General features: G+C 70.8%; 72 protein-coding genes and 1 pseudogene (1 of these 73 only partly in view). 28 read left to right on the top strand and 45 right to left on the bottom strand.

Annotation, left to right across the window (positions count from 1 at the left end; genetic code table 11):
* Positions 1–379 precede the first annotated feature (379 nt).
* Positions 380–2,002, bottom strand: a complete 1,623-nt coding sequence (locus tag AC07EQ_RS28330; RefSeq protein ID WP_478390919.1) for a thiamine pyrophosphate-binding protein — start codon at positions 2,000–2,002, stop codon at positions 380–382.
* 376 nt (positions 2,003–2,378) lie between these two features.
* Between AC07EQ_RS28330 and AC07EQ_RS28325 the strand changes: the two genes are divergently transcribed.
* Complete coding sequence (locus tag AC07EQ_RS28325; protein ID WP_478390910.1) at positions 2,379–3,254, top strand: alpha/beta fold hydrolase; 876 nt, start codon at positions 2,379–2,381, stop codon at positions 3,252–3,254.
* On the opposite strand, the gene AC07EQ_RS28320 is transcribed toward AC07EQ_RS28325, so the two are convergent.
* From AC07EQ_RS28320 to AC07EQ_RS28280, 9 genes are all read right to left on the bottom strand, one after another.
* The gene (locus AC07EQ_RS28320; RefSeq protein WP_478390909.1) at positions 3,251–4,687 is read right to left on the bottom strand and encodes a DHA2 family efflux MFS transporter permease subunit; all 1,437 of its coding nucleotides are present in this window, start codon (positions 4,685–4,687) and stop codon (positions 3,251–3,253) included. The genes AC07EQ_RS28325 and AC07EQ_RS28320 overlap by 4 nt on opposite strands.
* Positions 4,680–15,080 carry an amino acid adenylation domain-containing protein gene (locus AC07EQ_RS28315; RefSeq protein ID WP_478390918.1) on the bottom strand — a complete coding sequence of 3,467 codons (10,401 nt, stop codon included), beginning with the start codon at positions 15,078–15,080 and terminating at the stop codon, positions 4,680–4,682. The genes AC07EQ_RS28320 and AC07EQ_RS28315 overlap by 8 nt, the downstream gene beginning before the upstream one ends.
* Positions 15,081–15,376: 296 nt before the next feature.
* Positions 15,377–16,153, bottom strand: a complete 777-nt coding sequence (locus AC07EQ_RS28310; RefSeq protein ID WP_478390908.1) for an ABC transporter ATP-binding protein — start codon at positions 16,151–16,153, stop codon at positions 15,377–15,379.
* Positions 16,150–17,169, bottom strand: a complete 1,020-nt coding sequence (locus AC07EQ_RS28305; protein WP_478390907.1) for a FecCD family ABC transporter permease — start codon at positions 17,167–17,169, stop codon at positions 16,150–16,152. The genes AC07EQ_RS28310 and AC07EQ_RS28305 overlap by 4 nt, the downstream gene beginning before the upstream one ends.
* Entirely contained in the window at positions 17,166–18,125 is a 960-nt protein-coding gene (locus tag AC07EQ_RS28300; protein WP_478390917.1) for a FecCD family ABC transporter permease, read from the bottom strand. Before AC07EQ_RS28300 ends, AC07EQ_RS28305 begins: the two co-directional genes overlap by 4 nt.
* A gap of 68 nt (positions 18,126–18,193) precedes the next feature.
* Complete coding sequence (locus AC07EQ_RS28295) at positions 18,194–19,186, bottom strand: ABC transporter substrate-binding protein (RefSeq protein ID WP_478390906.1); 993 nt, start codon at positions 19,184–19,186, stop codon at positions 18,194–18,196.
* A 97-nt stretch (positions 19,187–19,283) separates the two neighbouring features.
* The gene (locus tag AC07EQ_RS28290; protein ID WP_478390905.1) at positions 19,284–20,168 is read right to left on the bottom strand and encodes a siderophore-interacting protein; all 885 of its coding nucleotides are present in this window, start codon (positions 20,166–20,168) and stop codon (positions 19,284–19,286) included.
* Positions 20,165–20,383, bottom strand: a complete 219-nt coding sequence (locus AC07EQ_RS28285) for an MbtH family protein (protein WP_478390916.1) — start codon at positions 20,381–20,383, stop codon at positions 20,165–20,167. The genes AC07EQ_RS28290 and AC07EQ_RS28285 overlap by 4 nt, the downstream gene beginning before the upstream one ends.
* Before the next feature lie 54 nt (positions 20,384–20,437).
* Complete coding sequence (locus AC07EQ_RS28280; RefSeq protein ID WP_478390904.1) at positions 20,438–21,574, bottom strand: 3-deoxy-7-phosphoheptulonate synthase; 1,137 nt, start codon at positions 21,572–21,574, stop codon at positions 20,438–20,440.
* Positions 21,575–21,795: 221 nt separating this feature from the next.
* On the opposite strand from AC07EQ_RS28280, the gene AC07EQ_RS28275 reads away from it, so the two are divergent.
* The 8 genes and pseudogenes from AC07EQ_RS28275 to AC07EQ_RS28240 all read left to right on the top strand — a co-directional run bounded on the left by AC07EQ_RS28275 (position 21,796) and on the right by AC07EQ_RS28240 (position 30,326).
* Positions 21,796–22,119, top strand: coding sequence for a hypothetical protein (locus AC07EQ_RS28275; protein ID WP_478390903.1), 324 nt, complete (start codon positions 21,796–21,798; stop codon positions 22,117–22,119).
* Between the two features lie 100 nt (positions 22,120–22,219).
* Positions 22,220–22,438: a hypothetical protein gene (locus tag AC07EQ_RS28270; RefSeq protein ID WP_478390902.1), complete on the top strand. Its 219-nt coding sequence runs from the start codon at positions 22,220–22,222 to the stop codon at positions 22,436–22,438.
* Positions 22,435–22,668 carry a hypothetical protein gene (locus tag AC07EQ_RS28265; protein ID WP_478390901.1) on the top strand — a complete coding sequence of 78 codons (234 nt, stop codon included), beginning with the start codon at positions 22,435–22,437 and terminating at the stop codon, positions 22,666–22,668. Before AC07EQ_RS28270 ends, AC07EQ_RS28265 begins: the two co-directional genes overlap by 4 nt.
* A 97-nt stretch (positions 22,669–22,765) precedes the next feature.
* Positions 22,766–23,197, top strand: a complete 432-nt coding sequence (locus AC07EQ_RS28260; RefSeq protein ID WP_478390900.1) for a putative glycoside hydrolase — start codon at positions 22,766–22,768, stop codon at positions 23,195–23,197.
* 344 nt (positions 23,198–23,541) lie between these two features.
* The gene (locus AC07EQ_RS28255; protein ID WP_478390899.1) at positions 23,542–26,217 is read left to right on the top strand and encodes a P-loop NTPase fold protein; all 2,676 of its coding nucleotides are present in this window, start codon (positions 23,542–23,544) and stop codon (positions 26,215–26,217) included.
* A gap of 1 nt (position 26,218) precedes the next feature.
* Positions 26,219–27,973, top strand: coding sequence for an extracellular solute-binding protein (locus tag AC07EQ_RS28250; RefSeq protein ID WP_478390898.1), 1,755 nt, complete (start codon positions 26,219–26,221; stop codon positions 27,971–27,973).
* A 4-nt stretch (positions 27,974–27,977) separates the two neighbouring features.
* Positions 27,978–28,493 (top strand): hypothetical protein, encoded by a 516-nt coding sequence (locus AC07EQ_RS28245; protein WP_478390897.1) that lies wholly within the window; start codon positions 27,978–27,980, stop codon positions 28,491–28,493.
* A gap of 409 nt (positions 28,494–28,902) precedes the next feature.
* A pseudogene (locus AC07EQ_RS28240) lies at positions 28,903–30,326 on the top strand (MFS transporter).
* A gap of 78 nt (positions 30,327–30,404) precedes the next feature.
* Here the strand turns inward: AC07EQ_RS28240 and AC07EQ_RS28235 are convergent.
* Entirely contained in the window at positions 30,405–31,250 is an 846-nt protein-coding gene (locus AC07EQ_RS28235) for a TauD/TfdA dioxygenase family protein (RefSeq protein WP_478390896.1), read from the bottom strand.
* A gap of 183 nt (positions 31,251–31,433) precedes the next feature.
* On the opposite strand from AC07EQ_RS28235, the gene AC07EQ_RS28230 reads away from it, so the two are divergent.
* On the top strand, positions 31,434–32,462 hold the full coding sequence (locus tag AC07EQ_RS28230; RefSeq protein WP_478390895.1) for a methyltransferase: 1,029 nt from the start codon (positions 31,434–31,436) through the stop codon (positions 32,460–32,462).
* A gap of 23 nt (positions 32,463–32,485) precedes the next feature.
* Here the strand turns inward: AC07EQ_RS28230 and AC07EQ_RS28225 are convergent, their stop codons facing one another.
* Genes AC07EQ_RS28225 through AC07EQ_RS28210 form a run of 4 tightly spaced genes read right to left on the bottom strand, consistent with a single transcriptional unit; the run spans position 32,486 to position 36,846 of the window.
* Positions 32,486–33,784 carry an FAD-dependent oxidoreductase gene (locus AC07EQ_RS28225; RefSeq protein ID WP_478390894.1) on the bottom strand — a complete coding sequence of 433 codons (1,299 nt, stop codon included), beginning with the start codon at positions 33,782–33,784 and terminating at the stop codon, positions 32,486–32,488.
* On the bottom strand, positions 33,781–34,764 hold the full coding sequence (locus AC07EQ_RS28220; protein WP_478390893.1) for a UbiA family prenyltransferase: 984 nt from the start codon (positions 34,762–34,764) through the stop codon (positions 33,781–33,783). The genes AC07EQ_RS28225 and AC07EQ_RS28220 overlap by 4 nt, the downstream gene beginning before the upstream one ends.
* Before the next feature lie 2 nt (positions 34,765–34,766).
* On the bottom strand, positions 34,767–35,774 hold the full coding sequence (locus tag AC07EQ_RS28215; protein WP_478390892.1) for a polyprenyl synthetase family protein: 1,008 nt from the start codon (positions 35,772–35,774) through the stop codon (positions 34,767–34,769).
* 1 nt (position 35,775) lies between these two features.
* Positions 35,776–36,846 (bottom strand): aminotransferase class I/II-fold pyridoxal phosphate-dependent enzyme, encoded by a 1,071-nt coding sequence (locus AC07EQ_RS28210; protein ID WP_478390891.1) that lies wholly within the window; start codon positions 36,844–36,846, stop codon positions 35,776–35,778.
* A gap of 618 nt (positions 36,847–37,464) precedes the next feature.
* Here AC07EQ_RS28210 and AC07EQ_RS28205 point away from each other — a divergent pair.
* Positions 37,465–39,141 (top strand): prenyltransferase/squalene oxidase repeat-containing protein, encoded by a 1,677-nt coding sequence (locus AC07EQ_RS28205; RefSeq protein WP_478390890.1) that lies wholly within the window; start codon positions 37,465–37,467, stop codon positions 39,139–39,141.
* 69 nt (positions 39,142–39,210) lie between these two features.
* Positions 39,211–40,407: a cytochrome P450 family protein gene (locus tag AC07EQ_RS28200; RefSeq protein ID WP_478390889.1), complete on the top strand. Its 1,197-nt coding sequence runs from the start codon at positions 39,211–39,213 to the stop codon at positions 40,405–40,407.
* A 127-nt stretch (positions 40,408–40,534) separates the two neighbouring features.
* On the opposite strand, the gene AC07EQ_RS28195 is transcribed toward AC07EQ_RS28200, so the two are convergent.
* Positions 40,535–41,446 (bottom strand): glutaminase, encoded by a 912-nt coding sequence (locus AC07EQ_RS28195; protein WP_478390888.1) that lies wholly within the window; start codon positions 41,444–41,446, stop codon positions 40,535–40,537.
* A 476-nt stretch (positions 41,447–41,922) separates the two neighbouring features.
* Here AC07EQ_RS28195 and AC07EQ_RS28190 point away from each other — a divergent pair, with 476 nt between their 5' ends.
* Positions 41,923–42,648 (top strand): hypothetical protein, encoded by a 726-nt coding sequence (locus tag AC07EQ_RS28190; protein WP_478390887.1) that lies wholly within the window; start codon positions 41,923–41,925, stop codon positions 42,646–42,648.
* Between the two features lie 12 nt (positions 42,649–42,660).
* On the opposite strand, the gene AC07EQ_RS28185 is transcribed toward AC07EQ_RS28190, so the two are convergent.
* The 3 genes from AC07EQ_RS28185 to AC07EQ_RS28175 form a co-directional block, all read right to left on the bottom strand.
* Complete coding sequence (locus AC07EQ_RS28185; protein WP_478390915.1) at positions 42,661–43,461, bottom strand: alpha/beta fold hydrolase; 801 nt, start codon at positions 43,459–43,461, stop codon at positions 42,661–42,663.
* Between the two features lie 373 nt (positions 43,462–43,834).
* Positions 43,835–44,404, bottom strand: a complete 570-nt coding sequence (locus AC07EQ_RS28180; RefSeq protein WP_478390886.1) for a TetR/AcrR family transcriptional regulator — start codon at positions 44,402–44,404, stop codon at positions 43,835–43,837.
* A 103-nt stretch (positions 44,405–44,507) separates the two neighbouring features.
* Complete coding sequence (locus AC07EQ_RS28175) at positions 44,508–45,530, bottom strand: Lrp/AsnC family transcriptional regulator (protein WP_478390885.1); 1,023 nt, start codon at positions 45,528–45,530, stop codon at positions 44,508–44,510.
* A gap of 118 nt (positions 45,531–45,648) precedes the next feature.
* Between AC07EQ_RS28175 and AC07EQ_RS28170 the strand changes: the two genes are divergently transcribed.
* The 3 genes from AC07EQ_RS28170 to AC07EQ_RS28160 all read left to right on the top strand — a co-directional run bounded on the left by AC07EQ_RS28170 (position 45,649) and on the right by AC07EQ_RS28160 (position 49,810).
* The gene (locus tag AC07EQ_RS28170) at positions 45,649–47,187 is read left to right on the top strand and encodes an AbgT family transporter (protein WP_478390884.1); all 1,539 of its coding nucleotides are present in this window, start codon (positions 45,649–45,651) and stop codon (positions 47,185–47,187) included.
* A 30-nt stretch (positions 47,188–47,217) separates the two neighbouring features.
* The gene (locus tag AC07EQ_RS28165) at positions 47,218–48,426 is read left to right on the top strand and encodes an amidohydrolase (protein ID WP_478390914.1); all 1,209 of its coding nucleotides are present in this window, start codon (positions 47,218–47,220) and stop codon (positions 48,424–48,426) included.
* A gap of 103 nt (positions 48,427–48,529) precedes the next feature.
* The gene (locus AC07EQ_RS28160) at positions 48,530–49,810 is read left to right on the top strand and encodes a metal-dependent hydrolase family protein (RefSeq protein ID WP_478390883.1); all 1,281 of its coding nucleotides are present in this window, start codon (positions 48,530–48,532) and stop codon (positions 49,808–49,810) included.
* A 52-nt stretch (positions 49,811–49,862) separates the two neighbouring features.
* Here AC07EQ_RS28160 and AC07EQ_RS28155 read toward each other — a convergent pair whose 3' ends face one another.
* Both AC07EQ_RS28155 and AC07EQ_RS28150 read right to left on the bottom strand, forming a co-directional pair.
* A complete protein-coding gene (locus AC07EQ_RS28155) occupies positions 49,863–50,450 on the bottom strand; it encodes a hypothetical protein (RefSeq protein ID WP_478390882.1) in 588 nt (195 codons plus the stop codon).
* Positions 50,451–50,653: 203 nt separating this feature from the next.
* Entirely contained in the window at positions 50,654–51,370 is a 717-nt protein-coding gene (locus AC07EQ_RS28150; RefSeq protein WP_478390881.1) for a YoaK family protein, read from the bottom strand.
* Positions 51,371–51,497: 127 nt separating this feature from the next.
* On the opposite strand from AC07EQ_RS28150, the gene AC07EQ_RS28145 reads away from it, so the two are divergent.
* The gene (locus AC07EQ_RS28145) at positions 51,498–52,448 is read left to right on the top strand and encodes a phosphotransferase (protein WP_478390880.1); all 951 of its coding nucleotides are present in this window, start codon (positions 51,498–51,500) and stop codon (positions 52,446–52,448) included.
* A gap of 99 nt (positions 52,449–52,547) precedes the next feature.
* Here AC07EQ_RS28145 and AC07EQ_RS28140 read toward each other — a convergent pair whose 3' ends face one another.
* Together AC07EQ_RS28140 and AC07EQ_RS28135 are read right to left on the bottom strand one after the other, a co-directional pair.
* Complete coding sequence (locus AC07EQ_RS28140) at positions 52,548–53,603, bottom strand: aldo/keto reductase (protein WP_478390879.1); 1,056 nt, start codon at positions 53,601–53,603, stop codon at positions 52,548–52,550.
* Between the two features lie 66 nt (positions 53,604–53,669).
* A complete protein-coding gene (locus tag AC07EQ_RS28135) occupies positions 53,670–55,028 on the bottom strand; it encodes a helix-turn-helix domain-containing protein (RefSeq protein ID WP_478390878.1) in 1,359 nt (452 codons plus the stop codon).
* Positions 55,029–55,718: 690 nt separating this feature from the next.
* On the opposite strand from AC07EQ_RS28135, the gene AC07EQ_RS28130 reads away from it, so the two are divergent.
* On the top strand, positions 55,719–56,384 hold the full coding sequence (locus tag AC07EQ_RS28130) for a LuxR C-terminal-related transcriptional regulator (RefSeq protein WP_478390877.1): 666 nt from the start codon (positions 55,719–55,721) through the stop codon (positions 56,382–56,384).
* Positions 56,385–56,401: 17 nt separating this feature from the next.
* On the opposite strand, the gene glgB is transcribed toward AC07EQ_RS28130, so the two are convergent.
* The 14 genes from glgB to glgX form a co-directional block, all read right to left on the bottom strand.
* Complete coding sequence (glgB, locus tag AC07EQ_RS28125) at positions 56,402–58,576, bottom strand: 1,4-alpha-glucan branching protein GlgB (RefSeq protein WP_478390876.1); 2,175 nt, start codon at positions 58,574–58,576, stop codon at positions 56,402–56,404.
* Positions 58,573–59,955, bottom strand: coding sequence for a maltokinase N-terminal cap-like domain-containing protein (locus AC07EQ_RS28120; RefSeq protein WP_478390875.1), 1,383 nt, complete (start codon positions 59,953–59,955; stop codon positions 58,573–58,575). Before AC07EQ_RS28120 ends, glgB begins: the two co-directional genes overlap by 4 nt.
* Positions 59,952–61,718, bottom strand: a complete 1,767-nt coding sequence (gene treS / locus AC07EQ_RS28115) for a maltose alpha-D-glucosyltransferase (protein ID WP_478390874.1) — start codon at positions 61,716–61,718, stop codon at positions 59,952–59,954. Before treS ends, AC07EQ_RS28120 begins: the two co-directional genes overlap by 4 nt.
* Positions 61,719–61,830: 112 nt before the next feature.
* A complete protein-coding gene (locus tag AC07EQ_RS28110) occupies positions 61,831–63,795 on the bottom strand; it encodes a maltotransferase domain-containing protein (RefSeq protein WP_478390873.1) in 1,965 nt (654 codons plus the stop codon).
* Complete coding sequence (locus AC07EQ_RS28105; protein ID WP_478390872.1) at positions 63,792–64,478, bottom strand: TMEM175 family protein; 687 nt, start codon at positions 64,476–64,478, stop codon at positions 63,792–63,794. Before AC07EQ_RS28105 ends, AC07EQ_RS28110 begins: the two co-directional genes overlap by 4 nt.
* An 82-nt stretch (positions 64,479–64,560) precedes the next feature.
* The gene (locus tag AC07EQ_RS28100; protein WP_478390871.1) at positions 64,561–65,262 is read right to left on the bottom strand and encodes an EthD domain-containing protein; all 702 of its coding nucleotides are present in this window, start codon (positions 65,260–65,262) and stop codon (positions 64,561–64,563) included.
* Positions 65,263–65,309: 47 nt separating this feature from the next.
* Positions 65,310–65,870, bottom strand: coding sequence for a DJ-1/PfpI family protein (locus tag AC07EQ_RS28095; RefSeq protein WP_478390870.1), 561 nt, complete (start codon positions 65,868–65,870; stop codon positions 65,310–65,312).
* 8 nt (positions 65,871–65,878) lie between these two features.
* Positions 65,879–66,316: a nuclear transport factor 2 family protein gene (locus AC07EQ_RS28090; RefSeq protein ID WP_452616236.1), complete on the bottom strand. Its 438-nt coding sequence runs from the start codon at positions 66,314–66,316 to the stop codon at positions 65,879–65,881.
* Positions 66,317–66,369: 53 nt separating this feature from the next.
* Complete coding sequence (locus AC07EQ_RS28085; protein WP_478390869.1) at positions 66,370–68,049, bottom strand: thiamine pyrophosphate-binding protein; 1,680 nt, start codon at positions 68,047–68,049, stop codon at positions 66,370–66,372.
* 64 nt (positions 68,050–68,113) lie between these two features.
* Positions 68,114–68,947 carry a type 1 glutamine amidotransferase domain-containing protein gene (locus AC07EQ_RS28080; RefSeq protein WP_478390868.1) on the bottom strand — a complete coding sequence of 278 codons (834 nt, stop codon included), beginning with the start codon at positions 68,945–68,947 and terminating at the stop codon, positions 68,114–68,116.
* A 17-nt stretch (positions 68,948–68,964) separates the two neighbouring features.
* Positions 68,965–69,273 (bottom strand): muconolactone Delta-isomerase, encoded by a 309-nt coding sequence (locus AC07EQ_RS28075; protein ID WP_478390867.1) that lies wholly within the window; start codon positions 69,271–69,273, stop codon positions 68,965–68,967.
* A gap of 28 nt (positions 69,274–69,301) precedes the next feature.
* Positions 69,302–70,753: an ankyrin repeat domain-containing protein gene (locus AC07EQ_RS28070; RefSeq protein WP_478390866.1), complete on the bottom strand. Its 1,452-nt coding sequence runs from the start codon at positions 70,751–70,753 to the stop codon at positions 69,302–69,304.
* A gap of 29 nt (positions 70,754–70,782) precedes the next feature.
* Positions 70,783–72,921: an AGE family epimerase/isomerase gene (locus AC07EQ_RS28065; RefSeq protein ID WP_478390865.1), complete on the bottom strand. Its 2,139-nt coding sequence runs from the start codon at positions 72,919–72,921 to the stop codon at positions 70,783–70,785.
* Between the two features lie 2 nt (positions 72,922–72,923).
* A complete protein-coding gene (gene glgX, locus AC07EQ_RS28060; protein WP_478390864.1) occupies positions 72,924–75,023 on the bottom strand; it encodes a glycogen debranching protein GlgX in 2,100 nt (699 codons plus the stop codon).
* A gap of 242 nt (positions 75,024–75,265) precedes the next feature.
* Here glgX and AC07EQ_RS28055 point away from each other — a divergent pair, with 242 nt between their 5' ends.
* On the top strand, positions 75,266–75,736 hold the full coding sequence (locus AC07EQ_RS28055) for a response regulator transcription factor (RefSeq protein ID WP_478390863.1): 471 nt from the start codon (positions 75,266–75,268) through the stop codon (positions 75,734–75,736).
* Here the strand turns inward: AC07EQ_RS28055 and AC07EQ_RS28050 are convergent.
* Positions 75,703–76,635 (bottom strand): LysR family transcriptional regulator, encoded by a 933-nt coding sequence (locus AC07EQ_RS28050; RefSeq protein WP_478390862.1) that lies wholly within the window; start codon positions 76,633–76,635, stop codon positions 75,703–75,705. The two genes, AC07EQ_RS28055 and AC07EQ_RS28050, sit on opposite strands and share 34 nt — an antisense overlap.
* 116 nt (positions 76,636–76,751) lie before the next feature.
* Here AC07EQ_RS28050 and AC07EQ_RS28045 point away from each other — a divergent pair, with 116 nt between their 5' ends.
* From AC07EQ_RS28045 to AC07EQ_RS28035, 3 genes are all read left to right on the top strand, one after another.
* Positions 76,752–78,248, top strand: a complete 1,497-nt coding sequence (locus AC07EQ_RS28045) for an MFS transporter (RefSeq protein WP_478390861.1) — start codon at positions 76,752–76,754, stop codon at positions 78,246–78,248.
* Between the two features lie 16 nt (positions 78,249–78,264).
* Entirely contained in the window at positions 78,265–79,140 is an 876-nt protein-coding gene (locus tag AC07EQ_RS28040) for an aldo/keto reductase (protein ID WP_478390860.1), read from the top strand.
* Positions 79,141–80,173: 1,033 nt separating this feature from the next.
* Positions 80,174–81,073, top strand: coding sequence for a C39 family peptidase (locus AC07EQ_RS28035; RefSeq protein ID WP_478390859.1), 900 nt, complete (start codon positions 80,174–80,176; stop codon positions 81,071–81,073).
* A gap of 264 nt (positions 81,074–81,337) precedes the next feature.
* On the opposite strand, the gene AC07EQ_RS28030 is transcribed toward AC07EQ_RS28035, so the two are convergent.
* A complete protein-coding gene (locus tag AC07EQ_RS28030; RefSeq protein ID WP_478390858.1) occupies positions 81,338–82,627 on the bottom strand; it encodes an ArsB/NhaD family transporter in 1,290 nt (429 codons plus the stop codon).
* Positions 82,628–82,718: 91 nt separating this feature from the next.
* Positions 82,719–82,952 (bottom strand): hypothetical protein, encoded by a 234-nt coding sequence (locus tag AC07EQ_RS28025; protein ID WP_478390857.1) that lies wholly within the window; start codon positions 82,950–82,952, stop codon positions 82,719–82,721.
* A 306-nt stretch (positions 82,953–83,258) separates the two neighbouring features.
* Here AC07EQ_RS28025 and AC07EQ_RS28020 point away from each other — a divergent pair, with 306 nt between their 5' ends.
* From AC07EQ_RS28020 to AC07EQ_RS28010, 3 genes are all read left to right on the top strand, one after another.
* Positions 83,259–84,221: a HAMP domain-containing sensor histidine kinase gene (locus tag AC07EQ_RS28020; RefSeq protein ID WP_478390856.1), complete on the top strand. Its 963-nt coding sequence runs from the start codon at positions 83,259–83,261 to the stop codon at positions 84,219–84,221.
* A complete protein-coding gene (locus AC07EQ_RS28015) occupies positions 84,214–84,870 on the top strand; it encodes a response regulator (RefSeq protein ID WP_478390855.1) in 657 nt (218 codons plus the stop codon). The genes AC07EQ_RS28020 and AC07EQ_RS28015 overlap by 8 nt, the downstream gene beginning before the upstream one ends.
* Before the next feature lie 273 nt (positions 84,871–85,143).
* Positions 85,144–86,127 carry a hypothetical protein gene (locus tag AC07EQ_RS28010; protein WP_478390854.1) on the top strand — a complete coding sequence of 328 codons (984 nt, stop codon included), beginning with the start codon at positions 85,144–85,146 and terminating at the stop codon, positions 86,125–86,127.
* Between the two features lie 217 nt (positions 86,128–86,344).
* On the opposite strand, the gene AC07EQ_RS28005 is transcribed toward AC07EQ_RS28010, so the two are convergent.
* Entirely contained in the window at positions 86,345–87,259 is a 915-nt protein-coding gene (locus AC07EQ_RS28005) for a LysR family transcriptional regulator (protein WP_478390853.1), read from the bottom strand.
* Positions 87,260–87,390: 131 nt separating this feature from the next.
* On the opposite strand from AC07EQ_RS28005, the gene AC07EQ_RS28000 reads away from it, so the two are divergent.
* The 3 genes from AC07EQ_RS28000 to AC07EQ_RS27990 all read left to right on the top strand — a co-directional run bounded on the left by AC07EQ_RS28000 (position 87,391) and on the right by AC07EQ_RS27990 (position 91,422).
* Positions 87,391–88,599 (top strand): CaiB/BaiF CoA transferase family protein, encoded by a 1,209-nt coding sequence (locus AC07EQ_RS28000; protein WP_478390852.1) that lies wholly within the window; start codon positions 87,391–87,393, stop codon positions 88,597–88,599.
* A 39-nt stretch (positions 88,600–88,638) separates the two neighbouring features.
* Positions 88,639–89,820 (top strand): acyl-CoA dehydrogenase family protein, encoded by a 1,182-nt coding sequence (locus AC07EQ_RS27995; RefSeq protein ID WP_478390851.1) that lies wholly within the window; start codon positions 88,639–88,641, stop codon positions 89,818–89,820.
* Between the two features lie 261 nt (positions 89,821–90,081).
* The gene (locus tag AC07EQ_RS27990) at positions 90,082–91,422 is read left to right on the top strand and encodes an MFS transporter (protein ID WP_478390850.1); all 1,341 of its coding nucleotides are present in this window, start codon (positions 90,082–90,084) and stop codon (positions 91,420–91,422) included.
* A gap of 62 nt (positions 91,423–91,484) precedes the next feature.
* Here AC07EQ_RS27990 and AC07EQ_RS27985 read toward each other — a convergent pair whose 3' ends face one another.
* From AC07EQ_RS27985 to AC07EQ_RS27970, 4 genes are all read right to left on the bottom strand, one after another.
* Positions 91,485–92,825 carry an amino acid permease gene (locus AC07EQ_RS27985; protein ID WP_478390913.1) on the bottom strand — a complete coding sequence of 447 codons (1,341 nt, stop codon included), beginning with the start codon at positions 92,823–92,825 and terminating at the stop codon, positions 91,485–91,487.
* Positions 92,826–93,777: 952 nt separating this feature from the next.
* A complete protein-coding gene (locus AC07EQ_RS27980) occupies positions 93,778–95,094 on the bottom strand; it encodes an SWIM zinc finger family protein (protein ID WP_478390849.1) in 1,317 nt (438 codons plus the stop codon).
* Between the two features lies 1 nt (position 95,095).
* Positions 95,096–97,921, bottom strand: a complete 2,826-nt coding sequence (locus tag AC07EQ_RS27975; protein ID WP_478390912.1) for a DEAD/DEAH box helicase — start codon at positions 97,919–97,921, stop codon at positions 95,096–95,098.
* A gap of 181 nt (positions 97,922–98,102) precedes the next feature.
* Positions 98,103–98,233 carry the final stretch of an SGNH/GDSL hydrolase family protein gene (locus tag AC07EQ_RS27970; RefSeq protein ID WP_478390848.1) on the bottom strand. Its footprint extends 682 nt past the window's final position, so only the last 131 of its 813 coding nucleotides appear in the window; the start codon falls outside the window, past its right edge — the gene reads right to left on this strand; its stop codon occupies positions 98,103–98,105.

Genomic DNA, 98,233 nt, shown 5'->3' with positions numbered 1-98,233 from the left:
GAAGCACTCATCGCCCTGGCCATGCTCGCCCTCGGCGGCCAGCCCCCAACCCTCCCCGGACGCGCCCGAACACCCACGGACCAGTCACAAGAGCCTGAAATTGCGTGAGTTGTCCACAGCCTCCGGCGTGTCGGGATGCGGCACGCCGGAGGCGGGGACATCCGCAGCGGTCAGGGCAGGAGGAGGAGTTTCCGGTGGTTCGGCGGCCTTCCAGGACTTCGTGCGCCCGGCAGGCGCCTGGCAGCGGGTAAGTGCCGCCGATGCGGATCTAAGTGGCGGATCCAGCGGTACGCCATCAAGCCCCACGCGTCGTGCCGCGGCAGAGTTGCCGATTTCGCGCGAAATCGCCGCCGGTGTCAGGCACCGGGCTCCTTTGGGATCAGCCGGGCAGGTGCGTGGGTGCGAACATGCGCGGATTCGCTTGCAGCACCACGACGTTCGGGCCCGGCTCCGCCAGCGCGGCCGCGAGGTCCCGCTCCAGATCTTCCGGCGTCGACCTGCGCGCCGGGACTCCGAAGGACTCCGCGAGCGCGACGAAATCGGGGCGGGCGAGCTCCGTCCCGAACGTCGCCCCGAAGGCGTCGGTCATGTACTCGCGCAGGATTCCGTAGCCGCCGTCGTCCACGATCAACCAGGTCGCGTTCGACCCCAGCTGCCGGGCCGTGGCCAGCTCGCTGATGCCGTACATCGCGCCGCCATCACCGGAAACCGCCAGCACCGGCCGCTGATCGCCCAGCGCGACGGCGGCGCCCAACGCGGCGGGGAACCCGTAGCCGAGCCCACCGGCGCCCTGCGCCGACTGCATCGCGCCCGGGACGCGCGCATCGAAAGCCGACCAGGCCCAGTAAGCGAGGATCGTCATGTCCCAGAAGCTCGGCGCGTCGTCGGGCAAAGCGGCGCGAATCGCCGCGACGAGCGCGCGTTCGGCGCCCAGGTCCTGGCCGTCGAGCCGGTGCCGGATCTTCGTCAGCAGCTCGCCGACGCGCGCTTCCGCCGCGCCGTCGGGTTCGTGGGCGGAGACCGCCGAAGCCAGCTCCTCCAGGGCGAGCCGCGCATCGGCGTGAATGCCCAGCGCCGGGACGTTCGCCTCCAGCTTGCCCGGGTCCGCTTCGACCTGGACGACGCGCCCGCGCGGCCGGAATGTGTGGTAGTTGCTGGACAACTCCCCGAGTCCGCTGCCGACCACGAGCAGAACATCCGCGTCGGCCAGGAAGTCCGTGGTGTGCTGATCCTCCAGCCAGGACTGCGCCGACAGCGGATGCAGCCAGGGGAACGCGCCTTTGGCGCCGAAGGTCGTCGCGACCGGGGCGCGCAGCTTCTCGGCGAGTTCCAGCAGGGCGTCTTCGGCCCCGGCGCGCACAACTCCGCCGCCCGCCATGATCACCGGGCGCTGCGCGCGATCCAGATCGGCCGCCGCGGCGCGGATCAGCTCCGGCCGTGGCGCCGGCAGTTGCGGCGTCGCGGTCAGCCCGGTCACGGGCGGGACATCGACCTCGGCCAGCAGGACGTCCTGGGGGATCTCGACGTAGACCGGGCCGTGCGGCGGGGTGAGCGCGACCTCCCAGGCGCGGGCGATCGCGCTCGGGATCTGCGACGGATGCCGGGCCGTTCCGGCGGATTTCACGACCTGCGCCACGCACGCGCGCTGGTCGGGCAGTTCGTGCAGGAAACCCCGGCGCGGGCCGCCCAAACCGGCCGACGGGACCTGGCTACCGATGACGACCACCGGGATCGAGGCGGATGCCGCTTCCTGCAGCGCGGCGAGGCTGATCAGCGCGCCCGGGCCGGTCGACACCAGCAGCGGCGCCGGACGACCGGTGGCACAGGCGAAACCCGCCGCCGCGAACCCGGCGTTGAGCTCGGTCCGGAATCCCGCGTACCGCAGGCCGGACCCGGCCAGGGCCTGGAAGATCCCGAGCGCGTGCTGACCGGGCTCGCCGAACACGGTGTCCGCGCCCAACGCCGCGAGCGACTCGACGACGAGCGATCCTCCGGTGCGCATCACGCGACGACTTCTCCCTCCGCCACTGCGGCCCTGCCGAACCGCGAAGACGCCCACCATGAAACATCACGAGCTCTACGGGAAACAAGCGTTTCCCACACCGCCACACCTCGTCCGCAATTTCCATTGAAATCGAAGGTTCGATTTCAATGGAAATTGCGGGCGGATCGCCACCGCACCAGATCAAGTTAGGTTACCCTTAACAACGAGGGGGTCGAGTGGACGGCGAAAGCGCAAGGCCCGGCGCGGAATCGCAGCGGACTCCTGGTCCTGGGTGAACTACGTCCTGTTAGGACTGCCCCGCTCTCCCTGCGAACCGCGTTCGGCGCGGGCCCGCCGAACGCCTGGAAGACCAGCGATCTGAGGGGAATCCACCATGGTCGATGCCGCTCGGCACACGCAAGGCGAATCGGACTGGGCCCCCACCCAGGACGGGCGACGGCTGCACGCGATGGTCCTACCCGGCCCGCCCGACGCCGCCACGCCCACCGTCGTCTTCGAGGCCGGCTCCGGCGCCAGCCGGTCCTCCTGGGCCGCCGTCCAGCCGGAGGTCGCCCGCCACGCCCGCGCGATCGTCTACGACCGCTCCGGCCTCGGTCGTAGCGCGCCCGACCGCTCCAACCGGACCCTCCGGCGCATGGCCGACGACCTCAACGAGGTGCTCGACCACTTCGAACCCGGCCCGTTCGTCCTGGTCGGGCACAGCGCAGGCGGCCCGATCGTCCGCCTCGCCGCCGCCGGCCGCCCCGACCGGATCGCCGGGCTGGTGCTCGTCGACCCCACCGACGAGGCCGCCGAAGTGCTGTTCGGCAACCGGTTCCGCCGCGGCGAGCGCTACGCGCTGGCCGCGGGCTCGGTCCTCGCCCGGCTGGGCCTGCTCGGTCTGCCCTTCCGCCGGATGCTCGCCGAACTGCCCGACGACGTGCGCCGCGACTTCGAACGCGAGGGGTTCACCGCGGAAGTCCTGCGCACCCAGCGGCAGCAGGCCCGGACCTTCCTGGACGAACTCGCCGCCTGGCGCGGCGCCGCACCCGACCTCGGCTCCATCCCGGTCACCGTCATCTCCGGCGGGCGCACCGGCAACGGCATGGGCCCCGCGATCCGCGCCGAGGCCAACGCCTCGCACGCCCACCGCGCCGCGCAGTCCCCGCAGGGCCGCCACGTCATCGCGGCACGCTCCGACCACTACGTCCCGTTCACCGAGCCGGACGTGATCGCCGCCGAGATCGCCAAGCTCCTGCAGACCGGCTAACGAGCGCGCGGAGCCGGCTCGGGCGTCGCGGCCGGATCGGGCTTGGCCGACCCCGGAAGCAGGGCGGCGCCGAGCACCGCGACGAGGCAGCAGCCGAGGACCCACCAGAAGGTGTCCGCGAACGCCACCGCCGTGCCGAGGGCTTCCCGCTCGGCCAGCCTGGATTGGAGCACCACGGCGAGCAGCGCGGTGCCCACGGAGCCGCCGACGGTGTTGAGCATGTTCAGCGCGCACGACGCGCCGGGCAGCTCCGGCGGGCGCATCCGCCGGTAGACGGCGCTCATCACCGGGGCGCTGATCATCGCGATGCCGACGCCTCGCACCAGCAGCGCCGAGCCGAGCAGCGCATCCGTGCCGAGCACCGCGAGGTTGGTGAGCGGGGCCGTGCCGATCGTGATGAGCGCGATCCCCGTCAGCACGAGCGTCCGCGTCGCCAGCCGGTCGATGAGGCGGTTGACCACCAGTGATCCCGCGGCGGCGCCGACGCCCTGCGGCGCGAGCAGCAGGCCCGCATCCCACGCCGACAGGCCGCGCCCTTCCTGCAGGTACAGCGGCAGGAGGAACATCGTGCCGAAGACCGAGGCACCGAGCACCACCAGCGCGAGCGCGGCCGCGCCCAGCGGCGGCCGGGCGAACAGCCGGGGATCCAGCAGCGGAGTCCGGTCGGTCCGCAGCCCGTGCCGCACGAATCCGGCGAGCATGCCCACGCCCAGCACCGCCGCGCCCAGCGCCACCCCGATCGGCATGGAGCGCGCGCCGACCTCGCCGAGCCCGAACACCAGCATCGCGATTCCCGGCGAGAGCAGCGCCGCGCCGACGAAGTCGAACGGCTCCCGCCGGGTGGCCGGCGGATCCGCTGGAACGCACCGCAGCGCCAGCGCGAGCGCGACGATCCCGATCGGCAGGTTGACGTAGAACAGCCACGGCCAGTCCGCGACGCCGAGGATCGAGCCGCCGATCAGCGGCCCCAGCACCGGGGACAGCAGCGGCACCACCCCGACCACGCTGATCACCCGCCCGATCCGGCCGGGACCGGCGGCGCGGGCCAGCAGCGCCTGACCGGTCGGCGGGAGCAGCCCGCCGCCGAGGCCCTGCAGCACCCGGAACACGATCAGGCTCGTCGCCGACCAGGCCAGCGCGCACAGCGCCGAGCCCAGCAGGAACAGCGCGACCGCGGCGAGCCAGGTGCGCCTGCCGCCGAACCGGCCCGCCAGCCAGCCCGACGCCGGGACGGCCGTGACCACCGCCAGCAGGTACGCCGTGGTCACCCATTGGATCTCGGTGACCGAGGCGTCGAAGTCGGCGATCAGCTCCCGGATCCCGACGCTGACGATCGTCGCGTCCAGCGTCGCCATGAACGTGCCGAGCACCAGCACGAACGCGGTGCGCCACAGCGCCGGGTCGATGCGCTCGCGGGTGGCCGCCTCAGCCATCGGTGCTCCGCAGCTGCCCGACGAATCCGGCCGCATCGGAGTCGAGCCCGCCCGCGAGCCCGGCCAGCGCGCCCAGCAGTTCCCGGCTCAGCGCCCGGGCTTCCGCCGCGGTGATGGCTTCGGGCCGGTAGCCGAGGACGCCGGACCAGCCGTCGCCGTCCGGCACGACAGTCAGCGTCACCGGGTGGTGGGTCGCCTCGCGAAACCGGGTGCCGGTGACCGTGAGCCCCGGCGCGGGGTGGCGCAGGCGTTCGGGGTCGGCCGGATAGTTCTCGAACACCACCAGGCTGTCGAACAGCCTGCGGCGGCCGAGCAGCCGCTCCAGATCGGGCAGCGCGACGTGCTGGTGATCGGCCATCTCCTGCTGTCGCGCCTGCAGATCGGCCAACGCCTGGCCCACCGTGCCCGCGAAGCGCGCACGCACCGGCACCGCGTTGGCCAGCAGTCCCACGATCTCCTCGACACCGTCGACCCCGGCCGATCGGCCGGAGACCATCGCGCCGAAGCAGACGTCCGCGCGCCCGGAACGCGCCGCCAGCACTGCGGCCCAAGCGCCCTGCAGCAGGGTGTTGGCGGTGAGCCCGCGCACCGACCCGGCCGAGGTCAGCGCCCCGACCAGTGCCGCGGGCACCTCGAACAGCACCGGCTGCGGGAACTCCCGGGCCGTGAGCGCTCCGCCGGCGGCCGCCAGGTGGTCGCCCTCGGGCAGCCCGTCCAGCTCGGCGGCCCATGCGCGGGCGTCGGCGTCGTGATCTCGCTCTGCTCGCCACCGCAGGTACGAGGCGAACGGCACCGGCGCGGGCAGAGCGCTCGGCGCGCTCCCCCGCACCCGCGACGCGTAGTGGGCGAACAGTTCCACGAGCATTCGCGGCGCGGACCAACCGTCGGAAAGCACGTGGTGGCTGGTCAGCACCACCTCGGCCTGCTCGGGCGACGTCCGGATCACGGTGAGCCGCAGGGGCGGCCCGGCCGCGAGGTCGAACGGTTCCGCGAGATCCGCAGCCAGCGCTCGTTCCACCGCCCCGGGATCCACTTCGACCAGCCTGCGGTCCGGGCGCGGGTCGGCGGGGATCACCTGCACCGCCCGGTCGGGCGGGAACACCGCGGCCAGGTTCGGGTGCCTGCGCACCAGGTCGCCGCATGCGGCGTGCAGCGCGTCGACGTCCAGCACACCCGTGATGGAGAACGTCGATTGCACCGTGTAGGGGTCGGCGGCGCCGTCGGCCCGGTCCCGCGAGTGCCGCAGCATCAACTCCTGCAGCGGCCCGAGCGGGAGCACGTCCGCCACGCGGCGCTCGGACTCCAACCGGTCGATCGCGGCCTGGTCGAGGTCGACCATCGGGAGGTCGGACGGCGTGAGCCCGGCTCCTGCGGCCGCGCCGGGATCGGCGGCGACGGCCAGCAGTTCCGCGCGCAGGTGCTCGGCGAGCCCGGCGATCTCGCCGTCCGCGAACACCTCGCGGGGCCAGCTGAGCCGGACGCCGAGCGCGACGCCGTCGCCGTCGTCGCGCGCCAGCGCGTTGATCATGAGCTGGTGGTCCAGCGGGAGGCCTTCCCCGCCGCCGGAGCCGAACGGGTCCGCGTCGGCCGGGCGCCGCCAGGCCGCGTCCTCGCCACCGCCGGTCGGATAGGTGCCGAGGTAGTTCCAGCTGATCTGCGGCCGGATCGCCGGGACCGCGCCGGCGAGGATGCCGTACCCGAGGCCGTCACCGCTCGCGTGCAGCTGTTCCTTGACCGACTTCAGCTCCTCCGCCGTGCCACCGACGGGCAGCGCCACGCGTGCGGGGTGGATCGCGGTGAACCAGCCGACCGTCTGCGACAGGTCCACCCGGCCGGACCGGTCCGGGGTGTGCGGCGGCCTGCCGTGGCTCTCCAGCGAGACCACCAGGTCCGCCGCTTCCCCGCGCCAGGCCCGCACCGCCCGGGCCAGCGCGGTGAGCAGCACCGGGTCCGGCGTGCACCGGTACGCGGCGGGCAGCGTGGTGAGCAAGGCGCGGGTGGATTCCGGGTCGAGCCGGATCTCGTGGTGCACCAGGGATCCGGCGGTGTCCCGCGCCGGGTCCAGCGACTTCGTGCCGAGCGGCGCCGCTGGTGCATCGGCGATCCCCCGCCAATGCGGCAGCTCCGGCCGTCGCGCCTCGACCGCCGTGCGCAGCGACCGCGCCCAGCCGAGGAACGATTCCCCGTACCGGGGCAGCTCCGGTGCCGTACCCGCGGCGGCCGTCTCGTGCGCCTGGGCGAGGTCGTCGAGCAGGATCCGCCAGGACACCCCGTCGACGACGAGGTGGTGCGCGAGCAGCACCAGCCTGCCCAGCTCGCCGGGCCCCCGGTCCAGCCAGAACGCGCGCACCAGCGGCCCGGTCCACGGGTCCATCCGGGCCTGCGCCTCGAGGATGTGCGCGTCGAGCAACGGGCGCGGGTCGTCGTCGACCGACGCGGTGACGCGGGTGAGCACATCGGCGCCGGTCACCGCGCCGGGCTCGGGGATGCGCAGCACCGGCTCCGTCCCGTCGACCGGCTCGACGAGGTGGCCGCGCAGCGCGTCGTGCCGGGCGAGCACGGCGTCCAGCACCGCTTGCCAGGTCGCCTCGTCGCCACCGGCGGGGACGCACACCTCCATCCACTGGCAGAACCCGGATGCGGCCGTGCCGTGGCGCAGCAGGTCGCGCATGACCGGCGTCAGCGGGACGTCCCCGGAGGCCGGAGCCGCCGCGCGGGCCTCGCCGTCGACTTCGGCGAGGACCGCGATGCCCGCCACGGTGCCGCCCTCGAACACGTCGCGCGGGCTCACCCCCAGGCCGCGGCGCCGGGCGCGGGAAACCACCTGCAGCGCCACGATGCTGTCGCCGCCGACTTCGAAGAACCCGTCGTCGAGGTTGATCGCGTCGGTGCCGAGCACCTCGCGGAAGATGTCCAGCAGCAACGCCTCGGCGGGTGTTGCGGGCTCCCGCGAGGCCGCCGCCGGGCCGGGCGCGGGCAGCGCCGCGCGGTCGAGCTTGCCGCTGGTGTTCAGCGGCAGTGCGGTCAGCGGGAGCAGCGCGGTCGGCACCATGTAGTCGGGCAGCTGGGCGGCGAGGTGCTCGCGGAGCAGCGCGGCGTCGAAATCGGCGCCGTCGGTGGGGATCACGTAGCCGACCAGCCGCCGCTGCCCCGGCTCGTCCTCGCGGACGATCACCACGCACGCGCGCACGTCCGGGTGCCGGGTGAGGGTGCTCTCGATCTCCCCGAGCTCGATCCGGAACCCGCGGATCTTGACCTGGTGGTCGACGCGGCCGATGAACACCAGCTGCCCGTCCGGCCGCCACCGCACCAGGTCGCCGGTGCGGTAGGCCCGCGAGCCCGGCGGGCCGAACGGGTCGGCGACGAACGCCGCCGCCGTGAGGTCCGGCCTGCCGATGTAGCCGCGGGCCACGCCCGGGCCGCCGAGGTACAGCTCGCCGGTGACGCCGACCCCGACCGGCTGCAGGCCCTCGTCCAGCACGTACGCGCGCACGTTGGGATCGGGGCGGCCGATCGGCAGCGGCCCCGCGTCGTCGGGGTCGTACCGCCAGGTCACCGCGTTGATCGTGACCTCGGTGGGCCCGTAGCAGTTGAACAGCGCGCGCCGGTCGCCCCAGCGCCGCGCCAGCGCGGGGTCCAGCCGCTCCGCGCCGACCATGAACATCACGCCGGGGTCGACCTCGGCGTCGTCGGGCATCGCGGCCAGGAAGGACGGCAGCAGGTTCAGCGCCGTCACCCGGTGCTCGGCGACGTAGTCGAGGATCTCGTCGCCGGGGATCCGCACCTCCTCCGGCGCGATCACCAGCGTGCCGCCGGAGAGCAGCGGCATCATCGTCTGGAAGAACGCGACGTCGAAGCTGGTCGAGGCGAAGTGCAGGTAGCGGTCGCGCTCGGTGATCCCGAACGTCTCCTCCTGCAGCGCGACCAGGTCCGGGATGCCGCGGAGGGGCACCGCGACGCCCTTCGGCCGGCCCGTCGTGCCGGAGGTGTAGATGATGTAGGCCAGCGCGTCCTCGGTGAGGCCGCGGCGCGCGTCCGCCGGGTCGGCGTCCCACTCGGCGGGGCCGTCCGGCGCGGCGCCGTCCAGCGACAGCACCCGGAGATCCGCGGGCAGGCCGCCGTCGAGGCCGGCCAGCACGTCCGAGGTGGTCACGGCCGCTGCCGGGACGACATCGCCGAGCAGGTAGGCCCGCCGGTCGGCCGGGTAGCCCGGGTCGACCGGGACGTACACCGCGCCCGCCTTGAGCACGCCGAACAGCGCCACGACCTGTTCCACGTCCCGGCCGAGCAGCACCGCGACCGGGTCCTGCGGGCGGACGCCGGCGGCCAGCAGCGCGTGCGCCAGCCGGTTCGCGCGCCGGTCCAGCTCGGCGTAGCCGAGCACCCGGTCGCGGCACACCACGGCCTCGGCGTCGGGTTTGCCGCCCACCCACTTCGCGAACCGCGTCAGGACGCTGCCGTAGTCGTGTGCGGGCACGGCCCCGGTGCCCGCCGCCAGCAGGTCATGCCGCTCGGCGGGTTCCAGCATCGGCAGCCGGTCGACGGGCCGGTCCGGGTCGGCGACGAGTTCCCGCAGCAGCGCGAGCAGCCAGCGGCCGTAGTCGCGGACGGTCGCTTCGTCGAACGCGTGCGACTGGTAGCCGAGCCCGATGACGATCTCGTCCTCGGGGATGACGACCACGGTCAGCGGGTAGTGCGTGGCGTCGGTGATGTCGACGCCCGCCAGTTCCAGGCCCGGCGCGAGCGGCGTGCGCTGCCTGCTGGAGAGCGGGAAGTTCTCCATCACGAGCATCGTGTCGAACAGCTCGCCCGCGCCGACGGTGCGCTGGACGTCCGGCAGGCCCACGTGGTGGTGATCGGCGAGGGCGACGCTGCGTTCGTGCACGTCGGCGAGCAGCCGCGCGGCGGTGTCGCCCGCGGCGTGCCGCACCCGGACCGGGATGGTGTTGCCCAGCTGCCCGATCATCGCGGCCACGCCGTCCACGTCGGCTGGCCGGCCCGACACGGGGCAGCCGAAGACCACGTCGCGCCGACCGGTGAGCCTGCCCAGCAGCACGCCCCACGCCGTCTGCAGCACGGTGGTCAGGGTGATGCCCCTGGCCTGCGCGAAGGCGCGCAGTTCGGCGCTGAACCCGGCGCCGAGCCCGATCGCGACCCGGCCCGGCCGGTCCACCCGGGACGCCGGGTTCGCCGGTGCCAGCCGGGTTCCCTCGTCGATCCCGGCCAGCTCTTCCTGCCAGGCTCGCAGCGCGGCCTCGCCGTCCCTGCGGGCCAGCCAGTGGAAGTACTCGACGAGCGGTGGCGCGGTCGGCACCGGATCGCCGCCGCCGAGCTCGGCGTAGATCGCGAGGAGGGTCCGCCCGACCAGCGGCATCGACCAGCCGTCGAGCAGCGCGTGGTGGTTGGTGATGAGCAGCCGGTGCTCGGTCTCGCCGAGCTTGCACAGCAGGAACCGGATCAGCGGCGGCCGCGCCGGGTCGAAGGGGCGCTCGAGCTCCGCGCCGGCGTGCTCGGCGAGCGAGCGCTCCCGCTCTTCCGGAGAACAAGCCGACAGGTCGGCCTCGCGCCAGTGCAGGTCCACGTCCGCGGGCACGACCTGCACGACCTCGCTCGCCGCGGTCGTGTCCAGGTAGACCCGCAGCGCGGGGTTGCGGCGCAGCAGTTCCGCCGCCGCGCCCGCCAACCGCTGCGGCTCCAACGCGCCGGCCAGGTGGGTCATCGCCTGCACGACGTACACGTCGGCGTCGGTATCGGCGCGCACCATGCTGTGGAAGGACAGCCCGACCTGCAGCGGGGTGGCGGGCAGCACGTCCGCGATCGGCCGGGTGGCCTGCAGCGCGTCGACACCGGCTTGGTCGAGGTTCACCAGCGGCAGATCGGAGGGCGTGAGCCCGCCTTCGCCGGCGCCGAGGCCGTTGGCGTGCGCGGCCAGCGCGTCCAGCGCGGTCGCGAACGCGCGCTGCAGCTCGGCCACGTCGTCGGGGGTCAGCACGAGCCCGGCGGCGGTCCACTCGACGGCGAGGCGGGGCGCGTCGGCCTCGTGCACGAAGCAGTTCAGCGCCAGCACCTGCTCCAGCGCCTTGTCCGGCGGTTCCAGCACGGCGAACGGGTCGCCATCAGGCAGCCGCCAGCCCCCGCCCGGCAGCGGGGCGAACCGGCCGAGGTAGTTGAGCAGCACGTCCGGCGGCGGTGTCGCGCCGAGCTCGGTCCGGGTCTCGGGGTCGAGGTGGCGCAGCACGCCGTAGCCGATGCCGCCGTCCGGGATCGAGCGCTTGGCCTCCTTCGCCGCGCGCAGCAGCCGCCCGGCCGCCGGGCCCCCGGCCAGCGCTTCGGCGAGGTCCGCATCGGCGGCCACCGCATCCGCCGGCACGCGGACCGGGTATTCGCTGGTGAACCAGCCGACCGTGCTGGAGAGGTCCGCGCCGTCCACGAGCGGTTCCCGGCCGTGCCCCTCCATCGTGACGGTCGCGGCGTCGGTGCCGGGCCGCACGGAACGGAGCGCGAGCACCAGCGCGGCCAGCAGCACCTCGTCGACCCCGGCGCGGTAGGCCTCCGGCAGCGCGGTCAGCATGGCCGCGGTGGCCTCCGGCGTGGCCGTGGTCGTGCTCCGGAATCCCGTCTTGACCGTGTCCAGCCGCTGGTCCAGCGCGCGGTTGCCGAGCCGGACCGCGGCTTCCGCCGCCCGGCGCCAATCCTCGAACTCGGCGCGCCGAGCCCCCTGCTCGCCCTGCTCCGCCAGGAGCGTCGCGTGCCGCCGCCAGGACGTGCCTGCCGGGGAGAGCTCGGCCTTCGTGCCGTACGCCGCGGCCTGGCACGCTGCCTGCAGGTCCGGCAGCAGCACTCGCCAGGACACGCCATCGACGATCAGGTGATGGGCCAGCACCAGGAGCCGGTCGGGCATGCCCGCCTCGGTGCGCACCAGCGCCACCCGGAGCACCTCGCCCGCGCGCGGATCCAGCTCGGCCGCCAATTCCTCGGCGATACCGGCGATATCCGCCGAACTCGGCACCTCGCGGACGACGCGTTGCGCGGGCACCGCCCCGAGCGGGCGCACGGTCAGCGCGTCGGCGCTCTCGGCGCGCAGCCGCAGTGCGTCGTGCCGGTCGAGCACGGCCTGGACGCCGACGACGAGGTCTCCCATCGCGAGGCCCTCGGGCACGTGCAGCGCGGTCCACTGCGCGTAGCCCGCCACGACGTCGACGTCCGGGTGCGGGTCGAGCAGTCCACGGACGATCGGCGGCGCGGGCACCGGCCCGGTCGGGTCGTCCGGAACCTGCGCGGGCGCGTCCGCGATCTCCTCCGCCGAGGCCGCGAGCGCGGCGAGGGTGCGGCGCGCCAGCAGGTCGCGGGGCCGGAGGTGCAGGCCGTGCGCGCGGAGCCGGGCGCTGACGGTGATCGCCGAGATGCTGTCGCCGCCGAGGCCGAAGAAGTCCTCGTCCACCCCGACCTCGTCGGCGCCGAACACCTCCGAGACGACCGCGCAGAGCAGGCGCTCGCGCTCGGTGCTCGGTGCGCGGCCGGACTCGATCCGCGGCGCGGGCAGCGCCGCCCGGTCCAGCTTGCCGTTGATCGTCACCGGCAGTTGGTCGAGCAGTACCACTGCCGACGGGACCAACGCGTCCGGCAGCCGCTCGGCGACGGCGGTGCGCACCGCCTCCGGAGTGAGCGATGCCCCGTCCGACGGCACGGCGTAGCCGATCAGCCTCGGCCGCTCGCCGTCGGTGTTCAGCACGGCCGCCGCCGCACTCACCCCGGCGACCGCGGCGAGCGCGGCTTCGACCTCGCCGATCTCGACCCGGTAGCCGCGGATCTTCACCTGCCCGTCGCCGCGCCCCAGGTACTCCAGGCCGCGGCCGGGCACCCAGCGGGCGAGGTCGCCGGTGCGGTAGGCGCGGTCGCCGGGCGCGCCGAACGGGTCGGCGACGAACCGCTCGGCGGTGGTCGCGGGCAGGTTCAGGTAGCCGCGGGCGAGGTGCGGCCCGGCCAGGTACAGCTCGCCGATCGCGCCCGGCGCGACGGGCCGCAGCGCGGCGTCCAGGAGGTAGATGCGGGTGCCCGCGAGCGGCCGGCCGATGGTCGGTTCGGCCCCGTCGATCACCGCGGCGGTGGCGTCCACGGTCGCCTCCGTCGGGCCGTACAGGTTGCGCCCCGGCACCGGCGACCCGGCGACGCGCTGCCACAGGGCGCCCGGCGTGGCCTCGCCGCCGAGCACGAGCAGCGACGGCCGGTGGTCTTCGGCGTCCAGCAATCCCGCGTCCACCAGCGGCGCCGCCATCGACGGCGTGGTGTCCACGACGTCGATCCGGTCCTCGCGGTAGGCGGCGAGCAGCGCGTCGGCGTCCTTGGCGAGCTCGACGTCGTAGAGGTGCGTCTCGTGGCCGCACAGCAACCAGAGCAGCTGGTCGAGGGAGGCGTCGAAGGCGAAGGAGTAGGTGTGCGCCGTGCGCAGCCGCCGCCCCGCCTGCCGGTGCGCCTCGGCCACGACGGTGCTGCGGTTGTGGTGCAGGAGACCGGCGAGCGCGCCGACCCGGCCCAGCACGCCCTTCGGCCGCCCCGTCGAGCCCGACGTGTAGATCACGTACGCGAGGTGCTCGGGGTGCCGCGGCGCGGCCAGCTCGTCGTCCGCCAGCGGGATACCGGCGTAGCCCGCGAGTTCGGCGGTGAACTCCGGGGCGTGCAGTGCCACTCCCGGCACATCGGCGTCGAGCCCGGTTTCCCCACTGGTGAGCAGCAGGGCGGGGCGAGCGTCCGCGAGCAGCTCGCGCAGCCGTTCCGGCGGATGCGCGAGGTCCAGCGCCAGGTACGCGGCGCCCGCGTCCTGCGCCGCGAGCAGCGCCACGACCAGGTCGACCGAGCGGGGCAGTGCGAGCGCCACCACGTCGTCCGGGCCGATGCCCCATGCCCGCAGTGCGCGGGCGAGCCGGTGCACCCGCGCGGCGAGGTCCGCGGCGGACAGCCTCTCGGAGCCGTGCACCAGCGCGGTCCGCTCCGGTTCCGCGGCCGCGAGCTCGTTCAGGGCGGTCGGGACGTCGACCGGTTCGCCCGGCAGCGCGGGCGCCGACCACTCGGCGAGCAGTTCTTCCCGCAGGGCCGGTGCCACCAGCTCCACCTGCCCCACGGCCGGGGCGTCATCGGCGGTGAGCTGCGCCAGCAGCCCGCGCAGTGCGGCGAGCCTGCCGTCCACATCGGACTGGGTGTTGGTGCGCGCGTCCACCTCGAAGCCGAGCAGCAGGCCGCCGTCGGCGGTCGGCAGCACGCTCAGCCCCAGGTCCTCCGGCGGCCCGCCCGCGATGTTGCGCATCACGCCGGTCGCGCCGCCGAAGTCGATGGTCAGGTCGAACGCCTTGAGGTTGATGCCCCGGCCGTGCAGCAGCGCGCCGGCACCCGGCGCGGCGAGGTCCTGCGGCAGGTTCTCGCCCCGGTAGCGCTGGTGCCTGCGCATGTCGCGCATCGCCTTGGCCACCCTGCGGCTGAGTTCGGGAAGCCGGTCGCCGCCGCGCACGGGCACCCGCAGGGGCAGCACGTTCACCGCCATCCCGGGGGTGCGCAGGCCGGAACCGAACCGGCACATCAGCGGCAGCGCGAACACCACGTCCGACTCCCCCGACACCCGGTGCACGAACGCGGCGTAGCAGGCGATGAGCACTTCGCCCCAGCTGGTGCGCGCCGCCTCGGCGACCGCGTGCAGCCTCGCCACCTCGTCGGCGGACAGGACCGCACGCGCGATCAGCGTCTCGTCCGCGGGCCCGGCGGGCTCGTCCACCGCGGTTGCCGGCTCCGGCAGCGGGGTGAGCACGTCGCGCCAGTAGTCGCGGTCCGCCGCGAACCGCTCGCCGGCGAGGTACTCCCGGTCCGCCTCGACGAGCTCGGCGAACCGGCCGAACGGCGACGGCGAGACCTCGACGCCCTGCACGCGGGCGGTGTAGTGCTCGGCGGTGCGGCGCGCCAGCATCGCCGCGCTGTAGCCGTCGAACACCAGGTGGTGGCCGAGCTGCGTGTACCAGACCTCGCGGTCGGAGAGCCGCAGCACGGTCCGGGTGTAGAGCCTGCGGCCCACCATCTCCCGGCATTCCGCGGCCAGCCGCGCGCGTTCGGCCGCGATGTACGCCTCCGCGGCGGCCGCCGGGTCGGCCTCGGCCCGCAGGTCCACGATCTCGGGCAGTTCGGTCGGGCCTTCGTCGATGTACTGGCGCGGCCCCTCCGGGGTCTCGAACACCCGCAGGCGCAGGCTCTCCGCCTCGTCGGTGGTGGCCCGCACCGCGTCGGCCAGCGCGTCCACGTCGATCGGGTCCGGCCCGGAGAGCTCCACCACGTCGCCGACGACGTAGTACGGCGAGTCGGGCTCGAGCCGCTGCGCGTTCCAGACGCCGAGCTGCGCGCGGGTCAGCTCCATCGCCTCGGGAGTGCGGGACTCGATGCTGGCAGTGCTCAACGCGGGCTCCTGGGGATGACAAGACCAAGGTCATCGTTAGCTTAGGCTAAGCTAAGGCAATCTCAAGCAAACGTCACGCCGATCTCACCCGGACTCGGCGACCTGAACCCGGTCCCGCAGTTTCAATTGAAACTGCGGTCCTTCGGCGCGTCGGGCCACAACGCGCCGAAGGCTGTGGACAACTCCCGCAATTTCAATGGAAATCGAAGATCCGATTTCCATTGAAATTGCGGACAGGCCCGGGGCGGCGTGCGGGGTCAGGGTTTTGGGACGACCATCGGCGTGCCCGTCAGGGGGTCCGGGACGACGATGCTGGGGAGGTCGAAGACCTCCTCGAGCAGCGTCTCGTCGACGATGTCGGCGGCGGCGCCCTCGGCCACGACCCGGCCGTCCTTCATCGCCACCAGGTGATCGGCGTAGCGGCAGGCCTGGTTGATGTCGTGCAGCACCGCGATGATCGTGCGCCCCTCGTCGCGCAACTTCGCCAGCAGCGTCAGCAGCTGGTACTGGTGCGCGATGTCCAGGAACGACGTCGGCTCGTCCAGCAGCAGGTAGGGCGTCTGCTGGGCCAGCACCATCGCCACCCACACCCGCTGCCGCTGCCCGCCGGAGAGCTCGGCGACCGGCCGCTCCGCCAGTTCGGCGACGCCCGCGGCGGCCATCGCCTCGGCGACCGCCCGCTCGTCCTCCTCCGAGGTCGCGGCGAGGAAGGACTGGTGCGGGAACCGGCCCCGGCCGACCAGCTGCTTCACCCGGATGTTCTCCGGCACCGCCGGGTCCTGCGGCAGGAAGCCCAGCGAGCGGGCGAGCTCCTTGGTCGGGTACGACCCGACCGGCCGGCCGTCGAAGTTCGCCGCGCCCGAAACGGGCTTCAGCAGCCGCACGAACGCGCGCAGGAGGGTCGACTTCCCGCACGCGTTCGGGCCCACGATGGCGGTGAACGCGCCGTCCGGGATGTCGAGGCCGAGGCGGGTGGAAACCACCCTGTCGCCGTAGCCCAGGGTGAGTTCCTGCGCGCTCAGTCGCGAGGTCATGCGCGCTCCACCTCCTTGGTGAGCAGCCAGATCAGGTAGCAACCGCCGATCGCGGTGCTCACCACGCCGACCGGGAGCGACACCGGCGCCAGCAGCATCTGCGCGATCAGGTCCGCGGCGAGCAGCAGCACCGCGCCGGTGAGGGCGGCGGGCAGCAGCGGCACGCCGGCGGCCTTGGCCAGCCGCCGCCCGATCTGGGGCGCGGCCAGCGCGATGAACACGATCGGCCCGGCCACCGCGGTCACGGTCGCCGTGCATCCGACGCCGACCAGCACCAGCAGCAACCGGTGCCGGTGCAGCGGAACACCGGTGGCCACGGCGACGGAGTCGCCCAGCGCGGTCTGGTGCATCGCGTGCGCCTGGGTGGCCAGCAGCACCAGCAGGCCCAGGATGATCGCGAACGGCAGGTACACGTCCGCCCAGTCGATGCCGTTGAGCGAGCCCGCGCTCCAGCCGACCGCGGCGATCGCCACCTCCAGCTCGGCGCGCAGCACGATCCAGGCGTTCACCGAGGTGAGGATGGCGTTCATCGCGATGCCGACGATCACCAGGCGCAGCCCGGAAAGCCCGCCCTTGGCCGAGAGCAGGTAGATCACCGCGGCGGCCAGCACCCCGCCGAGCACCGAGCTCCCGGCCAGCTGCGCGGAGGTCCCGGACAGCACGGTGATCGCGAACAGCGCGCCGGTGTAGGCGCCCGCGTCGAGGCCGATGACGTCCGGGCTGCCCATCGGGTTGCGGGTGATGTTCTGGAAGATCGCCCCGGCCACCCCGAGCGCCGCACCGAACACGATCCCGGCGAGCACGCGCGGCAGCCGCCACTGCGCGACGACCACCGTCCAGTCGCCGGTGCCCGCGAGCGCGGCCAGCACCTCCCCCGGCGTCAGCCAGGAAGCGCCGAAGCACAGCCCGAGCAGCGACAGGCCGAGGATCAGCACGATCAGTGCGGCGGCGAGCAGGACCGTCCGGCGCGGCAGGCGCAGCGCCCGGCCGCGTGCACGCACCACGATCGCGTTCATGGCGCCACCGACCCGTATCGCCGGACCGCCCAGATCAGCACCGGGCCGCCGAGGAAGCCGGTCACGATCGCCACCGGCACCTCCCCCGTCGGCAGCAGCACGCGGGCGCCGACGTCGGACAGCAGCGTCAGCACCGCACCCAGCACGGCGGTGTAGGCCAGCTGCCAGGGGACGGAGCCGGGGGCCATCCGGCGGGCGAGGTGCGGCACGATCAGCCCGACGAACAGGATCGGCCCGGCCAGCGCAGTCGCCGCCCCGGTCAGGACCGTGATCACGACCAGCGTCGCCACCCGCACCCGCGCCACGCGCGTGCCGAGGGTGCGCGCGACGGTCTCGCCGAGCTCGATCGCGTTCAGGGACCGGGCGAGCAGCATCGCCGCGACCAGCGCCATTCCGATCGCGACCAGCGGCACTCCCAGCGGCACCTGCTCGCGACCGGCCAGCGAGCCCACCGCCCAGAAGCGGTACTGGTCGAAGACCTCGGGGTTCAGCAGGCGCAATCCGAGCGACAGCCCGGACAGCACCGCGCTCAGCGCCACGCCCGTGAGCACCAGCCGCAGCGGCGACCGGCGCCCGACCGCGTAGACCAGCAGCGCGGCCAGCACCGCGCCCACGATCGCCGCGAGCAGCTCGCCGAGCTGGGAAACCGCCACCCCGAGCGCGGAGCCGACCGCGACGGCGAAGCCGGCGCCCACGGTCACGCCGAGGATGCCGGGCTCCGCGAGCGGGTTGCGGGACAGGGTCTGGATCAGCCCGCCCGCGACGGCCAGCGCCGCGCCGACGCTGATGCCGAGCAGCACGCGCGGCACGCGGACGTCCCAGATGATCAGGTGCTCGGACGAGCCGTCGAAGGCCACTAGCGCTTGCAGCACCTCGGCGGGTCGCAGCGACTGCGCGCCGATGGCGATGCCGAGCACGGCCGCCGCCGCGAGGGCGACGGCCGCTCCCAGCAGCATCACCGCACGGCGCCCGGTCGCCCCGGGCGCCGTGCCTTCTCTCGTTGAACTCACGCGGCTGCCGGAGATCACTTCGCCAGCAGCGGGGCGAACGCCTGGTCGATCGCGTCGAGGGCGCGCATCGCCTCGGGGTAGGTCGCCGCCTCCGTGTAGCGGATCGGGAAGGCCTTGCCGGCCTTGACCGCGGGCAGGTTCTTCCACAGCTCCGAGTCGAGCACGTACTGCACCGCCGGGGAGACCGTGCCGTCCGGCTTGACCGAGTAGGTGATCGCGTCGGCCTCCGCGAACGCGGCGGGCAGCTCCTCGATGGACGGGTACTCGCTGACGTCGCGGGAGCCGCCGCCCTTGACCTTGACGTCGCCGTAGTAGTCGCCGCCGATGTCGTTGATGACGCTGGTGCCCCACGACTTGTCGAACTCGCGCTGGAAGTTGCCCTTGGCCATCTGGCCGTAGGAGCCGACGTGCCCGAGCTTCAGCCCCGGCAGCACCGGCTGGTACTTCTGCTTCAGCTCGGCGGCCTTCGCCTCGTACTCCGCCTTGGCGGCGTCGTAGTTCTCCAGCGCGCCTGCGGCGTCGGCGTACTTGCGGGTGAGCTCGCGCCACTCGGCCGGGTTCTTCGGGCCGATCGCGACGACCGGCGCGACCGCCTTGAGCCGCTCCACGTCGACGTCGCCGAGCACCGGGATTGGCACGCCGATCACGATCAGGTCGGGCCGCGCCTTGGCGATCGCCTCGTAGTTGGTCTCCGCCGCCGACTCGCCCGCGACCTTGTCCAGCTTCTCGTACGTCGCGAGGTCTTCCGGGGTGAACATCGGGACGCCGCGCGCCCAGGCCGAGACGCCGACCAGCGGGGCGTCGGCCTCGATCAGCGCCGGCACCGCGTACCCGGTCGCGATCACGCGCTGGGGCTTGGCCGGAATGGTGATCTGGCCGTTGTCCGCGGCGAAGACCCGGGTCTGGGCATCCGCGGTCGTGGCGGAGCCGCCCGCCCCGCAGCCGGCGAGACCGGCCGCGGCGACGACGAGGGCTGCGACGACCCCGAGAGACCGAGCTGAACGCATTCGTGTGTCCTTGACTAGAGGTTCATTTAGGGTTGGCTAACCTTAATCGGCGGTCCGCGGCGTCCACAAGAACGATCTGCCGCAACCGCTCACCCGGTCACGCCTCGTGGTGGTGGTGGTGGTGATGGTGGTCGTGGTCGTCGTCGAAGTCCGCGATGCCGCGCTTCCAGTAGCCCGTGACGTCGTAGTCGCGCTTGTCCAGCCCCAACTCGCCCTTGACCCAGCGGCGCAGCGGCTTGAGCACGCCGGCCTCACCCGCCAGCCACACGTACAGCCGCTCGCCGTCGAGCACGGGCACCGACCGGACGGCGCTCTCCAGCGCGTCGCACGTGCCCGGTGGCTTCGGCCCCCGGTGCAGCCACCGCACCTCGACGTCCTCGGGCGCGGACAGCTCGATCTCCTCGTCGGCTTCGGCGACCTCGATGAACGCCCAGCCCTTCGCCGTGCGCGGCAGTTCCTCCAGCCGGCGCGCGATCGCGGGCAGCGCCGTGATGTCGCCGGCCAGCAGGTAGCGGTCGTAGGTGTGCGGCACGATCAGCCCGCCGGGCGGGCCCGCCACGTGCATGACGTCGCCGGGCACGACCGCGCGCGCCCAGTCCGAGGCGAGACCGCCGGGGTGCAGCACGATGTCGATGTCGATCTCGCCCGCGACGGGGTCGTACCGGCGCACCGTGTACTCGCGCGACGTCGGGGACGGCTTGGGCCAGCGCAGCAGCAGCCCGTTCTGCTCGGGCAGCCGCAGCCTGCCGTCCGGGTCCGGGAACATGAGCTTGACGTGCTCGCACGGCGAGTGCGCCTCGAAGCCCTCGGTGCCCGGGCCGCCGAGCGTGACGCGCAGGAGCCCGGCCCCGATCATCTCGGTCCGCACGACCTCCGTCTCGCGGATCCGGATCGGGTAGCCCACCTTCTCCGCGTGCCGGCCTTCCCGGACCTGGGCGATCCGGTCCAGGTGCCCGATCCGCTCCGCCTCCGCGCGCGTCATGCGGCCCCCTCCCCCATCGCGATCCGCAGGCTCTTCGGCCGCAGGTCGGTCCAGTTCGCCCGGATGTGGTCCAGGCAGGCCTCGCGAGCGGCCGGGCCGAACACCTGCCGCCAGCCCGCCGGGATCTCGGCGAACTCCGGCCAGAGCGAGTGCTGTTCCTCGTCGTTGACCAGCACCAGGAAGGTGCCCTCCGGGTCGTCGAACGGGTTCATCAGGACTTGCTCACCTCTCTCGAATAGTGCTTGACGCCGCCCGGGCCCGCAGACCGCTCACAGCCCGGCCGGCCGGGTCCGGGGCCGCACCGGCGCGATCCGCCTGCGGCGCGCCGCCTCCGCGAGGACGTCCAGGCAGTGCGCGGTGGCGGGCCAGTCCAGGCAGCCGTCGGTGACGCTGACCCCGTAGCGCAGCGGCCTCGCGGTGATGTCCTGGTTGCCCGCCTCCAGGAAGGACTCGATCATGACTCCGAGCAGGCCGCGGTTGCCCGACGCGACCTGCGCCGCCACGTCCTCGACGACGCCCGGCTGCCGCCGGTGGTCCTTCCCGCTGTTGCCGTGCGAGGCATCGACCACGACGCCCGCCCCGACGCCCGCGGCGCGCAGCTCGTCGAGCGCCGCGCCGACGGACGCCGCGTCGTAGTTGGGCCGCGCGCCACCGCGAAGCACGACGTGGCAAGCGGAATTGCCCGCGCCGACGACCGCGGACGGGGCGCCGCCGGCGGCCAGCGCCGGGAAGGTGTGCGGTGCCCGCGCGGCTCGCACCGCGGCGATCGCGACCTCGACGTCCCCGGTCACGCCGTTCTTCATGCCGACGGGCATCGGCAGCGCCGACGCGAGCTGCCGGTGCGGCTGGGAGGCCACCGTGCGCGCGCCGAGCGCGCCCCACGCCACCAGGTCGAGCACGTACGGGGCGAGGAACGGGTCCACGAACTCGTACGCCAGCGGGAGGCCGGAATTCGCTGCGCGCACGAGGAATTCGCGCCCGATCGCCAGCCCCTCGGCCAGGTTCTCCCGGCCGGCCAGGTGCGGATCGTGCAGCAGGCCCTTCCAGCCGACCGAGGTTCGCGGCTTCTCCAGGTACGCGCGCAGCACCACCAGCAGGTCGCGGTCGTGCGCCGCGGCGGCGGCCGCCAGCTCGTGGGCGTACCGCAGCGCGGCGTCCGGGTCGTGCACGGAGCACGGTCCGACGATGACCAGCAGCCGGTCGTCAGCGCCGTCGACGATCTCCCGCACGGCTCGGCGATGCCCGGCCACCTGGGCGCGCAGCCGTTCGCCTCGCGGGAAGCGCCCGGCCAGCTCGGCCGGGGTGGGCAGCGGCCCGAGGACCCGTGCCGAGTCGTCCGGCCACGCCAGGGCGAGCGGTTCGTCCGCGATGGCGGGCAATTCGAGGGGTACCGCGGGTCCAGCCATGCCGGCGAGCTCCTCCTCCGTCGTGATTCCCGAAGCGGCCGGCGCCGGGAGCACGAAACCCAGCCGACCACTTGGGTTAGCCTAACCTAATCAAATCGGGCGTAGGGCTCAAGTGATCTAGGGAACAGCACTGCGCGAAAAGGATCATCCAGACGCGGACGGGCACGCATCGCGGCGGGCCGGGGCTTCCACGCTCCCGATCACTCGACGAGACTGAGCGCATGCCACCGCAAGAACTGCTCGCGAGGCCGCAATGGCGACGAACCGGCGACACGCGCTTCCCGGTGGCCGCCACCGTCGACGGCCGGTCGTGGGTCTTGCGGCTCAACAGCTTCCCGGATCATCCGCTGTGGACCCTGTTCGTCGACGGCGCGGCGCGCTTCGACACCGACAGCACGCCGCCCACCTGGGGAAAGCCGTTGGACCAGGCGTACCCCGCACTGGCCGCCGCCACCGCGGAGGAAATCCTCGCCCCCGTCCGGGACTTCGTGGCCTACGGCAGCGAGGCCGGCACCCCCTGCGACGACCCGTTCTGCTGCGGCTGAAGCCCGGTCCCACGAACGCGCGCGCGGTTCACTCCGCGCTCCTCGGCCGGATCGCGGGGCAAATCCGCTGCCCGTTCTTCCCTGCCCGCAGACAATTCCGGTGGTCCCGGTCACCGCGCTGATAACTTCGGCCGCAGCGATCGAGTTCGCGGACGGCGTTCATCCGATCCCGGCAACGATCGCAGGTTCATCCGAAAGACCGCCGCCGCGCCGGATCCCGGTCAACCGCGAGACTGGAATACCGGCGCGCGCCGGCGGCAATCCATGGCGGGAATGCGCGTTCGGCATTTTTCCCGGGCAAAGGAAGGATCAACTGTGAAGAAGCTCATGGCCGGTGCCCTCGTCGGGTTCGGCATGCTCGTCGCCACCGCGACGTCCGCGACCGCCGCACCGGCCGAGTGGTACTACACCGGCTACTGGTACCACACCGCGGCAGCCTGCGAGCAGGGCTACCAGGACATGGTCGGCGGCCCGGGCAGCCCGGGCGTGGACCTGCCGCACGAGTGCAGGCCGGTGAACGGCGTTTACGAGCTGTGGCGGATGCGGTGACGGCTCGCGCCTGACCGAGCACCCGGAGCGGGGGCGTCCGGCGAAAGCCGAGCGCCCCCGCTCTTCCACCGGGGCGATCCGAGCGGCACTGCGACGAATGCGTGAACATCGGCGAATCCCGCTCGCCCTTGCCGCGAACGGCGCGGAGCAGTCGCCACTGATCAAGGCGACGCCCGACCCCGGCAACAACGGCGTGCGGGTGTCCTGGCTGGACGACAAGCCGGGGCAGTTCTACCTCCAGACCGCGAACCAGCGGGACTCGATCGACCTTTCATCCTATGTGGACAACGGGGGCGCGCTGGTCTTCGACGCGGTGCTGCACGCGCCGCCGCCGGACGACACCACGAAGATCGCGGTGCACTGCCAGTACCCGTGCGTCGCCGAACTGCCCGCCACCTCGCTGTTCGCCGGGCTGCCGGTGGAGAAGCGGGCCGCGGTGAAGATTCCGCTGTCCTGCTTCGTGTCGGCAGGGCTGGACCCGAGGAAGGTCAACACCCCGTTCGTGGGTCGACAGGAATGCTTCCGCTGATCGGCGCGGGAATCGTCGGGTCTGTCCCTCCGTTCCCCGGTGCTGTCCCGCTGGTTTTCCGGTGGCTGCCCCGCCCCGCGGGGTAGGGCTGTCCCCCAGGCCGGACCTGTTCCCGGGCTCGTCCCGCGCGCCTTCTCCTGGAGTCACGGCGGCGTGGGGCCGTTCGGTTCAGAGCTTCTCTCGGGTGGTTTCCCGCAGCCGGGGCCGGTCTTCGCCGATCAGCAGCCGCCACACCCCGTTTCCCCTGGTAGGGCCGTGATGCGGGGGCTGCGTGGCGAAGACGTTGCCTTTCTTCCCGAATCCGTGTGTGTTCGGCCTTGATCGCGATAGTGTCGATGATCACCATGACGAGCACTCCGGAACCGTTCGCGGGCCATCGCGGCGCCGTTCGCGCCATCGCCGTTTTCCCGGACGGCCGCAGGTTCGTCACCGGCGGCGACGACACCGTGGTCCGGGTCTGGGACCTGCGCACCGGCGTGCTGCTGCACAAGCACTCCGAGCACGAGGACGCCGTGCTCGCCGTCTCGGTCACCGCCGACGACCGAGTCGTTTCGTGCGGCCGGACCGCGACGGTCGACTGGGCGGTCCCGAACCGTGGGACCTCCCCCGCGCGGCACCGCGTTCGCGTCACGGCGGCCGCCATCTCGCCCAGCGGCGACGCCGTCGCGGCCATCGACCTCGCGGGAACCGTCCTGCAACCGCCCGACGGCAGCAGCTGGCCCAGCGGGCACCGGCTCGTCGAGAGCATCGCGGTGACCAGGAACCGGCAGGTCGTCACCGCCGGCTCCGACCCGCTCATCCGCATCACGGACTGGTCCGGCGAGGAACTGGGCCGGCTGAACGGCCACGCGCCCGGCAACGCCGCGGTGGCGGCTTCCCCCGGCGGCACGCGCGTTGCCTGCGCAACCCTGGACGGCGTGCTCTGCTGGAACCGCGGGCAGAAGGAAAGCACGGTGCAGCTGACCGGCTGCGAGGACGTGGTCGCGGTGACCGTGACGCACGACGGACGGCAGGTCGTCGCGGGCGATTTCAACGGCGGGGTCTGGGCCTGGGAGCCGGAGCGCCCCACCCAGCCGATGCAGATGCACGGCAGGCACGACGGCGCCGTGCGCTCCTTCGCCGTCACGCCCAACAGCAGGCTGCTCATCAGCGGGGCCGAGGACGGCTCGATCCGCGTCTGGGACCTGACGACGGGCGGCCCCGCGGATCCCGGCACGAAGCAGCGACCGCAGGCCGGGCTCGCCAGCGACCAGGAGAGCGACGAAGACCTGCTCGACTTCGCCGACGACGTGCGCGGCCTCGCCGAGCTCGTCCTCGACCGGGAAACCAGGCCACCGCTGGCGATCGCACTGCTCGGCCGCTGGGGATCGGGCAAGTCGAGCTTCCTGCGCCAGCTCGAGAAGAACGTCGAACGGCTCGCGAAGGAAGCCGGCCGGAATCCGGCGCGCAGCGTCTTCGCGACGGCGGTGCGCCAGGTGCGCTTCGACGCGTGGCACTACAACGACGACCACCTGTGGGTCGGGATCGTGGAGCACCTGTTCGCCACCCTCGCCGAACCCGTGCCTCCCGACGCCGATGACGTCCGCACCGAACGCACCACCCTCCGCAAGGAGCTCCACTTCCTCGAAGAGCTGGCCGATCCCGAGGCCGGCCCGGGCCGGCGGCTGAGTGCGCGCATGCGGCTGTGGTGGGCGAAGCTCGTGCTCCGGCGTGCTCGTCTCGCATGGGCGGCCGGAATCGCACTGCTGCTCGGCGCCGCGACCGGCCTGGCGGTGTGGCTGACCGGCGGCGCCGTATGGGCGTGGCTCGTGGGCGCGGTGAGCACCGTGCTGCCGATCATCGAGCTGATCACCACGACGTGGCCCACGGCCCGGCGGCTCACCGCGGGCGACTCCCCGAACCTGGACAGCCGCGTGCGGGACACCAAGATGCAGCTCGCGAAGCTCGACGCCGCCCAGGAGCTGGCGCTGGTGATCGAGGAGGCCCGGTCCGGCGGTTACGAGCAGTACCGCGGGTTGTTCGGCCGCGCGCACGCCGATCTGCGCAGGCTCAGCGAATCCGCCGAGAAGGCGTTCGCGGAGTGGGATCAGGCCGACGAGCAGCAGCGGGCGGCCTCCGCGGGTTCGCCGCCGCTGGAACGGGTCATCCTCCACATCGACGACCTCGACCGCTGCTCGCCGCGCAAGGTCGTCGACGTGCTCGCCGCCGTGCACATGCTGCTCGCGCTCCGGCTTTTCGTCGTGGTGGTCGCGGTGGATCCCCGGTGGCTGCGGCGTTGCCTGGAGCAGTACCACTCGGAACTGTTCGGCGGCCACGCCGATGGGGAGGACGGCGCGACGCCGCTGGACTACCTCGACAAGATCTTCCAGGTGGTGTTCGGCTTGCGCCCCATGGGAACCGAGGCCGAGCGGTTCGTCGAGGCGCTCGTGCCGACCGAAACCGCGTTGCCGACGGCACCGGCGCCGGACGCCCCGCGGTCGGGCGGTGCCGGCCCGGAGATGTTCGAGCCGGACCGCGCGAAATCGGCCGAACCTCGGCCGGAGTCGCCCGATCCGCAGCCGGAGAAGCTGTGGCTGCAGACCGACGAGCTGGAGTTCATCCAGCGGCTCCGCCCGCTGCTGGCCACGCCCCGCGCGGTGAAGCGGTTCGTGAACCTCTACCGCCTCGTGCGCACGACCGTCCGCGACGAGAAGGACTTCATCCGCACCGGGGAGTACCAGGCCGTTCTCGTGCTCCTGGCGGTGCTCGTCGCCGCACCGGAAGGATGCCGGGCCCTCATCGCGATGCTGCGCGACCCGAGCCACGCGGGGGAAGTCGTTGCGCTGGTGGAGGAACTCGCCGCCGCCGAACAGTCGGCACGAGTGCGCGACATCTGGACGAGGCTGCTGGGCGTGCTGAGCCGTGGGCCCGCGGTGCACGGGAATCCTTCGACCTACCGCCGCTGGGCGGGTACGATCGCTCGGTTCAGCTTCGAGACCTGGGACCTGACCGAGCCTCGCACGAAATCTGGGGAGGACTGACGTGGCTCGACTCGTTCAACGACGCCACGTGCTCGGCGGGATCGCCGGTGTCGCGCTGGCCGGCGCGGCCGGCGCCGTATCGCTGTCCACCTCGACCGGATGCAGCCGGACGGAGACCATCCGCGTCAGCTCGTCGTCGGAGAAGGCCGCCCTCATGGCGGAACTCATCAGGGAGTACAACGACGCGCACCGCGCGGTGGGCGGTCTGTGCGCGCGCGTGGAGATGAGCGCGCTCACCTCGGGGAAGATGAAGAACCTGCTCGCCGAGGGCGCGAAACCGCCGGAGGTGTGGCTGCCGACGTCGTCGATGTGGTTGCGGCTGCTCGAACACGAGGGCCACGGCGGCCTGCTGGTGCCGGGCGCCCGGTCGATCACCAGGAGCACGCTGGTCATCGCCATGCCGGGGTCGGTGGCCGCGGCGCTCGAACAGCGCAACAGGCCGCTCAGCACGTGGGCCGACGTGCTCCAGTTGGCCCAGTCCGGGTGGTCCGACTACGGAAAGCCGGACTGGGACGACTTCATCCTCGGCCGGGACAACGCCGAGACCTCGACCTCCGGCTTGGCCGCCACGGTCGTCACCTACAACGCGGCGCCGGGCGAGCTGACCCGGGAACGGCTGAACGCCGTCGAGGTCCAGCAGTTCGTGCGCGACATCGAGCTGTCGGTGTCCAACTACGGCGACGAGGCCGTGCAGTACATGCAGACGATCTACGACCAGGAACAGCGCTGGGACAGCAACGACCCGGCCTACCGGCCGTACCTCGACGCCGTCGTGATCCAGGAGCAGATGGCCTACGTCTACAACCTCGGCGCGCCGACCGGTGACCCCGGTCAGCTCAACAGCCAGGGCCCGAAGAACCCGCTGCGCGCGGTGCACCCGCGGGACGGGACGCTGGAGCTCGATCACCCTTTCGTCGTCATGTCCGCGGCGACCGGCGAACAGCGGGCCATCGCAGAGGACTTCTACCGGTTCCTGATCGAGCCCGACCAGCAGAAGCGCTTCGCCGACCTCGGCTTCCGCTCCCTCGAGGACGCGACGCGGCCGACCGATCAGCTCGAGCGAACCCTCCACGTGCCGGCCGATCAGCAGCTGGCCTTCGTGCCGCCGCCCGACGGCCGGTTGCTGGCGGCGATGCTGGAGAGCTGGCAGAACGTGCGCCGCAAGGCACGCGTTCTGCTGCTGCTCGACCTCTCGGGGTCCATGAAGGAATCCGTCAACGACCCGGACACGAACCAGGATCCGTCGAAGCTGCAGCTGATGATCCCGGCGGCCCAGCGGGCGCTGGACCTGCTCAACGTCGACGACGAGGTGGGCCTGTGGACGTTCTCGTCGAACCCGTCCGTCGTCAAGGTGGTGGCGGTGTCCCGCGTCGGTGACGTGCGCGAGGGGCTCAAGGCCAAGATCCAGGGCCTGACGGCGGTCGGGGAAACGGCGTTGTACCAGGCGATCGATGAGGCGTACCAGACGATGACGCGAGAGGCGAACCCGGATCGCATCAACGCGATCGTGCTGCTCAGCGACGGCGCGAACACCGAGCCCTACCCCGGCGGCGCACCGGCACTGCTGGCGAAGCTCGACCCGCAGGCCCGGGAGACGCCGATCCCCATCTTCACCATCCCCTATGGACAGTCGGGGGACGAGAACATCACAACGCTGCAGGAGATCTCCAGGATCACCAAGGCCACGTACAACGACACGACCAATCCCCTGGACATCGACCAGACGTTTGAACGCGTCTTCCGGAATTTCGGGTGAGCACATGTCGTTTCCAGAGCGGTTCCGCGATCGGGTGGCGGTCGCCGAGGCGGTCCTCTTCGGATTGCTGAGCGGGATCTTCGCGCTGTGGTGGCCGTGGCCGTGGCTGGCGGCGGTCGTCGGTCCGGCGATCGCCGTCGTGGTGTTCCTGATCGCGACGTGGCGCAAGCTCGCGCCGGCCCCGCCCCGGCCGGACCACACCGAGTTCGACATCGAGGAACGGGTCCGCGTCTGGGCGAGGAACGCCGGCGACAACGCCCGCGGGCACGCCGACCGGGCCGTCGAGCTGGCCGGTGACATCGTGATCCTGAAGTTCCAGTGCGAGCGGGCCATTCAGTTCGTCGAAGACGACTCTGCGCGAGCAGAGGCGGCGAAGCGGCTGCGCACGATCGTCGACTTCGTCGAGACGCGCAAGCACGCCCCGGAACAGGCGGTCGGGTGGGACGTGCTGGTGAGACACCTCCGGACGGCCCAGGAAGAGCTCAAGGGAGAACTCGCGAAACTCCCCCGGAACTCGTGAACAGCGAACGGTCCGGCTCCGCGCGGGGTCCAGGGTCCGCAATTTCCATTGAAATCGAACCTTCGATTTCAATGGAAATTGCGGCGGACCCCGCGCGGAGCCGGCTCGTTCGCCACGTCGCATCCCGGCAGGAGCTCAGCCGCTGGCGACCTCGCCCGCGGCGGGCACGTCCTCCGGCAGCAGCCGCCGTCGATCGGTCGATGTGCAGGCATCTGCAGGCTGAATCCCATACGGTGCAACAACAACGGATCCCACGCAGGCTGTACCGGACACCAGAGAAAACGCCATTCCTGTCCAGGAAAGACGGGCGCTACCGGCATGATCGCGATACTTCGGTGGTCGAAGGCTTCGTGGTACCCGCCGGACTCCGAGTCGCCCGACCGCGCAGACGATGGGAGCTCATCCGACCATGACCAGTGCCTCCAGCACTCCTCCCGTCGCAGCCCCGCAGGTGCGGTCGGGCACCGTCGTACCGGTGCTGGCGTTCAGCGGCATCGTCGTCTCGCTCACGCTGGCCCTGATGATCCCGCTGGTGCCCAAGCTGCCCGGGATGCTGAACGCGAGCGCGGCGGATGCCGTGTGGGCGATCACCGCCGCGCTGTTCGCCGCGGCCATCGCCACGCCCACCGTCGGCCGGCTCGGTGACATGTACGGAAAGCGGCGGATGCTGCTGTTCAGCCTCGGGATGCTGGTGCTGGGCTCGGTCGTCTGCGCGCTGTCGAGCGGGCTCGCCCCGATGCTGGCCGGGCGGGTGTTGCAGGGCTTGTCCGCCGGCGTGATCCCGCTGGGCGTCAGCATCATGCGCGACGAGCTGCCGCCGGAACGGCTCAGCGGCGCGACCGCGGTGATGACCGCTTCCCTCGGCGTCGGCGCGGCGCTGGGGCTGCCCGCGGCGGCGTTCATCGCCGAGAACGCCGACTGGCGCACCCTGTTCTGGGTGGCCGCGGCCCTCGGCGCCGTCGGAGCAGTGCTCGTGATCTCGCTCGTGCCGGAGTCTCGGGTCCGCACCGGCGGGCGGTTCGACCTGCCGGGCGCGGTGGGCCTGTCGGTCGCGTTGCTGTGCCTGCTGCTGGTGATCTCCAAGGGCGCGGGCTGGGGCTGGACCGGCGGTTTGACTCCCGGGCTGCTCGTCGCCGGGCTGGCGGTGCTGGCGGTGTGGGGCTGGTGGGAACTGCGCGCGCCGCAGCCGCTGGTCGACCTGAGCACCACCGTGCGCCGTCAGGTGCTGCTCACCAACGTCGCTTCCGTGGTGTTCGGGTTCGCGATGTTCGCGATGTCCCTGGTCGTCCCGCAACTGCTGCAACTGCCCGTGGCCACCGGATACGGGCTCGGCCAGTCGCTCCTCGTGGCGGGCCTGGTGATGGCGCCGAACGGGCTGATCATGATGGCGATGGCGCCGGTGTCGGCGCGGATCTCGCGGACCAGGGCCCGAAGGTCACGCTGATGGCCGGCGCGCTCGTGGTCGCCATCGGGTACGGCTTGAGCCAGGTGATGATGTCGAGCATCTGGCAGCTCGTGCTCGTCTCCAGCATCGTCGGCGTCGGCGTCGGACTCGGCTACGCCGCGATGCCCGCGCTCATCATGGCCGCCGTGCCGGTGTCCGAGACCGCGGCGGCCAACAGCCTCAACACGCTGATGCGCTCCATCGGCACCTCGCTGTCCAGTTCGGTCGCGGGGGTCGTGCTCGCGCACCTGACGATCGACCTGGGCGGCGCGGCGGTCCCCTCGCTCGACGGGTTCCGCGTCGTGCTGACCATCGGCGCGGTCGCCGCGCTCTTCGCCCTGTTGATCGCCGCCTTCCTGCCCGGTTCCGCGCGTTCCGCGGACCGGTAGCCCGGTCGGAACCCCACCGTTGGTTTCAACAGTGGGGTTCCGCAGGTGGCGCCCCGGCCGATGCCGTCATGCCCCGTTTCAGGCTTGCTTCCGGAAGTCGGCCGCAGTGACTCCCGCGTCCGCGAGGTGCGGCCAGCGCGGCTCGTCGCCCTTCGGTTCGTCACCCAGGATCGTCACGCGGTGCCCGACACGGCGTTCGGTGTAGTCGTTGACGGCATAGTGCTGGGTGGCCCTGTTGTCCCACACTGCGATCGCGCCCGGCCGCCAGCCGAACCGGCAGATGTTCTCCGGGCGCTCCGCCACGGTGAAGAGATGTTCGAGCAGCACATCGCTTTCCGCCCGGCGCAGCTGCGGGATGTGCATGGTGAACATCCGGTTCACGTACAGCGATCGCCTGCCGGTCACCGGATGCACGCGCACCACCGGGTGCTCGGCCTCGAAGGAGGTGCCGTTCGGGTGCGTGAAGGCGTGCACGGCCGTCAGCCCGTCCAGGAAATCCCTGAGCGGCGCGGAGAGGTTCTCGTAGGCCAGGTACTGGTTGCTCCACATCGTGTCGCCGCCACGCGGCGGGCACTGCACGATCTGCAGGATGGACGCGACCGGCGGGTTCGCCTGGAAGGTCAAGTCGGTGTGCCAGACGTCTGCCTTCGCGCCCTGATCGGAGTCGAGCACCACGATCTCCTGGTGTCCGTCCATTTTGGGCAGGAACGGATGAACCTCCAGTTCTCCCAGGAAACGGCCGAAGTTCTTGTGCGCCTCGGCGGAGAGCGGATCGGCCTCCGGGAAGAACAGCACGAGATTCTCCATGAGCAGATCGTGCAACTGCGCGAAGGATTCCTCGGTCAGCTTCTCCAGATCCAGGCCGCGCACCTCGGCGCCCAGTGCGCCGGAAACGGGACGTACGTCGATGTCGTTGCTCGCCATTGGACGATCACCTCAATTTTTCCTTGTGTATGAGCACATTCCTGGCATGCTTGCGCGATCCCGCACCGGGATGTCCGATGCGGCTCTCCGCGTGATCGCGGTCGTTGACGCGACGACCGTCGGCCGGTAAGGATGGAAAGACGGAGGCGGTCGGGTCTTCAATCCGAAGGGAAACAAGTGTCCATGGATTCCGCGGAATCGAAAGTTGCTGTCACCGAGACAGGTCTCGAACTGGCCAGACTCATCGATCTGGCAACACCTTTCGCCATTCGCGTCGCGGTGACGCTGCGGTTGCCGGAACTGGTGTCCGGGGGCACGACCGGACTCGGTCCGCTCGCGACCGCCACGGGAGCACACCGGGAATCCCTGGCGCGGCTGCTGCGCCACCTCGTCCACATCGGACTGTTCGCCGAGACCGAGCCGGGCACCTACGGACTGACGGCATTGTCCCGGCAGCTGCTCTCCGAGGACGGCAAGTGGTTGCGGGACTGGCTCGACCTGGAGGGGCCGGGCACCCGGATGGACCTGGCGTTCAGCGGCATGCTGCACTCCATCCGCACCGGCACGTCGGCCTACGGCACCGTGCACGGCACCCCGTTCTGGGACGACTACCAGCGAAACGACGACCTTCGGCGCTTCTTCGGCGGCGTCATGGCCGCCTACGCCTGGCAGACCGGACCGGTGCTGGCCGCGGAGTTCGACTGGACGCGGGTGCGGACCGTCATCGACGTCGGCGGCGGGCACGGCGCCCTGCTCGCCGAGGTCGTCCGGGCCAACCCGCACCTCCGCGGCGAGGTGCTCGATCTGCCGGCGGTCGCCCCGGAGGCCGGGCAGTTCTTGACCGAGGCGGGCGTGGCAGGGCAGATCTCGTTCGTGCCAGGCAGTTTCTTCGACCCGCTGCCGCCGGACCGGGACGCCTACCTGATCTCCCGCGTGCTCACGGACTGGAACGACGAGGACGCGGTGCGGATTCTGCGGCGCTGCGCCGAAGCCGCCGGCGACAGCAGCCGGGTACTGGTCGTGGAAGTTCTCGCCGGCGACGACCACGCCAAGCAGAACACCTCCTTCGACCTGCAGTCCCTGGTGCTGCTGGGCGGCCAGGAACGCACCGTCGCGGACTTCGAGGCGCTGGTCGGCAAGGCGGGGCTGAGCCTGACCCAGACCCGCACCTGGCCCGGTGGCCTCGTCGTCGTGGAGTGCAGCCCGCGATAACGCCCCTGGCCCGGCGCCGGTCCTCATGCCCATCCGGGCCGGCGCCGGGCCAGCGGATCCGGCAGCAACCCGAGCTGGCAGAGCCGGTCGAACGGCGAAAGCCGGTGCAGGCCGAGACCGGCCAGGTTGTGCATGACGGTGAAGCTGAGCCGCTGGTTGGCGCCGGTGTTCCGCAGTGCCCGCCGGCCGATCGTGCGGCCCACCCACGACAGGTCGGTCAGCATGCGCGCGGCGTTGTGGCTGATCTTGCCGATCTGGCGCAGTTCGGGCAGGCGTCGGCGCTGGTACTCGCGCAACGCGATGTCCACATCGGACTCTTCGAGGGACTGGGACCGGTCGGCGATGCAGGTGCTCAGGGCGTGGGCGTCGTAGATGGCGCTGTTCATGCCTTGCGCCGCCATCGGATGCACCGAATGTGCCGCTTCGCCGACCAGAGCCATGCCGGGCGCGGACAGGCCGTCGGCCACGAACCGGGCCACCGGAAGCGTTTGCCGGTGGCGCAGACTGCCCCGCAACTGGCCCTCGAACGTCGCCAGATCGGGCAGTTCCGCGATCAGCGCGTCGCCCCAGGCCCGCATCGCGTCGTGCTCCATGCCCCGGAGCTCGTTCGGTTCCACCTGGACGTAGAGCCGGACCCGGTCCCCGGGCAGCGGGTAACGCATTCGCAGACCGCGGTCGGTGACATAGGCGGTCACCTCCGCCGCCGCGCCGGGCACGTCGGGGATGTCGAGGGCGACCAGCCGGTGCGGGTAGTCCTTCCGGTTCGCGTCGATACCCGCCGCACGCCGAAGCTTCGATGAAACGCCGTCGGCCGCGATCACCAGCGGTGCACGGATTTCGTGCGCACCTCCGCCTTCCCGCACGGTCACCCCGGTGATTCGTCCGGTGTCGTCGCGAACCGCCTCGCGGACCGTCACACCGCGGCGAAGCCCGACGGTCTCCGGCAGGCTTTCGGCAAGCGCGCCCAGGATCGACTCGTGGTCGGCCGACAGCAGCCAGTTGGTCGCGTCCGGCAACTGCGTGTAGTCCAGCGACATCCGGGCGTCGCCCCGGCCCTCGCAGGCGACCAGCGCGGAAAGCCTTACCGAGCCTTGCTTTTCCAGGCGTTCGGTGACCCCCCACGCATCCAGGATCTTCAACGCCCCGGGCTGCAGCACCTCGCCCTTCGGTATCCGGGGCACCCTCGGTTGCTTCTCGACGACCTCGACCCGCAGCCCCAGTCCACCGAGCGCATGTGCGGCGGCCAGGCCGCCCACACCCGCCCCGCAGACCACGACGTCTGCACGCTCGGTGCCGACTTCCTCGAAAGCGGGAGAGCTCATGTCGGCTGGGTCTCCTTGTCGTCGGCGGCGATTTCGTGTTTCGACCGCATCACGGCCTGGGTCCACAGGCTGAAGACCAGCACCAGGACGAGCAGCGAGGCGACCGTGACCGCGGGGACGGTGCGAGCGAGGACCGCGCTGGCGAGAACGAGGCGTTCGGCGACCAGGAGCTCATGGGCCCGCAACGCACGGGCCTGGCTCAGCGTCGGCGCCAGCCACAGCAGCGGCAGCACCGCGACCAGGCCGACGCAGGCCGCTGCGGTGAGCAGCACCGGGTAGCCGGGCCGGTGCGGCAGCAAGAGGCCGAATGCGGCGGTGACGATCGCCGCGACGTACAGAACCGTGATCAGCCGGGTGGCGTAGCGCATCCCGTTCCGCACAGGCACCGACCGGTAACCGGCGGCGCGATCGCCGTCCACGTCGCGGAGCGTGCCGACCAGATTGGACGCCGTGTCATGCAGCAGGAAGACCACGGAGAACCCGACCGCCGGCCAACCGGGCAGCGGATCGACGACCATGGCGCCGAGCAGGAAAGCCAGCGCGGTGATCAGGCCGCGCACCAGGTTCCCGGAGAGACCACGGGCCTTGCAGAACCTGCTGTAGGCCACGATTCCGGCCAGTGCCGCGACCACCAGCAGCAGCGTCCGCCAGTTCGCCCAGGTCAGCAGCGTCGCCGCGCCGACCGCGAACCCGATGCCGCAGGCGAGCGCGGTCCCGGCCGGCAGCCTTCCGGACGGGATGGGGCGCTGCGGTTTCGCGACCCGGTCCAGGTCCCGGTCGAAGTAGTCACCGAGGTAGTGCCCGGACAGCCAGCCGAACGCGGGCCCGCATCCGGCGATGACGAACTCGGCGAGCCCGGCGGCGCCGCCGACACCGGCGCCCGCGACGCCCACGAGCACCGGATAGCAAAGCGTGTACGGCCGGCAGGTCTGCACGTGCGCCCACAGGCTTCGGCGCGCTCGCTCCCATCGGTCGCGCATGGCTACCGGTTCCGGTCGATGGACAGATCGGCGATGGCCAGCATCTGCTCGACCGCCGCTGTCCCCGGCAGGTCCGCGATGCTCTCGCGGGCCCAGGCGATCTCCTCGGCGGCGCGCGCCCGGCTGAGGTCCAGCGCTCCGGTGGTGATCAGGAGCTCCCGCATGAGCCGGTGCGAATCCGCGACCGGCAGCCGGCCCGACAACGCCTCGGCGAACCGGCGCCGGTCGCCGTCCCCGGCGGCCTGGTAGCCGACGAGCACCGGGAAGGTGGGGCGCAGATTGGCCACGTCGCTGGTGGCCGGCTTGCCCGTCGTCGGGGAATCGGCCAGATAGGGCAGCAGATCGTCGAAGATCTGGAAACCCACGCCGAGATGCTCGGCGTACCGGGTGACGGCGTCGGCGTGTTCGGCGGTGGCGCCGCCGAGGATCGCCCCGGCCCGGCAGGCGCCCCGGAACAGTGCGCCGGTCTTGAGCGCCACCATTTCCTCGTAGTCGCCGACAGGGCAGTTCAGATCGCCGGCCATGCCGGCTTCCCGGACCTGCCCCCGGCACACATCGGATCCCGCGGTGGACAGGACCCGGGCCGCCTCGAGCACGGCGGCCGGCTGCACGGCCGTGCATTCGAGGAGTGTGCTGGTCATGTTCAGGAGCAGGAAGTCGCCCGTGACCAGCGCGTCGGGCATGCCGTAGTGGGCGTGCACGGTGGGCCGGCCCCGGCGCAGGTCGTCATCGTCGATGATGTCGTCGTGCACCAGTGTGGCCACGTGCAGGTATTCCACGGCCAAGGCGGCCGGTAGCAGCTGTGCACTGTCGCCGCCGGTGGCGTCCGCCGAGGTGAGCAGCAGCATCGGTCGCAGCATTTTGCCGGGCGCCAGGAGTGCGTAGCCGGCCATCTGGTCGGTCCGCTCGGCGACCGCCGACCACCTTTTCCGCATCTCGCGGTTGAGCAGCCCGATCAGTTCCGGGGAGCCGAATCCGGTGGGCACCGCGTAGGTTCCGGTGTCGGTCATGTCAGGCGCTATCGACGGAAGCCGACTGCCGCACCTGGGAGTCGTCGCCCGGCGGTTCGTCGCCGTGCAGGAAACGCCCGGTGAGTTCGAGCAATGCGTCGTTGGCCTCGGGAGTGCCGACCGTCACCCGGACCCCGGCGCCGCCGGCGAGCGTGCGGACCTCGATGCCACCTTCCGCGCAGAAGCGCACGAACGACTCGTTCGCCTCGCCGAGCGTCAGCCAGTGGAAGTTGCCATGGCTGCGGGGCACCTCCAGACCGAGCGCGAGCAACTCCGCGTACACCCGGTCGCGTTCGGCGGCGACTTCGGCGCACTGCCTTCGCATCACCTCCTCGGCGCGCAGCGCGACGATCGCGGCATCCTGTGCCACGGTGCTGACCCGGAAGAAGTACGAGCCGGGCCGGAGTCCGGTGACGACTGCCTCGTCGGCGATCAGGTAACCGACCCGGAGCCCGAGCAGCCCGTGGGACTTGGAGAAGGTGCGCACCACGCAAACGCGCGGATCTTCGGCGGCGAGCCGGATGCCGTCGGCGATCACGGATCGATCGGCGAAATCGGCGTACGCCTCGTCGATCAGCACGAGGACGCCGGCGGGCAGGCGGTCCAGGAACGTCCGCATCTCGGCCTCGCCGAACACGGTTCCGGTCGGGTTGTTCGGATTGCACAGCAGCACGACCTTGGTCCGCTCGGTGACGGCGTCGGCCATCGCCGCCAGGTCGTGAGCGTCCTCCCGGAGCGCCACCGGCACCGCCGTGGCGCCCGCATTCCGCACCAGCAGCGGATACATCTCGAACGACGGCCACGCGTGCACGACCTCGCCGCCGCCCGCGAAGGCGGTGAGGAACTGCTGCAGGAGCGCCCCCGAGCCGGGACCGACGAACACCTGCGCGGAATCCAGCCCGAAATGTCCGGCGATCGCCCGCGTCAACCCGGTGGACATCGCGTCGAGCGTCAGGTTGACCCGACCGGATCCGTCCACAATGGCCTCACGCACTCCGGGCAGTGGTGCCGCGAAATTCTCGTTCAGGGACAATTGGTGCCGGATGGTGGTCACAGGCTGATCTCCGTTCATGACGTGCACACGTTCTCACCGCGCAAGCGGAATCCGGTCGCGGCCGATGGGACCGCAAGAGGCGAACAGGCTTGACCGAAACGGGATATTGATCTTGATTACTTCAGACCGGACGCCATCGTGTCAACGGTTCCGCGCCGAGAAGGGCGCGAACGGGCAACCGATGTTGCCCGAAAGTCCTTGAAGGTCCATCAAACTTGAAGATGCCTGCTTAGCATCACAGGTGAGCGGTGGCGGACCGATGTTGTACCGGCATGTGCGAAATCGCGGGTATACTACTGGAAAGCGGGTTCCGCGTGCTCCAGCCCCCGGACGCTCCGGTCTCGATCTGGCTCATTGCAGACACGTCGCGCGAAGACCTGGTCGATCCAGGAGTGATCGAGTACGGTGAACCACGCGCGAAATCGTTAGCGGACAACGCATTTCGCCCGAGATCCGCGACCGGTATCCGCGACCACGACGCCGACGACCTGCCCGATCAACAGGCCGTCACCTGGTCGGCGGTTGTGGCGGGCACGCGCACAGGTGCGGGTACCCACCGGTTCGAAGAAGCCCCTTCCGGGCCGCCGGGCCCCGCCACGAGTTGCCGAATACCACGACTGGGCTGGAGGAATCCGCATGACGACGGTGCAGGCCGACCCCGATCCGTTCACGGACTCGCTCGACGAGGCGATCCGTGAGGGTGCGGAGGCGCTGTTCCTCGCTCAGCGTGCCGACGGCGTGTTCGACTACAGCGAGGACAATCTGACCTCGACGCTGGGGACGGTCGGTGCGCTGTCCGCGCTGCATTACGCCGATCCGGACGGCAGTGCGGACTTGATCGCGGCGGGCGCCGGATGGCTCAGGCGGACGCAGAACGCCGATGGCGGCTGGGCGATGGTTCCCGGCCTGTCCAGCGAGGCGGGGCCGACGGCCGTCGGTTCGGCCGTGCTCCACCTGGTCGACCCGGTGGGCAGCGCCGGGTCGGTGGCGGCCGGGCAGCGCTGGATGACGGATTTCGGCGGCCTGGACGCGATCCCGCACCCCGAGGTCGTCTCGTGGTGCCGGCAGTACTACGGCTTCGTCGGCTGGCTGGCTCCCGAGGAGATGCGCCGCTTCCCGCTGGAGGTGGCGCTGTTTCCGGGCCTGTACCGCAGGCTGTTCGACCTGCGTGTGCCGATGGCGTTCGCGCTCGGCCTCGCCCAGGCCCGGCACAAGCCCCTCACCCGCTTCCAACGGGTGCTGGCTCGCCTCGGGGAGCCGAACGCGCTGACGGCGATCCGGCAGGTCTACGAGCACGAGGGCTCGACCGGGGCCTGGTGCGAGAACGCCTGGGTCACCGGCCTGGTCTGCACCGGCCTGGCCCGCGCGGACCTGGCGCCGGACATGGTCGAAGCCGCGGTCAAGTGGTTCCGCCGGACGATGGACCCCGACGGCTGGTGGCAGACCGGGCCGCTCGACGCGGCGTGGACGATGTACGCCGCGCGCGGTCTTGCCGAGGCCGGTTACGCCGACGACCCGAGGCTGGCCGCGTCGGCCGGGCTGTTCGTGCGCCTCCAGCAGCATCGCCCGTTCCTCGCGTTCGGGTGCCCGCCGGGCTACTGGGGCTGGGCGGGCACCGAGGGCTGGCCCTCGACCCTGGAGACGAGCGAGATCCTTTCCGTGCTGTGCCGGCTGCCCGGCGGGGGGCAGGCCACGGCGATCGAGCGCGGTGTCGACTGGCTGACCCGGTTGCAGGACACTCGCGGCTCCTGGGGGCTCTGCGTGCGCAACACCAAGGTCGCCAACAGCGGGCCGTGCCCGATGACCACCGTGCAGGCCGTTGACGCGCTGCTCGACGCGGGGGTCCCGGCGGATGACCGCCGGGTTCGCCGCGCGCTGGGCTGGCTCGCCAAGGCCCAGTTGCCGGACGGCGCCTTCGAATCGGTGTGGTACCGGCACCACACGATGGCCACCGCCGCCGTGCTCGAAACCTTCTCCAAAGCCGGCTTGGCGGACGATGGAACGGCCCGCCGCGCGAGGGCATGGCTGGAACGTGCCCGGCTGTCCGACGGTTCGTGGGGCGACGGGGCTGGTGCGTCCGCGACTGTCGAGGAGACCGGCTGGGCGATCTCGGGCCTGCTGGCCTCGGGCGCCGATCCGGCTTACGTGCGGCCTGGGGTGGGCTGGTTGCTGGAGAGGCGGACGCCCGGCGGTGGGTGGCCGGCGGAGAGCGTCCACGAGTACGTGCGCTACGTGAGCCGATACAGCAACCCCGCGTTCACGCAGGGCATGGCCCTTCGCGCACTCGGCCGCTACCGGGACGCGGTGCGCTGACCCCGCGCGTCTGCTTCCGCAGGTAATCCGACATCGCCGTACGGCGCACTCCACGGAACGGAGAACCCCATGACAGGTGCGACGCAAGAGGATTCCTTCACCGAGCACTACTGGCGAGACCCGCACGCGGCGCTCGCCGCGACGCGCGAGACCTGTCCCGTCCGCGAGGTCGACTTCGAGGGCGGACGGACCTGGCTGGTCACCCGCTACGACGACGTGCGGGCGGGGCTCGCCGACGAGCGGCTGGCGAAGGACTGTCGGTCCAGTCTGCCCGCCGAGGAACGCGCGTCCGCACCGCCAGGGCTGCCTGCCCCGATGTCGCACATGCTGACCTCGCTCGACCCGCCGGAACACACCCGGCTGCGAAGCCTGGTCACCCAGGCGTTCACCGCTCGCCGGATCGCCAGGCTGCGCCCGCGCGTCGAGGCCGTCGCCGGGGAACTGCTGGCGGGCCTGCCCGAGGACGAGCCGGTCGATCTTGTGGCGCAGTACGCGATCGTGCTGCCGATGGTGGTGATCAGTGAACTGCTCGGCGTCCCCGAGATCGATCGTGACGAGTTCGCGCGCCTGTCCACCGTCCTCATCGACGAATGCCCCGAGCCCGAGCTGGCGCGTGCCTCCGCCCAGATGGCCACCTACCTGGAAGGGCTGGTCGCGGCCAAGCGCGCCGCGCCCGACGACGCACTGCTCTCCGCGCTGATCTCGGCGTCCGACGAGGGTGACCGGCTCTCCGACCTGGAGATCGTGGCGATGGCCATGCTGCTGCTGATGGCGGGCCACGAGACCACCGCGGTGTTCATCACCAACAGCGTCGGCGCCCTGGTGGCCGACGACTCCGCGCGCGAGCGACTCGCCAGGCCCGAGTCGGCGCCGTCGCTGATCGAGGAGTTGCTGCGCTGGCTCTCGCCGGCCCTCAACGCCTCATTGCGGTTCGCCACCGAAGACCTGGAGATCGGCGGGGTCACGATCCCCAGGGGTGCATCGGTCACCCTGTCCACGGGTGCGGCCAACCGCGACCCGGCGCGGTTCGGGGATCCGGACGTGCTGGACCCGGACCGCAACACCACCGGCCACCTCGCCTTCGGCTACGGCATCCACCGATGCCTGGGTGCCGCCCTGGTCCGGCTGGAGGGCGAGGTCGGGCTGGCCGCCCTGTTCGATCGCTTCCCGCGACTGCGCATCGTGGCCGACCCGGCCGAGCTGACCTACCGCCGCAGCGTCCACGTGCACGCCCCGCGCACGTTGCCGGTAGTGCTCGGGGGCTGAGGCGCTGGGGCACCCCGTTCTCCGCCACACCAGAACGTGACCCGGCGGACACACCCTGCCACGCGCGCTTCGCAACGTGCGCGGAGATTCCGCGCGTCGGTCAGTGCCCGCCCGGCGGATCGTCCGGTCAGAAGACCGACCATCCGGTCAGCGTGGTGAAGTGATCGAGCGCGGCCACACCGGCCACGGAGTTGCCGCGCTTGTCCAGCCCCGGGCTCCACACCGCGACCGCGCACCGCCCCGGCACGATCGAGAGGATCCCGCCACCGACCCCGCTCTTGCCCGGGATGCCGACCCGGTAGGCGAAATCCCCGGCGGCGTCGTAGGTCCCGCAGGTGAGCATGATCGCGTTGATCCGCTTGGCCTGCCTGCGGGAGACCAGCTGCGAACCGTCCCGGCGGACACCGTGCGCGGCCAGGAACAACCCCGCCAGAGCCAGGTCACGGCAGCTCATCTCGATCGAGCACTGCCGGACGTAGTGGTCGAGCACGGTCGCCACCGGGTTGCGCATGTTGCCGTAGGACGCCATGAAATGGGTCAGGGCCAGGTTCCGGTCCGCGTGGGCCGCTTCGGAGGCGGCGACCTCCTCGTCGACCCGCAGAGCCGAATTGCCGCTCTCGGCGCGCAGGAACGCGAGCAGCTCCCCGGTGGCGTCGCCGACCAGGGAGATCAGCTCATCGGTGACCGTCAGCGCACCCGCGTTGATGAACGGGTTCCTGGGAATCCCGCGTTCGTGCTCCAACTGGACCAGCGAGTTGAAGGCACTGCCCGACGGCTCCCGGCCGACGCGCCGCCAGAGCGCCTCATCGCTGCCGGCCAGGACGAGTGCGAGGGTGAAAACCTTCGAGATGCTCTGCACCGAGAACGGCGTCTCCCAGTCACCGACCCCATGGACGCCGCCGTCGAGATCGGCCAGCGCGATACCGAAGTGGCCGGGATCGACCCGCGCGAGCGCCGGGATGTAATCCGCGACCGTCCCCGCCACGCGCAGCGGAGCGACCTCGTCCGCGATCCGTTCGAGCAGCTGACTCCATTCCACGAAGGACCATCATGTCATCGCCGCGACCAGCCCCCTACCCGCGGTGGCCGTTCACGGTCACCGCGGGTAGGGGATCCGCCTGTGCCACAAGCCGATCGGTGCCGCTGCGAGGACTTCATGCCGCGCTGCGCCGGCTGCATCGATCATCCGAACCGACGACGGTGCAGACCGGTCGCGCCGTCTGGGACAGTCCACAAAGGTCTCGCTCAGTGAGGACCGGCGCGCGCCCCGGCCTGGCGTGGACCAAGGCGACCGGCTCCGCGACGACCGCCCGGTGGTCCCGCAGTTTCAATTGAAACTGCGGGATCACCGCCGTCCGCACGGCGTGGGGTTCCCGAAACGGCCAGGTCGGCGGCGGCAAGATCCACCGTCAGCCACAGAGCGCCGGGCAAGTCAAGCCGCGCATTGCACGAAGGGCCGTGAGATTTAGCGCACCTGGACCACCGAGCGGCGCGGGTGTGCCAGGGTCTGGGCTCATGCTGATTGCTGAGCTCGCCACGTGGATCTCCGCAGGCCTGGCGATCGTGGCCGTCGGGCTCGCGGCCTGGCAGCTCTGGCTGGCCCGCCGCGCGGCCCGCGAAGCACTGGAACGAGCGGAGGCGATGCGCCGCCTGGCGGCGGCCGTGGAAAGCAACGCCGCCAAGGCGGCGGGGTCCGCGCAAGCCTCACGCGCGCAGGCCGAACGAGCCTGGGAGCAGGTGAAGCTGGCCGACCGGCAGCTCGAGGAGGCGCGGCAGGAGCGCCGGACCGCCACCCAGACGGAAGAGTGGGAGTGGGCCTACGCGGTGACCACGGTCGCCCGGGAGCTGGTCGACACGGGCCAGGAGCTGATCCGCAGCGCCCTGGACACCCAGGTGGCCCCGCACCACCGCGTCGCCGCGGAGCGCTACTACCGCCAAACCACCCGGCGCTGGCAGGAAACGATGATCAAGGCGGTGGCGCGAACGTCCCCGCCGCTGGAAGTGCAACAGCAGTTCGTCACGTTCTCCGACGTGCACCAACGCCTCCACGGCCACCTCGGAGTGCTGCTGCGGGCGGTCGAAACGAGCACGCTGACCGAAGGCGACGCGCTGACCAAGCAGATCCTGGGCCTGCGCCACGAGCTCAACAACGCGCACCGGAACCTGCAGCGCACGGTCAGCGCGAGCCTGACCGCCCCGGACAGCCCGACCCAGCAGATCTCCGCCGCACCCGGCAGCTAGACCGCCTTCGCGTCAGCGTGCTTCGAGGAGCGCCCTGAGCGCGCCGGCGAACTGCGCGGGGCGTTCGATGGGCCCGAGGTGGCCGCCGGGGAACTCGGTCAGCGGGAGTCCGAGCCCGGTGGCGAGGGCCGCGGCGGCCCGGTAGGGCAGCTGGCCCCGGGAGTCGATGCCGGCGACGGGGACCAGTCGCGGGCCCACCGCGCCGAGCGCGGTCAGGTCGACCTCAGCGGTGGTGAACGGCATCAGGACGTGCTCCAGGAACAGCGGTTGGAGCTCGCCGAGCCGGGAGAACAGCTCCAGCAGTTCCGGGGTGGGCGGTTCGGGGAGGGTCTCGGCGTAGCCGTCGAACCAGTCGCCGGGGTGGCGCAGGTCCGGGGAGTCCGTGCCGGGTTCCGGGGCCGTCATGGTCTCGGTCATGAGCCGGCCCGCTTCGTCCATCCCCTGGGTGCGCGCGGCCGTCCGGACCGCTTCGAGCGCGTCCCGGTAGCGCGCGGCGTCCGGCAGCAGGCCGAGCACCGGGGGCTCGTGGACGACCGCGAGGCGGAGGCGGTCCGGGTGGCGGGTCAGCAGTTCGAGGGTGGTGATGGCGCTGGCGCTGAAGGCGAACACGGTCGGCGGCTCGTCGAAGAGCGCCTCGATCAGGCCGAGGGTGTCCTCGGCGTAGACCTTCGGGTGCTGGTCGCCGTGCTCGGTGCCCGGCCGTGCCGAGGCCAAGCGGCTGGACATGGCGACGACGCGGTAGTGGTCGGCCAGGTGCGCGGCGATCCCGTCGAGGACGCCGGCGTGGCCGGCGCCGCCGGGCAGGAGCAGCAGCGGGGGTCCGTCCCCGCAGTCGCGGTAGTCGATGGGAGTGCCGTCGAGGGTGAGCGTTCCGGTGCGGATGGGTTTCTCCTAATGATCGTTCTTCATTTTATGAGCGTTTTTCATCCTGGTCAGCCCGCAACCACGGGCCGCAAAGCCGCACGTCGACGGGGTGTCGCATGCGCCGCAGGCGCATAGCCCACCCCCGCAACTGGCACCGCCGCGGGTTCACTGTGCCCACCCCTCCGGGGTTCTCCCGGCGAGGACGGCCCAGCCGCCGTGTATTGGCATACATAAGGGTGGGCACCCACAGACCAGGGAGCCTCTGAGGTTCCGCCACCCGCACCGCCACGCAAAACGAGGTTGGAAAAACCTCAATGGGTTTCTAGATCTTCGACCAGTTGGCCAGGGTGTGGTGGAGCGTGTCGACCGCCCGCCGCCATGAGACGTCGAGACTGTGGTCGGCGGTGAAGCCGCCGGTGGCCTCCAGGTCGCTGAAGCCGTGCAAGGTGCTGCGCAGCAATCGCACCGCGTCGGTGGCGTCGGGTTCGGAGAGGTCGTAGCCGCGCAGCAGCGCGTAGCAGACCTCGATGATGCGAGCCACGCCCGCCGATGCGGCGAGCCCCTCGGACGACACCGGGTACCGGGTGGCCGCGTAGCGGCCCGGATGCCCGGTCGCCATGGCCCGGTAGGTGTCGGCGAAGGCGATCAGGGCGTCGTAACGGGAGCGTCCCGCCACGGCCGCGCCCAGCGCGTCGGCCCATTCGGTGAGCGCGAGCAGCGCCACGCGCTCCTGCAGGTCGGCGAGGCCCCGGATGTGGGTGTAAAGGCTCGCGTCGCGGACGCCGAAGCGCTTCGCGAGCGCCGCCAGCGTCAGATTCTCGAAGCCGATCTCGTCGGCGAGGTCGGCGGCGGCGGACACCAGGGCATCCGGAGTGATCCTCTCACGCGGCATCAGGTTTCCTAACCTCCCTAGGATTGAACCTAATATACACAGGAAGAAAGAGAGTGCAACTAGGCCGGCGTCCGAGGCGCACCCGGGGTGATGGCGGGCGTGGTCAGCCGTTCCACATGGCCAGCGGGACCATGTCGCCGGCGAGGTCGCCGTCGTGCAGCAGGCGCCCCGCGCGCTTCACGTGGCGCAGGCAAAGGGCCCGGTCCACGATGCTCACCTGCGGGAACAGGTCGCCGAGCCGGCGCTCGATGAGCTGGAGCTCCTTCGGCCTGCGCAGCCACACGCTGAACAAGAGATTCGCCATGCCGCCGGTGATCCCGGCGCACACCCTCGTTTCGGGCAACGATGCGATCAGCGCGGCCGCCCCGGGCAGGTCGGCGGGCGGCACGTTCGCCCAGACCGTGGCCGACATCGGAACCTCGGCGAGCACCCGGGACACCTCGCAGCGGATGCCGACCATCCCGGACGCCAGCAACGCGTCGACGCGGCGGCGAGCCGTGCTGACGCTGATCCCCGCCCCCTTGGCGAGATCCGTGTACGACGCGCGCGGCTCATTCGCCAGCAACCGCAGCAGGTTTCGGTCGACCGGCCGGAGCGCCTGGATCGAGAAGCCCTTGCCGCCGGGCCGCGAGCGCCTGATCCGCTCCTGCTGAGCGGCATCGAGCCCGCCGAGGTTCCAGTCACCGCCCTGGGCGTACAGCTCCGTGACGACCTGCACCCGGGTGGTCTGCGCGCCCGGGATCCGCTGCAGGTCGCCGAGCAGGAACTCGGTCAGCTCGCCGAGATCGCCGACGATCACCGTGAAGTACAGGTCGCGTCCGCCGGTGACGTGCTCCGTGGTGACCACGGCCGGTAGCCGCGAGGCCTGCTCGGCCACCGCCAGCACCTGCCCCTGGGCGCAGTCGACCTCGATGAAGGCCATGCAGACCGGCTCCGGGTAGGACGCGCCGGGATAGCAGGTCAGCCAGACCGCCCCGGCATCGCTCAGGCGCTCCCAGCGCCGGGCCGCCGTCGCCGCGTCGATCTGCAGCACCTCGCCGACCAACGCCCACGGAGCGCGCGGGGCGATCTGCAGGGCGCTGATCAGATCCAGATCCAGTTCGTCGAGATTGGCAAGTTCGCGCATTCGATCTTCCTAAGAACCACTTTCCCGCAGCTTAGCCCGGTCAGCCGAAAACAGTACCCAGGATGTGCGCACCAAAGACCACCCGGACGTACTAGGGGACTCAGTGGCGAGGACCAAGGTGAGAACGAAGCCAGGAGCCGGCAGCAGGGCTCTGGCTGCGACGTTGAACGTCGTGGAGCGGGTCGGCAACGCGTTGCCGCACCCGTTCATGCTGTTCGTGTACCTGTCGATCTTGATCGCCGCGGTGTCGGCCGTGGCCGGCTGGTTCGGGGCGTCGGTGGTGCACCCGGGGACCGGCAAGCAGGTCATGATCCACAGCATCCTCTCCGGCGAGGGGCTGACGTACGTGGTGACCAGCGCGCTGAAGAACTTCGTGGAGTTCCCGCCGCTGCCGCTGGTCGTGGTGCTCATGCTCGGCATCGGCCTCGCCCAGCAGGTCGGGCTCATCGAGGCCGTCCTGCGCCGGGCGCTCGCCGGGGTGAAGCCCCGCTACGTGACGCTCACGGTGATGCTGGTGGGCATCATCAGCCACCTGGCCTCGGATGCCTCGATGCTCATCGTTCCGCCGCTCGCGGCGATGGTCTTCCTCAAGATGGGCCGGCATCCGCTGGCCGGGCTCGCCGCCGGCTTCGCCGCCACCGGCGCGGCGTTCACGGCGAACTTCGTGATCACCAGCACGGACGTGCTGCTGTCCGGCATCACCACCGCGGCCGCCGGGATCGTCGCGCCCGGAACCACCGTGTCGCCGCTGGCGAACTACTTCTTCATGCCGGCATCGGCGGTCATGCTCGCGATCGTCGGCACGATCGTCACGGAGAAGATCATCGAGCCCAGGCTGGGCACCTACACCCCCGATCCGGACGACGACGCCGAAAGCCCGGCCGCGGAGCCCGCCCTCAACGGCAAGGCCCTGCGCAACGCCGGCATCACCGCCGTGCTGTACGTGCTCGCGGTCGCGATCGTCACCGCCGTGCCCGGTTCCCCGCTCCGCAACCCGGAAACCGGTGGCCTGCTCAAGTCCCCGCTGCTGGAGGGGATCGTGCCGATCCTGCTGATGTTCTTCGTCAGCACCGCCATCGCCTACGGCGTCACCGCCCGCACGATCACCAGCACCTCCGACATCCCCGCGCTGATGAGCAAGTCGATCAAGGAACTCTCCGGCTTCCTCGTGCTGATCTTCGTCGCGGCCCAGGCGATCGCCTGGTTCACCTGGTCCAACCTCGGCCTGCTGCTGGCGGTCCACGGTGCCGCGCTGCTGAAGTCGCTCGGCATCGGCGGCATCCTGGGGCTGGTCGGATTCAGCCTGCTCACCGCCGCGTTGAGCCTGGTCATCGCCAGCGGATCGGCGCTGTGGTCGCTGGAGGCGCCGACGTTCGTGCCGATGTTCATGCTCCAGGGCGTCAACCCGGCCTACGTCCAGGTCGCCTACCGCATCGCGGACTCCTCGACCAACATGATGGTGCCGCTGAGCCCGTACATCGCCATCCTGCTCGGCTTCATCCAGCGCTACGACAAGAAAGCGCGCCTGGGCACGCTGTTCTCGCTCATGCTGCCCTACACCGCCGCGTTCTACGCCTGCTGGCTGCTGTTCTTCGTCGTGTGGACCGCGCTCGGCATCCCGATCGGGCCGGGCGAGACGTTCCACATCGGACGCTGACCACCCACCCCACCCATCTAGGAGGAAGTCCTGTCCACCCACGAATCCGGCACCGCCCTGCTGGACACCGTCACCGGCCTGGTCGAGGCGCTTCGAGCGGAGATCCTCGACGTCAGCCACCGGATCCACGACCGGCCCGAGATCCGCTTCACCGAGCACCACGCCGCGAAGCTGCTCCGCGACTCGCTGAGCGCGCACGGGTTCGACGTCCGGGAGCGGGTCGCCGACCTCGACACCGCGTTCGTCGCCGAGTTCACCAACGCCGGCGACCACGAAGGTCGCCTGCCGACGGTCGCGATCTTCCTGGAGTACGACGCGCTGGAGGGCTTGGGGCACGGTTGCGGGCACAACACGATCGCCGCGGCCGGGCTCGGCGCCGCGATCGCCGCGAAGCGCTGGCTGGCCGACCACCCGGGCACCGCCGCGCGGATCCTCGCGGTCGGCAGCCCCGGCGAGGAAGGTGGCGGCGGCAAGGCCTACCTGATCGAGGCGGGCGTGCTGTCCGAAGTGGACGCCGCCATGATGGTCCACCCGACCGGCGCGAACCGCGTCCACATGCCCTCGTTGGCGCGCGAGGCCGTGGAATTCGTGTTCACCGGTATCCCCGCGCACGCCGCCGACACCCCGCACGAGGGGCGCAACGCCCTGGACGCCGCCACCCTCGCGCTCAACGCCATCGGCCTGCTGCGCCAGCAGATCCGCCCGGAATCCCGCGTCCACGCGATCATCACCGACGGCGGGCAGGCGCCCAACATCATCCCGGAGCGCGCGGCGATCAGGGCCTTCGTCCGCTCCCCCGACACCCGCTACCTCACCGATCGGCTCGTCCCCGCGGTCCACGACTGCGCGCGCGGAGCCGCGCTGGCCACCGGAACGGACGTCGAGATCCGCCGGTCCGCGCCTGCCTACGCCGCCATGCGCAGCAACGCCGTGCTCGCCGAACTCATCACCGGCACGCTCGTCGCGATGGGCCGGGAGCCCGGTGCGGAGCCGGCGAACCGCGCCGGGGGCTCCACCGACATGGGCAACGTCAGCCAGGTGGTGCCGTCGGCGCACCCGCTCCTCGAGCTCATCCCCGGCGTCACCATGCACACCCACGAGGCCGCCGAGGCGGCCGGTGCCGCGGCGGGCGACCAGGTCGCCTTGGACGGAGCGACGCTGCTGGCCACCACCACCATCCAGCTGCTGACCGAGCCTGACCTGCTGCGGCAGGCGAAGGAGGCGTTCGCCCAGGAGTGACCGGACGGTGCAGGCAGCCACGCGGCAGGCGCGTTCGGCGAATCGACGGGGATGCCCCGCGATGCCGGCGCCTGCCGAGGAAATCGAGCGAGAGCGAGGAACCATGAGTCACGGCGGAACGATCCGGTTGATCAACGTGCGGATCATCGACGGCACCGGCGGCTCCCCCGTGGAGGACGGCGAGATCGTTGCGGCGGACGGGCGGTTGACCTACGTCGGCCCCCGGCGCGAGCACGCCGCCGAGGTCACTCCGGTCCACACGGTCGACGGGGGTGGCCGCACCGTGCTGCCCGGCTTCTTCGACACCCACGTGCACGCCACCATCGCGGTCGAGGAGAACTCGCGGAACGTGGTGTCCGACGCCGGGAGCTACGCGACGTTCAAGACCGCCCGGCGACTGCGCCAGACGCTGGACGCGGGCATCACCACGATCCGCGATCTCGGCGGGCTCGACCACGGGATGCAGCGCGCCCTCGACGACGGCCTGATCACCGGCCCCCGGGCCCGGATCGCGGTCCAGGTGATCTCGCCGACCGGCGGCCACGCCGACCTGACCCTGCCCAACGGCAAGGTGATGCCGCTGGTGAACGTTCCGAGCCTCTGCGTGGCCGATACCGACGAGGAAGTGCTCACGACGGTGCGCACCCTGATCCGCTCCGGCGCCGACGTCATCAAGGTCTGCACCACCGGCGGGGTGTCGAGCCCGACGGACCAGCCGGACGACCTCGGGATCACCGAGCACCAGATCGCGCTGATCCGCGCCGAGCTCGAACGCCATTCGCGACCCCGCCAGATCGCCGCGCACGCGCAGGGCACCGCGGGCATCCTGGCGGCGATCCGCGGCGGCGTCGACAGCGTCGAGCACGGCTACGAGATCGACGACGAGGGCGTTGAACTGATGCTCGACAAGGGCACGTTCCTGGTTCCGACGCTCAGCGCGGCCCTGCGGGTGCCGGATCCGGCGCTCGTGCCGCCGTACCTGTACGAGAAGAAGGTGCGGTGGTCGGAGATCGCCCGCGAGAACCTCGCCAGGGCCATCCAGGCCGGGGTCCAGGTCGCGCTCGGCACCGACGCCGGCGTCTGCCCGCACGCGCGCAACCTGCTCGAGCTGGCGCACATGGTGGACCTGGGAATGTCCCCGTCGGACGCCATCGTCGCCGGCACCGCCAACGCGGCCCGGCTGCTGGGGCTCGACGGCGAACTGGGCACCCTGGAGGCCGGCAAGATCGCCGACCTCGTGGCCGTGTCGGTCGACCCGCTGACCGACATCGCCGCCCTCGCCGACCCGGATGCCATCGAACTCGTCGTCAAGGACGGTGTGGTCGTCAAGGACCTCACCACCGCCGCGACGACCGGCATGGCCGCGGCCTCGCGAACCGCTTGACGTTCGCCGAAGCGGCCGGGGGTGGGCAGGTCGCCCACCCCCGGCACCGGTGTCATCGCTGGCCTTCCCGCCAGTCGTCGAATTCCTCCGCGGTGGTCACGCCGTGGTCCAGCACGGCCCGGTACACCTCGTAGCCGGCGACGCCGTCGGCCGGTCTCTTCGCGAGTTCTTCCTTGATGGCCAGCACCAGGGCCCGGTGGTCGTCGTCGAGCCTGGGGGCGAGGGTTCGCAGGTGTTCGAGGTCCGGTTGCCGGTCGGGGCGATCGACGAACCAGATGTCCAGCGTCCAGTCCGCGCCGTCCAGGGCCCGGTAGGACACGCCCAGGTACAGGCCGTCCGGGTAGCGGGGGTCGGTGTTCCACATCCCGGTGTCGTCGCGGAACCTGACCTCCCGGACCCGTTCCAGCACCGCGAGTTCCGCGCCGATGCGCGCGACGGCCAGGTGGACGTCCCGGTCCAGTTCCCGGCAGACCACGGTGACGTCGAGATCCCGCCGCACCATGACCCGCAGCGCCGAGCTGCCGACCTGCACCGGCTCACCGACCGCGCCGAGAACGGCCATCAGGTCGAGCTCGGCGGCCACCCGGCGAGCCTCGCCGTTGATGAGTTCCTGCTGCGCCAAAACGCGTTCCGTCGTCACGCCCCGGATTCTGCCGTGCGTCGTACGGCAGGCGGCTTGGCGGCCGAGCCGATCTCGAACAACGTCACGACGTTCGGGTGGTTCAACTTCGCGAGGATCTTCGCTCCGCGCCGGAGGCGCTCGATCCGCTTCGGTCCGTTCTCGCGGCAGCCTGTGCCCCGACCGGACGATCCGATCGACTGGCCACTGTGGACACCAGCGGATCACTTCTCCGGGCGACCGGATCGCCGGACCGCGCGGTGGTGGAGCGACGCGATGCCGATGACGACCGCCAGGGCCGCCAGCGGTAGCAGCGGCAACGCTCGCGGCACCGCGAGCAGCAGGACTCCGCCCGCCGCGGCACCGGCCACCACCGCCAGCAGGATTACCGCTCCCCGCACGTCGAACACCCTTGCCCGGCCGCCGGTCGCGAGCCCTTCGACCACGCCGGTCAGCGTGCCGGTCAGGTACGTGGTGGACACCTTCGCCCTGCTCCCCAATCCGCGCATCGCCGCGCTCTGCAGGCCCATCCCGACCGATGCCGGCACCAGCAGTCCGAGCTGCCAGGCCCCGCTCGGCCGCGCATCGGTCACGACCCAGCCGGCGGCGAATCCGGCGAGCACGACCGCTTCGACCAGCAGGACCGCCGTGACCCGCACCGGCCAGAGCCGACCGTGCCGTCTCGGCGCCCCGGTGATGCGGCTGCCCGCCGCCACACCCGCGATGTAGCCCGCGAAAGCGACGAGAGCGTGCACTGCCAGCGGAGCGGAAGCCCGTGCGATCGCAAGGCCGAGCAGCACCAGGTTGCCGGTCATCACGCTGCTGAACACATCGCCGAGCCGGGTGAAGCTCGCGACGTCCACGGCGCCGCTGCCGAAGGCCAGCAGCGCCGCCATGGCCCCCAACGGCGGATCGCCGACCTCACCTCGAGCAGCGCTCACAGCTACCTCCACGACGCACCGCCCTCGCCCGGAAAGCGAACAGTGCCCTTGTGTACCGCGGCAGACCGGTTTCCGCCTGGGGAGCCGCCGTCACCTGGCGTCCGCGCGAAATGGAACAATCGGGCCCATGACCGATTTCGCGTCGCCGCAACACCTCGCCCGCCGCACCGCCGCCGCAGTCGACGCGGCCGTCGGGGCAGGGCGCGACCTCGGGCTCACCGTGACCGATGCCCGGGTGCTCCACGACCTGTTCTCCGTCGTCGTCCACCTCGCACCCGCACCGGTCGTGGCCCGGATTCCCACCGTGCTGCCGCACAACACCGGGCTCGACTCCCTGGCGCGCCGCCAGCAGGCGGAACTGGACGTGACGCAGTGGCTCGCAGACCGGGGAACGCCCGTGATCCCGCCCAGTCCCCTCGTGCCCCGGGAACCCGTTCAGCGCGACGGGTTCTCGATGACGTTCTGGCAGTTCGCCGAGGAGGCCCGGGACGGGGAACCCGACTACGTGGCGAACTCCGAGCTCGCCGCCGACCTGCACGCCGCGCTGCGCGCATACCCGGGCCGGCTGTCGTTCCTGTCCTCGGCCGAACCGCAGTTCGTCGCGGAAAGCCTTGCCCTGCTGGAAAAGAGCCCCGACCTCATCGGTCCGGCCGAGCTCGATCGTGCACGCCGGGAGTGGCAGGTCCTGGGACCGCTCGTCAGCTCGCGCGCGGCGTTCGAAGGGGCGTTCCCCGGGGTCGACCTGCAGCCCATCCACGGCGACTCCCCGCCCGCGAACATCTTCGCCGGGGTGGACGGGCACCTCTTCGCCGACTTCGAACTGGTCACGCTGGGCCCCGTCGAGTGGGACCTGGCCGCGCTCGGCCCCGACCTCGAAGCCGCCTACAACCGCGGCGCGCAGCGCAACGGCCTGCGGCCGTTGAACGACGACGTCCTGAAGTTCGTGAACGCCGTGGGGATGCTGCGGGTCGTCGCCACCCTCACGCTCGTGCCGCAACTGCCCCAGCTGGCGGAATACCTGCAGCCTGCCGTCGCCCAATGGCAGGCGATGCCGTTCGCCGGCGGCATGACCGGCTGACGCCGACGAGCCGGCCCGGATCTCCTTCGCCTCCCGACCGCGGAGGCGAAGGAGGCGAGGCCGCCCCGCGCCGGGAGATCCTTCGGCGAGGGGCAGCGGTCACTCGACGTCGTGCGGGGTGCGCCGGACCGTGCGCCGCCGGTCGTCGATCTCCTGCCACCGGTCGCCGTAGATGACGGGCGTGATCGCGTCCGAGCGGACGAAGTCGTGCGGGAAGCCCAGCTCGACCCTGCTGACCTCGTCGAGCCGGTCGAGGTGAGCCGCCTCCAGTTCCAGCTCCAGGCTGCCCAGGTTGTCCCGCAACTGCTCCTGCCTGGTGGCGCCGACGATCGGGACGATGATGCCCGGCCGCGAGCGCAGCCAGGCGAACGCCACCTGGGCCGGGGTGCGGCCGATCTCCTCGGCGATGCGCACCGCCTCCCGGACGATGCCGTCGGCCCGGTCGTGGTCGCCGCCCCAGTCGTAGGTGTTCAACCGGCCGTGCTCACCGCGCAGGTACTTCCCGGTCAGCCGCCCCTCGGCCAGCGGGCCCCAGACCAGCACGCCGAGATCGAAAACCCGTGACATGGGCAGCAATTCGCGCTCCGGCGAGCGGTCCAGCAGGTTGTAGCGCAGCTGCACACCGATGAACGGCGACCAGCCGCGCAGCTCGGCGAGCGTGTTGGCCTGGGCCACCTCCCACGCCGGCCAGTCCGAGACCCCCACGTAGAGGATCTTGCCCAGGCGGACCTGATCGTCGAGCGCGCGCATGATCTCGTCGACCGGCGTGAAGGTGTCCCGGGCGTGCACCCAGTACACGTCGATGTGATCGGTGCGCAGCCGCCGCAGGCTCGCCTCCAGCGAGGCCACCAGGTTCTTGCGGTGGCTGCCCACCGCGTTGACGTCACCGCGCCGCGTCGGCGCGTTGTACTTGGTGGAGATCACGAACTCGTCGCGTCGTCCCTCCAGGAGTTCTCCGAGGATCTGCTCGGCGGTTCCGTTCGTGTAGGCGTTCGCGGTGTCGATGAAGTTGCCGCCGGCCCCGGCGTAGGCGTCGAGGATCTGGCCGCAGGTCTCCTTCGGCGCGCCCCAACCCCAGTCGCTGCCGAACGTCATGGTTCCCAGGCACATTTCCGATACCCGCAGGCCGGTCTTGCCGAGGAGGGTGTACCGCATGAATTTCCCTTCGGTGTTGCCGCCCGGTCGCGGGCGTCGGCTCGTCCTCTGGAAATCGATTTCTGGCTATCCGGCGTCGAGCATCTCGCAGTGCCCCAGGACGTAGCTGCGCATGAAGTCGTCCACGCGGTACTTCAGCGCGCTGCAGGCGGCCACGCCGTTGGTGTGCACCAGCCCGGCGTCCACCAGGTCCGCGAGCAGCGCCCGGCTTTCGTAGGCGGGGCGGCCGAGCAGGGCGGGGATCTCGGTGTAGGTGATGGCGTTCGGCGACACCCGGCTGAGCGCCTGGAGGCTCGATCGCTGATCCGGCGTCAAGTTGTTGTAGCCCTTGCGCACGCTGTCGCGCACGCTGAGGTCCCCGATCACGAGGTGGCCCAATCGCTTGCGCGGGTCGGCCAGCAGCGCAGCGAGATCGCGCGGCTGCACGTAGGGCCGCGCGGCGAGCAACGAGCCCGCGATGCGCAGGGCGAGCGGGTTTCCCGCGCAGCAGGCGACGAGCTCGCGCACGCCTTCGGAATCGGCGGCCATCCGGTCGGTTCCGAACAGTCCGGCCAGGTAGTCCCGGGATTCGCGATTGGTGAAGCCGGGGACCCGCACCGACCACCGGCAGTCGATCGCGTGCAACTTGCGGTGGCTGATCAGCACGACGACGCTGCGCCCGACCCCCGGCAGCAACGGGCGCACCTGGGCCTCGTCCACGACTCCGTCCAGCAGCAGGAAAACCTGCCGGGACGCGAGCAGGGCGCGGAGCAGGGCGCACTGCTCCTCCAAGCCGGCGGGAACGGAACGCGCGCCCAGGGAACGCAGGATGCGGCTGGGGATCTCGTTGGCGCATACCCCCGAGCCATCTTTGAACTGCAGATCGACGTAGATGTGACCGTCGGAGAACTGGTCTTTGAGCCGGTGTGCGACGTGCACGCCGAGCGCCGTCTTGCCGGCGCCCGGCGCTCCGGTGATGTTGACGATCCGAGGCCGGTCGGCGGCCATGCTCGCGTCTGGTGCCAGCGTTGCGCATAATCGCCGCAGCGCCTGGATCCTTCCGACGAAGCAGGGCACGTCGGCGGGCAACTCGGAGAAGACGTCATGACGGCGCTGAGCCCCGCCTGCGGTGTCCGGTGCGGCGCCGACCCGCGCAGCGGATCCGGGCCGGCCCAGGAATGGCACGTGCGCCGTACGGTGGAATTCCTCGGCCTGTTCGCGCTCCAACCCCAGTGTTCGCGCCAATAGCCGCACCGACGATCGCTGCGGTCGCGACGTCTTGTCGCGCTCCAGATCGCTGATCGTGCGCACGCTCAGCCCGGACTGCTCGGCGAGCCGTTCCTGCGTGAGCCCGGCCGCAATGCGGAGTCCGCGCAGCAGGGCACCGAAAGAATTCCTCCCGCCGCCCCCGAATCGCCCGTCTTCCCAGATCAGTCCGTCAACCATGCCGTCCCCAAGAACAATTATTCCCCGTTCCGCGGACCCCACCCCGGAACAGAAATAGCCACCAGTTCGAACGTCCCCCCTGAATTCCGGATACAGACAGCACATCTCCCCCAGTCGCTCGCATTCGAGCCCGATGCGGCATTCGCGCAATGCCTCCGACCGCCGACCCACACGGTCACGGCAAGTCAAACATGATCAATGTGACGTTGCCACTTTAGAGCAGACAATCACCCATTCAGCCCACTACAGTCGCAATCAGTAGCTAATACTCATAAGTAACCGCACTTTTGGAGCAATGAGACTCCAGGTAAACTTGCAAGCCTGTTTCGCACTGTAACGATTTACCTGGATTTCAGACAAAGCAGTCATAGCGTTCTGCGCTAAATGGCCGACAGCGGCATTCGCACATTCGGCCCTGACCGAAGAGGACGTTTGTCCACGCAAATGTGATGCTCGCTACAGCAACCGCCGGAGGGGGACGCAGATCTGCTGATCCACCCCACCGGCAACGCGCGGGAAACGGGACCTCAAGGCGGTGAACTCCGCTCCTGGAGCAATTCACCCAACCCCGTACACGCAAAAATGCGCGGAGTTTACCGAATATTTGTTCCTGGTCGCGAAACGCGTTCCCCGGTTCGCTCGAAGCACATCTGGACGGGGATCGGAGACCTCTTGGAAACGCAGGAACGAATGAAGATCGGCATCCTCGTTTGCGCCCACAACGCGTTCTGGCGGACCGGACTGCAGTCCCAGTTGGGCAAGATCGGCGGCATCGACGTGGTGGGCGAAGCCGGCAGCGCCGCGGAGACCGAGGTGCTCGCCGAGCGGCTCGCCCCCGACGTCGTGCTCACCAACATCGACCTGGCGGACGACGTCGAGGGCGGCAGGTGGTCCTGGCTGCCGAAGATCCGCCGCGACCGCGCGCGGCCGACGATCTTGCTGCTGGCCGACCGCACCGACCGCAGGCTGATCGGCGGGCTGCGCGCCGGGATCGCCGGGGTGATCACCGACGACTGCACCGCGGAGGAACTCCGCCGCGCCGTGCTCGCGGTGCACGAAGGGTATCGCTACCTGCAACCGTGCCTCGTGGACCCGGTGCTGGCCTTCCTCCGCGACGCACCGGCCGACGCCGACAACGACGTCGTGCGGCAACTGACGGCCCGCGAACGCGACATCCTCGACCTGGTCTCGGACGGCCTGTCCAACCGGGAAATCGGTGCCCGGCTGTTCCTGTCCGAGACGACGGTGAAGCACCACGTCTCGCACCTGCTGCGCAAGCTGGGCAACCGGGACCGGCTCCAGCTGGCCGTGTTCGCGCACCGCAACGGCCTGGTCGCGCGGCAGCCGGCGTCGTGACCGCGGCGCTGTCGCCGTCAGCGCTCTGGTACCAGCCACACCACCCCACACGGGGGTAGTCGCAGGACCGCCGACGCGGGCCAGGAGTGCCACGGCTGGTCGTCGGCGGTGATCCTCGCCGGGTTGCCGACCCCCGAACCGCCGTACTCGCGGGCATCGGTGTTGAGCACCTCCCTCCAGCGCTCGATAGCGGGCAGGCCGATGCGGTACCGGTCGTGGGCGACGCCGGCGAAGTTGGCCACGCACGCCACCACGGATCCATCCGCGCCGTGCCGCAGGAACGCGACCACGTTCCGGTCGGCGTCGTCGCCGACGATCCAGGAGAAGCCCTCCTTGCGGAAGTCCCACGTGTACAGCGCGGGCAGCTTCCCGTAGGTGTGGTTGAGGTCGGCGACCAGGCGGTCCAGCCCGCGGTGCAGGTCCGCGTCGGCGTGCTCGGTGAGCAGGCCCCAGTCCAGCGAGCGGTTGTCCGCCCACTCCCCGGCCTGGCCGAACTCACCGCCCATGAACAGCAGCTGCTTGCCCGGATGCGCCCACGTGAAACCGAGCAGGGCACGCAGGTTCGCGGCCTTCAGCCACGCGTTGCCGGGCATCTTGCCCCACAACGAGCCCTTGCCGTGCACCACCTCGTCGTGCGAGAGGGCGAGCACGAAGTTCTCGGTCCAGGCGTAGCTCAGCGCGAACGTCAGCTCGTCCTGGAGATCCCGGCGTTCCACGGGATCGTGCGACAGCACCGACAGGGTGTCGTGCATCCATCCCATGTTCCACTTCAGGTCGAACCCGAGCCCGCGGTCGGCGGGTGCGGTCACCCCGGGCCAGGCGGTCGACTCCTCGGCGATCATCACCACGCCCGGGTGGTGCTCGTGGACTGTGGCGTTGAGTTCCCGGAGGAACTGCACCGCTTCGAGGTTCTCCCGCCCGCCGAACCGATTGGGCGACCACTGCCCGGGCCCGCGGGAGTAGTCCAGGTAGAGCATCGAGGCGACGGCGTCCACGCGCAGGCCGTCCACGTGGAACTCCTCGATCCAGTACAGCGCGTTGGCCATCAGGAAGTTGCGCACCTCGGGGCGGCCGAAGTCGAAGACCAGCGTGCCCCAGTCCGGATGTTCCCCGCGCTGCGGATCGGGGTGCTCGTACTGCGGTTGCCCGGTGAAGCGGGCCAACGCCCAGGCGTCGCGCGGGAAGTGCGCCGGAACCCAGTCCAGGACGACGCCGATGCCGCGCTGGTGCAGCCGGTCCACGAAGTACCGGAAGTCGTCCGGGGAGCCGAACCGGGCGGTCGGGCTGTAGTAGGAGGTGACCTGGTAGCCCCACGATCCGCCGTAGGGGTGCTCGGCCACCGGCAGCAGTTCGACGTGGGTGTAGCCGCGGTCCGCCAGGTAGTCACCGAGCCGATCGGCCAGTTCCCGGTAGGTGAGCCCCTTCCGCCACGAGCCGAGGTGCACCTCGTAGATGCTCATCGGGGACGACAGCACCGCGGCTCGCCGGCGCCGCCGCAGCCAGTCCGCGTCCTGCCACTCGTGGCCGGGCTCGTGCAGGACCGACGCGGTGCCGGGCGGCGGTTCGGCGGCGAATGCCATCGGATCGGCCTTGTCCCGCCACCGCCCGTCCACCCCGAGCACCTGGAACTTGTACCGGCACCCCGGTTCGGCGCCGGGGACGAACAGCTCCCACACCCCGGAAGTGCCCAGCGCGCGCATCGGGTGTCCGGTGCCGTCCCAGCCGTTGAAGTCCCCCACCACCCGCACGCCGCCGGCATCCGGCGCCCACACCGCGAACGCCGCGCCCCGCACCGTCCGGTCCGGCAGTTCGAGGCTCCTGCGGTGCGCGCCGAGGACCTCCCAGAGCCGCTCGTGGCGTCCCTCGCCGATCAGGTGCAGATCCAGCTCGCCCAGGGTGGGCAGCCAGCGGTAGGGGTCTTCGAGCTCCACGACGCCCTCCGCGCGGCGGACCTCGAGCCGGTGGTCGGACACCGGCAGCGGCGCCTGCCCGACGAACAGCGACGGCATCACTTCGAGCAGCTCGTAGCGGGTGCTCCCGCACCGCACCGCGACCGCCTGCGCACCTGGTTGCACGGTGCGGAAGACGGTCCCGGCGCCGGCGCGGTGCGCTCCCAGCAGCGTGTGCGGGTCGGGGTGCGAACCGTCGAGCAGCCGCGCGTATTCCCGCACGGCAGGCGGCCGGCCGGTCACGGCCGCTCCTCGACGACGGGCAGCCGCTCCACGAAGGACATCGGTATCGACAGCCAGTCCGGCCGGTTGGCGTGTTCGTAGGCGACCTCGTACACCGCCTTGTCCACCTCGAAGGCCCGCAGCAGAGCCCGGTCCTCGTCGACCACGCGGCTGACCTGCCGGTAGCCGTCGAGGAACGCGGTTCTGTTGCGCTGCGACCATTCCTCCGCCCGGCGTGGCGAGTCCGTGCAGTGCTCTCCCCCCGTGAACAGCTGGAAGGCCGCGTAGTCGAAGGACCGCAGCATTCCCGCGACGTCCTGCAACGGCGACCGGGGCTCGCGGCGGACCTCCAGGGGAACCGCGGGTTCTCCTTCGAAGTCCACCAGCACCCACCCGGTCGGCGTGCGCAGCACCTGGCCGAGGTGCAGGTCACCGTGGATGCGCTGGACCGTCAAGGCGGCGCTGCCCGCACGCGCCGCCCGGTACGCGGACAGGATCGACGCGCGGTGCGCGGCCAACTGCGGAACCTGCCCCGCCACCACGTCGAACCGGGCGGCCATCACGTCCAGCCACTCCTGCCGCTGGGCATCCCGGACCTGCGTGGCGCCCAGCGCATCGCGCAGGTCCGCGTGCACCTCCGCCACGGCCCGCCCGAGGCGGCGCGCCTCGGCGGCGAAGTCACCGCCGCGTTCGGCGGGCACCGGACCGGGCGCGGTCATGAGATCGCGCACGCTGGCCGTCGCCATCGACCAACCGTCCGCATTGGACGGGAGCAGCTCCTGCACCATGCCGAGCACCACCGGGCGGCCGCGCAGCCGCCCTTCGACCGAGCCGAGCGGGCGGGCGATGTGCCTGGATCCCGCGCTGCGCAGGGCCCGGTGCAGTTCCAGTTCCGGGTTCGTGCCGGGGAAGACGCGGCGGAACAGCTTGAGGATGTACCTGTTCCCGTACACCAGCGAGGTGTTGCTCTGCTCCGCGCCCAGCAGCCGGGACGGAACGCCGGTGTCCAGCCGAACGCCGTCCTCCGGGCGGAAGCGCAGTTCGCCGACGGTGGCGTCGGAGGCGATCAGCTGCAGCAGCAGCCGTCCGAACGCCGGGTCGCGGACCGCGGCGTAGGCGGTGCGGGACCCGATCTCACCGATGCGCGCCGGGCGGAGCACCGCCGGCAACGAGCGCCGCAACCCGACCAGCAGTTGGTAGTCCTCGGCGCGGTCCGGCTGGTGCACCCGGACGATGAGGTGCAGGAACGCGGGATCGTCGTCGCTGAGCGCCGTGACGTGCACGATCTCGACCGACTGCACCGGGCGGTCCTTGCCCGCGAACCAGCGCTGCCCGGGCAGCCACCGGGCCAGCGGTTCCGCGAGTTCGCCCACATGGGACAACACGTCCGTGGAAGTCATCGATGCTTACCACCCTCCGCGATCGAGGTGATCTGGAACCAGTAGAAGCCGTTCCCGGGAACCGTCAGCAGGTACGGGTCCGGGCCGATGGCGGGAAAGCGCACGCCGCCGGTCAACTCGATGGGCACCGAACCCTCGTGCGCCGACAGGTCCAGCTCGACCGGCTGCGGGAACCGGGAAAGGTTGTTGACGCACACCACGACGTCGCTCTCCCCACCGGCTTCGTAGCGGCGTTCGTAGGCCAGCACGGTCGGGTTGGACGCGCCGAACTCGGTGAACAGCCCGAGCCCGAAGGCCGGGTGCTGCCTGCGGATGCGCAGCATCGTCCGCGTCCAGTTCAACAGCGACGACGGGTCGTTGAGGTGCTGCTCCACGTTCGTCGCCTGGTAGCCGTAGATCGGGTCGGCGATCACCGGCAGGTTCAGCCGTCCGGGGTCGGAGCGCGAGAAGCCGGCGTTGCGGTCGGGGTTCCACTGCATCGGGGTGCGCACCGCGTCGCGATCGCCGAGCCAGATGTTGTCGCCCATCCCGATCTCGTCGCCGTAGTACAGCACCGGTGAACCGGGCATCGACAGCAGCAGCGCGGTGAACAGCTCCAGCTGGTTGCGGTCGTTGCCGAGCAGCGGGGCGAGTCGCCGCCGGATGCCGATGTTGGCCTTCATCCGGGGATCCGCGGCGTACTCGGAGTACATGTAGTCGCGTTCCTCGTCGGTGACCATCTCCAGGGTCAACTCGTCGTGGTTCCGCAGGAACACGCCCCACTGCCCGCTGGCCGGGATCTGCGGCGTCTGCTGGAGGATCTCGGAGATCGGGAACCGGTTCTGCCTGCGAACGGCCATGAAGATCCGCGGCATCAGCGGGAAGTGGAACGCCATGTGGCACTCGTCGCCGCCGACCGCCGGATCGCCGAAGTACTCCAGCACGTCGGCGGGCCACTGGTTGGCCTCCGCGAGCAGGACCCGTCCCGGGTACTCCTCGTCCACGACCTGCCTGCACCGCTTGAGGAACTCGTGCGTCCGCGGCAGGTTCTCGCAGTCGGTGCCCTCCTCTTCGAAGAGGTACGGCACCGCGTCCAGCCGGAAGCCGTCGATGCCCAGGTCCAGCCAGAACCGCAGCACGTCCAGCATGGCGTCCTGGACCGCCGGGTTCTCGTAGTTCAGGTCCGGCTGGTGGGAGAAGAAGCGGTGCCAGTAGAACTGGCCGCGCACCGGGTCGTAGGTCCAGTTCGACGTCTCGGTGTCCACGAAGATGATCCGCGCGTCCGGATATCCCTCGTCGTCATCGGCCCACACGTAGAAGTCGCCGAAGCGGCCGCCGGGGTCGCGGCGGGACTCCTGGAACCACGGGTGCACGTCGGAGGTGTGGTTGAGCACCAGGTCGGTGATGATCCTGATGCCGCGCCGGTGCGCCTCGTCCAGCAGGTGCACGAAGTCGTCGATGGTGCCGAATTCCGGTAGCACGGCGCGGAAGTCGCCGATGTCGTAGCCGCCGTCGCGCAGCGGCGACGCGTAGAACGGCGGCAGCCACAAGCAGTCGACGCCCAACCAGCTCAAGTAGTCCAGCCGCTCGGCGAGGCCCCGGAGGTCGCCGACCCCATCGTCGTTGGAGTCGAAGAACGACCGCACGAGCACCTCGTAGAAGACCGCGGTCTTGTACCACTCCGGGTCGTCGGGCAACGCCCCGGTGGGCGCCGCCTCGGAGCCGCTGCGCGGCAGTTCGGGTGCCCGGCCGAGCAGCCGGCCGGGCGGGGGTTCCAGCAGCATTGCTTGTCCACCTCGTGTTCGACGGCCTGCCGAGGGCGCGCGGCACCCATCGCGGTCCCCGGTGCGGGAACCGCGCGGCGGCAGGGGGAGAGATCAGCGCTGAGCGGACGGCTCAGCGGACGGTGACGATGTGCGCGATGTCGCGCTCGGGTACGAATTCGACGTAGTTGGAACTGCCCCATTCCCAGGTCCGCCCGGTCACGAGGTCTTCGACGGCGAACCGCGCATCCCGGTCCAGGCCCAGCGCCGGCATGTCCAGCAGCAGCGTGCCCGCCTGGCGGTCGTGGGGGTCGAGGGTGATCACGCAGATCACCAGGTCTCCGCCGGCCGGGTCGGTCTTGGAGAACGCGATGATGTTGTCGTTGTCGGTGCGGTGGAAGTGCAGCGTCCGCAGCTGCTGCAACGCCGGGTGCCGGCGGCGGATGGCGTTCAACCGCTGCAGCCACAGTTCGAGGGATCGCCCCGAAGCCCGGGCCGCGGCGAAGTCCCGCGGCCGGAGCTGGTACTTCTCCGAATCGAGGTACTCCTCCCCGCCGGGCGCGACCGGATGGTCCTCGAACAGCTCGAACCCGGCGTACACGCCCCAGGACGGCCCCAGCATGGCCGCCAGCGCGGCGCGGATCGCGAAGGCGGCGGGCACGCTGTGCTGGAGGTACTCCGGCAGGATGTCGGGGGTGTTGACGAACAGGTTGGGACGCGCCTCGTGCAGGTGATCCAGCAGTTCGTGGCCGAACTCCTCCAGTTCCTGCTTGGTGTTGCGCCACGTGAAGTACGTGTAGGACTGGGTGAATCCCAGCCTCGCCAGGCCGTACAGCCGCGCGCGGCGGGTGAACGCCTCGGCCAGGAACAGCACGTCCGGGTGCTCCGACTTGACGTCGGCGATCAGCCGGTGCCAGAAGTTCGGCGGCTTGGTGTGCGGGTTGTCCACGCGGAAGATCCGCACGCCGTGGTCGATCCAGTACCGGACGACGTCGAGCGCCTCCGCGTACAGCCCGTCGGGGTCGTTGTCGAAGTTCAGCGGGAAGATGTCCTCGTACTTCTTCGGCGGGTTCTCGGCGAAGGCGATCGAGCCGTCGGGCAGCCGGGTGAACCAGTCCGGGTGCTCGGTGACCCACGGGTGGTCCGGCGAAGCCTGGAAGGCCAGGTCCAGCGCGACCTCCAGGCCGAGCTCGCCGGCGCGGCGGACGAAGGCGTCGAAGTCGTCCTCGGTGCCCAGCGCCGGGTGGATCGCGTCGTGGCCGCCCTCGCTCCCCCCGATGGCCCACGGCGACCCGACGTCGCCCGGGTCAGCCCGCGTGGAGTTGTTGCGCCCCTTGCGGTTCGTCTCGCCGATGGGGTGGATCGGCGGCAGGTAGACCACGTCGAAGTCCATCCCCGCGATGCGTTCCAGCTCGGCCTGCGCGGTCGGGAACGTGCCGTGCGCGGCGACGCCGTCGCCGTCCACGGGCCCGGTGGAGCGCGGGAAGAACTCGTACCAGGAGCCGAACAGCGCCCGGTGCCGGTCCACCCAGATCTGATGGGTGCTGCCCCTGGTCAGCAGCTCGCGCACCGGCTTGGCGCACATCGCCTCGTGCACGGCCGGCGACAGCGCCGGCTCGACCCGGTGCGCCAGTCCCGCGTCCGGGAACCGCAAGGTCGCGGCGGCGGTGCGCAGCAGTTCCCGCGTCCCGGCGTCCCAGCCGGGGCGGCGAGCCACCCGCTCCAGCAGCCGGGCACCTATCTCCAGATCGTTGGCGAGCTCGGATTCGTCCTGCCCGGCGGCCAGCTTGGCCTCCACGGCGTGCCGCCACGTGGCCCACGGGTCCGACCACGCGTCGATGCGGAACCGCCAAAGCCCTTGGGCGTCGGGCACGATCGTCGCGGCCCACAGGTCGGCGTCCGCATCGATCCGGGTCATCCGCGTCTGCCGGCCGACGCCGTCCGGGCCGCGCCACACCACCGTCGCGGCGAGCGCGTCGTGGCCCTCTCGCCACACCGTGGCGCGGACCGAGACGTGTTCGCCGACCACCGCCTTCGCCGGGTGCTGCCCGAGCGACACGACCGGGCTCACGTCCTCGACGACCAATCGACCGTTCAACGTGGACTCCTCGTGTCTTGGGCGCGCAGGTGAACGGGCTTCTTCCCGCCCGCCGCGACCTCGACCAGGTAGAGGAGCAGCAGGAACGCGTAGAGCAGCAGACTCACCGTGGAGCTGGCGAAACCGGCCAGCGCGGCGACGAAGTACAGGATCGGTCCGACCCGGAAACGGCGGCCCATCCGCCGGGCCTCCTCCGGTGTGATGCCCGGCCCGAGCAACCGGTGACGGTGCGCCGCGTAGGCCCAGATGGCGTTGAACATGACCCCGCCGAACGCCAGCACGCCGCCGTAGAGCACCGTCGCCGTCCGGTCGCCGTGGTCGGCGGTGATGGCCTGGGCGAGCACCGCGGTGGCGAAGGGCAGGAACACCACGTCCAGCAGCAGGAAGAGGTTGAACAGCAGGAGCAACCGGTCGACGCGGTTGATGAAGCGGAACATGGTGTGGTGGTTCAGCCACACCTGGCCGATCAGCAGGAAGCTGATCACGTAGGACAGGTAGGACGGCCACAGCGCCGCCAGGTCGCCGGCGAGGTGCTCGGACGGCTCGGGCGGATTCAGCTCGAGGATCAGCAGCGTGATGGAGATGGCGAACACCGCGTCGCTGAACAGCTCCAGCCGATTGGTGGACAACTCGACCGAATCCGGCGGCTTGGCACCGGATTCGGGGAGGTTGGGCTTTCGCACGATGTCACTTCCTCGGTGTCGGGACCGGGCCGGCGGGAACGCGCTTCCGCCGGCCCGGTTCATTGCCGGCTCATCCCGGGGATCAGCGGGTGCCCGGCGGGATGATCCAGTTCTCCTGGACGACCATGGAGTGGATGTAGCGCTGCTCGACGAAGGTCCGCAGGTCCTGCCGGACCACGCCGAACTGCGGCGACGCCAACGCCTCCGCCAGCGCCTCCTGGTCGTCGAACCACAGCTGGTGCACGCAGTCCAGCGGCGCCTCGGCCACCGCGTACGCCGCATCCCGCGTGTGGTTCTGCACGTAGCGCCGCAAGCCCGGGATGCCGAGCAGCTTCGGCGCGTGGGTGTCGAGGCTGTAGCGGCGGAAGTACTCCAGGTCCATGCCGCTGCGGCGCTTGACCAGCACCATCAGCTTCACCCGGTCGGTCGGGCCCGCCACGTACTCCTGCCCGGGCCGCAGCACGTGCGCATCGGTGTCGAGGGCCAGGGTCTGCCAGAACGCCGCCCACCGCGGCTCGTCCTCGCGCGCGCCGTTGACGTACTCCGGCGACTGCACCGCGGCCAACTGGTCGGCCTCGCCCTCCACCCACATCTCGGCCACGCCGCTGAACAGCGGGCCACCGGGATCGTCCACGGCGGAATCCACCCGCCGGTCCACTATGTACTGCTTGATCTGCGGGATCTTGCTCGCGTACTCGACCGCGTGCACGTCGATCCAGTAGTCCTGGAAGTCCTGCTCGCTCATACCGGGTTTCGGGCGAGCGAAGATGAGCTGTTGAATCAACCCAACACTCCTCGTCGGAATTTTCGCGCCGTGGTGGCGCGACTGCCTCACCGCTGGTTCGCCAGCATTTCGATGATTCGCCGGGCGAACACGTTGCAGTGCTCGCCGGTTCGCGCGGTGACCAGGTCACCGTCGACGACCACGTCCTGGTCCACGTAGTTGCCGCCCATGTTGCGCAGGTCGCCGAAAAGGTTGTTGTGCACCACCGCTTTTCGCCCCCGCACCAGTTCGGGGGCGGCGGCCAGCAGCCACATGCCGTGGCAGATGATCCCCTTGACCACGCCCGGCTCGGCGAACGCCCGGCGCAGGAACCGCAGCGCGGGTGGTTCCCGGCGGACGTCCTCGCTGTAGCGCAGCCGGTCGGCCACCATGCCGGACGGCACGATCACCGCCTGGTAGTCGGCGGCGTCGACGTCGTCGAGGTCGATCCCGCAGCGGAAGGGAACCTGGTACTCGTGCCCGTGGAAGGTCAGCTCCGGCTGTCCCCACAGCCGGCTGACGAAGTCCACCTCGATCCCGTCCTCGGGAAACCGCCGCTGGTAGTAGGAGATCTCCGGCTCGTAGTAGTCGCTCTCGACGAGAACGGCCACCTTCGTCCTGCCGGGCATCGGCCGGCTCACAGGTGACCGCGGAAGGCGTCCACCATGCACGTGGCGTCGATGTAGATGCGCCAGTTGGTGACCTTCCCGCCGCGCACGGTGAACCACTCGACGTACTGCGTCGAGAAGGTGCGCCCGGTGTCGCGGACCGTGGCCTTCTCCCGCAGCACGGCCGCGGCCTGGTCGCCGTCCACCAGCAGCTCGACGAGCTCGACCCAGTTCACCTCGGCCAGGCTGTGGAAGATCTCGAAGGAGCTCTGCACCTCCGCCAGGCCGTGGAAGGTGCCGACCCACGGCAGGATCTCCGGCAGTCCCGCCACCGACGGCTTGTTGACCCACTCCACGTCGTCGTCCAGCTGCGTGAAAGCCCGCGCGAGGTCGCCCTCGCCCAGCGCCGCGAACCATTCGCGCACCACCTTCTCGGTGGTCTCCTCGTCGACGGTTCCGTCGTTCATCGCAAAACCTCCCTGCCCCGCAAGTCGGGGTCTACTTCGGACTTGATGCCGGTTCAGCTGACGATCTTGGGAGTCAGCACCTCGATCACGAACGGCCCGTCGTAGGCGAGGGCCTGTTCGACGACCGGGCGCACCTCGTCGGGTCGTTCGATCCGGGCCCCCGGCACCCCGAACGCCTCGCCCAGGCGGACGAAGTCGATCGGCGGCCGCGCCAGGTCGAACGAGCCGGGGAAGTCGTGCACCGCGACGTCGCGTTCGTCCCAGTACTGCTCGATGTTCAGCTTCAGCAGCTCGTAGCTGCGGTTGTTGCAGATCACGAACTTCGCGCCGATGCCGTAGCGGGCGGCGGTCCACATGGCCTCGGCGGTGTAGAGCGTGCCGCCGTCGCCGGCGAAACCGACGACCGTCCGGTCCGGGTTGGCCAGCTTCAGGCCGACCGCCCCGGGAATCCCGACGCCGAGCGAACCGCCGCGGGTCTGGAAGTACTCCCCCGGCGCCTTCGGCGACAGGTACCGGAACAGCTCCGGAGACGCGGTCAACGACTCGTCGAAGTAGACCGTGTCCGCCGGGAGGCACCGGGCGAGTTCCTTCGCGAAGCGGGACACCGGCATCGGTGAGTCGTCGTGCCGCTGCTCGTCCTCCTGGAGCACCGTGGCGAGGTCGGCGACCGTGCGCTCGCCGATCTCGCGCGCCCGGATGCGCGCCCGCCCGCGCTGTTCCGGTTCGAGCTCGGTGTCCACCTGTTCCGCCAGCGCCGCCAGTCCCGCGCGGACGTCGCTGACGATGCCGACGTCGACCGGGAAGTTCTTGGCGATCTCCCAGGTGTTCTGGTCGATGTGCACGATGCGGGCGGTCGGGTCGAACACCTCGTGCAGTTCCGGGAACACCTCCGGGAACACGTACGTCCCGCAGATCACCACGGCGTCGGCGCGCAGCGTGGTGCGCCGGCTGGCGGCGCCGAACATGTGGCCGAGCTGACCGCAGAACTGCGGGTGCCCCGGCGCGATGTTCACCTCCGCCCAGTCCGCGCCCCACACCTCGGCGCCGAGCAGTTCCGCCAGGCGGGCCAGCTCGGCCTGCCCGTCGGCGTAGGCCACCCCGTCACCGGCGATGATCATCGGGCGCTCGGCGCCGATCAGCATCCGCGCCGCGCGGGCGATCGCCTCCTCGTCCGGCCGGGAGCGGGTGTGCAGGAACGAGGTCGGGTGCGGGCGTTCCCTGGTCGGGGCGTCCAGCACGTCCATCGGCAGGGACACGAGAACCGGCCCCATCGGGGGCGTCGCGGCGATCTTCATCGCCCGGCGCAGCACCCGCAGCACCGAGTTCGGGTCGACCACCCTCGTCGCCCACTTGGTGACCGGGCGGGCCATGCCGACCAGGTCGGCTGCCATCTGCGAGTCCATCGCGTCGTAGCGCAGCCCCGCCTCACCGGCGAGCACCACCAGCGGGCTGTGCCCGCGATTGGCCTGGTAGAGCATCCCGATGCCGTTGCCGAGCCCGACACCGGTGTGCAGCTGCACGACGGTGGGCTTGCGGGTGGCGCGGGCGTAGCCGTCGGCGATGCCGACCGTCGCGGCTTCCTGCGGCACCAGCACGTACTCGGGGCTGCCGGCCTGCTCGATGGAGTCCAGCAGGCCCTGCTCCACCGTTCCCGGGTTGCCGAAGACGTACTGGACGCCGTCGATCCGGAGCTGTTCGACGACCGCGTCCTTGGCCAGGATCGTTGTTGTCATGATCGACCTCTCTCGCGGGGGACCGGCACCGCCCGGGGGGCGAGCGGTGCCGGTGCGGCCGTCATCAGCGGTGGAAGCCCCACTCGCGCAGGCCCTCGTCGAGGACCTCGACGAGCTTCTGCCCCGTCAGGTACGAGTCCGGCGTGGTGCGGCCGGTGATGAACGGGTAGTCCACGATCACCGAACGCTCCTTGCCGAAGTTGCCGTGGAAGGCGCCGTCCGGGGCGACCGCGTCGCGCAGGATGTACTCCAGCGGGTACGGCGGCGGGCCGATGATGAAGTCGGTCCGCATGAACCCGGTGTAGTCCTTGTAGTCCAGCTCGATGGCGTGCCCGGTGACGTGCTTGCCGCGGATGATGCTCACGCGCTCGTTGAAGTCGCGCGCGAACGCCAGGCAGGCCACGCCGTAGCACTCGGCGGCGATGGGCCGGTCGAGGGCGTGGAAGGCCAGGATCAGGTCGTGGACGCGGAAGTTGTTCACCATGTCCACCAGCGGCCCGCTACCACCGACCAGCAGTAGCGCGTCGTAGCGCTCGGCGATCTCCTCCTGTACCCGGGCCAGGTCCCGGTTGTACGCCTCCAGCTCCCGCAGGAAGTTCGGGGAGCTGTGGTAGGGCCGGTCGGGCAGCCAGTCGGCGATGTTGATCGGGTTCTCGAGCCGGTCGGAACCGTCCAGCACCCGGACCTTCTCCGCCATCTCCGGCGTGGTCACCGCCTTGCCCAGCGGCGGGTCGACCAGCTCCGGGTCCATGCTGACCGTGATGGCCAGCGGGCGGCGGCCGGTCGGCGTGGCCAGCTCGACCTCGTAGCCCGCCTCGTCGAACATCTCCAAGGGGCCGACGAGCTCCTCGCCCCAGTAGCCGTACTCGGAAACGACGACCAGAATCCTCTTGCTCATCTTCGTCCTCTTTCCCATCAGACGTTGTAGTGCGCCTTGACGTCCTCGCCGAAGCCCGCGTAGTCGCGCAGCGGCCACACGATTTCGAATTCGAGGTACTCGCGCATCGGCAGGCGACCGAGCGCGGTCCGGTCCAGTTCCTCGATCGACTCCACGTCGACCACCGCGATGACCCGCTTCTGCGCGGCCACCTTCCAGATCCCGACCGTCATTCCGGAATCGACGGTCTGCTGGGCCAGGGCCGTTTCGGCGGCCTGGACGTCCCAGATCTCGTCGAGCGAGATCCGTCCCTCGTGGTTCCACTTCATCTGGACGTAGAACAGCATCCAACTACCTCGCGATGTGCGAATTCGGTCAGTACTGCTGGGATTCGGTCCGCAGATCGCGGACCAGGTCGTGGTCGGCCCCGAAGACCTCGACGGCGATGTCCAGCGGACGCTTGCCGTCGTGCCCCTCGAGGTCCAGCCGCGCGCCGGCGTCGATCAGCGCGCGGGAGCATTCCTCGTAGCCGTGCCAGAGGGCGTCGTGCAGCGGCGTGTAGCCGTTGGTCGCACCCTGGAAGTCCAGCAGGATTCCCGGCACGGCGAGCAGTTCTCGGGTGATGTCGGTCCGTCCGTTGTAGACGGCCTTGTGCAGCGGCACCGCGCCGAAGACCGGTTCGACGGCGTTCGGGTCGGCGCCCGCCGCCAGTAGTGCGCGGGTGATCTCGGTGTGGCCGTCGCGCGTCGCCACCAGCAGCGGCGTGTGCCCGTCGTTGAAATCGTTGCGCTTGGGGTAGCGGGCTTCCACGTCGGCACCGGCGGCGATGAGCGCGAGCGCGCGGTCGGTGTCGCCGGCGGCCACCGCTTCGAGCAGCGGTTGCGCCGCCGCGTAGGCGGCGTTGTCCCGCCGCCATCGCTGGATGTGCTCGTCGGCGGCGACCAGGCGTTCCTTGCCGATGGTGTTGACGTTGATCTCGTAGTCGAGATGCTCGGCCATGCTGAACCCGTAGTGCGTGGCCAGGTTCACCGATGCGCCGCGGTCGAGCAGGTAGCGCACGATGTCGGGTTCCTTGAACCACAACGCCTCCATCAGCGGCGTGTGCCCGGTTCCCGGCACGGTGGCGTCCACCTGGGCCCCCGCCTCCACCAGCAGCCGGACCACCTCCGGCGAACCGCCCTGGCACGCCTTGTGCAGCGCGGTCGCCCCGGCGGCGCTGTCGGCCGCGTGCACGTCGGCGCCCGAGGCCAGCAGCAGGCGCACGGTCGCGTCGTCGGCTCGCCCGGCCGCCGCCATCAGCGCGGTCAGCCCGGAGTCGACGTCGCGGTGGTCCGGGTCCGCGCCGCGGGCCAGCTGCTCCCGCACCGACTCGGCATCACGGCGGCGAATCGCCTGGAACAGCAGGGTGTTCCGATGGTTCCGGAATGCCTCGCCCAGCCCCGCCGGGTCGAAGTAGACGTGCCACGAGCTGACCTTGCCCGCGCCGTTGACGACCAGCCGGTGCGCGGCACCGACCTCGACCTGCGCGCCGGTGGCGATGTGCGTGGCCTCCTCCGCGATGGTGGCCATCGCGACGTCGCCCTGGGCGCGCAGGTCCCGGAGCACGTAGGAGGTGACCCGCAGCTCGTCGGCGGCGGTCAGCAGCGCGGAGCGCATCGCGTCGCGGCCCAGGTGGGTGCCGACGTACGGGATGGAGCAGTTCTGCTCGTTGCAGGGGATTTCGAAGGTGATCTGTTCGTCGACCAGCCGGAGCAGGCCGGTGAGGTCGCCGCTGCCGAGGTGCTCGAAGCAGCGCCTGGCGATCTCGTAGGTCTCTTCGGTGCGCACGGTGTGCCCTTTCCGTTCTTCCGCTCGCGTCAGTCGGTTCCGCCGCCGTCGGCGACGATCGCGCCGGTTCCGGTGAGCGCCCCGGCCAGGCGCCGCGGCGGGTCCACCACGACCAGGTCCTCGCCCAGGTGCAGGTGGGATTCCAGGTACAGCAGTTCGTTGATGGCGGGCCAGGACATCTCGGTGACCTCGGTGAGCACCAGCTCGATGCGTTCGGCATCGGCGGCGATGGCCGCCTCCAGCCGGGCCGCGAACTCGGCGACGCGCTCGGCGGTCAGCGCGCCGCGGCAGACGATGCGCGCCCCGGTCGCGGATTCCTCGGCGAAGCAGTCGAAATCGAGGTCGCTGGGCGCCAGGCGCACCTTGACCCGGATCCGCCGGTCGCGTTCCGGCAGCCGCACCAGCAGGCCCTCCGGGTCGAAGTCGTGGTAGCGGTGCCCGTCGATCCACACGTCGCTGATCCGCAGCCGGCCCGGCGGCAGCAGATCGGGCGCGACCCGCAGCAGCCCGTCCGCGAAGGCCGCCGGCTCCGGCCGGAAGTGCAGGTCCATCGGCTTGCCGCTGACGAGCAGTCCGGTGTAGACGGCCGCGAGGTAGCACAGCTCCACCGAGTGGTAGCCCGACATCGAGTGGCTGCCCTTCCGCCGCTCGGTGCCCACCAGGTAGGGCGTGCCGTCGGCGAGCACGTTGAAGTACACGCCGCCGTCGTCGTGGTCCAGGAAGAACGCGTTGTAGAACGCCGCCGACTCCCGTGCCAGCGCGAGGTGCTCGGGCGTGCCGAGCGTGCCCGCCAGGACGAGGTAGGCCAGGATCCCCTGCTCCTGCTGCCACCACGCCTTCCGGTCGTGCCAGGCGAACCGGTGCCGCGCGGAGCCTTCGCGGGTGCGGTGCTCCACCACGTCGTACCAGCCGCCGCGCTGCCGATCGCCGCCGGCGCCGGGCATCCTGCTCCCGATCTCCTCGGCCAGCTCCAGCGCGGCCGGCGAGTCGTCGAGGTTGCGCAGCCGGATCATGTTCCAGGCGATCTTGAGGTTGTGCCCGATGACCGCCCGGTCCTGCTGCCACCCCCATTCCCGGTCCGGCGACCAGTCCTCGTGGAAGCGCTCCTGCACGAACGGGCTGTAGTCGTCCTGCGGCATCCGGCGGATGATGGTGTCCCTGGTGTCGAGCAGGAAGTCGCGCAGGTCGTCGCGTCCCGTGGCCAGGAAGGCGTTGATCAGGTAGGCGGGCGCGTGGTCGCCGACGGAGTTCCAGTTCTTGCGCGCCCGGTTGTGCCCCAGCTCCGGCGCCCGCGGATCCAGCGCGACCGGGTCGATGTGCGAGAAGTAGCCGCCGCGCTCGCGGTCGCGGTAGAACCGGTCGAACAGCTCCAGGGTCAGGTCCAGATCGCGCAGGATGCCGGGATCGCCGGTGACGCGGAAGGTCTGCACGGGCCCGGCCAGGGCGTAGATCTGCTCGTACATGGGCACGGCGAGGTAGTCGTCGCCGAACTCCGAGGACAAGATCTTGCGCTGTCCCCGCTCGGTGACGTCCAGTCCGTGGTACCAGTAGGCGTAACCGTCCTCGACGTTGCGGACCAGCAGGTTGTCCTGGAGGTAGGCCACGCCGCCCTCTGCGGCGTCCAGGAAGCGGTCCTCGCCGGTCAGCAGGTATGCGGTGGCCAGCCCGTACACCAGCCGCGAGATGGTGTCGGTCTCCTGCCGGTGGCCCTCGGCGTCGCCCGGCAGGTGCCTGCCGTCCAGCGTCAGGTCGGTGCGGTACCGCCGCCAGTCGTGCGCACCGTCGCCGAACTGGGCCCGCAGGTAGAAGTCGGCGATCGAGCGGGCCTGCCCCACCCACCACTCGGGGTCCTCGAAGACGTACGCGCCGTCGGCCTCCGTGGCGAAGCAGATGTGGCTCGCCTCGAAGCACCAGCCGTCGGGATCCGGGTAGTAGATGCCGCGCACCAGGACGTAGCCGCCCCCGGCGAGCAGTTCGCGGGTGCGAGCGGTGGTGTCGCGGTAGGGCTCGTCGAGGTTGTGCAGGATCGACGACGCGGTGTTCGGCACCAGGTGCGCGGTGACGGTGCGCCCGTCGGACGTCGTTATGCCGAAGGAGTCCTGCACCACGCCGGGTTCGACGTAGCCCGCGACGAGGTCGGAGCGGACGAAGTCGGGATTGTCGGCCATTTCTACCTGCTCTGCTCAGGGCTGGAAAGGAGGATGACGATGCTTCGGTCGGCCACCACCAGGTCGTCTCCGGCGACCGGGATCTCCGTTCCGGGAGCGAGGAAGTCGCCCGGTGGAGGTGCCGCGGTGTCCACCACCCGCAGCCAGCGCCGTCCCGGGAGCCGGGGCAGCTCGAAGCGCAGTTGCTCGTGGAACATGTTGAACATGACGTGGCAGTCCGGGTCGCCGCCGAACCCGGCCAGCGTGACGGCGAACGCCCGCGCGTTCGGGTCGTGCCACTCCGGGCAGCCGAGTTCGGTGCCGTGCCAGCTGATTTCGGGCTCGCCGCGGTCGTTGGCGCGGTCGCCGAAGAACCGCGGGCTGCGCATCGCGGGCACCCGCCGCCGCAGGTCGATCATCGCCCGGAAGAACCGCAGCAGGTCCCAGTCGGCGGCCAGCCGCGACCAGTCGAACCAGGTCCGCTCGTCGTCCAGGCAGTAGCCGTTGTTGTTGCCCCGCTGGGTCCGCCCGGCCTCGTCGCCCGCCTGGATCATCGGAGTGCCCCGGCTGAGCAGCAGGATCGCGGCCAGGTTCCGCATCTGCCTGCCGCGCAGGGCGAGCACTCCCGGATCGTCGGTGTCGCCTTCGGCTCCGCAGTTCCAGCTGTAGTTCTCGTTGCTGCCGTCGCGGTTCTGCTCGCCGTTGGCTTCGTTGTGCTTCTGGTTGTAGGAGACCAGATCGCGGAGCGTGAAGCCGTCGTGCGCGGTGACGAAGTTGATGCCGTTCGTGGCCACCTTCCCCTGCGGGCCGTAGATCTCCTCGCTGCCCGCGATGCGGCGGGCCACGGACGCGACCATGCCGCCGTCACCGCGCACGAACCGCCGCACGTCGTCGCGGAACAGGCCGTTCCACTCGCACCAGCGCTGCCCGGGGAAGTTGCCGACCTGGTAGACGCCGGCGGCGTCCCACGGCTCTGCGATGATCTTGGTCTCGCGGAGCACTTCGGACAGTTCGATCTCCCACAGCACCGGCGGCTGTTCCAGCACCGCCCCGCCCGCACCGCGGGCGAGTTCGCTGGCCAGGTCGAACCGGAACCCGTCCACGTGGAACTCGACGACCCACTGCTCCAGGCTGTCGCAGATCATCTTGGTGACCAACGGGTGGTTGGCGTTCACCGAGTTGCCGCAGCCCGTGTAATCCATGTAGTAGCCGGGATCGTCCGGGGACAGGTGGTAGTAGGACTCGTTCGCCGTGCCGCGGAACGAGATCGTGGGCCCGTGCTCGTCGCCTTCGCTGGTGTGGTTGAAGACCACGTCGAGGATGACCTCGATCCCGTTGCGGTGCAGGGCCTTGACCATGTCGCGGAACTCGTCGGCGCAGCCGTCCGGCGTGCCCGCCGCCGAGTACTCCTGGTGCAGGCTGAAGAACCCGATCGGGTCGTAGCCCCAGTAGTTGCGCAGTTCCGCGCCGTCCGGGGTGGTGCGCAGCACCTCGGTGGCGTCGAAGTCGAACACCGGCAGCAGTTCCACCGCAGTGATGCCCAGATCGACCAGGTACGGGATCTTCTCGATCACACCGCGGAAGGTGCCCGGCGCCGCCGCGCCCGACGTGGGCGACTTGGTGAACCCGGCGACGTGCATCTCGTAGATCACGGTGTCCGCCAGCGGAATTCGCGGTGGGGCGTCGCCCTCCCAGTCGTACCGGCTGGTGTCCAGCACGACGCTGCGCATCGCGGTGGACGAGTTGTCGCCTGGCACGACCGCGGCGTTCCGGTCCCAGCGGGTCTTGTCGATCGCCTTTCCGTACGGGTCGATCAGCACCTTCTGCGGGTCGTGCCGCGACCCGTTCCGGTGCGCGTCGCCCGGTCCGTCCACCCTGAACGCGTAGCGCTGACCCGGCCCGATTCCGCCGACGTGGCAATGCCAGAAGTAGAAACTGCGGTGCACCGCCGGATCCAGTTCCACGACCGCGGGCTCGGTTTCGCCGTCGAACAGCAGCAGCTGCACCGAAGTCGCACGCGGTGAATAGATCGAGAAGTTCACCCCCGTCTCGTCGGGCGTGGCGCCGAGCGGTTGCGCCCGGCCGCTCGCCACCCGCCGTCCGCCGAGTTCGGCACTCACCATCGGTCACTCCCGCCAACGTCGTTTTTGCTTGCGCCATCGAAGAATTCCATCGAGGCGCGGGCTTCCACCACGTCAGCAGGTACGAAATCCGCCGGTACCTCGGTGTGATCGCGACAGGCACCAAAGTGCCGATCGATGCGCACCAAGGAACAGTTGTCGCCGCACCGGAACTGCGGAGACAGTGGATCTGCTGGGGAGAACGCGGGAATCGCCGTTCTCAGAACGGAACCGGGAGTTGCGGAATGCGCGTGGTCGTCGTGAGCGATCGGAGCCTGAGCCGGGCCGGGTTGGCCGAGCTGGTGGCGGACCGGCCGGATGCGCAGGTCGTCGCGGACACCCACGACCTGGCGAGCGCCTGGGCGTACTGCCGTCGCGGGCGGGCCGATCTCGTGCTGGTCGATGCGGCCGTGGTCGAGCAGGAGGCCGCGCCGCCGGACGCGGCCGAGCGGCACCCGTGGCAGTCGGCGGTGGAGCGCGTCGAACTGCTAAGTCCGCGCGAGTCCGACGTGTTCGCGCTGCTCGGTGCGGGGCTGTCCAACCGGTCCATCGCGCGCCGGCTCGGCATCTCCGAGCGCACCGTGAAGAGCCACGTCGCCCAGGTGCTGACGAAGCTCGGCCTGGAATCCCGGTTGCAGGCCGGACTGGCCGCGCAGCTCGCCGAGATCCGCGGCGGTCGGCGTCACGCCAACCGGAGCACCTTCTCGTCGTCGTGACTGATCACAACGCGCTCGGCGGCTTCCGCGAACGCCCGCACCCGAGCCGTTTCCCCCGCGGTGCGCCACACCAGCGCGACCTCGGAGTCCGGCATGTCGCGCAGCGGCACGAGCGCGATGTCCGGGCGCGCGTAGTACCGGGACACCGATTCGACCACGGGCGACACGCCCTGCCCGTTGGCGATCGCGGTCAGCAGCTCCTGGAAGGTGCGCACGGCCTGGCGGCGGTTGATCGGCTGGCCGCCCGGTGTCGTGGTCGGGACGTGGAACTCCCACCAGTAGTCCGGTGCCGGGCCCACCACGTCGATGACCTCCACCCGGGCCAGGTCCTCCACCGACACCGAGGACCGCCCGGCGAACGGATGATCGACCGGCACCGCGAGCATCCTCGGCTCCGACAGCAGCACCGGCCCCACCGTCAGGTCCGGCTCCGCCACGGGCAACCTGGTGATCAGCGCGTCCACGTCGCCGATGCGCAGCGGGCCGAGCGGGTCGGCGCAGTGCACCTCGGTCATCCGCAGCTCGCAGCCGGGGTGCTGGGCGCGGAACTCGGTCACCAGTTCGGCGGTCCACTCGTTCGCGCCGGAGCCGAGGAAGCCGACCCGGAGGACGCCCTCGATGCCGCGCGCCGTGGCGGAAGCCTGTTCGACCGCGCGGTCCAGCTGCCGGTAGGCGTCCTTGACGTCCTGCCAGAACTGCTTGCCCAGCGGGGTGAGCGCGACGCGGCGGCTGGTGCGGTCGAACAGCCTTCCCCCGATGCGGCGTTCCAGGGACTGGAGGTTCTGGGTGACCCGTGGCGGAGACACGTGGAGCCGTTCGGCGGTGCGCCCGAAGTGCAGTTCCTCGGCCAGCACCAGGAAGGTTTCCAGTTCGCGGAACTCCACCCCGATCACCTCCATCGTTAAACGTGCCTTAGCGAACATACCGCAGTTCGGCGTTGTTCCCCGGCCCGTTCGGGCCGATTCTCGATCACGAAAGCACGAACGAATCCCTTAATCCGAAAGGTTGAACGTTCATGGCACCGCCCAAGTCCCCGGGCACCGCGCCGGCCGAGGCCGGGAAGCTCTCCGCCCAGCAGTGGCTGATGCTCGTCGCGGTGATGACCGGCACGTTCCTGTCCATGCTCAACGACTTCATCGTCAACGTCGCCACCCCGGCCATCCGCGACGAACTGGGCGCGAGCTTCGCCGAGGTACAGCTCATCATCGGCGGGTACATCCTGGTCTACGGCGTGGTGCTGGTGACCGGCGGCAGGCTCGGCGACATCTTCGGGCACCGCAAGATGTTCCTCCTGGGCAGCGGCCTGTTCACGCTGGCATCGCTGGCCTGCGGGCTGGCGCCCAATCCGGCGCTGCTGATCGTGTTCCGCATCGTGCAGGCGCTCGGCGCCGCCATCTTCTACCCGCAGGTGCTGTCCATCCTGCAGCTGGCGTTCACCGGTCGCGCACGCGCCAAGGCGTTCAGCGTGTTCGGTGCGACGATCGGGCTCGCCTCCATCGCGGGCCAGCTCATCGGCGGCGTGCTGATCGGCGCGAACCTGTTCGGTCTGACCTGGCGGCCGATCTTCCTGATCAACGTGCCGGTCGGGCTGATCGCCATCGCGATCGCCGCCGCCACCCTGCCGAAGATCGCCGACACCGCCAAGGCGCGGCTGGATTCGCTGGGCGTCGGCCTGCTGACGGTCACCCTGGTGCTGCTGATCTTCCCGCTGATCCAGGGCCGCGAACTGGGCTGGCCGTCGTGGATCATCACGCTGCTGGTCCTGGCCGTCCCGGCGCTGGTCGTCTTCCTGCTGTGGGAGCGGCGGGTCGCCGGCCGCGACAACTCACCGCTGGTGCCGCCACAGCTGTACAAGATCCGCAGCTTCAGCGCGGGAAATGCGATCGCTCTCCTGTTCTTCGCGGGCAACAGCGGCCTGTTCTTCCTGCTACCACTGCAGCTCCAGGCCGGTCTCGGTCACACCGCCCTGTACGCGGGCCTCACCTTCACCCCGCTGGCGGCGACGTTCACGATCGGTTCGCTGCTCGCCCCGAAGTTGCAGCCCAGGCTGGGCAACCACGTGCTGAGCCTCGGCTACGCCATCAACGTCCTCGGCAACGTCGCCATCCTGTTCACGGCGATCAACGCGGGCGCCGGCCTGACCGGCTGGATGCTGGCACCGTCGATGGCCGTGATCGGCCTCGGCCAGGGCCTGGGGATGAGCCCGCTGGTGGCGGCGGTGCTGGTGGACGTCCCGGAGAAGGACGCGGGCGCGGCCTCCGGCGTCATCCAGACGATCATGCAGGTCGGCATGGCGTTCGGGGTCACCGTGATCGGGCTGGTGTTCTTCACCGTCCTCGGCGCCGACACCGCGCCCGTGGCCTACAGCCAGGCGTTCATCGCCGCCCTGGTCGCACAACCGGTCCTGGCGCTGCTGGCGTTGGCGCTCGTCCCGCTGCTGACCAGCCGGCGCGAAACCACCGGACACGTCCCAGCGCCGGAAAGCGCCTCCGACACCACCGCCGTGCACTGAAACCAGGAGACCCACCATGTCGCAACCCACCACTTCCTCCCGGCCGGTCGAGCACAGCGGAACGTTCCGCATCGGCGACGAGCTGGCCGTCCGCCAACTCGGATTCGGCGCGATGCGCATCGTCGGCCCCGGCATCTGGGGCCCACCGGAAGACCGGGACAACTCGATCGAGGTGCTGCGCCGATCGGTGGACCTCGGCGTGAACCTGATCGACACCGCCGAGGCGTACGGCCCCGACGTGTCCGAGGAACTGATCCGCGAGGCCCTGCACCCGTACCCGGCAGAACTGGTGATCGCCACCAAGGGCGGCATCCACCGGCCGAGCGTCCGGCAGCTGACGCCGAACGGCTCGCCGGAGTTCCTGCGCCGGGGCGTGGAGGGCAGTCTGCGCAAGCTCGGCGTGGAGACCATCGACGTCTACCAGCTGCACCGCATCGATCCGCAGATCCCGGTCGAGGAGTCGCTGGGAGCGTTGAAGGAACTGCGCGACGAGGGCAAGATCCGCCACATCGGGCTGTCCGAGGTCAGCATCGAGGAGATCGAGCGCGCCCGCCGAGTGGTCGAGGTCGCCACCGTGCAGAACCGCTACAACGTGGCCGACCGCGAGCACGACGAGGTGGTGGACCACTGCGAGCGCGAAGGAATCGGCTTCATCCCGTGGTTCCCGCTGGCCACCGGTTCCCTGGCCCGGCCCGGCGGCCCGCTGGAGGCGATCGCGCGCCGGACCGGCGCGACGCCGTCGCAGCTGGCGCTGGCCTGGCTGTTGCACCGCTCTCCCGCCATGCTCCCCATCCCGGGCACCGCGTCCCTGGAGCACCTGGCGGAGAACTGCGGAGCCGCGGTCCTCCAGCTCTCCGCGGAAGAGCTGAGCGCACTCGACAACATCGCGTGACGGTCCCGATCAGGCATGGTCCTGAGGCCACCTGAACCGTCCTGATGCGGACGGCGATGAGCCCCGCGCCCCTTCCCCCCAGGCGCGGGGCTCATCGCCGTCCGCAGGCGATTCCCTTGCGCCGCAGCGCAAGTCGGCGTCGGGCCGCGTCCCGCGCGCGCAGCCGTCTTCGAAACCGCCTGCAACCGCAGCGCGCGACGCAACGGCCTACGGCCGTTGAGCGACGACATCCTGGAGCTGCTGGTGGCCACGGGCAGCGCGAGCAAACTCCTTGCCGTGTCGTGGTCCCGCGCGTGCACGCAGTCCGTCGAGGATCGGTTCGGGGCGATCCTGCGCCGTTCGAGCCGAACGACGAACCGAGGCGACCCGACCGGACTGATCCCGTGCGGCAGTCCGTCACGTAGGGCTCGACTTCGCCGATGATCAGGACGAACTCGCCGGGCACCGCCCGGACCGGGCGGCGGTCCGCGCGGCGCTGATCCGGCCGGGCGGCCACGTGGCCTGGGCCACCGAGGACCCGGCCGCACCCAGGCCGGCCCGTGGTGAGCCCGGCGCAGCCGGTGAGATCAACTCCGGGCGAACGCATGCCGGCGCTCGCAGGCCCGACCGGTCACCGAGGTCCCTGTGCCCAGGCTCACGACCGCTTTTTGGCCGATCTTCGCGGGTCGGCTCGCGAGGAGCCGATCTCGGCCCGGACGACCCCGGGGACCGGCGTCTTCGATCCTCTCCGCGCGGCGGGTTTCCAGGCTCCTCACCAGCGCAAATGTCGCCAGCGGCGTTGATGGCGCGGGATCCCGGGTCGGCCCCTTCTTGGAATTGCCGGGCAGTTATCGACCGATCAGCGCCAACCACTACGGAGCGGAGTCAACCCCGGTCAAATACCGACCTGATCAGGTGACACGTTGAAGCCTCGGTGACCCTTAGTTACGTTGCTAGTGGCTGTACATCACGGTCCGGTCACGACGCCTCGCCCCGAGAGGCCACCGCACCCCGGCGGTGTTGCCCGGATCTTCCCCGACCTGGAAAGGCGCACGTGCACAAGCATGGCAACGCGGGCGGCCGCACCCCGAAGGCCGCAGTCCGCGCACTCGTTGACAAGTTCGGCCCGAAGGCGGGCGGTGCCGCCCGCATCGGCAAGGTGTCCGGCAAGGTGCTCCCGGTGGTCGTCGCCGGTGGCGCGCTCGTGATGGTCGGTCAGCCGCTGCTGGCCGGCGCAGGCCCGGATCAGGCCGCCCCGAACCCCGTGCAGATCCGGCCCGTCGGCAACGAAGCTCCGCTGGCCCCGGCCGCCGCTCCGGCTCCCGAAGCCCCGGCCGCTCTCCCAGCCCCGGCGGCCCCTCCGGCCCCGGCCGTCCCCCCGGCCCCGGCAGCCCCCGTCGCTCCCCCGGCTCCGGCCGCCCCGCCGCCGCCGGTCACCAAGTCCCTCGACGTCGACTACCAGAAGCAGAAGACCAGCTACTGGTGCGGCCCCACGGCGGCCCGCATCGCGCTGTCCAGCAAGACCGACGCGCTGCCGGACCAGGGCACGATGGCCGACGAACTCGGCACCACCGAGAACGGCACGGACACCATCGGCCAGGTCGTCGACGGGCTCAACAAGCACCTCGCGGGAACCGGCACCCAGTACGTCGCCCGGGACTGGAGCGACCGCTCGCTGACGCCGGAGATGACCGAGCAGCTGTGGTCGGACACCGTCCGCAACGTCACCGACGGCAAGGCGATGGTGGCCAACATCGTCGCGGCGCCCGGCAACCAGCCGCCCGGCTACCCGTCGAGCCAGACGATCTACCACTACGTGGCGATCGTCGGCTACAACGCGGCGGACAAGACGGTGCACATCTCCGACCCGGCGCGGTTCAGCGGGATCGAGGACTACTGGCTGAGCCTCGACCAGCTCGCTTCGCTGATCGAGCCCAAGGGCTACGCCGCCTGACGAACAGCACCCATCACCGAGAACCGATGAAGGCCCGCCGCTCCCCCGGCGGGCCTTCATCATGTCCCGGGCCGGGCATTCGCCGCAGGTCGCGCGGCGGCCGGCTCAGCCTTCCGCAGCCCAGGAAGCACCGCGTCGACGACCTCGGGATCGACCGACGGCTCTCGCAGTACGCCGGGTCCCAGCGGTCCTTCGAGCAGATGGCGGCCGACCCTGTGACCCGGGCGGCTGTGCCGGTGCCGCCCGTCGACACCGGCACACCACCTACAGCGCGAAGTACCGCAGCCAGACGTAGAGCGTGGCCAGGGCGATGGTCACCGCGGTGACCACGAGGCCGTACTTGGTGAACTCCCAGAAGCCGATGGGATGGCCGTTTCGGGCCGCCCAGCCGATGGCGACGACGTTGGCGCTCGCGCCGATCGCGGTGGCGTTGCCGCCGAGGTCGGCCCCGAGCGCGAGCGACCACCACAGCGCCCGGCCGATGTCCGGATCGGGCACGGTGGCCACGAGTTCCTCGACGATGGGCATCGTGGTCGCCACGAACGGAATGGTGTCGATCACGCCGCCGACCACCGCGGAACCGATGATCAGCCCCACCGCGGCCAGCAGGTAGTCGTCGCCGACCAGGTCGATCGCGGCGCGGCCGAGGGTGTCGATCGCGCCGGCGTCGACCAGCCCGCCCACCATCACGAACAGCCCCATGAAGAACACGAGGGTGGACCAGTCGACCTCCTGGAGGAACTGCTTGGTGGTGGTGCCCGAGACGAGCACCATGAGCCCGGCGCCGAGCAGTCCGACGAACGCGGGGTCGATGCCGATCGGGCCGTGCAGGACGAACGCGATCACGACCGCGCCCGCCACGACCAGGCAGCGCCGGAGCAGCCGGTGGTCGTGGATGGTGTCCTTGCCGTCCAGCTCCATGATCTCGGCCATGTGCTCTTCCGCGTCCAGGAACGCCTTGCGGAACAGCACCCGGCACAGCGCGATGAAGACCGCGAGCAGGACGACGGTGATGGGCGCGAGGTTGATCAGGAAGTCGGCGAACGACAGGCCTGCCCGGCTGCCGATCATGATGTTCGGCGGGTCGCCGATCAAGGTGGCGGTGCCGCCGATGTTCGCGGCGAGGACCTCGGCGATCAGGAAGGGCACGACCGGGAGCCGGAGTCGTCGGCAGACCGCGAGCGTGATCGGTGCGATGAGGAGCATGACCGTGACGCTGTCGAGGAATGCCGAGACGACGGCGGTGAACAGCACCAGGATGACCATCAGCCGGAAGGACCGGCCACGGCTCTTCTTGGCCGACCAGATGGCGAGGTAGTCGAAGACCCCGGTGTGCTTGAGCACGCTGACCGTGATCATCATGCCCAGCAGCAGGAAGATCACGTTCCAGTCGATGCCGGTCTTCTCGCTGAAGAACGCGCTGTGGGCGTCCACCGCGCCCAGCAGCACCATGACGGCGACCCCGCCGAGCGCGGCGGCGACCCGGTGAACGCGTTCGGTGGCGATCAGCACGAACGCGGTCAGGAAGACGAGGATCGTCAGGGCGGTGGTCACGGCCGCGCCTCCCCGTCATCCGCGGCGGGGGCCACCCGGTCGACCGGGCCGGTGTCGGCGCATCCCACGGTTCGCCCCGGGCTCGTGCCCGTCAGGGGTTCGGCCGCCAGGCGAGGTGCCCGATGGAGGCGGCGAGGACGAGGCCACCCACGAGGAGCAGGGCGTGTCCGAGCACGAGACCCGCCCCGATCGCCCCGAGCGCGATGGCCAGCACGACCCGGTCGGTCGCCGGCCGGTGGTCGTGTTCCGGACGGGTCGCCGCTGGTGGGCGGCCGGCGGCCTGCTTCGCGGGACCTGCGGGCCGCCGTGATCCGATGGGTGCCATGGCTGGTCCTTCCCCCGAGAGCGCTCCTTCGTCTCGCGCGTGGCGGTGACGTTCTGAGGCTCTCCGACCGCCCCGCATGGACGCCATCCCCGGCGACACCCATTTCCCGGGGTGCCGATCATGCAATCGGGTCCGCCGCCACGGCCCGCCCCGGTGCTTCGCGTGGGTGAGCTCCCGGATGGACAGCACCGACGCGACGCCGACAAGCTGGGGCGCACTGGCGAGCGAAGGCGCTGGTCGAGCGCACGACGGGCGCACGAACTTGCGCGATAGTGGGCACAGCGACAGGCGAGGAGGCCGGGCATCGTGTCCCTGTTCTGGAGGCTGTTCCTGCTCAACACCGCGGTGCTGATCGCGGGCGCCGCGCTGCTCCTGTGGGGGCCGGCCACCGTCTCCACCCCGTTCTTCGTCACCGAGGCCCTGATCCTGGCCGCCGGCCTCGCGGCGATGCTGCTGATCAACGCCGTCCTGCTGGGCGCCGGGCTGGCGCCCCTGCGGCGGCTCGCCCGAGCGATGCGGGCGATCGACCCGCTGCGCCCGGGCTCCCGCCCCGAAGTCACCGGCAGCGGGGAGGTCGCCGACCTGATCAGGACCTTCAACACCATGCTCGACCGGCTCGAAGCCGAGCGCGCCACCAGCAGCGCGGTCGCCCTGTCCGCGCAGGAAGCCGAGCGCCACCGCATCGCGCAGGAACTCCACGACGAGGTGGGCCAGACCCTCACCGCGGTCCTGCTCGAACTCAAGCGGGTCGCGGACGACTCCCCGGACTCCGTCGCGACCGCGTTGCACCACGTCCAGGAGATCACCCGCGGCAGCCTGGAGGAGATCCGCCGCATCGCCCGCCGGCTGCGCCCCGGTGTCCTGGAAGAACTCGGGCTGGTCAGCGCGCTCAAGGCGCTCACCACCGAGGTCCTGCCGCACAGCGGGCTCACCGCGCGCTGCCACGTCGACAACGACCTGCCCGATCTCGGCGGCGCCGTCGAACTGGTCCTCTACCGGGTCGCGCAAGAAGGCCTCACCAACACGGTGCGCCACGCCCGCGCCACCCGCCTCGATCTCTCGCTGCTGCGCAGCCCGACCGCGGTCGAGCTGTACGTCCGCGACAACGGCCGCGGGATCGGCGGCGCCGCCGAAGGCGCGGGCATTCGCGGCATGCGGGAACGAGCGCTGCTCATCGGCGCCGAGCTCACCCTCGGCGCCCGCCCCGGGGGCGGCACCGAGGTGCGCCTGCACGTGCCCACCTCGACGAAAGCACCTGCGCATGTCTGACGCGACGAAGACCCGCATCCTGCTCGCCGACGATCACGCCCTGGTCCGCCGCGGGGTCCGGCTCATCCTCGACAACGAACCGGACCTGGTCGTCGTCGCCGAGGCGGGTGATGGCGCGGAGGCGATCGAGAAGGCCCGCACCGACGAGCCCGACCTCGCGATCCTCGACATCGCCATGCCCCGGCTCACCGGATTGCAGGCGACCGCCGAGCTTTCCCGCCGCCACCCCGATCTGCGCATCCTCATCCTGACCATGTACGACAACGAGCAGTACTTCTTCGAAGCCCTCAAGGCCGGTGCGTCCGGGTACGTGCTGAAATCCGTCGCGGACCGCGACCTCGTCGAGGCGTGCCGCGCCGCCATGCGCGGCGAACCCTTCCTCTACCCCGGCGCGATCACGGCGCTGATCCGCAACTACCTCGACCACGCCGCCGATGAGGAGTCGAGCACCAGGGTCATCACCCGCCGCGAGGAGGAGATCCTCAAGCTGGTCGCCGAGGGCCACTCGTCGAAGGAGATCGCCGACCTGCTCGTGATCAGCATCAAGACGGTCGAACGGCACCGCGCCAACCTGCTGCAGAAGCTCGGGCTGCGGGACCGCCTCGAACTCACCCGCTACGCCATCCGGACCGGGCTCATCGAGCCGTAGCCCGTTCCCGGGAATTCCCGGGCGCCCGTTTCCGGCATCGATGAAATGGCGATGAAATCCGGTGGCACGAATGGATTTCCCGTCGAATCCGGGTTGACCTCGTGATCGCCGTCCGACGATCACGCTCACCGCATCCGGGCCCGGTTCTGCCGTTTTCGTTCCTCCTCAGCGCAGCGCCCGCACTTTCCGCGGCCTGGTCCGCTGCGGTCCCCAGCAGCGCGACATCAGCCGATTCAGCCCCGGATGTCGGCGAGCGTCCCTAGAGTGATCGTCATGCCCGTCAGCGCTTCCGCAGCACCGAGCACGTCCGGGGACGAGCTGAGCCAGTGGATCGACGATGTCCAGCCCCTGGTGATGCGCCTCGACACCTGGCACGTGGACCAGGAATTCGAGTTCCAGCCCGACATGTCCGCGGATTCCCTGCTGGTGCTGGAAGAAGCGCTCGTCAACTCCTACCGGCCCGAGGACGGCCCCGATGCCGCGGACTTCCTGCGCGGGGCGATGGCCTACCTCGGCGAGTCGTTGATGATGACCGCCGGCGGGCGGTGGGGCTGGGCCGCCGACGAGCGCCCCGTGGTTCTCCCGGACCCGGAACTGCACCTGGAGCCGGTCGACCCGCTGAACCTCATCGTGGAAGCGCTGGAAAGCCCGGTGTTCGGCGTGTTCACCGGAGTCGCCGACATGCTGCGGCACGCCGTGCTCGAACGGCAGGCCGGGCATCCGGGGTGGAAGCCGGTCAAGGAACCCACCCCTGGCCTGGACCCGTGGGGTTCGGAGGACCAGCACCCGTGGCTGGCAGGATGGCTGGCCGCCCGGATCGCGCAGTTCGACGCGTGGGTGGCGGACACGGGCGTCGAGAAGGCCGCCTGGGACTTCTCCCCCGCATCGCTGGACGTCCTCGGGCGCCTGGTCACCGAGCGGTACCCCGGCGGCGAGGCGTTCAAGCAGGACGAGGACGCGCCTTTCGTGCAAGGCGCCATCTGGTACGCCGGGGAGGTCGGGATCCGCAACCGCTCCGGAGTCTGGCGGTACCGGGAGCCCGCCGAAGGGCTTCCGCCGGAGGAAGTGGAGCGGAACATCTACCTCCTCCGCCCGCACGTCGTGCAGCCCGCCGTCCGCGACGGAGGAGGCGACATCCCCTTCTTCGCCCTCTTGCAGGCCGCCCGCGAGAGGAACCCGGAAGCTCCCCGCACACGCCTTGGCCGCTACGCCGCCCCCACCGACAGCCCGGTCGGCTACCGCGGCGTGCAAGCCTGACAGCTTCTTTCCGCGCTGCATCAGTACTTCTTCCAGCCCTGCCCGGCGGGCCATAATAGTCCGAAGTGGACGGTGATCGACCGCCGCGCCTCGTGCGGGAGCCGGCTCCCGGTGCTCGACTTCCGCCGTCAGTGATCCGGGTAGCGCCGCCTGCGGGAGATGGCCTCATCCTCGGCCACCCGTCCAGGCGGAGGAAAGGATCGCGCCGTCCGCCGCATCACACCTCCTCGTCACGCCACTTGCCCGCGGCCGTCCTGATGAGCTTGATCACCGCCGTCGCGGAGCTCGACGGCTTGACGGAGCTGCGGTAGATCAGGCAGATCTGCAGGCTCTGCGGCGGGCCTTCGAACGGGCGCGTGACGACGTCGCTTTGAGATCGGACCAGTTTGTTGCCCAGTTCGGCCTCCAGGCCGATGCCGAGCCCGGCTGACACCATGGCGTGGAGGGTGTCGACGGTGCCGGCCTGGACGACCATCGGGACCGGTCGGCTGTCGAAGAACTCCTCGACGATCCGCCGCAGCACGAAATTGCGGGGGAACAGGACGAGGGGGTGCTGGATCAGCTGGGTGATCGACACGGAATCCTCGACGCTCAGCGGATGTCCCTTCGGGAGACAGGTCAGGATGCGCGTCTCCCGGAGCGGAACCACGTGCAGGCCGTCGAGGCTGCCGTCCTGCTGATCGGTCCGGCGTGCGATGACGCCGAGATCGAGTGCGCCGGACAGGACGTCGCGCCGGATGTCCGTCGACCCGCTCTCGAGGATCTGGAACTGCAGGCCAGGATGGCGAGCCACCAGCCGGGCCATCACCACCGGCATGAACGACCTCGCCACCGCGCTGATGGACCCGATGCGCGTGATCCCCCGGGAGAGTTCGGCGATGGCGCGGGCCTGTTGGTGGATGGCGGTCTCGGCTGCCAGCAGGCTGCGCACGCTGCCGAGCACCGTCTCCCCGGCAGGCGTGAGCCGCACCCCGGTCCGGCCGCGCGCGAGCAGGACTACCCCGAGTTCCTCCTCCAAGGCCCGGATCTGCTCGCTCAGCGTCGGCTGGCTGACATCGAGATGGGTCGCCGCGGCGCGGAGCGATCCGAGGCGGACCGCGCTGTCCAGGTAGTGGAGCTGGGTCAGTCGCACTCGCGCATGTTAACCGGGCGGCGAAGGCATACCGATAGGCCGCACCTATCACCAGCATAGCCGGGCGCGCGTTGTTCCGAGGTAGCCCACGTGGTCATCTCTGGGGGTCACGATGGGAAGGAGCACAGCCGATGACGGTCAACGGTTCCGGGGGAAAGCCCGTCCTGCCGCTCCAGGGGGTGCGGGTGCTGGACATCGCGACGGTTCTCGCGGCACCGTTCGCGGCGACGCTCCTCGCGGAGTTCGGCGCGGATGTGATCAAGGTGGAGCAACCCGGTGTCGGCGATCCGACCCGGAGCTTCGCGCCCTACCGGGACTCCCAGTCGCTGCACTGGCGGGTGACGAACCGCAACAAGCGCTCGGTGACCCTCGACCTGCACACCGCGGACGGCCGGGATTTGCTGCTGAAGCTCGTCGAGCAGGCGGACGTGGTGGTGACGAACTTCCGTCCGGCCAAACTCACGGAGTGGCGCCTCGACTTCGAGGACCTGAAGGCCGCCAATCCGAAGGTCGTGATGTTCCACCTCACGGCATTCGGCAGGAGCGGGCCCTACAGCGGTCGTCCCGGCTTCGCGCGGGTGGCCGAGGCGATGTCGGGGCTGACCTACACGACCGGATACGCGGATCGCCCGCCGGTATTCGCCGGCTATCCCCTCGCGGACGGGGTCAGCGGCATCTACGGCGCGCTGTCGATCATGCTCGCCCTGCGGCACCGCGACCTCACCGGCGAACCGCAGCTGGTCGACCTCGCTCTCTACGAGCCGCTGCTGCGGCTCACCGAGGACATCATCGTCGGGTACTCCGGCACCGGGGTCGTCAAGGAGCGGATGGGCAACGAACAGCCCAACATCTGCCCGAACAACGTCTACCCGACCTCGGACGGCAAGCACGTCATCCTCCCCGCCTCGACCGAGCGGATGTGGAGACGGGTCGTCGATCTGCTGGACGACGACGAGCTCCGGGCGCTGAACAGCAACGCCGTCCGGCTGGAGAACCGCCGGCTCGTCGACGAGCGAATCGCGAAGTTCACCGCGCGGTACACGCTCGACGAGGTCATGGAGATCTTCGAGGAACACGACATCCCGCACGGGAAGATCTACACGGTGGCGGACATCCTGGCCGATCCGCAGATCCGGCACCGCGGGAATCTGGCCACCATTCGCGACGAGGAACTGGGCATCGACCTGACAGTTCAGGCTCCCGTTCCCTCGTTCTCCGCGTTCGCACCGGAAATAGCGCCGGCACCCGGGCTTGGGCAACACAGCCGCGAGATCTACCGCGAAGTCCTCGGGTTGGACGACCCGGCGATCCGGCGCTACGAGGAACGCGGCGTCATCTGAGGGAAACACCGAACAGCACGAGGAACGGAACACGGCACCATGCGCGAAAAGATCCGCGAGCTCGACTTCGAGCAGTACCTGACCGCGATCCGGGACTTCACCCGGACGACGCTGATACCGGCCGAGAGCCAGGTCGACGACACCGGCGTCATCCCGGCGGAAATCGTCCAGGAGATGAAGGATCTCGGCTTGTTCGCCATCACGATCCCGAAGGAGTACGGCGGTCTGGGGTTCTCCATGCGGGAGCAGGTCCGGCTCACCTTCGAGTTCACGCAGACCGTAGGCGCGTTCCGCTCGCGCTTCTCCACCACGATCGGGCTCGCCTCCCAAATGCTGCTGGACCACGGCAGCGAGGAGCAGAAGCTGCGGTACCTGCCCGCGATGGCGGCGGGCGACTGCACCGGCGCCGCCGCGGTGACCGAACCCGAGGCGGGCTCGGACGCCGGTGCCGTGCGCACGACCGCCGTCCGCAGGGGCGACCGCTACGTGCTCAACGGGCAGAAGCGCTTCATCACCAACGCCTCGATCGCGGACGTGATGCTCGTCCTCGCCCGGACCGACCCGGCGATCGACGGCGCGCGAGGCACTTCGATGTTCCTGGTGCCTGCCGGGGCACCAGGCGTGCGGGTCCGGCCCGCCCCCGTCGGCGAGATGCTGTCCTGGCGGGGGTCACCGACCTGCGAGATCTGGTTCGACGACGTCGAGGTGCCGGCGGACGCACTGCTCGGCGACGCCGAGGGCGCCGGGCTGGCGGCCGCGCTGCGCGGGTTCAACCACGCCCGCACCCACATCGCGGCGACCGGAGTCGGCCAGGCCACGCGCTGCCTGGACGAGGCGCTGGCCCACGCCACCCGTCGCCAGCAGTTCGGCCGGCCGCTGGCCGAGTTCGGCCAGGTCCAGGCGCTGCTCACCGAGATGTACACCGACGTGCGAGCAGGGCGCGCGCTGGTCCTCGAGGCAGCCGGTCAGTTCGACGAGGGTCCTATCCCGGTCACGGATCTGGCCGCCGCGAAGTACTTCTGCAGCGAGATGGCGAGCCGGGTCGCCGACCGGGCCCTGCAGGTTCTCGGCGGCGAGGGGATCGTCGGCGGCCACATCGTGAGCCGCCTGTTCCGCGACGTCCGGATCCTCCGGATCGGAGAGGGCGCCAGCCAGGTGCTCACCAACCAGATCACCCGACGGCTGGTATCCGATCGGCACCTCCCGAGCGGCCCGCGGTGACGAACGCGGCCTGAACCCGTTCCGCGGCGGGCATCGGCGAACCACCCCTCCGTTGCTGCCGATCACCCGCGGTGGATCGGCGCGAGCGGATGGCCGACGTCGCGGAGCGATGAAGCCGGGTCCACGGTCGCGGCGACTCCTGACGCCGACGTCGATGTATCGGCGCTCCCTATCGCTCGCTCAGCCTGCCGCGCGTCGTTCGGAACCCGGGCCGGCACGAAGCTCGTGCGACCCGCCACACCCGCTCAAGGAGGAGATCCCGTGACCCCAGGACGTCTGCCGCCGCCGACCGGACTCGCCGGGCTCGCGGATGAGAAAAGTCCGTCGAGGCGAAGAGCGTGGACAGTTGTGGTGCTGTGCATGCTGTTCATGGTCATCAACTTCGCCGACAAGTCCGTGATGGGGTTCGTCGGAGCGGACCTGCGGCGGGAGCTCGGGATCACCGCCGAGCAGTTCGGGCTGCTGCAAAGCGCCTTCTTCTGGCTCTTCGCCGCAGGGGCGATCTCGATCGGCGCGCTGGCGAACCGCGTCCCGCCCACCAAGATCATCAGCTGGTTGATGGTCGCCTGGGCCCTCACGCTGATCCCCCTGACCACGACGTCGGACTTCGCCACCATCCTCGGTTCCCGGCTGCTCCTCGGCTTCGCCGAGGGGCCGGCCTTCGGGCTCGCCCTCGCGATCGCCCACTCCTGGGTGCCGGCACGCCAGCGCGCACTCGCCTCCGGCGTGGTCAACGCCGGGTCGTCGCTGGGTCCGCTCATCGCCGCGCCGACGCTGACCTGGGTGATCGTCGAGCACGGCTGGCACGCGGCCTTCATCGTGCTGATCCCGGTGGCCCTGCTGTGGCTCGTCGCGTGGCGCTTCCTCGGCGGGATGGGCGCGCACGAGGTCGAGGCGGCCGCAGAGCCCGCGCGAACCGAGCTCCCCGGGCGGGTGCCCTGGCTGCGGCTGCTGACCCAACCCACCGTGCCGGCCATCGCCGTGCTGACCCTGCTGGCCTACTGCGTCGTGGCCCTGAAGGTGTCCTGGCTCCCGCTCTACCTGTCGGAAGGCCTCGGCTACGCGCCGAAGGACGCCGGGTTCCTCGTCACCCTCCCCTACGCGGTGTCGATCGGCGCGAACTTCTTCTTCGGCTGGGTCTCTTCGCGGCTGAGTGCGCGGGGAGTGCGGAGCCGCTTCGCCCGCGGGCTCTTCGGGGCCGCTCTCATCGCCGCCAACGGCGTGTCGATGGTGCTGTTCTCCCTGCTCGGCTCCGGCATCGGGCAGATGGTGTTCGTCGCCCTCGGGTTCTCGCTCTACTCGGTGGCCGTGAGCATCTCGTTCGCAACCCTTTCCGACGTCGTGCCACCGAAACAGCGTGGTGCCGTCTACAACGCGGTCGTCGCCTTCTACAGCCTGGGCGGTGTGCTCGCGCCGTTGTTGATGGGCTGGATCGTCGGTGCCGCCGGGGAACCCCGGCTCGGGTACTCGCAGGGCTTCCTCTGGATGGGTGCCGCGATGTGCTTGGGCGCGGTCCTGCTGGCCCCGTGGATCAGGCCAGAACGCGACGCGGCGCGCCTCAGGAGGCTGGCAGAGCGCGACGCGGCTTCAACCCGGTCGTAGGCCCCGTCCTCCGAACCGCAGGAGCGGGAGCGGTCCGCGACCGCTCCCGCTCCTGCCGCTCCTCAGACCTTCTCGCCGAGCGCCTTGGTGGTGTCCACGCGCTTGCGGACGGCGAACCAGCCGATCACCAGCACCACGACCAGCACCGGCACGCACAGCAGCGTCAGCCGCCCGGCCGGGACGTCGAACCACATCAGCACCACCACCGACGCCAGGAACGCCAAGGTCACGATCTGCGTGACCGGCGAGCCCGGCAGCCGGTAGGACGGCCGCTCCACCTCGCCCGACTTCGCCTTGCGCACGAACAGCAGGTGGCACAGCACGATCATGGACCAGGTGGTGATGATGGCGACCGCTGCGAAGTTCAGCACGATCTCGAACGCGTCACCGGGCACCACGATGTTGAGGCCGACGCCGAGCACGCACACCGCGCCGGTGAGCAGGATGCCGCCGTAGGGCACCTGGCTGCGGTTCATCAGGCCGGTGAACTTCGGCGCCGATCCGGCCGCCGACATCGACCGCAGGATCCGGCCGGTGGAGTACAGCCCGGAGTTCAGGCTGGACATCGCGGCCGTGAGCACCACGAGGTTCATCACGTCGCCGGCCCACGGGACGCCGATGCTGGAAAGCACCGTGACGAACGGGCTTTCGCCCTTCTGGTAGGCGCTGAAGGGCAGCAGCAGCGACAGCAGCACGACCGAACCGACGTAGAAGATGCCGATCCGCCACATGATCGAGTTGATCGCCTTGGGCATGATCTTCGCGGGGTTCTCCGTCTCGCCCGCCGCGACGCCGACCAGCTCGACGGCCGAGTAGGCGAACACGATGCCCTGCACCACGAGTACCAGCGGGATCAGGCCGTTGGGCAGGATCCCGCCGTGATCGGCGATCAGGCTGAAGCCCGGCTGGTGCCCCGCGATCGGGTCGCCCAGCACCAGCAGCACGATCGCGACGCCCATGAACAGCACCAGCGCGCCGACCTTGATGATGGCGAACCAGAACTCCATCTCGCCGAAGACCTTCACCGACACCAGGTTCAGCGTCAGCACCACCGCCAGCGCGATCAGCGCCAGCACCCACTGCGGCACCGGGCTGAACAGCGACCAGTAGTGCGCGTACAGGGCGATCGCGGTGATGTCGGCGATGCCGGTGGTCGCCCAGTTCACGAAGTACATCCAGCCGGCGACGTAAGCGCCCTTCTCGCCCATGAACTCACGCGCGTAGGACACGAACGCGCCCGAGGAAGGCCGGTACAGGATCAGCTCGCCCAGCGCCCGCACCACGAAGAACGCGAACACACCGCACACGGCGTAGGCGATCGCCAGCGCGGGCCCGGCCGTCGCCAGCCGCCCTCCCGCGCCCATGAAAAGGCCGGTGCCGATGGCGCCGCCGATCGCGATCATGCTGATGTGCCTGGGCTTGAGGGCCTTGCTGTACCCCTCGTCACCGGCGTCGACGGGCGCCTGAGCACTGCGCTCGCCGTCGCCTTGCAGGATTTGCGTCACTGATCCTCGTCTCCGATTTGAGGACTCCGCCGGAACGCAGCGGGTTGCCCGCCAAGCGAGCGGTTCCCGGCAGAGCCCACGAGCCAGCTGTTCGGCGCATTCCACCAGCCGTGCAGACCCAAGTCGAGTCCACGAAACCTTCACTTCCCAAAAGGGCAACCTGCGGAGCGCCCGCGACCGACGCCCGACGCGGTGGTAGTGTTCGGGACTTTTCGCACCGGACCGTTTCCGGCGATTCCGTCCGCATGGACGACGTGCCGCGAGGGCACGACGACGAGCCTCCGCGCGCACCCGGACCTGCGTCTTCATGGCGCGTGGCCGAATCACGGACTTCCCTGCGGCCGAACGGCTTTCGGACGCGAATCCGGCCACTGCGGCCGGCCGCGAGACAACGTTTCAGACACGGTCGAGCACCGAAACGTGAATAACCAGACAGAATTCCGCCGCCGCCCGAGATATCGAGCGGATCCAGGGTTGCCCGCAAGACCCCTGAAAAGGGACATCAACAGGCATCGAAAACCTCACGAACAGCCGATCCAGCGCCCCGGACGGCCGTCTCCCCACCACCATGCCACCACTGTGGATTTGGTGCAGACCATTCGGCCGAGAACCACTGAGGTTCTTCCAACCTCGTATTGGGTGGCGGTGCGGGTGCCGTAGGTGGGCTACGCGCCTACGGCGCATGCGACACCCCAGCGACGTGCAGCTTTACGACCCGCGGCTGCGGACCCACCAGGATGAAAGACCCTCACTGCGATCGATCGCACGATTCCCAGCTCCGCACCTCAACAGTCCACTGTGGCCAATTGGAAGTCGCGCGGCACACAGCGGTGCTCGACAACGCGCCTGATCAGATCCCGCCCCGGCCGCCGTCCAGCAGTTCCGCAAGCGCTTCGACGACGTCCTGGACGGGCGGACCGGCGAGGATCCACCCCTTCCCGTCGGCGCTGAAGGGATTCCAAAGACCATCCTGGCCGAGGCGCAGCTGCACCCCGTGATCCCCGAGCGTCCACCTGTTGCGCCACACGCGCACCTCTGGCGGTTCGCCGAGGCCGATGTCCCGCCACGCGTCGTCGATCTCGACCCGGGCACGGGCCGATGCTTCGCGAGGCGGCATCCACGCGTCCTCCAGCGCTGCCAGACCGCTCTTTCCGGCCAGTTTCCAGGCGTGCACGGCGCGGGTGAAGTCCACCGGCCGGGCAGCGGCGCGGCCCGCTCGTCCGGGCAGGTCGTCCCGGTCGGCCCGGGCGGCGAGCCGCACCGCGTCGGTCCACTGATCCGGCTCGTCCACGGGCGCACCCGCCAGCAGCGAACGCGCCCGGTCCGCCGCATCCGCGGCGAGCACGGCGATCGCGGCCGCAGCGACCGGAGACTCGTCGACGTCCGCCAGCGAAGAAGCCAGGTCCAGCGGAGCCGCCGACACCGGCCCCGGCGGGTCGGGCAAGGCCGACGGTTCGGCCGACCACGCCTCCGCCGCAGGCGTTCCCGCCGCCGAGGCAGCAGCGCTCGCGTCCACGGCGCGGCGGGCGTTGCGCCGGTACAACTCCTCGGTCAGCTCGTCCTCGCCCCGGCCTCGCACCAGCAGCAGGACGAACGGATCCCGGTCGAGCAGCCAGGAAACCTGGTAGGCCAATGCGGCCGCGTGCCGGCACGGGCTGTCCCAACCGGGACAACCGCACTCGGGATCGAGATCGCCGTAGCCCGGCAGCAGGCGCACATCCGCGTCGTCGGCCGCGCGGACCAGTTCGCGGGGCATGTCGCGGTCGAGCAGCGCGGCGATGTGCCCGGCATTGCCGGCGACCCTGTCCAGGAACCGGTCCCAGCCGGCGCCGGACAGCTCGCGGAACCGGATCACCGTGGTGTGCGGGCGGTAGTGGTCGCCGTCGTGGACCGGGGCGGAGATCCGGCCGGGGCCGGCGGTGATCGCGCCCACCTGGCCGGCGAACGCGTACCTGCGGCCCTTCTTGAGCTGCTCCGGGTCGAGCGCGGTGTCCTCCATCGCCTCGATCCAGGCGTTGCCCCACCAGGTGTCGGCGAACTTCTTGCCGTACCGCTTCCCTGGCGGGAACGCGGGAAAGGTGATCGCACGCCGGTGCGGATCGACCTCGTCGGCCGCGTCCTCCTCGTCCTCGTCGTCGAAGCCGAGCAGGAAGTCGTAACCGGACACGTCAGGTGCTCCTCAACTCGACCAGCCGCCGCAGCTCGGCGTCGGAAAGCTCGCTGAGCGCGGCTTCGCCGCCGCCGAGGACGGCGTCGGCCAGCTCCTTCTTGCCCGCCAGCAGGACGGCGATGCGTTCCTCCAGCGTTCCCCCGGCTACCAGGCGGTGCACCTGGACCGGCTTGGTCTGGCCGATCCGGTACGCGCGGTCGGTGGCCTGCTCCTCGACCGCGGGGTTCCACCAGCGGTCGTAGTGCACGACGTGGTCGGCGCGGGTGAGGTTGAGACCGGTGCCGGCCGCCTTGAGCGACAACAGGAAGACCGGCACCTCACCCGCCTGGAACCGGCGCACCATCTCGTCGCGGCGAGTCACCGGGGTGCCACCGTGCAACAGCTGGGCGGGCACGCCGCGGTCGGCCAAGTGCTTCTCCAGCAGCCTGGCCATCTGCACGTACTGGGTGAACACGAGCACCGCGCCGCCCTCGGCGAGGATGGTGCCGATCAGTTCGTCCAGCAGCTGCAGCTTCTCCGACCGAGCGGCCGAGGGGCCGGTGCTCTCCTTCAGGTAGTGCGCCGGGTGGTTGCACACCTGCTTGAGCCCGACCAGCAGCTTGAGCACCAAGCCCCGGCGGGCGATCTCGGTCCTGCTGTCCCGGATCTCGGCCATCACCTCCCGCACCACGCGCTCGTAGAGCGCGACCTGCTCCGGCGTGAGCGCGACGACGTGGTCGGTCTCGGTCTTCGGCGGCAGTTCGGGGGCGATTCCCGGGTCGGACTTGCGGCGCCGCAAGAGGAACGGCCGCACGAGCCGGGAAAGCCGTTGCGCGGTCGGGTTGTCCCGCTCCTCCTCGACCGAACGCGCCCACCTTGCCCGGAAATCCCCGATCCGGCCGAGCAGACCGGGCGTGGTCCAGTCGAGGATCGTCCACAGCTCGGCGAGGGTGTTCTCCACCGGTGTACCGGTCATCGCGACCCGCGCGGACGCGGGGATCTCGCGCAACGCCTTGGCGGTACCGCTCAACCGGTTCTTGACGTGCTGCGCCTCGTCCGCGACCAGCATCCCCCACCGGTGCCCGGCGAGGGCCGCCGCGTCGGCGCGCATGGTGCCGTAGGTGGTGAGCACGAAGCCGCCGTCGAGCCCGGCCAGCGACCGCGAGGATCCGTGGAACCGGCGCACAGGTGTGCCCGGGGCGAACTTCTCGATCTCCCGCTCCCAGTTGCCCAGCAACGACGCGGGACAGACGACGAGTGTCGCGCCCGCCGTCGCCGGATCCGCCGCCCGGCGCAGGTGCAGCGCGATCAGCATGATCGTCTTGCCCAGACCCATGTCGTCGGCGAGGCAGCCGCCGAACCCCAGCGCGGTCATCCGGTGCAGCCACCGCAGACCCCGCTGCTGGTAGTCGCGCAGCGTGGCGTGCAGCGCCTCGGGTTGGCCGAGCGGTTCGGGACCGCCGTCGGGATCTGCCACCTGCTCCACCAGCGTCCCCAGCCAGCCGGACGCAACGGCTTCGACGCGGTCGCCTTCGTTGCTCCGCAATTTCCATTGAAATTGAAGGTCCAATTTCAATGGAAATTGCGGTGGACGCAGCTCCGCGCTGCCGATCAACGCGATGCCGAGACCTTCGTACGCGCGCACCGGCGGCAGGGCCCGTTCGCGCGCCTTGCGCGCCAGCTCCGGCTCCACCAGCAGCCATCGCTCGCGCATCCGCACCACCGGCCCGCTTTTGGCCACGACGTCCATCTCGACGTTCGCGAGCGGCTCACCGGCGAGCGTGAGCTCCCAGCTCAGCGGCAGCGGCGAGGACTCGCGCAGGAAGGCGGCGACGTCCCGGGGCTGCTCGCCCGGCGCCGACACGACGACCCGGGCGTTGAGCTCCCGGGACAGCTCCGGCGGCCACTCGATGTCGATCCCGGCCGCCGCCAACCGCGCCTCGGCCCCGCCGAGCAGGTCTTCCACGTCCTCGTCGACCAGTTCCAGCTCGACCGGCTCGGCTTCGGCGAGCAGGCTCTCCAGCGGCGACCAGATCCGGGCGGCGCGGCGCAGCGCGAGCATGGCCTCGAACGTCGCGCGCTCGCCGAACCCGTGGCCCTCCCCCGCCCACAGCGCCTCGGCGTCCACGACCTGGGTGGGATCGGCGAGGTTCCGAAGCCGGACCACTGCTGTGAACGGGCTCGTGCCGAACTCGCCGCGGACTTCGAGGCGCAACGCGACCCGGAGCCCGGCATCCACGCCCACGGCGACCCGCCGCGCCCACTCGCGGAGGTCCTCGTCGGCGGCCGTGCGTTCGTCGGCGGCATAGCGCGGATCGCCCGTGAGCCACACCGCGCCGGGCGTGCGCGGCATCGTGTCGGCGACCGCGTCGAGGAACCCGCGCAACAGCCGCTCCGGATCCGGCAGCACGAGCGGTTCGGCGGCCGGATCCAGCGGCATCGCTCGCGCGCTCGCCGGCATCGCGGCGGCCAGCGCGCGGAGCCGTTCGACGTCGGCGACGTCGAACGGCCCGATCCGCCAGGCATCGACCCCATCCGGCGAGACGCCGGGCAGCACGCGGCCACGGGCGACCAGGTGCAATGCCAGCACGGCCGCGGCGGAGTGGAAGGCCGCCGATGGATGCGCCTCCCGCTCGTCGCGCATCGCCGCGAGCAACGGCAAGGCTTGCGCCACTGCTATCCGACGGGCGGGCACTCTACGAGCGACGACCGCGCCGCCCTCGACCAGGGTGACCACCGGTTCCGCGGGCTCCCCCGAAGTCAGGTCGGCCGGGAGCGGACCACCGCCCGGGTCGTGGACGACGAACGCGCCCGCCCGCGGCGGATCCGCCGGATCGAACACCATCGCGCACCGCCCCAGCCGCACCCGCGTCTCCCCTCGCACCCAGCTTCTCAGTACACGCCCGGAGGCCCGCGGACACCGGTGTTCTCCAGTTTCAATTGAAACTGGAGAACACCGGTGTCCCAATTCTCAGTACAGAGTACCGTATGACGTACGCTCAGTGCCGATCAGCGGGGTGCACCGCTCAGGATTCGATGTTCACCGGATCACCGACGGACACCGGACCGAGCCTCGGGCGCTTCGCCTCGCGGCCGTCGCCGGACGAACGGCCGAGCATGCGGCGCACGAGCCACGGCCCGACGAAGCCCGCCACCC

This window comes from Saccharopolyspora sp. NPDC045839 (genome assembly GCF_056431645.1).
This window is presented reverse-complemented; position numbering and strand designations above follow the sequence as displayed.

Bases quoted from the DNA above. Each gene is read 5' to 3' on its own strand.
- AC07EQ_RS28330 (WP_478390919.1), bottom strand. From the start codon at position 2,002: ATGCGCACCGGAGGATCGCTCGTCGTCGAGTCGCTCGCGGCGTTGGGC.
- AC07EQ_RS28325 (WP_478390910.1), top strand. From the start codon at position 2,379: ATGGTCGATGCCGCTCGGCACACGCAAGGCGAATCGGACTGGGCCCCC.
- AC07EQ_RS28320 (WP_478390909.1), bottom strand. From the start codon at position 4,687: ATGGCTGAGGCGGCCACCCGCGAGCGCATCGACCCGGCGCTGTGGCGC.
- AC07EQ_RS28315 (WP_478390918.1), bottom strand. From the start codon at position 15,080: ATGGAGCTGACCCGCGCGCAGCTCGGCGTCTGGAACGCGCAGCGGCTC.
- AC07EQ_RS28310 (WP_478390908.1), bottom strand. From the start codon at position 16,153: ATGACCTCGCGACTGAGCGCGCAGGAACTCACCCTGGGCTACGGCGAC.
- AC07EQ_RS28305 (WP_478390907.1), bottom strand. From the start codon at position 17,169: ATGAACGCGATCGTGGTGCGTGCACGCGGCCGGGCGCTGCGCCTGCCG.
- AC07EQ_RS28300 (WP_478390917.1), bottom strand. From the start codon at position 18,125: ATGCTGCTGGGAGCGGCCGTCGCCCTCGCGGCGGCGGCCGTGCTCGGC.
- AC07EQ_RS28295 (WP_478390906.1), bottom strand. From the start codon at position 19,186: ATGCGTTCAGCTCGGTCTCTCGGGGTCGTCGCAGCCCTCGTCGTCGCC.
- AC07EQ_RS28290 (WP_478390905.1), bottom strand. From the start codon at position 20,168: ATGACGCGCGCGGAGGCGGAGCGGATCGGGCACCTGGACCGGATCGCC.
- AC07EQ_RS28280 (WP_478390904.1), bottom strand. From the start codon at position 21,574: ATGGCTGGACCCGCGGTACCCCTCGAATTGCCCGCCATCGCGGACGAA.
- AC07EQ_RS28275 (WP_478390903.1), top strand. From the start codon at position 21,796: ATGCCACCGCAAGAACTGCTCGCGAGGCCGCAATGGCGACGAACCGGC.
- AC07EQ_RS28260 (WP_478390900.1), top strand. From the start codon at position 22,766: ATGCGTGAACATCGGCGAATCCCGCTCGCCCTTGCCGCGAACGGCGCG.
- AC07EQ_RS28255 (WP_478390899.1), top strand. From the start codon at position 23,542: ATGACGAGCACTCCGGAACCGTTCGCGGGCCATCGCGGCGCCGTTCGC.
- AC07EQ_RS28245 (WP_478390897.1), top strand. From the start codon at position 27,978: ATGTCGTTTCCAGAGCGGTTCCGCGATCGGGTGGCGGTCGCCGAGGCG.
- AC07EQ_RS28235 (WP_478390896.1), bottom strand. From the start codon at position 31,250: ATGGCGAGCAACGACATCGACGTACGTCCCGTTTCCGGCGCACTGGGC.
- AC07EQ_RS28230 (WP_478390895.1), top strand. From the start codon at position 31,434: ATGGATTCCGCGGAATCGAAAGTTGCTGTCACCGAGACAGGTCTCGAA.
- AC07EQ_RS28225 (WP_478390894.1), bottom strand. From the start codon at position 33,784: ATGAGCTCTCCCGCTTTCGAGGAAGTCGGCACCGAGCGTGCAGACGTC.
- AC07EQ_RS28220 (WP_478390893.1), bottom strand. From the start codon at position 34,764: ATGCGCGACCGATGGGAGCGAGCGCGCCGAAGCCTGTGGGCGCACGTG.
- AC07EQ_RS28215 (WP_478390892.1), bottom strand. From the start codon at position 35,774: ATGACCGACACCGGAACCTACGCGGTGCCCACCGGATTCGGCTCCCCG.
- AC07EQ_RS28210 (WP_478390891.1), bottom strand. From the start codon at position 36,846: ATGAACGGAGATCAGCCTGTGACCACCATCCGGCACCAATTGTCCCTG.
- AC07EQ_RS28205 (WP_478390890.1), top strand. From the start codon at position 37,465: ATGACGACGGTGCAGGCCGACCCCGATCCGTTCACGGACTCGCTCGAC.
- AC07EQ_RS28200 (WP_478390889.1), top strand. From the start codon at position 39,211: ATGACAGGTGCGACGCAAGAGGATTCCTTCACCGAGCACTACTGGCGA.
- AC07EQ_RS28190 (WP_478390887.1), top strand. From the start codon at position 41,923: ATGCTGATTGCTGAGCTCGCCACGTGGATCTCCGCAGGCCTGGCGATC.
- AC07EQ_RS28180 (WP_478390886.1), bottom strand. From the start codon at position 44,404: ATGCCGCGTGAGAGGATCACTCCGGATGCCCTGGTGTCCGCCGCCGCC.
- AC07EQ_RS28175 (WP_478390885.1), bottom strand. From the start codon at position 45,530: ATGCGCGAACTTGCCAATCTCGACGAACTGGATCTGGATCTGATCAGC.
- AC07EQ_RS28160 (WP_478390883.1), top strand. From the start codon at position 48,530: ATGAGTCACGGCGGAACGATCCGGTTGATCAACGTGCGGATCATCGAC.
- AC07EQ_RS28145 (WP_478390880.1), top strand. From the start codon at position 51,498: ATGACCGATTTCGCGTCGCCGCAACACCTCGCCCGCCGCACCGCCGCC.
- AC07EQ_RS28140 (WP_478390879.1), bottom strand. From the start codon at position 53,603: ATGCGGTACACCCTCCTCGGCAAGACCGGCCTGCGGGTATCGGAAATG.
- AC07EQ_RS28135 (WP_478390878.1), bottom strand. From the start codon at position 55,028: ATGGTTGACGGACTGATCTGGGAAGACGGGCGATTCGGGGGCGGCGGG.
- AC07EQ_RS28130 (WP_478390877.1), top strand. From the start codon at position 55,719: ATGAAGATCGGCATCCTCGTTTGCGCCCACAACGCGTTCTGGCGGACC.
- AC07EQ_RS28120 (WP_478390875.1), bottom strand. From the start codon at position 59,955: ATGACTTCCACGGACGTGTTGTCCCATGTGGGCGAACTCGCGGAACCG.
- treS (WP_478390874.1), bottom strand. From the start codon at position 61,718: ATGCTGCTGGAACCCCCGCCCGGCCGGCTGCTCGGCCGGGCACCCGAA.
- AC07EQ_RS28095 (WP_478390870.1), bottom strand. From the start codon at position 65,870: ATGCCCGGCAGGACGAAGGTGGCCGTTCTCGTCGAGAGCGACTACTAC.
- AC07EQ_RS28090 (WP_452616236.1), bottom strand. From the start codon at position 66,316: ATGAACGACGGAACCGTCGACGAGGAGACCACCGAGAAGGTGGTGCGC.
- AC07EQ_RS28085 (WP_478390869.1), bottom strand. From the start codon at position 68,049: ATGACAACAACGATCCTGGCCAAGGACGCGGTCGTCGAACAGCTCCGG.
- AC07EQ_RS28080 (WP_478390868.1), bottom strand. From the start codon at position 68,947: ATGAGCAAGAGGATTCTGGTCGTCGTTTCCGAGTACGGCTACTGGGGC.
- AC07EQ_RS28075 (WP_478390867.1), bottom strand. From the start codon at position 69,273: ATGCTGTTCTACGTCCAGATGAAGTGGAACCACGAGGGACGGATCTCG.
- AC07EQ_RS28065 (WP_478390865.1), bottom strand. From the start codon at position 72,921: ATGGCCGACAATCCCGACTTCGTCCGCTCCGACCTCGTCGCGGGCTAC.
- glgX (WP_478390864.1), bottom strand. From the start codon at position 75,023: ATGGTGAGTGCCGAACTCGGCGGACGGCGGGTGGCGAGCGGCCGGGCG.
- AC07EQ_RS28055 (WP_478390863.1), top strand. From the start codon at position 75,266: ATGCGCGTGGTCGTCGTGAGCGATCGGAGCCTGAGCCGGGCCGGGTTG.
- AC07EQ_RS28050 (WP_478390862.1), bottom strand. From the start codon at position 76,635: ATGGAGGTGATCGGGGTGGAGTTCCGCGAACTGGAAACCTTCCTGGTG.
- AC07EQ_RS28045 (WP_478390861.1), top strand. From the start codon at position 76,752: ATGGCACCGCCCAAGTCCCCGGGCACCGCGCCGGCCGAGGCCGGGAAG.
- AC07EQ_RS28040 (WP_478390860.1), top strand. From the start codon at position 78,265: ATGTCGCAACCCACCACTTCCTCCCGGCCGGTCGAGCACAGCGGAACG.
- AC07EQ_RS28025 (WP_478390857.1), bottom strand. From the start codon at position 82,952: ATGGCACCCATCGGATCACGGCGGCCCGCAGGTCCCGCGAAGCAGGCC.
- AC07EQ_RS28015 (WP_478390855.1), top strand. From the start codon at position 84,214: ATGTCTGACGCGACGAAGACCCGCATCCTGCTCGCCGACGATCACGCC.
- AC07EQ_RS28010 (WP_478390854.1), top strand. From the start codon at position 85,144: ATGCCCGTCAGCGCTTCCGCAGCACCGAGCACGTCCGGGGACGAGCTG.
- AC07EQ_RS28000 (WP_478390852.1), top strand. From the start codon at position 87,391: ATGACGGTCAACGGTTCCGGGGGAAAGCCCGTCCTGCCGCTCCAGGGG.
- AC07EQ_RS27995 (WP_478390851.1), top strand. From the start codon at position 88,639: ATGCGCGAAAAGATCCGCGAGCTCGACTTCGAGCAGTACCTGACCGCG.
- AC07EQ_RS27985 (WP_478390913.1), bottom strand. From the start codon at position 92,825: ATGATCGCGATCGGCGGCGCCATCGGCACCGGCCTTTTCATGGGCGCG.
- AC07EQ_RS27975 (WP_478390912.1), bottom strand. From the start codon at position 97,921: ATGGTGTTCGATCCGGCGGATCCGCCGCGGGCGGGCGCGTTCGTCGTC.